Source organism: Gardnerella sp. DNF01157 (assembly GCF_049244225.1).
Taxonomy (GTDB): Bacteria; Actinomycetota; Actinomycetes; order Actinomycetales; family Bifidobacteriaceae; genus Bifidobacterium; species Bifidobacterium leopoldii.
The window spans coordinates 1,153,429-1,268,771 of sequence record NZ_CP058388.1; the positions used below are offsets into that span (position 1 = coordinate 1,153,429).

The 115,343-nt window shown below is 44.5% G+C and carries 104 protein-coding genes, 4 tRNA genes, 4 pseudogenes and 1 riboswitch (2 of these 113 only partly in view); of the genes and pseudogenes, 24 read left to right on the plus strand and 88 right to left on the minus strand.

The genetic code is table 11. The annotated features are described in order from the left end of the window. The 13 genes and pseudogenes from aroC to HXT38_RS04365 all read right to left on the minus strand — a co-directional run. A protein-coding gene (aroC, locus tag HXT38_RS04305; RefSeq protein ID WP_421791729.1) for a chorismate synthase crosses the window boundary here: on the minus strand, positions 1-602 show its 5' portion. Its footprint begins 586 nt before the window's first position; 602 of the gene's 1,188 nt are visible here — the first part of the coding sequence; it begins with the start codon at positions 600-602; its stop codon lies off the left edge, out of view. 49 nt (positions 603-651) lie between these two features. Next, positions 652-1,068 (minus strand): hypothetical protein, encoded by a 417-nt coding sequence (locus HXT38_RS04310; protein WP_004105258.1) that lies wholly within the window; start codon positions 1,066-1,068, stop codon positions 652-654. A 172-nt stretch (positions 1,069-1,240) separates the two neighbouring features. Continuing rightward, a complete protein-coding gene (gene mltG / locus HXT38_RS04315) occupies positions 1,241-2,422 on the minus strand; it encodes an endolytic transglycosylase MltG (protein ID WP_064340386.1) in 1,182 nt (393 codons plus the stop codon). Between the two features lie 45 nt (positions 2,423-2,467). Beyond that, entirely contained in the window at positions 2,468-2,932 is a 465-nt protein-coding gene (gene ruvX / locus HXT38_RS04320; RefSeq protein WP_004119274.1) for a Holliday junction resolvase RuvX, read from the minus strand. Between the two features lie 53 nt (positions 2,933-2,985). Further along, positions 2,986-5,670 (minus strand): alanine--tRNA ligase, encoded by a 2,685-nt coding sequence (alaS, locus tag HXT38_RS04325; protein WP_004119277.1) that lies wholly within the window; start codon positions 5,668-5,670, stop codon positions 2,986-2,988. Positions 5,671-5,876: 206 nt separating this feature from the next. Then, positions 5,877-6,122 carry a hypothetical protein gene (locus tag HXT38_RS04330; protein ID WP_004105270.1) on the minus strand — a complete coding sequence of 82 codons (246 nt, stop codon included), beginning with the start codon at positions 6,120-6,122 and terminating at the stop codon, positions 5,877-5,879. Then, positions 6,122-6,568, minus strand: a complete 447-nt coding sequence (locus HXT38_RS04335) for a DUF948 domain-containing protein (RefSeq protein ID WP_004105272.1) — start codon at positions 6,566-6,568, stop codon at positions 6,122-6,124. The genes HXT38_RS04330 and HXT38_RS04335 overlap by 1 nt, the downstream gene beginning before the upstream one ends. A gap of 147 nt (positions 6,569-6,715) precedes the next feature. After that, positions 6,716-7,390, minus strand: a complete 675-nt coding sequence (locus HXT38_RS04340) for a histidine phosphatase family protein (protein WP_004105274.1) — start codon at positions 7,388-7,390, stop codon at positions 6,716-6,718. A 141-nt stretch (positions 7,391-7,531) separates the two neighbouring features. Next, positions 7,532-8,158 (minus strand): 30S ribosomal protein S4, encoded by a 627-nt coding sequence (gene rpsD, locus HXT38_RS04345; RefSeq protein ID WP_004105277.1) that lies wholly within the window; start codon positions 8,156-8,158, stop codon positions 7,532-7,534. 718 nt (positions 8,159-8,876) lie between these two features. Next, positions 8,877-9,479, minus strand: a pseudogene (locus tag HXT38_RS04350) (ABC transporter ATP-binding protein); the annotation flags it as partial. Positions 9,480-9,622: 143 nt separating this feature from the next. Continuing rightward, a complete protein-coding gene (locus tag HXT38_RS04355) occupies positions 9,623-10,834 on the minus strand; it encodes an FtsX-like permease family protein (RefSeq protein ID WP_101885909.1) in 1,212 nt (403 codons plus the stop codon). 38 nt (positions 10,835-10,872) lie between these two features. After that, entirely contained in the window at positions 10,873-11,286 is a 414-nt protein-coding gene (locus tag HXT38_RS04360) for a DUF4418 family protein (RefSeq protein WP_421791731.1), read from the minus strand. Positions 11,287-11,428: 142 nt separating this feature from the next. Continuing rightward, on the minus strand, positions 11,429-14,419 hold the full coding sequence (locus tag HXT38_RS04365; protein WP_421791733.1) for an ATP-dependent helicase: 2,991 nt from the start codon (positions 14,417-14,419) through the stop codon (positions 11,429-11,431). 188 nt (positions 14,420-14,607) lie between these two features. Between HXT38_RS04365 and HXT38_RS04370 the strand changes: the two genes are divergently transcribed. The 4 genes from HXT38_RS04370 to HXT38_RS04385 all read left to right on the plus strand — a co-directional run bounded on the left by HXT38_RS04370 (position 14,608) and on the right by HXT38_RS04385 (position 20,282). Continuing rightward, positions 14,608-15,189 carry a xanthine phosphoribosyltransferase gene (locus HXT38_RS04370; RefSeq protein ID WP_004110321.1) on the plus strand — a complete coding sequence of 194 codons (582 nt, stop codon included), beginning with the start codon at positions 14,608-14,610 and terminating at the stop codon, positions 15,187-15,189. 1,038 nt (positions 15,190-16,227) lie between these two features. Then, positions 16,228-17,505 carry an acetyl-CoA C-acyltransferase gene (locus HXT38_RS04375; RefSeq protein WP_064340379.1) on the plus strand — a complete coding sequence of 426 codons (1,278 nt, stop codon included), beginning with the start codon at positions 16,228-16,230 and terminating at the stop codon, positions 17,503-17,505. 87 nt (positions 17,506-17,592) lie between these two features. After that, positions 17,593-18,975: a hydroxymethylglutaryl-CoA reductase, degradative gene (locus tag HXT38_RS04380; protein ID WP_410295664.1), complete on the plus strand. Its 1,383-nt coding sequence runs from the start codon at positions 17,593-17,595 to the stop codon at positions 18,973-18,975. A gap of 35 nt (positions 18,976-19,010) precedes the next feature. Continuing rightward, positions 19,011-20,282: a hydroxymethylglutaryl-CoA synthase gene (locus tag HXT38_RS04385; protein WP_410299475.1), complete on the plus strand. Its 1,272-nt coding sequence runs from the start codon at positions 19,011-19,013 to the stop codon at positions 20,280-20,282. A gap of 412 nt (positions 20,283-20,694) precedes the next feature. Here HXT38_RS04385 and HXT38_RS04390 read toward each other — a convergent pair. Both HXT38_RS04390 and serS read right to left on the minus strand, forming a co-directional pair. Beyond that, positions 20,695-20,779: transfer RNA gene (locus tag HXT38_RS04390), tRNA-Ser, on the minus strand. A gap of 196 nt (positions 20,780-20,975) precedes the next feature. Continuing rightward, entirely contained in the window at positions 20,976-22,262 is a 1,287-nt protein-coding gene (gene serS, locus HXT38_RS04395) for a serine--tRNA ligase (RefSeq protein WP_004574030.1), read from the minus strand. Between the two features lie 107 nt (positions 22,263-22,369). Here serS and trxA point away from each other — a divergent pair, with 107 nt between their 5' ends. The 3 genes from trxA to HXT38_RS04410 all read left to right on the plus strand — a co-directional run bounded on the left by trxA (position 22,370) and on the right by HXT38_RS04410 (position 25,590). Beyond that, positions 22,370-22,711: a thioredoxin gene (gene trxA / locus HXT38_RS04400; protein ID WP_004110313.1), complete on the plus strand. Its 342-nt coding sequence runs from the start codon at positions 22,370-22,372 to the stop codon at positions 22,709-22,711. Between the two features lie 133 nt (positions 22,712-22,844). Further along, entirely contained in the window at positions 22,845-23,831 is a 987-nt protein-coding gene (locus tag HXT38_RS04405; RefSeq protein WP_410295666.1) for a G5 domain-containing protein, read from the plus strand. Positions 23,832-23,994: 163 nt separating this feature from the next. Further along, entirely contained in the window at positions 23,995-25,590 is a 1,596-nt protein-coding gene (locus HXT38_RS04410) for an MDR family MFS transporter (protein ID WP_410295667.1), read from the plus strand. Positions 25,591-25,646: 56 nt separating this feature from the next. Here the strand turns inward: HXT38_RS04410 and HXT38_RS04415 are convergent, their stop codons facing one another. The 10 genes from HXT38_RS04415 to pgi form a co-directional block, all read right to left on the minus strand. After that, entirely contained in the window at positions 25,647-26,357 is a 711-nt protein-coding gene (locus HXT38_RS04415) for an HNH endonuclease family protein (protein WP_004105308.1), read from the minus strand. Positions 26,358-26,408: 51 nt separating this feature from the next. Beyond that, positions 26,409-28,973 (minus strand): ABC transporter, encoded by a 2,565-nt coding sequence (locus HXT38_RS04420; RefSeq protein ID WP_410295668.1) that lies wholly within the window; start codon positions 28,971-28,973, stop codon positions 26,409-26,411. 269 nt (positions 28,974-29,242) lie between these two features. After that, a complete protein-coding gene (locus tag HXT38_RS04425; protein WP_004105321.1) occupies positions 29,243-30,346 on the minus strand; it encodes a LacI family DNA-binding transcriptional regulator in 1,104 nt (367 codons plus the stop codon). A 12-nt stretch (positions 30,347-30,358) separates the two neighbouring features. Next, the gene (locus HXT38_RS04430; protein WP_410295669.1) at positions 30,359-31,102 is read right to left on the minus strand and encodes a ribonuclease HII; all 744 of its coding nucleotides are present in this window, start codon (positions 31,100-31,102) and stop codon (positions 30,359-30,361) included. Between the two features lie 65 nt (positions 31,103-31,167). Beyond that, on the minus strand, positions 31,168-31,956 hold the full coding sequence (gene lepB / locus HXT38_RS04435) for a signal peptidase I (protein WP_004105326.1): 789 nt from the start codon (positions 31,954-31,956) through the stop codon (positions 31,168-31,170). Between the two features lie 28 nt (positions 31,957-31,984). Further along, positions 31,985-32,350: a 50S ribosomal protein L19 gene (gene rplS, locus HXT38_RS04440; RefSeq protein ID WP_004105329.1), complete on the minus strand. Its 366-nt coding sequence runs from the start codon at positions 32,348-32,350 to the stop codon at positions 31,985-31,987. A gap of 246 nt (positions 32,351-32,596) precedes the next feature. Beyond that, complete coding sequence (locus HXT38_RS04445; protein WP_032842404.1) at positions 32,597-34,111, minus strand: nitrate/sulfonate/bicarbonate ABC transporter ATP-binding protein; 1,515 nt, start codon at positions 34,109-34,111, stop codon at positions 32,597-32,599. A gap of 69 nt (positions 34,112-34,180) precedes the next feature. Continuing rightward, positions 34,181-35,929: an ABC transporter permease gene (locus HXT38_RS04450; RefSeq protein WP_004574036.1), complete on the minus strand. Its 1,749-nt coding sequence runs from the start codon at positions 35,927-35,929 to the stop codon at positions 34,181-34,183. A 236-nt stretch (positions 35,930-36,165) separates the two neighbouring features. Then, positions 36,166-36,312: a hypothetical protein gene (locus HXT38_RS04455; protein ID WP_004574037.1), complete on the minus strand. Its 147-nt coding sequence runs from the start codon at positions 36,310-36,312 to the stop codon at positions 36,166-36,168. Between the two features lie 104 nt (positions 36,313-36,416). Then, a riboswitch (M-box (ykoK) riboswitch) is annotated at positions 36,417-36,577 on the minus strand. Between the two features lie 172 nt (positions 36,578-36,749). Then, positions 36,750-38,444 carry a glucose-6-phosphate isomerase gene (gene pgi, locus HXT38_RS04460; protein WP_004105339.1) on the minus strand — a complete coding sequence of 565 codons (1,695 nt, stop codon included), beginning with the start codon at positions 38,442-38,444 and terminating at the stop codon, positions 36,750-36,752. 330 nt (positions 38,445-38,774) lie between these two features. On the opposite strand from pgi, the gene HXT38_RS04465 reads away from it, so the two are divergent. Beyond that, positions 38,775-38,847, plus strand: a tRNA-Thr gene (locus HXT38_RS04465). A gap of 70 nt (positions 38,848-38,917) precedes the next feature. Continuing rightward, positions 38,918-38,998: transfer RNA gene (locus HXT38_RS04470), tRNA-Leu, on the plus strand. Positions 38,999-39,029: 31 nt separating this feature from the next. On the opposite strand, the gene HXT38_RS04475 is transcribed toward HXT38_RS04470, so the two are convergent. The 4 genes and pseudogenes from HXT38_RS04475 to HXT38_RS04490 form a co-directional block, all read right to left on the minus strand. Then, positions 39,030-39,716, minus strand: coding sequence for a non-canonical purine NTP pyrophosphatase (locus HXT38_RS04475; RefSeq protein WP_004574039.1), 687 nt, complete (start codon positions 39,714-39,716; stop codon positions 39,030-39,032). 22 nt (positions 39,717-39,738) lie between these two features. Beyond that, positions 39,739-40,500 carry a ribonuclease PH gene (gene rph / locus HXT38_RS04480; protein WP_101885901.1) on the minus strand — a complete coding sequence of 254 codons (762 nt, stop codon included), beginning with the start codon at positions 40,498-40,500 and terminating at the stop codon, positions 39,739-39,741. A 66-nt stretch (positions 40,501-40,566) separates the two neighbouring features. Next, positions 40,567-40,857 (minus strand): ABC transporter C-terminal domain-containing protein, encoded by a 291-nt coding sequence (locus HXT38_RS04485; RefSeq protein WP_421792041.1) that lies wholly within the window; start codon positions 40,855-40,857, stop codon positions 40,567-40,569. Between the two features lie 45 nt (positions 40,858-40,902). Further along, positions 40,903-42,663, minus strand: a pseudogene (locus HXT38_RS04490) (ABC-F family ATP-binding cassette domain-containing protein); the annotation flags it as partial. Between the two features lie 127 nt (positions 42,664-42,790). Here HXT38_RS04490 and rnc point away from each other — a divergent pair. Continuing rightward, positions 42,791-43,612 carry a ribonuclease III gene (gene rnc, locus HXT38_RS04495; RefSeq protein WP_004105351.1) on the plus strand — a complete coding sequence of 274 codons (822 nt, stop codon included), beginning with the start codon at positions 42,791-42,793 and terminating at the stop codon, positions 43,610-43,612. A gap of 81 nt (positions 43,613-43,693) precedes the next feature. Here rnc and rpmF read toward each other — a convergent pair whose 3' ends face one another. From rpmF to HXT38_RS04525, 6 genes are all read right to left on the minus strand, one after another. Beyond that, entirely contained in the window at positions 43,694-43,888 is a 195-nt protein-coding gene (gene rpmF / locus HXT38_RS04500; protein ID WP_004574042.1) for a 50S ribosomal protein L32, read from the minus strand. A gap of 172 nt (positions 43,889-44,060) precedes the next feature. Then, positions 44,061-44,690 (minus strand): YceD family protein, encoded by a 630-nt coding sequence (locus tag HXT38_RS04505; protein ID WP_004574043.1) that lies wholly within the window; start codon positions 44,688-44,690, stop codon positions 44,061-44,063. 2 nt (positions 44,691-44,692) lie between these two features. Continuing rightward, positions 44,693-45,730 carry a hypothetical protein gene (locus HXT38_RS04510; RefSeq protein WP_410297133.1) on the minus strand — a complete coding sequence of 346 codons (1,038 nt, stop codon included), beginning with the start codon at positions 45,728-45,730 and terminating at the stop codon, positions 44,693-44,695. A 15-nt stretch (positions 45,731-45,745) separates the two neighbouring features. Continuing rightward, on the minus strand, positions 45,746-46,294 hold the full coding sequence (gene coaD, locus HXT38_RS04515) for a pantetheine-phosphate adenylyltransferase (protein ID WP_032835291.1): 549 nt from the start codon (positions 46,292-46,294) through the stop codon (positions 45,746-45,748). A gap of 127 nt (positions 46,295-46,421) precedes the next feature. Beyond that, positions 46,422-46,751 carry a DUF3039 domain-containing protein gene (locus HXT38_RS04520; RefSeq protein ID WP_004105359.1) on the minus strand — a complete coding sequence of 110 codons (330 nt, stop codon included), beginning with the start codon at positions 46,749-46,751 and terminating at the stop codon, positions 46,422-46,424. 233 nt (positions 46,752-46,984) lie between these two features. Continuing rightward, complete coding sequence (locus tag HXT38_RS04525; RefSeq protein WP_004105363.1) at positions 46,985-48,322, minus strand: nicotinate phosphoribosyltransferase; 1,338 nt, start codon at positions 48,320-48,322, stop codon at positions 46,985-46,987. Positions 48,323-48,515: 193 nt separating this feature from the next. On the opposite strand from HXT38_RS04525, the gene cysS reads away from it, so the two are divergent. The 7 genes from cysS (at position 48,516) to trmD (ending at position 55,384) form a co-directional block, all read left to right on the plus strand. Further along, a complete protein-coding gene (gene cysS / locus HXT38_RS04530) occupies positions 48,516-50,153 on the plus strand; it encodes a cysteine--tRNA ligase (RefSeq protein ID WP_004105366.1) in 1,638 nt (545 codons plus the stop codon). A 75-nt stretch (positions 50,154-50,228) separates the two neighbouring features. Then, complete coding sequence (gene ffh, locus HXT38_RS04535) at positions 50,229-51,899, plus strand: signal recognition particle protein (RefSeq protein ID WP_004105368.1); 1,671 nt, start codon at positions 50,229-50,231, stop codon at positions 51,897-51,899. Beyond that, positions 51,896-53,044 (plus strand): endonuclease/exonuclease/phosphatase family protein, encoded by a 1,149-nt coding sequence (locus HXT38_RS04540; RefSeq protein WP_004105370.1) that lies wholly within the window; start codon positions 51,896-51,898, stop codon positions 53,042-53,044. Before ffh ends, HXT38_RS04540 begins: the two co-directional genes overlap by 4 nt. Before the next feature lie 116 nt (positions 53,045-53,160). After that, entirely contained in the window at positions 53,161-53,622 is a 462-nt protein-coding gene (gene rpsP / locus HXT38_RS04545) for a 30S ribosomal protein S16 (RefSeq protein WP_004574047.1), read from the plus strand. 2 nt (positions 53,623-53,624) lie between these two features. Next, the gene (locus HXT38_RS04550) at positions 53,625-53,858 is read left to right on the plus strand and encodes an RNA-binding protein (protein WP_004105376.1); all 234 of its coding nucleotides are present in this window, start codon (positions 53,625-53,627) and stop codon (positions 53,856-53,858) included. Between the two features lies 1 nt (position 53,859). After that, entirely contained in the window at positions 53,860-54,459 is a 600-nt protein-coding gene (rimM, locus tag HXT38_RS04555) for a ribosome maturation factor RimM (protein ID WP_421792043.1), read from the plus strand. Positions 54,460-54,499: 40 nt separating this feature from the next. Next, positions 54,500-55,384 carry a tRNA (guanosine(37)-N1)-methyltransferase TrmD gene (trmD, locus tag HXT38_RS04560; RefSeq protein ID WP_180946754.1) on the plus strand — a complete coding sequence of 295 codons (885 nt, stop codon included), beginning with the start codon at positions 54,500-54,502 and terminating at the stop codon, positions 55,382-55,384. A gap of 154 nt (positions 55,385-55,538) precedes the next feature. Here the strand turns inward: trmD and rsmD are convergent, their stop codons facing one another. The 18 genes from rsmD to HXT38_RS04650 all read right to left on the minus strand — a co-directional run bounded on the left by rsmD (position 55,539) and on the right by HXT38_RS04650 (position 75,643). After that, entirely contained in the window at positions 55,539-56,123 is a 585-nt protein-coding gene (rsmD, locus tag HXT38_RS04565; RefSeq protein ID WP_421789172.1) for a 16S rRNA (guanine(966)-N(2))-methyltransferase RsmD, read from the minus strand. Between the two features lie 161 nt (positions 56,124-56,284). Beyond that, positions 56,285-57,718, minus strand: coding sequence for an MFS transporter (locus tag HXT38_RS04570; RefSeq protein WP_421791738.1), 1,434 nt, complete (start codon positions 57,716-57,718; stop codon positions 56,285-56,287). A 60-nt stretch (positions 57,719-57,778) separates the two neighbouring features. Next, complete coding sequence (locus HXT38_RS04575; RefSeq protein ID WP_032842335.1) at positions 57,779-58,717, minus strand: nucleoside hydrolase; 939 nt, start codon at positions 58,715-58,717, stop codon at positions 57,779-57,781. A gap of 72 nt (positions 58,718-58,789) precedes the next feature. Continuing rightward, entirely contained in the window at positions 58,790-59,938 is a 1,149-nt protein-coding gene (locus HXT38_RS04580; RefSeq protein WP_064340538.1) for a PfkB family carbohydrate kinase, read from the minus strand. A gap of 289 nt (positions 59,939-60,227) precedes the next feature. Beyond that, positions 60,228-62,666, minus strand: a complete 2,439-nt coding sequence (locus HXT38_RS04585) for a DEAD/DEAH box helicase (RefSeq protein WP_174143441.1) — start codon at positions 62,664-62,666, stop codon at positions 60,228-60,230. A 91-nt stretch (positions 62,667-62,757) separates the two neighbouring features. Further along, positions 62,758-62,952: a 50S ribosomal protein L28 gene (rpmB, locus tag HXT38_RS04590; RefSeq protein ID WP_004105392.1), complete on the minus strand. Its 195-nt coding sequence runs from the start codon at positions 62,950-62,952 to the stop codon at positions 62,758-62,760. Between the two features lie 127 nt (positions 62,953-63,079). Next, positions 63,080-65,443, minus strand: coding sequence for a type 2 isopentenyl-diphosphate Delta-isomerase (fni, locus tag HXT38_RS04595; protein WP_174143440.1), 2,364 nt, complete (start codon positions 65,441-65,443; stop codon positions 63,080-63,082). A gap of 9 nt (positions 65,444-65,452) precedes the next feature. Then, a complete protein-coding gene (gene mvaD / locus HXT38_RS04600) occupies positions 65,453-66,550 on the minus strand; it encodes a diphosphomevalonate decarboxylase (protein WP_004574055.1) in 1,098 nt (365 codons plus the stop codon). A gap of 135 nt (positions 66,551-66,685) precedes the next feature. Next, entirely contained in the window at positions 66,686-67,810 is a 1,125-nt protein-coding gene (gene mvk, locus HXT38_RS04605; RefSeq protein WP_064340625.1) for a mevalonate kinase, read from the minus strand. A 540-nt stretch (positions 67,811-68,350) separates the two neighbouring features. Further along, a complete protein-coding gene (rplI, locus tag HXT38_RS04610) occupies positions 68,351-68,797 on the minus strand; it encodes a 50S ribosomal protein L9 (protein WP_004105397.1) in 447 nt (148 codons plus the stop codon). Positions 68,798-68,813: 16 nt separating this feature from the next. Continuing rightward, a complete protein-coding gene (gene rpsR, locus HXT38_RS04615; RefSeq protein WP_004105399.1) occupies positions 68,814-69,062 on the minus strand; it encodes a 30S ribosomal protein S18 in 249 nt (82 codons plus the stop codon). Between the two features lie 139 nt (positions 69,063-69,201). Next, positions 69,202-69,783, minus strand: a complete 582-nt coding sequence (locus HXT38_RS04620; RefSeq protein ID WP_116442602.1) for a single-stranded DNA-binding protein — start codon at positions 69,781-69,783, stop codon at positions 69,202-69,204. 154 nt (positions 69,784-69,937) lie between these two features. Next, positions 69,938-70,234, minus strand: coding sequence for a 30S ribosomal protein S6 (rpsF, locus tag HXT38_RS04625; RefSeq protein WP_004574062.1), 297 nt, complete (start codon positions 70,232-70,234; stop codon positions 69,938-69,940). Between the two features lie 396 nt (positions 70,235-70,630). Then, positions 70,631-71,029 (minus strand): hypothetical protein, encoded by a 399-nt coding sequence (locus HXT38_RS04630; protein WP_421791740.1) that lies wholly within the window; start codon positions 71,027-71,029, stop codon positions 70,631-70,633. Positions 71,030-71,320: 291 nt separating this feature from the next. Further along, on the minus strand, positions 71,321-71,887 hold the full coding sequence (locus HXT38_RS04635; protein ID WP_421791742.1) for a hypothetical protein: 567 nt from the start codon (positions 71,885-71,887) through the stop codon (positions 71,321-71,323). 560 nt (positions 71,888-72,447) lie between these two features. Then, positions 72,448-72,804 carry a hypothetical protein gene (locus tag HXT38_RS04640; protein ID WP_004105411.1) on the minus strand — a complete coding sequence of 119 codons (357 nt, stop codon included), beginning with the start codon at positions 72,802-72,804 and terminating at the stop codon, positions 72,448-72,450. A gap of 254 nt (positions 72,805-73,058) precedes the next feature. Next, the gene (locus HXT38_RS04645; protein WP_116442599.1) at positions 73,059-74,252 is read right to left on the minus strand and encodes a hypothetical protein; all 1,194 of its coding nucleotides are present in this window, start codon (positions 74,250-74,252) and stop codon (positions 73,059-73,061) included. Between the two features lie 533 nt (positions 74,253-74,785). After that, a complete protein-coding gene (locus tag HXT38_RS04650) occupies positions 74,786-75,643 on the minus strand; it encodes a DeoR/GlpR family DNA-binding transcription regulator (RefSeq protein WP_004105415.1) in 858 nt (285 codons plus the stop codon). Between the two features lie 228 nt (positions 75,644-75,871). On the opposite strand from HXT38_RS04650, the gene HXT38_RS04655 reads away from it, so the two are divergent. Next, a complete protein-coding gene (locus HXT38_RS04655; RefSeq protein WP_004105417.1) occupies positions 75,872-77,026 on the plus strand; it encodes a quinone-dependent dihydroorotate dehydrogenase in 1,155 nt (384 codons plus the stop codon). Between the two features lie 141 nt (positions 77,027-77,167). Here the strand turns inward: HXT38_RS04655 and HXT38_RS04660 are convergent, their stop codons facing one another. The 5 genes from HXT38_RS04660 to HXT38_RS04680 form a co-directional block, all read right to left on the minus strand. Beyond that, entirely contained in the window at positions 77,168-79,489 is a 2,322-nt protein-coding gene (locus HXT38_RS04660; protein ID WP_004574072.1) for a transglycosylase domain-containing protein, read from the minus strand. 58 nt (positions 79,490-79,547) lie between these two features. Further along, entirely contained in the window at positions 79,548-80,258 is a 711-nt protein-coding gene (locus HXT38_RS04665; RefSeq protein WP_004105425.1) for a Crp/Fnr family transcriptional regulator, read from the minus strand. A gap of 286 nt (positions 80,259-80,544) precedes the next feature. Next, on the minus strand, positions 80,545-83,049 hold the full coding sequence (locus tag HXT38_RS04670; RefSeq protein ID WP_421791744.1) for a S9 family peptidase: 2,505 nt from the start codon (positions 83,047-83,049) through the stop codon (positions 80,545-80,547). A gap of 89 nt (positions 83,050-83,138) precedes the next feature. Next, positions 83,139-84,623, minus strand: coding sequence for an App1 family protein (locus HXT38_RS04675; RefSeq protein WP_415688573.1), 1,485 nt, complete (start codon positions 84,621-84,623; stop codon positions 83,139-83,141). Beyond that, positions 84,620-86,437, minus strand: a complete 1,818-nt coding sequence (locus HXT38_RS04680; RefSeq protein ID WP_004574075.1) for a L,D-transpeptidase — start codon at positions 86,435-86,437, stop codon at positions 84,620-84,622. Before HXT38_RS04680 ends, HXT38_RS04675 begins: the two co-directional genes overlap by 4 nt. A 382-nt stretch (positions 86,438-86,819) precedes the next feature. Here HXT38_RS04680 and HXT38_RS04685 point away from each other — a divergent pair, with 382 nt between their 5' ends. The 4 genes from HXT38_RS04685 (at position 86,820) to rpiA (ending at position 91,852) form a co-directional block, all read left to right on the plus strand. After that, positions 86,820-87,920, plus strand: a complete 1,101-nt coding sequence (locus HXT38_RS04685; protein WP_004105433.1) for a diacylglycerol/lipid kinase family protein — start codon at positions 86,820-86,822, stop codon at positions 87,918-87,920. Positions 87,921-87,950: 30 nt separating this feature from the next. Then, positions 87,951-89,624 (plus strand): phosphoglucomutase (alpha-D-glucose-1,6-bisphosphate-dependent), encoded by a 1,674-nt coding sequence (gene pgm / locus HXT38_RS04690; RefSeq protein WP_101885886.1) that lies wholly within the window; start codon positions 87,951-87,953, stop codon positions 89,622-89,624. Between the two features lie 34 nt (positions 89,625-89,658). Next, a complete protein-coding gene (locus HXT38_RS04695; protein WP_421791747.1) occupies positions 89,659-90,765 on the plus strand; it encodes a ribonuclease H family protein in 1,107 nt (368 codons plus the stop codon). Between the two features lie 388 nt (positions 90,766-91,153). Beyond that, the gene (gene rpiA / locus HXT38_RS04700) at positions 91,154-91,852 is read left to right on the plus strand and encodes a ribose-5-phosphate isomerase RpiA (protein WP_004105437.1); all 699 of its coding nucleotides are present in this window, start codon (positions 91,154-91,156) and stop codon (positions 91,850-91,852) included. A 153-nt stretch (positions 91,853-92,005) separates the two neighbouring features. Here rpiA and HXT38_RS04705 read toward each other — a convergent pair whose 3' ends face one another. Together HXT38_RS04705 and HXT38_RS04710 are read right to left on the minus strand one after the other, a co-directional pair. Continuing rightward, a complete protein-coding gene (locus HXT38_RS04705; RefSeq protein ID WP_004268639.1) occupies positions 92,006-92,095 on the minus strand; it encodes a 30S ribosomal protein bS22 in 90 nt (29 codons plus the stop codon). Positions 92,096-92,198: 103 nt separating this feature from the next. Beyond that, the gene (locus HXT38_RS04710; protein ID WP_004109607.1) at positions 92,199-92,855 is read right to left on the minus strand and encodes a hypothetical protein; all 657 of its coding nucleotides are present in this window, start codon (positions 92,853-92,855) and stop codon (positions 92,199-92,201) included. A 107-nt stretch (positions 92,856-92,962) separates the two neighbouring features. On the opposite strand from HXT38_RS04710, the gene radA reads away from it, so the two are divergent. Next, a complete protein-coding gene (gene radA, locus HXT38_RS04715) occupies positions 92,963-94,450 on the plus strand; it encodes a DNA repair protein RadA (protein ID WP_116442593.1) in 1,488 nt (495 codons plus the stop codon). Positions 94,451-94,509: 59 nt separating this feature from the next. On the opposite strand, the gene ribF is transcribed toward radA, so the two are convergent. The 6 genes and pseudogenes from ribF to nusA form a co-directional block, all read right to left on the minus strand. Beyond that, positions 94,510-95,754 (minus strand): riboflavin kinase, encoded by a 1,245-nt coding sequence (ribF, locus tag HXT38_RS04720; RefSeq protein WP_174191490.1) that lies wholly within the window; start codon positions 95,752-95,754, stop codon positions 94,510-94,512. Between the two features lie 61 nt (positions 95,755-95,815). Beyond that, entirely contained in the window at positions 95,816-96,919 is a 1,104-nt protein-coding gene (truB, locus tag HXT38_RS04725) for a tRNA pseudouridine(55) synthase TruB (protein ID WP_004105445.1), read from the minus strand. 48 nt (positions 96,920-96,967) lie between these two features. After that, entirely contained in the window at positions 96,968-97,510 is a 543-nt protein-coding gene (gene rbfA / locus HXT38_RS04730; RefSeq protein WP_004105446.1) for a 30S ribosome-binding factor RbfA, read from the minus strand. Between the two features lie 2 nt (positions 97,511-97,512). After that, positions 97,513-100,044, minus strand: a pseudogene (gene infB / locus HXT38_RS04735) (translation initiation factor IF-2); the annotation flags it as partial. Positions 100,045-100,220: 176 nt separating this feature from the next. Beyond that, positions 100,221-100,368: pseudogene (locus tag HXT38_RS04740) on the minus strand (translation initiation factor IF-2 N-terminal domain-containing protein); the annotation flags it as partial. 319 nt (positions 100,369-100,687) lie between these two features. Then, entirely contained in the window at positions 100,688-101,770 is a 1,083-nt protein-coding gene (gene nusA / locus HXT38_RS04745) for a transcription termination factor NusA (RefSeq protein WP_004105450.1), read from the minus strand. A 170-nt stretch (positions 101,771-101,940) separates the two neighbouring features. Between nusA and HXT38_RS04750 the strand changes: the two genes are divergently transcribed. Then, positions 101,941-102,942 carry a hypothetical protein gene (locus tag HXT38_RS04750; RefSeq protein WP_004105452.1) on the plus strand — a complete coding sequence of 334 codons (1,002 nt, stop codon included), beginning with the start codon at positions 101,941-101,943 and terminating at the stop codon, positions 102,940-102,942. A 270-nt stretch (positions 102,943-103,212) separates the two neighbouring features. On the opposite strand, the gene HXT38_RS04755 is transcribed toward HXT38_RS04750, so the two are convergent. The 22 genes from HXT38_RS04755 to rpsQ form a co-directional block, all read right to left on the minus strand. Then, positions 103,213-103,298: transfer RNA gene (locus tag HXT38_RS04755), tRNA-Ser, on the minus strand. Between the two features lie 92 nt (positions 103,299-103,390). Next, positions 103,391-104,296 carry a tRNA pseudouridine(38-40) synthase TruA gene (gene truA / locus HXT38_RS04760; RefSeq protein ID WP_004574082.1) on the minus strand — a complete coding sequence of 302 codons (906 nt, stop codon included), beginning with the start codon at positions 104,294-104,296 and terminating at the stop codon, positions 103,391-103,393. Positions 104,297-104,324: 28 nt separating this feature from the next. Continuing rightward, complete coding sequence (locus HXT38_RS04765) at positions 104,325-105,563, minus strand: Mbeg1-like protein (RefSeq protein WP_117008583.1); 1,239 nt, start codon at positions 105,561-105,563, stop codon at positions 104,325-104,327. 129 nt (positions 105,564-105,692) lie between these two features. Beyond that, positions 105,693-106,127, minus strand: coding sequence for a 50S ribosomal protein L17 (gene rplQ, locus HXT38_RS04770; protein ID WP_004129014.1), 435 nt, complete (start codon positions 106,125-106,127; stop codon positions 105,693-105,695). 77 nt (positions 106,128-106,204) lie between these two features. Further along, positions 106,205-107,200 (minus strand): DNA-directed RNA polymerase subunit alpha, encoded by a 996-nt coding sequence (locus tag HXT38_RS04775; RefSeq protein ID WP_004105465.1) that lies wholly within the window; start codon positions 107,198-107,200, stop codon positions 106,205-106,207. A 79-nt stretch (positions 107,201-107,279) separates the two neighbouring features. Further along, complete coding sequence (gene rpsK, locus HXT38_RS04780) at positions 107,280-107,678, minus strand: 30S ribosomal protein S11 (protein WP_004105468.1); 399 nt, start codon at positions 107,676-107,678, stop codon at positions 107,280-107,282. 83 nt (positions 107,679-107,761) lie between these two features. After that, complete coding sequence (gene rpsM / locus HXT38_RS04785; RefSeq protein WP_004105472.1) at positions 107,762-108,139, minus strand: 30S ribosomal protein S13; 378 nt, start codon at positions 108,137-108,139, stop codon at positions 107,762-107,764. A 144-nt stretch (positions 108,140-108,283) separates the two neighbouring features. Next, positions 108,284-108,397: a 50S ribosomal protein L36 gene (gene rpmJ / locus HXT38_RS04790; protein WP_003842636.1), complete on the minus strand. Its 114-nt coding sequence runs from the start codon at positions 108,395-108,397 to the stop codon at positions 108,284-108,286. 20 nt (positions 108,398-108,417) lie between these two features. Beyond that, positions 108,418-108,636 carry a translation initiation factor IF-1 gene (gene infA / locus HXT38_RS04795; RefSeq protein WP_004105485.1) on the minus strand — a complete coding sequence of 73 codons (219 nt, stop codon included), beginning with the start codon at positions 108,634-108,636 and terminating at the stop codon, positions 108,418-108,420. Positions 108,637-108,778: 142 nt separating this feature from the next. Next, positions 108,779-109,339 carry an adenylate kinase gene (locus HXT38_RS04800; RefSeq protein WP_004574085.1) on the minus strand — a complete coding sequence of 187 codons (561 nt, stop codon included), beginning with the start codon at positions 109,337-109,339 and terminating at the stop codon, positions 108,779-108,781. Between the two features lie 28 nt (positions 109,340-109,367). Beyond that, a complete protein-coding gene (gene secY, locus HXT38_RS04805) occupies positions 109,368-110,711 on the minus strand; it encodes a preprotein translocase subunit SecY (protein ID WP_004574086.1) in 1,344 nt (447 codons plus the stop codon). A gap of 195 nt (positions 110,712-110,906) precedes the next feature. After that, on the minus strand, positions 110,907-111,362 hold the full coding sequence (gene rplO / locus HXT38_RS04810; protein WP_004105490.1) for a 50S ribosomal protein L15: 456 nt from the start codon (positions 111,360-111,362) through the stop codon (positions 110,907-110,909). A 2-nt stretch (positions 111,363-111,364) separates the two neighbouring features. Next, positions 111,365-111,547, minus strand: a complete 183-nt coding sequence (gene rpmD / locus HXT38_RS04815; RefSeq protein WP_421791750.1) for a 50S ribosomal protein L30 — start codon at positions 111,545-111,547, stop codon at positions 111,365-111,367. Then, on the minus strand, positions 111,547-112,275 hold the full coding sequence (gene rpsE / locus HXT38_RS04820; protein WP_004574087.1) for a 30S ribosomal protein S5: 729 nt from the start codon (positions 112,273-112,275) through the stop codon (positions 111,547-111,549). The genes rpmD and rpsE overlap by 1 nt, the downstream gene beginning before the upstream one ends. Then, on the minus strand, positions 112,272-112,643 hold the full coding sequence (gene rplR / locus HXT38_RS04825) for a 50S ribosomal protein L18 (protein ID WP_004109670.1): 372 nt from the start codon (positions 112,641-112,643) through the stop codon (positions 112,272-112,274). Before rplR ends, rpsE begins: the two co-directional genes overlap by 4 nt. 1 nt (position 112,644) lies before the next feature. Next, positions 112,645-113,184 (minus strand): 50S ribosomal protein L6, encoded by a 540-nt coding sequence (gene rplF, locus HXT38_RS04830; protein WP_004105494.1) that lies wholly within the window; start codon positions 113,182-113,184, stop codon positions 112,645-112,647. 16 nt (positions 113,185-113,200) lie between these two features. After that, positions 113,201-113,599 carry a 30S ribosomal protein S8 gene (gene rpsH, locus HXT38_RS04835; RefSeq protein ID WP_004105495.1) on the minus strand — a complete coding sequence of 133 codons (399 nt, stop codon included), beginning with the start codon at positions 113,597-113,599 and terminating at the stop codon, positions 113,201-113,203. Between the two features lie 86 nt (positions 113,600-113,685). Continuing rightward, entirely contained in the window at positions 113,686-113,871 is a 186-nt protein-coding gene (locus tag HXT38_RS04840; RefSeq protein ID WP_003808046.1) for a type Z 30S ribosomal protein S14, read from the minus strand. Position 113,872: 1 nt separating this feature from the next. Next, positions 113,873-114,445 carry a 50S ribosomal protein L5 gene (gene rplE, locus HXT38_RS04845; RefSeq protein WP_004109679.1) on the minus strand — a complete coding sequence of 191 codons (573 nt, stop codon included), beginning with the start codon at positions 114,443-114,445 and terminating at the stop codon, positions 113,873-113,875. Continuing rightward, positions 114,442-114,777 carry a 50S ribosomal protein L24 gene (rplX, locus tag HXT38_RS04850; protein ID WP_004105501.1) on the minus strand — a complete coding sequence of 112 codons (336 nt, stop codon included), beginning with the start codon at positions 114,775-114,777 and terminating at the stop codon, positions 114,442-114,444. Before rplX ends, rplE begins: the two co-directional genes overlap by 4 nt. 1 nt (position 114,778) lies before the next feature. Further along, positions 114,779-115,147, minus strand: coding sequence for a 50S ribosomal protein L14 (gene rplN, locus HXT38_RS04855; protein ID WP_004574089.1), 369 nt, complete (start codon positions 115,145-115,147; stop codon positions 114,779-114,781). 91 nt (positions 115,148-115,238) lie between these two features. Then, positions 115,239-115,343 carry the 3' end of a 30S ribosomal protein S17 gene (gene rpsQ, locus HXT38_RS04860; RefSeq protein ID WP_004114365.1) on the minus strand. Its footprint extends 162 nt past the window's final position, so 105 of the gene's 267 nt are visible here — the last part of the coding sequence; its start codon lies beyond the right edge, outside the window — the gene reads right to left on this strand; its stop codon occupies positions 115,239-115,241.

Sequence of the window (115,343 nt, forward strand, 5' to 3'; positions counted from 1 at the left end):
GCATCTTTGTCGAGAGTGCGAACTGGAGAAGCATCCAGAGCGGCAACATCGTCTGGTGTTGGTAAAGCTAAACTTTTGTTAGTGTATTCGCCGCCGATGCCGATAACATGCGCAACTGTGCGCACACCCAAAGCCTGCTGTAAAAACGCATCAGCAATAGCACCCAAAGCTACACGAGAAGCTGTTTCCCTAGCACTCGAACGCTCCAAAACTTCGCGAGCATCATTAAAACCGTACTTGCGCATGCCTGTTAAATCCGCATGACCTGGACGAGGGCGGCTCAAAGGAGCATTTCTGCCAACTTGCTCAACCTCGTGATCCAAAGGATCTGCACTCATTACTTCCGTCCACTTTGGCCACTCTGTATTCGCGATTTCTACAGCAATCGGAGAACCAAGCGTTGCTCCGTGGCGAACTCCAGTTAAAAGACGCACTTTGTCTTGCTCAAACTTCATACGCGCTCCACGACCATAACCAAGGCGACGGCGAGCAAGTGCCGAAACTACATCGTTGCTAGTAATGTGCACGCCAGCCGGCAAACCTTCAATCATGGCTACTAACGCTTCACCGTGCGACTCCCCTGCCGTTTGCCATCTAAGCATGCCATTTCTCCATTCTCAAGTAATTTACGCGTCTAAATACTCTACTCTACTAACTACCAAGTATTGAGCTGGTTGTTATTGACAGCAATGCTGCGAGTATTGCAGATATTGCTTCTACTGGTACGAATGGTATTGATGCGTTGGTTGGAGAGCAGATTTTGCAGTAAATTTTCCATAGCAAAAGCCAAAGTAAGCCAACTGCTCCAACTAAAGCGAACCAGTAAATTAAGCAGTCAAAGCCGAATAATACCAAGGCTTGCGCAATCATTGACGCGCTCGTAACATCTCCGAAGCCAATAGCATTTTTTGCGGAAATTTTTCGCATACTCCAGTAAATTACAAAAATAATTACGCAAGAAATCCAGCCGAAAATAAGCACGCTAATATTTCTAAATAAAATAATCGAATATATGAGATTCGCAAAAGATTGAAAAATTCCTGCAATAACAACCCAAAGTCTTGGCACTACGCGACTTTTTATGTCTGTTGCGCAAACTGAAATTAAACATGTGAGCGTTGGTAGCACCGATAGTATCGTAATAATTAATTGCTTCATTAAAGCAGATTACGAAAACTTGCGAAACTGTTACAACCTCAACACATCTATGTGGTTAAAAGCTATATTTTTATTTAACAGTTTAGTTGCCTTCGGGATTATTGCGCTTGTACTCGTCGCGGAATTTCAAAAAGTCGTCTTTGTTATCCGCAAACTTCGTTTCACCAGTCTTCAAATTCGTAGTGACGAAGTAAAGCCATGGACCATCTTGAGGCTTAATGGTTGCAAGCAACGCGCTGTCGCCAGCAATGCCAATAGGCGTAGGGGTCAAACCCTTATGAATACGTGTATTATACGGATTATTTGCATCGTCAAGCATTGCTTGCGTGAGTTTAATAGGTTTTACTCCTGCGCCGTAACCAACAGTAGAATCCATTCCTAACGGCATATCTTTTGCCAAACGGTTCAGTATTACGCGAATAACTTTGCCATAATATTCGCGATTATTCACTTCAGCTTCAGCAATAGACGCCATAATTAAGGCTTTTTCTCTATCTTTACCTTTAGGAATTCCAAGAGAATCAAGTTTTTCAATACGCTTTTTTATCATTGCGGAAAGAATAGCATCCGCACTTTTCATAGCTTTTACGTTATAAACTCCAGGCTCTAGCCAGCCTTCAACGCTACCGTTTGCTTCAGCAGGCAGAATTCCTGCGGCGCCATCAGCTAACGCAGCCTTGAATTTATCTAAACTTATTCCAGATAATGTTGAAGCTTTTTGCAAAACGTCTGCTGCGTGATCCCCTGCACGAACATCAAGGAATCCGCCTGCTTTTGTTTGATCTGAAAGAATATCAACTACATCAATAGCAGCCATATGTTTTTTCAGTGAGTAAACGCCAGGATACAAAATTTTATTATTTGCAGAAACAGCTGAAGTGAATGCAGCTTGCGATTTAACAACATTCGCTTTCACTAGTTTTTCAGCAACTGTAATAGCGCCTTCGCCAGTATCGACTGTAAACTCAACAGATCCATAACCAGGACCCGACCAATCTGCAACAGCTTCACTGTTCTGAGACAAACGCCACGCACGCACAGCACTGTATCCAACGTAACCAACAACACATAGCACGAACACAATCAATATAGCTAAAACTGCTTTTGCTCGACGTTTACGCTTCTTTGCAGCAAGACGCGCTTTTGCTCGTTTGCGAGATTTTCCTGACGAATCTGAACCGTTAGAAGTAGACGATGAAGGAGAATCATCATGCTCAGTCCATTGTGCATGATTGTCAAAGAACTCATCAAAACTATCAGACATTTGACACTCCTCTTCTACTTTCTAACTTTTGTTCATTTACTTTTACTAGTTTTGTTGCGCATATTTTGAATCGAGAGCAGACTGCAAAATCAACACTGCCGACTGCTGATCCACCATTGGGCGATGCTTTTTAGTAGAAAGATCTGCTTGCAAAAGCTGACGATGAGCACTTACTGTTGTCAAACGCTCATCTTTCCAAACTACTTCTGGCATATAATCCAATGCCCAATCTTTTTCATCATGCAATATTTGCATGCGTTTTATTAGATTCTTCCCCCAGCGCAGAGCTTTTTTAGCAGATTTTCCTTCAGTGCCATCGAGTTGCAAAGGCAAGCCTATAACAACTTTTTCTACATTGTTATCTTCAATAACTTCAAGCACTTCATCTATAGCACGGAAGGAATCTCCAAACACTTGCACATTACCAATAGGATGTGCAAAGGTGAGACCAGGGTCGGAAAGTGCAAGTCCGACCCTTGCGTCACCTAAATCAATACCTAACCACACCATATTTCGTGTTGCTTTTGGTATGATTCGTAAATTTTTAAGCTGTAAGACACGCACTAGGCGAGCTTAGCTACTTCTGATTTCGCAGCTTCGAGAGCTTCATCAATCTTAGAAGCGTCTGTACCACCGCCCTGAGCGAAGTCTGGCTTGCCGCCACCGCCGCCACCAAGCACCTTGGAAGCAGTACGCACCAAGTCGCCAGCCTTAGCACCAAGACCGCGAGCAGCTTCGTTTGTAGCGACTGCGATCATTGGACGATCGTCCTCATTAACACCAGCAAGTGCAACAACCACTGGAGCATCTTCACCTAAACGAGCGCGAATATCTAGAACTGTCTTACGCAAAGCATCGAATGAGCCAAAGTTGCCAACATTCTTAAGAGCCAACTTAACTTTTTCGTTACTATTCTTTGCTTCATCAACTAATGTTGGTACAGCTTCATTTAATTGAGCTTCGTAAACAGATGCAAGCTTACGATCAGAATCCTTCATCTTGTTAAGCAAAGATTCCAAACGTTCAGCTAACTCGTCTGGACGAGCGTTAACCATGTCTGCTAATTGCGCAACCAAAGTGTGTTCACGAGCGCCATACTCGTACGCAGCTTCACCGCAAAGAGCGTCGATTCTGCGCACACCAGAGCCAATAGAAGACTCGGAAAGAATAGTTACCATACCAATCTTTCCAGTGCTCTTAGCGTGAGTACCGCCACAAAGCTCACGGCTCCAACCGTCGCCGATTTCAACAACGCGCACAACATCGCCGTACTTTTCACCGAACAAGTGCATTGCTCCAAGCTTAAAAGCGTCGTCGATTGGCATTTCCTTAGGAACTACCTGCAAATCGTCACGAATACGCTCATTTACGCGAGCTTCAACGCGAGAAAGCGCATCTTTATCGACAGCCTTTGGCCACTGGAAGTCGAAGCGCAAACGATCTGGATCAACTACAGAACCACGCTGAGTAGCCTGTGGACCAAGCTCTTCGCGCAAAGCCTTGTGAAGAGTGTGAGTAGCGGTGTGAGAACGCGCCAACGCAGCCCTGCGAACCTGATCAATATTCGTGTTTACAGGAGAACCAACGCTCAAAGTACCTTCAGTAAGTCGGCAGCTGTGAACAATCAAATCCTTGATTGGACGCTGAACATCGTCGACTTCCAAAATTGCGCCGTCGTCGGAAATAATCTCACCTTGATCTGCAATCTGACCGCCGCGCTCAGCATAGAATGGCGTGCGATCGAGAATAATCTCAACGTTTGCAGGAGCTGTGACGCTTTTAACAGAACCCTTGCCTGCTTCAACAATTGCCAAAACGTTTGAACGACTTGAGAAGTCAGTGTAACCGAGGAAGTCGATTGGCTTTTCGAGTGACTTCTTAATATCGTCGTAAACGCTAACGTCCACATTGTGACGCTTCTTCAAAGCGTCAGCGCGAGCGCGACCTTTCTGCTCGCTCATAAGCTCGCGGAACTTAGCTTCGTCGACCTTAACACCCTGCTCGGCTGCCATCTCAAGAGTAAGCTCAATTGGGAAGCCGTAAGTATCGTGCAAAGTAAACGCGTCGGAGCCGCCAACCATAGGGTCATCCTTGTGCTCTTTCTTAGCTTTTTCAACAGCCAAGTCGAGAATAGTTGTGCCCTTTTCAAGAGTGCGACGGAACGCGTCTTCCTCACCGTAAGCAGCTTCGCTAACCTCGTGGAAAGTATCGTTAAGCTCTGGATAGCTTGGTTCCATAGCAGACTTAGAAACTGGGAACAGCGTTGGCAAAACTGGATCTTGAACGCCGAGCATACGCATTGCGCGAACAGTTCTGCGAAGAAGACGACGAAGCACATAGCCACGGCCAACATTACTTGGGCGCACGCCATCGCTCATAATCATAAGTGCGGAACGCACGTGATCTGCTACAACGCGGAAACGCACGTCAGCATCATTATTATCGCCGTACTTTACGCCGCTAAGCTTTTCTGCAGCTTCAATAACTGGGTAAACTTCGTCAGTTTCGTAAATATTTTCCTTACCTTGCATAAGGTAAGCCAAACGCTCCAAACCAGCGCCAGTATCAATATTCTTTTGATCGAGTTCGCCAGCAATATGCAAATCAGTCTTAGATTTGACGTTATCTACCTGGTAATTTTCGAAAACCAAATCCCAAATCTCAATAAAGCGAGATTCGTCAGCAGCTGGGCCTCCGTCGCGACCATACTTAGGACCGCGATCCACGTAGATTTCGGAGCATGGACCGCCAGGACCAGGGCCGCCGGTAGTCCAGAAGTTATCTTCCATACCGAAAACTTGCATATGCTCTGGGTCGAAGCCTTCGTTCTTCCAAATTGCGCGTGCTTCATCGTCGTCAGTATAAGTAGTAACCCAAAGCTTTTCAGGGTCAAAACCGTAGCCGCCCTTATCTTGAGGACTAGTTAAAAGCTCCCAAGCGTAGTGAATAGCTTCTTCCTTAAAATAATCGCCAAACGAGAAGTTACCAACCATCTGGAAGAAAGTGCCGTGACGAGTAGTCTTACCAACTTCGTCAATATCTAGAGTGCGAACGCACTTCTGATTCGAAGCCATACGACGCGAAGGAGGCGTCTGCTCACCAAGCAAGTAAGGAATAAACGGCACCATGCCGGCAATAGTAAACAATGTTGTTGGGTTCGGCGAAATAAGAGAAGCCGAAGGAACAACCATATGACCATTCTTAGCAAAATAGTCAAGATAACGCTTTGCAATTTCTGCTGTGCGCATACGTACGAACTCCTTGTGTAATTTTTAGCAAGACCCACGCAAACCGTCACAAATAACCGTCACAAACAAAAGCCACATGCAACGCTCACACGAAATCGTGCCGCATGACGCACGACGCAATCATGCAAACATTCAATATAGTACTTCAATACTTAACTTAACTAAACTTAGCAAAGTAACGAAATTATGAAAAACTCGTTTTTTATTTAAAATTCCCTATTTCTACGATTAGCATAACGAGAATTAAGCTCAGCTTCATGCTCTTTACGGCTAGTATTGAAATCTTTAAACAATCCCATTACTGTGCGCAATGTGATATTTTTCGGTTCCTCATCAAATATAAAACGACTAGCAGAAGACGGCATTTTTGCTTTAACATATGCACGAGCCTTCGTAACTGTAAGAACACCAATTACAATGCCAACAAACATCCAAAATAAACGCTTGAACATTACTCCCCCCTGCTTGCATTATTAGTTGCATTCTTGTCAGAGGATTCTTTTGAAGCGTTACGATTGGCACTATTCTTGTCTGTTGGCACAGTCGGCTTATTAAAGAAAGAAGAAACAGTATCTTTTAGAGCGTAACCGGCAGCTGCAATTTTTACGAGCGGTTTTCCAAGGAAAGCACCATACAAATCTGTTAGAGCACTAATATTTGTAACGGTTGTGCGAGTAGCTCCTGAAACAGCGTTTACGTCGTCAAGAGTCTTATTAACTTGCTTAATAGTTGTAACAGACTCATCGATTGCCGGCATCGCATGCTCACCCGACTCTTTAATTGTTTTCGCAATCTGATCAAACAATCTGCCTAATCTGATTAACGGATAAATCAAAAAGCCAGAAAGCACGGCAAACGCAATCGCAGCAATAAGAGCAGCTATGTCTCCAACGCTCATCGTAACCTCTTTCTATACCATTTTGCCTAAGATTTCGCAGTATCAAAAGCCATACAACAGCAAATCAAACTACGTATTAAAACCCTTCGCAATGACTTAAGATTAACGAACGGTAAAGACGCATATAACAAAGTTAAACAGTAGAATCTACTCGTTATAGCCTCGAATAGTAATGGCATTATCAATAGGTTTGGTAGTGTCAAAATCAAGTCTGGTTACGCTTCCGTTTTGAGGGCGTTCGCTTAAATCGTAACCTGCAGGCGCAAAACGGTGCATAAGACTTAGCAAAGTGTTGCCATGCGAAATTTGCAAAACATTATCTCCATCGTTAAGCAAAGAATTTGAAGCAATTAACGCAAAACCTTCTTCTACGCGAGTCCAATATTCGATATCTGATTCGGCATCGTGGAAAGGATCCGCTTCTTTAAGCATGTCACGCGTTGCCGCAAGCCCAAATTTTTCAACGATTTCGTTATAAGTGTGCGCTCCGTGAGGCGCTCCTGCAGCCCACCAAGCCATTTGCATATCTTGACCTTCAAAATAGCCGTAGCATTGCTCGCGAAAATGCATATCGCTTACAAGCGTCGGGCGCGCGTTACCGGCAGCTTCATTCGCATCGAGAATACGTTGTGCTGTGATTTGCGCGCGAGTAGTATCCGAACAGTAAGCTGCAGCAAAAGCAATATTTTCTAGCTTTTTTGCAGCCGTGTCCGCATCTTTCAAACCCTTTTCAGTAAGCGGAGAATTTGACCAGCCTTGCAGTCGATTATAGCGATTAAATAGCGTCTGTCCGTGACGCACTAAATAAAGATGCAGCAACATAACTCCATTATTGCACTAAGCGGTACATAACTGTCGAAAACACCAAACCAACCGATGAAATCGACAAAAACGCATTGACCCCTGCCACGCGAACGCGCAACAGGGGTCAAGCGGTATGTCCTTAAGAATTAAATCGGCGAATTAACGAGCGTAGTATTCGACGACGTACTGAATGTTGACTTCAACTGGAATCTGATCGACTTCCGGCTTACGAGTCAAAGTAGCCTTCAAAGAGGCAAGATTCACATCGAGGTAACCAGGAACTGCTGGCAAAACGTCGCGATGAACGCCTTCTGCAGCCATCTGGAATGGAACCATGGTCTGGCTCTTGGCACGAACCTGAATGGTCTGACCTGGCTTCACACGGTAAGATGGGCGATCAACAAGATTGCCATCAACCAAAATATGACGATGTACAACAAACTGACGAGCCTGGGCGGTGGTGCGAGCAAAGCCTGCGCGCAAAACCAAAGCATCAAGACGAGTTTCCAAATCGGTGAGCATTGCGTCACCGGTCTGGCCTGCAGTGTGCGTACCCTTCTCGTAAGCAGCACGAAGCTGCTTCTCGGAGATACCGTACTGAGCGCGAAGACGCTGCTTCTCGCGAAGACGTACTGCGTAATCGGACTCGGTGCGACGACGAGTGCGACCGTGCTCACCTGGAGCATATGGACGCTTCTCGAAGATACGCTGAGCCTTTGGGGTCAAAGCGATGCCGAGGGCGCGAGAAAGACGCACCTGACGGCGAGAACGCTGAATATTAGTCATAACTAATCCTTTAATTCTGTCGTTATCTGAACGGAACGTGAACCAAGTTTTTAGTCGATTGCAAAATCGCCTAAAAATTACTCACGCTGAGCCGGCCTCTCCAGTGCTTCTTCGTGCTAACACACGAACGTGCAAGTATTAAAACGTTGAAATAACGCCATAACTACCGCGCGCCGACCCACTGATGGGCTAAGGCTCCAGATGATGCTTACACAAAATAGGCATCGTTTCTGATTCTACACACCCGTAAGAATAAATATTGACAGTTTAATTGCGTATGTTTGCTTTTTAGTTTTATTCTTGCTTTATATATTCTTGGCTTTCGTCTATGAGTTTTGTAACTGATTTAGTTTTTTGGTTTTGACGAGGCTGGAAAATTTGTGTTTGCGCAAGTTCCCGTCCTTCGTCGCTTTGGCTGTTAAAGGCTTTACTGTCTGCTTTGTTCTTAAGAGAACGTTGCTTCCTCAGTCCTCTTTTATTGCTGAACACAATTTTTCCAGCCTCTCAACACACTAAACGACAACACAAAACTCATAGACTCGCTAAGTTTGTTACGCAAAGTGCGTGGTTTACTAAGTGCAACTAGAGTCACGCAATTAAGCTGCGGGTGGGTGCGAGGAAAGAATTTGGTTTGATGTGATATGCGCAGCAGCATAACTGCTAGTGATCACAAGCAACAGTACTCACATGCGCGAGGAGAGAAACGCAACAAAACTAATTAGCGAAGGGAGCCAGCATCCATTGTGTATGTGCGATCCGCACAGCGAGCAGCCTCAACATCGTGAGTTACCATGAGCACTGCCACACCATTTTTTGCAGCCTCACGCAACATTTTCACCACTATGCGAGTATGCTCTAAATCCAAATCGCCAGTAGGCTCGTCAAGAATAAGAAGCTTCGGATTGTTTATCAGCGCGCGCACAATCATTACGCGACGCATTTCACCACCCGAAAGCTCACTTGGGTAGCACCACAGTAAATCTTCAATATGCAATTGCTTGCAAAGTTCTAACGCGCGAGTCTCGTTTGAATCTTCGCTTACTTCAGACTTACTTACTTCACAAGCATTAGCTGCAATTTGCACAGGTAAAAGTATGTTGTCATGCACAGTAAGATTTTGCAAAAGCGTCTGCGATTGCGTCACAAAACCTATATCACATGCGCGCAAACGAGACATCTTGACATCACTAAAAGTGCGTTCAGAAATCTCTTCGCCGCAAACTTTTACACTTCCATGCGTTGGCTTCAATAACCCAGCAATCAAATTTAGTAAAGTAGATTTTCCGTTACCTGACTTTCCAACGATTGCCACAAAATCGCCGCTATTTAGCGCAAAACTCACGTTATTTACTGCAAAAAATTTGTGCTTTCTGCGCATAAATTCGCGAGTTACACGAGTAAGTTCAACAACAGGTAAACTATCAAACTCATTACTTGGCAGTTTTTGACTCTTATCTTCCATACTTACTCACCTGACCTAAGTGTCAAATACGTTTCGCGCATAGCAATACGCAATGTAGTAAGCGCTGAAGCTACAACAACTGCAACAAGCGCAAGTAGCACAGACGCTAACATAAGCACTGCTACTGGTAGAGCAGTCACTTCCAAATACGGAAGCTGCAATTGTTCAGAAATAAGAGAACTGTAAGGGAACAATATAAGACTTGCAGACGCAACACCCAATACTCCGCCAACTAAGCCAAGTATCGTAGATTCTCTAACTACAACACCTAAAAGCATATTTCTTGTTGTGCCAAGTATGCGAAGAGAAGCAAACTCTTTTTTACGCTCGTTTACAGATGTTGAAAACACTGCAACTAAAACTAGCAATCCAACTAGCCAGCACGCAGCAATTATAAAAGTCAACGTGCGAGTAAAAACACCAAGATTAGCTTGCGTAGTTGCTGTAATTCCGCCCGGAAAAACTATGCCAATGCTTGAAAGACCAGTTGTTTTACGGATATTTTTTGCAACTTCTTGCGCGCTGTAACCTTTTTGTACTTTTACAAGAACTGCAGAAACTGCTTTTTTAGCATATTCCTTTGGAATAGCGGTATGCCCTACTTTCGTTGAATACTCAACTACTTGCGGCACACTTTCGCGTCGCACAAACACTGAATTATCAATGCTTGTGCCGGTTTTTGCAAGCTGCGCAGCTACAGGCCATTGGTGTCCAAAAAGACGAACAGTATTCATATAAGACACGATTACATTTGCGCCAGCAATCATCTCGCCTTTTTGTAACTTCTGCTTATGTTGAGAATAAATCCAAGGACCTATAACAAAATCAGAATCGGGATCAAAACCAATAATTTGTAATTTTTCAGCGCAACATCCTGCAGAAAGCGAAGAAATATACGTTTGTGCACTCGCCTTTTGCACACCCGGAGAGCGTCTTACTAAATTCTCAATATCGTTAGTGAAATAAAAAGTGCTTGAACCACTGTTTGTAAGCAGCGCTTCTGCTTTAGTATGCGTACCTTGAGGGATAACCATAATATCGGCTCCCATGCGTTCTCGCATACTGTTCAAGCCGCGTTCAAGATTCATAGAAATCAGCGAGCCGCCGAAAAATATTGCAGACAAGCACGCAGATACAACAATAAGTGCAGCCGTGCGCAATGGCTTGCGTTTAAGATTTTCCAGCGGCAATCGCTTTAGCGTAATAGTGCGCATAATTTTGCTTTGTTAAGCTTTTCGAACTATTTGAACTATTAATCTTCTTTGTTATCCAAATACACGGAAACAGCTGCGAACACTAATGCGAGCACAGACAGAACAATCAGTGTTGGACGCATAACCGATGCACAGTGCATCATTGGGCTCTTGCACACGCCAATAAGGAATGTTGTAACAGCGAGCATAAGCAAAGCGTTCACAACTACAGCAATATTTAAACCAATGCGAACATTTTCTTTAACAAATAGCGCAATAATTCCAAGTACTGCAATAACTAAACCAATTCCAACGGCTGCACGACCTGTGTAGTAGCATGCCATAGGTTGCATCATCATATGCATTTTGTGCATGCCTCCGGTTGAGCATGGCTTTGCAAACGTCAATGGTGCAACGGCAATAAGCAGGCCGAAAATAATTGCAGGAATTGATGCGAATAATTTGTTTTTCATAATTTATACCTCATGAAATGTATGTTTTTATTTTTTAGTGTCACATTTTCGTTAATGCAACACGCTTCTCAGCGCTCACACCAGCAAACGCCACGTCCTTGTTAAAAATTTATCTTACATTAAAGTGCATAAATAAAAGATTTTACAATTTTTCGATTGGTGCAACTCTAAGCATTAGTCGCTTTACTCCATCGGAGCCGAAATCGACTGTAATAATTGAGTTTCTGCCCTTATCTTGCGTTGCTAACACGGTTCCTAAGCCGTAAGTATCGTGAGTAATTTTGTCGCCAACTTGGAAGTCTTGAATATTTAGATGATTGTCTTTATTCATAACTGCAGAAGTTGAACCAACTTTTGTTGCACTTGTTGAAGTCGCAGTTTTTGCAGTAACTTTGCGCGTTTTTACTGCACTTGACTTAGACCAATTCGATTTAGAATAAGACGAGCCGTAAGAAGAACCGTAAGACGAGCCGTAAGACTTGCTATAAGACTTTCCGTAAGAAGAGCCATAAGACTTGCTATAAGACTTATTTCTTCCGTAAGACTTAGAGCCATGCGACTTTTCAGAACCGTAACTGCTTCCACCATAAGTTGTTTTTTCACTAAACGCATCGCTATAATCGTCATCCCAGCCACCGAAATCGCCACCGAAATCACTATTAAAATCGCTATCGAAATCGCTATCGAAATCGCTATCGAAATCGCTATCGAAATCATCGCCGCGTCTAGACGAAGCACCCCAACGCTCAACATCAGACTCTCTGCGCTTCCAATCAATCAAATTATCTGGAATCTCATCCAAAAACTGGCTTGGAAGCATATCTTGAGCCTGCCCCCATTGCGCACGAACAGCAGCACGAGTAACATACAAACGCTGCTTAGCTCGAGTAATACCAACATAAGCAAGACGACGCTCCTCGCAAAGCTCGCCATCGTCTTCCAAAGCGCGAGAATGCGGAAAAGTTCCCTGCTCCATGCCAGTTAGGAACACAACCGGATACTCCAAGCCCTTAGCTGTGTGAAGCGTCATCAACGTAACTTTACCAGTGTCCTCATTTTCATCCGGCAATTGATCCGAATCAGCCACAAGCGCCGTCGTTTCAAGGAATCCAGCAACACTAGCATCCGGCGTATTCTGCTCATACTCAGCTGCAACCGACTGCAATTGCGACAAATTATCCACTCGAGCGGCATCTTGAGGATCTTCAGAACGTTGCAAATCCTCCAGCAAACCACTGTCGTTCAGTATGCTGTCAATAACTTTAGAAGGTTTCGAGTCATTGTTTTGCATACAAGTAATTAAGTTGTGCATAAGCTCGCGGAACTCTTTAAGCTTGGTTGCGGTGCGAGTTGGCATGCCTTCGATTGACTCCAAATGTTCCAAAGCTTGCCAGAAGCTAACTCCTTGTGTTTGAGCGTAAAGCGTTAGCAAAGCCTCCGCACGCGCTCCAAGCCCACGCTTAGGCACATTCAAAATTCGGCGCATATTCACATCGTCATCTGGGTTTGCCATAGATTGCAAGTATGCGAGCGCATCTTTTACTTCGCGACGCTCGTAAAACTTCGTGCCGCCAACAAGTTGATACGGAAGACCTGCTTTAACGAACGCATCTTCCAGCGAACGAGACTGTGCATTAGCGCGATACATAATCGCCATATCCGAATAAGCAACACCCTCCTCACCTGCTAATCGCGCTATTTCTTGCGCAACCCAAGCTGCTTCCTGTTGAGCGCTGTCTGCTGCATAACCGGTAATTGGAGCGCCCTTACCTAATGCAGTCCACAATTTTTTAGGCTTTCGTCCTTGATTATGCGAAATAACTGCGTTTGCAGCATCCAAAATAGTTTGCGTAGAGCGATAATTTTGCTCAAGCATAATAGTTGTAGCGTTTGGAAAATCTTTTTCAAAGTCTTGAATATTGCGAATATCTGCTCCGCGAAAAGCGTAAATCGACTGGTCGGAGTCACCTACAACTGTGATTGATGCAGGAGTGCTATTTTGCTGAGATGCATTTGCGTTATTTTGCTTTACATACGCACTATTTTGTTTTACATCCACTCCTGCAAGCTCGCGAATAAGCTCGTATTGAGCGTGATTCGTATCCTGGTACTCGTCTACGAGAATATAGCGGAACTTATGGCGGTAATATTGCGCAGCTTCTGGTACTTCGCGCATGAGTTGCACAGTTCGCATAATTAAATCGTCAAAATCAACCGCATTTGCTTGAGATAAACGATGCTGATATTCCGCATAAATAGTTGCGTAAACAGCTTCAGAATTGCCAGCGTGCGCAATTTGTTGACCTGCAACACCCGGCTTGTAATCGTTAGCATACATGTCTAGTTGCTCACGCCAAGTGATTAAACTATTTTTGCAATCCGAAATCTTGCCCAAAATGCTGCGTGGCGTAAAACGCTTAATATCAACGTTAAGCTCTGTTGCAATAATTTTTACTAATCGCTCGCAATCGGAAGTATCGTAAATAGAAAAGCCTGATTTTAAGCCAATATACTGTCCTGATCTGCGAAGTATTTTCACACATGCAGAATGGAACGTCGAAACCCACATAGTATTTGCTTCGCTGCCAATAAGATTGCTTAAACGTTCACGCATTTCGGCAGCAGCTTTGTTTGTAAACGTGATAGCAAGGATTTGGCTTGGCCAGGCACCTTTTTGGCTTAATATCCAAGCTATTCTTCGCGTAAGAACTCGCGTTTTGCCGCTTCCAGCTCCTGCTCCAATAAGCAGTGCCGGTCCGTCGTATTGGACTGCTTGAGATTGTTGCGGATTTAAGCCGTCGAGTAGTTTTTGCGCGTCAACTGCAACTCTAGAATGTGCAGAATTTTGGGAATATTCTTGAGATTCTTGAGGAGACACTTCTTCTTGAGGAGGCACTGATTCTTGATCAGACGCATATTCTTGCTGCGTAAAATCAGGCTCTTTAGCGTAAGCGTCAGCATACTCGTCGTAACTGTAGTTGGCATAATCATTCGCATCCGCAACATTCTCGTAAAAATGATCGTCAGAATCGAACGAATCAACTGGATTCCCCAACAAATCACTTACATATCCATAATCGCTATCTTTTGCACTCATATTTGCATTCATACTTGCGCCCATACTTACGCTCATACTTGTACTCCATTGATGCTGCCAATTACCTACGTTTTAGCTTCAGCAATAAAACGCCCCCACGTTTTAATTGCGCACGTATCTAATCAGGTTTACCACATGCTGCAGTCGTTTTTACTCGTATTGTGTCACGAACGTGGGTATGCTTGAGCGTACTGCAAGTAATTGTTCGTAAGAAGGGGCGCATCGTGCAAGAATTGGAAGAACGCATTCTCCAAGATGGTATCGTAAAACCAGGCAATGTATTAAAAGTAGACGCTTTTTTGAACCACCAGTGCGATGTGAATTTATTTGATCATATGGGAGCCGCTTGGGCTGAGCATTTCCGCGACGCAAATATTACTAAGATTCTTACGATTGAGGCTTCTGGTATTGGAATCGCATGTGTTGCAGCACGCCATTTTGGTGGAGTTCCTGTGGTTTTTGCAAAGAAAGCTCAGTCAATTAATCTCGATGGCGACCAATACGTATCTACGGTATTTTCTTTTACAAAGCAGCGCGAGTTTCCGGTGATTGTGTCACGTAAGTATTTAAGTGCGGAAGATCGCGTGCTTATTTTGGATGATTTTTTGGCGAACGGCAAAGCTTTACAAGGATTAATCGACATTTGCAATCATGCTGGAGCTAGCGTTGCAGGCATTGGAATCGCTATCGAAAAGGGCTTCCAAGGTGGCGGAGATGCGCTTCGTGAAGCCGGATATGACTTGGATTCGCTGGCGATTGTTGACGCGATGGATCCTGTTGATGGGTCGATTTCGTTCCGTAAGTAGCGCTCCGACCTGCTTTCGCGCTTAGAACGTAGCACGCGAAAGCAATTCGGAGCGTGAGCTTGCACGGAAAGTCCAGTGGACTTTCCGTGCAAGCTCAGCCGAACGGCGATTAGCCGTGAGGACAGCGCTCCGCTCTTGCTTGCCGTGGCGCGAGTTTGGGGGATTTCTCTCCTCGCGCGTCCCGTCCTTCAGTCGCCTTGACTGTTAAAGGCGTTTATTGTGTTCGCCTTTCTTTAAAGAATGTTGCTCCATCAGTCCTCTTTTAGCGCTCGTAGAGAAATCCCCCAAACTCTGCGTGCTAACCATTAATAACCTCGTTTTATCGCAGAGATTTTTCGATTTTTCTTCTTCCCTTGGCGAATCAGCAGCCTGCGGCTCTGACGTTCGCCGCGCTCAGTGCGAAAAATCTCAAATCTCACCGCACGAATATTTGTTCCGACCAAGCAACACCCACCCTCACTACTAGTAAAACCGCTAGTGTTTTGTGGTACGGTAGGAGTGCCTGGTGTAGTGTGTGCAGCAGCGCAAAGCTAGTGTTCTTTAAGCAATAAATACTCAACGTCTGCAGAGCAATACTGTTAAAGTTCACTAAGCAATAAGTAATCGACGTTAGCAAAGCAATACTGCAAAGCTACAGAATCGACGTTTGCAAAGCACTGGCGCAAAGCTTCAGGAGGTTTGGGAAAATACGACCCTTAATTTACACGAGCGCAAAGTTTATGCCAGATTCAGGCGCGTAGCCGACCATTACTTTACACGACTGTAAAGTTTCTGCCGCTATTTGGCGAGCAAACGACCGTTACTTTACAACGCTGTAAAATTTATGCCGCTTTCAGGCGCGTAGCCGACCGAAACTTCACACCGCTGTAAAGTTTATGCCGGATTCGGGTGAGCGAACTCACTGAAGCACGTTTAATTGTGAAGGAAACGAGAAAAATTTTTCGCAAATGGTAATTTTGTCGAAAAATACGATAAAGTAGTCCGGTTGGTATACTTCAACACGTATTGCAACAAACAATTGATTAGGTGGCTAAACATATGACTGATGTGGTGATTGCAAGCGCTGTACGTACGCCTATTGGCAAATTCGGCGGCAGCTTATCTTCGCTTTCCTCAGTTGATTTAGGAACAATCGCAGCAAAAGCAGCAATAGAACGCGCTGGAATTAGCTCACACGACGTGGATCAAGCTATTTTTGGAAACGTATTACAAGCAGGCAGCGGACAAAACGTTGCTCGCCAAATTGCGTTAAAAGCAGGCTTAGATACTTCTAGCTGCGCAATGACAATTAACGAAGTATGCGGATCCGGTTTAAAAGCAGTGCGTTTAGCACAATCCGCAATCGTTATGGGAGATGCGCAAGTTGTTGTTGCAGGCGGCACTGAGAGCATGAGCAACGTACCGTTTTACGCAACTAATTCGCGATTTAGCGGACACAAATACGGGAATTTTGCGCTTATTGACGGTTTGCAACGAGACGGCTTAAACGACGCTTTTACTGGCGACGCAATGGGCGTTACTGCAGAAAATGTTGCAGCAAAATTTGGTATCACTCGCGAAGCACAAGATATTTTTGCACTTAAATCTCACCAAAAAGCTGTTGCCGCTATTAAACGAGGCGATTTTGCTTCTGAAATTGTGCCAGTAACGCTTGCAAACGGAACTGTTATAACTCAAGACGAGCATCCTCGCGAAGATACGTCTTTAGAGCAGTTGTCGAAATTGCGCACGCTTTTTAAAGCATCGGAAGAAACTTCGGGCGCGACTTGCGAAGTTGGCAAGAACGAAATTAGCGAGAACGAAGTTTGCAAGCACGAAGTTTGCAAGCACGAATCGACTGTAACTGCCGGAAACGCAAGCGGAATTAACGACGGAGCTGCAGCTCTAGTGCTTATGAGCAAAGATTACGCGCAAGCGCACGGAATTGAATATCTTGCGCAAATTGTGGGATTCGCAGAAGGCGGAATCGACCCAGATTTAATGGGATATGCTCCAAAACATGTGATGGAACGCATGCTAAATGCGACCGGTAGCAGCGTTGACAACATTGACTTATTCGAAATAAACGAAGCGTTTGCAGCGCAAAGCATTGCCGTTTCGGAGCAACTTCATATTGACGAGTCAAAACTAAACGTACGCGGTGGAGCAATTGCACTCGGTCATCCGCTGGGCGCTAGCGGAGCTAGGATTTTGACGACGCTTATATACGCTTTGCGAGATAGCAATAAGTTAAATGGAGTTGCTGCGCTGTGCGTCGGCGGCGGAATCGGCGTTTCTATGCAAATTAGAATGCGAAACAATCAAGCCAAAATGTAAAACAATAAAGTCAGACTGCAAAACAACTAAGTCAGAATGCGAAGCGATCAGAAGCATTCGTAGTCTACAAATCATGAGGTGATTTCGATGACTGCTTTTCGCGAATTAAGCGTGGAAAATCGCATAAAAACCTTGCAAAATGAGGGCGCAATTAACGATGCTGATGCAACATTTTTGCTTAAACAGTTTGCGGAAAGTTCTGATACTACAATTCCTGCAGACGTTGCAAATCATATGATTGAGCATCAAATTGGAAAGTATACGCTGCCGGTTGGCGTTGTGCGTGGGCTGATTGTGAACGGCGAAGTGCGGGACGTGCTGGTTGCAACCGAAGAGCCGTCCGTGATTGCAGCTGCGTGCAATGGGGCGCGGATTGCGGCGGAGACTGGCGCTGGATTTGACGCGGCGACTGACGTTGGATTTGACGCGGCGACTGACGTTGGATACGGAATTATTGCGCGTTCCCCACAATACGTGACTACAGCGCAAATAGCTTTTGAGGACGCAGACGGGAGCGTGGCGGCGCAATTGCGCAGAATCGTTGAAGATAAAGAAAAGGTTGCAGAGCTGTTGCTCATTGCAAACGAGTCACACCCATCAATGAGTAAAAGGGGTGGCGGCGCGCGAAAATGCCGCGCTTCAGCTTTGCACGGCTTCGCAAAGCTCGAGATTGACGTAGACACATGCGACGCAATGGGCGCCAACACAGTAAACACTATGGGCGAAGCCGTCAAAGCCCAGCTGGAGAGCTGGCTCGGCGTGCAGGCGCTAGTGGCAATACTCACAAACACCAGCCGCGTTGCCACCACAGCAGAAGTGCATATACCGGTTGAAGCACTGGCATCCAGGCGGCTGGAAGACTCTGAGCGAGAGAGCGAAGGAAAACGCCTTGCGCGCCGAATCGCGGCATTGAGCGCGCTTGCCGCCAGCGACCCTGCGCGCGCCGCCACGCACAACAAAGGAATCCTAAACGGAATCGCAGGAGCCGCGCTCGCGTCAGGAAATGATACGCGAGCGCTAGAATCGGCAGCACACGCGTGGGCGGCGCGCTCCGGTCGCTACCTACCACTGTCAAAGTGGAACACCGAAACTTTAAACGGAAAAACCATACTCCATGGCAGTATTGAAATTCCGCTACAGATCGGCATTGTTGGCGGCTCAATCTCATCGCTTCCAATGGCAAAACTCGCGATCAAAATCGGTAATTACAAAAACGCAAACGACTTTAGAAACACGCTTGCCGCGCTCGGTTTGGTGCAAAATCTTGCAGCTCTTCGCGCACTAGCAGGCCCTGGAATTCAAGCAGGTCATATGGCATTACAGTCTTCAAACCTAGCAATTGCAGCAGGTGCCAAAGGTGCGGAAATCACGGAAATCGCGCATGATATTTTGCAACTTAGCCCTGCAGAAAGAACTACAGAAAAAGTTACGCAATTACTTCAAAAGTTACGAGAATCAAGTAAAAATTAAGAAAAATTAAGAAAAATTTAGGAATTTTAGGACAAATGAACACACAAAATACCGAAACATCAGCAACCACAACCTCCGCAACCACTCCCCTTGCCGTCGGCATCGACCGCATCTCCTTCGCAACGCCGCACTATTACCTAAACCTCGAAGAACTGGCGGAACACCGCGGAATCGACCCTAACAAATTCACAATCGGAATCGGTCAAAGCGAACAATCTGTGCCACCAAATCACCAAGACATCGTCACTCTCGCCGCGCAAGCTGCGCTCCCACTGCTACCCCACATCGATAGCAATCGCCTCAAAATGCTAATCGTCGGCACAGAAAGCGGCGTCGACGCAAGTAAATCGAGTGCTCTGTACGTTCAAAATCTGCTAAAACTCACGCCGTGGGTGCGCTCTATTGAAGTAAAAGAAGCTTGCTACGGCGGCACCGCGGCTTTGATGATGGCATGTGACTACGTGCGCGCGCACGCCGAAAAAAATCCGCAAGTGCTTGTTATTGCAGCCGATATTGCGCGCTACGGTCTTGCTACACCTGGCGAAGTAACGCAGGGAGCAGGGGCTGTAGCAATGCTTGTGAGCGCGAATCCGCACGTGCTTAAAATTAACGACGATAGCGTTGTGAAATCCGCTGATATTCAGGACTTTTGGCGACCTGTTTACCAAGACACTGCGCTTGCTCGCGGAAAGTTTTCGACTGAGCAGTACATACAATTTTTCTACGATGTGTGGCAAAAGTATTGTGCGCAAAACGGTTGTAATTTCAACGATTTTGCCGGATTGTGCTTCCACTTGCCGTATACGAAAATGGGTTTGAAGGCGCTTAAGGCTGCGATGGATTCTTGCGATAATAGCAACCTAAGCGAGTCGTCGCGCAATCGCTTACTTTCGCGCTATGAAACCAGCACGAAGTACAGCCGTCGCGTAGGCAACATCTATACGGGTTCCCTGTATTTGGGATTGCTGTCTTTACTTGAGTTAGACGAATTTACTTGCGAAAATAGTAATCTTACTGCACTTAAAAGCGGCGATAAGATTGGGCTATTTTCTTACGGCTCCGGCGCTGTTGGTGAATTTTTCAGCGGCACGATTGCGCCAGGATTTAGAAATGCGCTGTTTGCGCGCGAGCATGCGGATATGCTTGATTCGCGCGTGCGTTTAAGCGTTGCTGATTACGAGGAGATGTTTGAAAGCGTTGCGCCTTACGCTCCGGAAGATTTCGAAAGCAGCACGTCTTGCCGCGAAGGTGCGAACTTCTTCCTTGACGCAATCACTTCTCAAGAGCGTCATTATTCCGCGCGCTAAAATCGAGCGAGCGCACGTTTTGATCGGATTCTCGCGCGCAACCGACCTTTTCTTTACACCCACGTAAAGTTTCTGCCGTTTTTTGGTGCGTAGGCGGCATAAACTGTGCGCTGCTGTAAAGTTTCTGCCGTTATTCCGCGCACAACCGACCGTTTCTTTACACCGCTGTAAAGTTTCTGCCGCAATTTGCTAATTTCCCGAGCTCGGCGAATTAAAAAAGCTTCAAGCGCGAAATGCAGCAACACAAACCTGACACACTACGTTAAACACACTAGCCCACACTTTCTGCGTCTTTATTGACGCAGAAAGACCTCGCTTGCGTTGGAAGCACACTGTGCTTCCAACCCTGAGCAAGCTCGGCGAATTAAAAAAGCCTAAAGCAATTTCACATGCTTTAGGCTTAGTTAATTCGCGGATGAGGCGAGATTCGAACTCGCGGTAGGTTTCCCTACAACGGTTTTCAAGACCGTCTCCTTAGACCGCTCGGACACCCATCCATTTGCGCGCGAAAGCAATCAAATTGCCGCTTTTAACGCACAAGTGGTAAGCATATCATCACGTATAGAACGCAACACACAACACCCAGATTCAAAAAACTTATCAACTAAAAAACAAAGCCCAGGTAATTTCCCGGGCTTTGTAGTTAATTAAACGATTTTTTGAAACAAACGCCGTGTTTGTGCACGAGCAAACTCACGCTTCCCACTTAGTTGGCTCAATGACTTCCTTGCCACCCATATAAGCCTGCATAGCCTTCGGAATATCAATCGAACCATCCTCATGCTGATGATTTTCCAAAATAGCCACAAGCCAGCGAGTAGTAGCCAAAGTGCCGTTAAGCGTACTAACTGGACGAGTTCCACCATCTTCCATACGTTCACGCACATTCAAGCGGCGAGCCTGATACTCAGTGCAGTTAGAAGTAGAAGTAAGCTCACGGTAACGTCCTTGCGTTGGAACCCAAGCTTCGCAATCAAACTTACGAGCGGCAGAAGAACCAAGGTCACCTGCAGCAGTATCAATAATGCGGTAAGGCACTTCTACCTTAGCAAGCATTTCTTGCTCCATGCCTAGCAACTTCTGATGCTCAGCGCGAGAATCTTCCTGCTTGCAATAAACGAACATCTCAACTTTATCAAACTGATGCACGCGAATAATACCAGAAGTATCCTTTCCGGCAGCACCAGCCTCACGACGGTAGCAGCTCGACCAACCGCAATAACGCAAAGCACCATTGCTTAAGTCAAGAATCTCATCCTCATGCATACCAGCCAAAGCAACTTCGGAAGTACCGACCAAATACTGATCATCTGGCTCGCGCAAACGGTAAATCTCGTCCGCATGAGAATTCAAGAAGCCAGTTCCGCGCATTACTTCCGGGCGCACAAGCGTTGGCGTAATCGCAAGCGTAAAACCGTGCTCTTCGGCTTGATCAACAGCCATAGTAAGCATTGCGATTTGCAGGCGAGCCACAGCACCGCGCAAGAAGTAGAAGCGAGATCCTGCAACCTTCACGCCGCGACGCATATCAATTCCAGCAACTCCAGTTCCAAGAGTCAAATGATCCTTTGGCTCGAAACCTTCTGCCGCAAAATCGCGAGGTGTGCCAACCTTCTTAACTACAACATAATCGTCTTCTCCGCCTTCTGGAGCTTCATCTTCAACGATGTTAGAAAGCTTCCACATTGCTGTAGTGTAGTCTGCAGTAGCTTTTTCGGATTCAGCTTTGTATTCTGCAACCTTCGACGCTAATTCTTTAGTTTCAGCAATAAGCGCAACCTTTTCCTCCGCGCTAGCTGTTGCAACCTTCTTACCAATAGCTTTTTGCTCAGCGCGAGCCTCTTCAAAAGCCTTAAGAGCAGTACGACGCAAGTCATCGTTGTGCAATACTTCATCGACGAGCTCAACGGATTCACCGCGCTTGCGCTGCGATTCCTTAACTACGTCGGCATGTTCACGAATAAATTGGATATCAAGCATGACTCCTAGCCTAGTGCCGCAAGACGACAGATAAGCGCACTATCGACAACATTTATGCAAGGCGGCACGTACAATAAAGCAAATACGCAAAATATTGAGGGAGTAATATGGCAGCAATACATGCTACTACAGAAAATTTTGAGAAGATTGCTTCGACAAATGAAATAGTTGTTGTCGATTTTTGGGCAACGTGGTGCGGTCCATGCAGGTCTTTTGGTCCTATTTTTGAGAAGGTCAGTGAAAAATATCCCGAAATTCCTTTCGTAAAAGTTGATATTGACAAAAGCAACGAGATTGCTGCAGCTGCTCAAATCCAAGCTGTTCCAACAGTAATGGTTATTAAGCGCGGCGAAGTTATTTATAGACAAGCTGGAGCATTACTAGCTTCTGATTTGGAAGATTTGGTTGAACAAGCTAAATCTTACGAATCTAATGATTCTGAATCCTGATTTATAGACTATGCCACGAGATATAATACGTGAGGTTTTGCATATACGTTTTGCACATACATTTTAGTTTTATTAGTCTACGTTGCGAGCGTTTGCAAGTATCAATAGAGTAATTGCAGAAATAAGGAGGGTTATGGCCAGTCACCGTAAGCATACTGTTACGCTTGGTTCACTCAGTTTACGACAGTGGGCTAGAGTTAGCGCGGTTATTTTAGGCTTCATTGCTTTGGTGATACTTGGTTTTGCCTCGCGAGATTTTTACACTTCGTCTAAAGGTCACGCTGTTCAGGTTACTTCTTATTCGGCAACCGATTCTTCGCAAGTTTCTCGTAGTGCTAGCCGTCGCATGTTGCATGATAGCGCAACTTCATATGTTAACGTTGTTATAAATGGTCATCATCGTACTATTTTGGGCAATAATTTCACTGATGTAAAATCCGTTCTTGATGCCGGAGATATCACTCTTGAGCCACACGATGTTGTTACTCCATCTCTTACAACTAAAGTTAGCGAATCAACTGTTATTACTATTAATCGTGCAGGCGCAAAATTAGAAAATTCCGACGACCCAATCGCGTTTAACGTCGTTAAGAAGGAAACTGCTGCACTTCCAAAAGGTACTGAGAAGGTGCAAAGTGAAGGCGTTAACGGCGTAATGGAAACAGCAAAAATAGTTACTCGAACTAAGGGAAAAATAGTTTCCTCTAATATTTTTGCTTCTTATGTTAAAAAAGCTCCAAAAGATAAGGTTATTCTTGTTGGAACTGGCGGTTCTTCTGCCGGACTTGGCTTAGCTGCTTCTATCGGCACGACTGTTCCTGCTGGCGAGATGCAACAATGGGCTCACGATTGGCTTATTTCTAACGGTTATAGTGAAGCTGATTTTACTGCAACAGTATTTATTATTTCTCATGAATCTGGCTGGCGCGTAAACGCAATGAATCCTTCTGGAGCTTACGGTTTACCTCAAGCTTTGCCAGGCGGAAAAATGGCTTCTGCCGGAGCTGATTGGGCTACTAACTATCAAACTCAGCTCCGCTGGTTCTGGAATTATTGCAATGGTCGTTATGGCTCCATTCAAGGCGCTTACAATCATTGGCTTTCCTACCACAGCTACTGATTAGAATCAGTCTAGATATTATTGTTTTGCGCAAATTAAGTCTTACAATTTTTCGTTGTAATAGATAAGAGAATAGACTTAAGTCGATTGACTTTTGCCACCTATGCTTAAAAATATGCTTAAGAAAAACTACGTTTAAGAATAAAAAGGATGTTTTATTTTGATGCACTCAACATGGCTGTCTAATAAAAGCCAAAATCTCAGCCATGCGCTAACAGGCGAAGAAGCATACAATAACAATCGTCTTACACGTCCTGCTTTAATTTCTCTTGCTATTCTTACGTTTATTACATTTATTGGCAATTTCGCACAATTACAACTTACTGCAGCATTGCCAACAATAGTTCAAGAATTTGGCATAAGCGTCACAACTGGTCAGTGGCTTACTTCTATTTTCCAGCTGATTATGGCAATTATGGTTCCACTTACAGCATTTTTAACAAGACGCTTTTCTACTCGCCAAATTGTTATTACTTCCATGTCGCTTTTTACTTTTGGATCCGTACTTGCATGGCTTAGTAGCGACTTTATGATGGCACTTGTTGGCAGAACTCTTGAAGCTATTGGCACTGGCGTAATGTGGCCTGTTTTACAAATTACCGTATTCTCCGTCTACCCTGTTACTCGCAGAGGTGTGGCAATGGGAAGCGTTGGCATGGCTATGAGTATTGCTCCAGCAATCGGTCCTACTATTGGCGGTTTGCAAACTGATATTAATGGATGGCGTTCTATTTTCTGCTCTCTTACTATTATCGGAGCGCTATCCGTCGTTTTAGCAGTATTTTTCTTGCATAATTTTGGAGAACATGATCTTAACGCGCATGCTGATTTCTTCTCGGTTGGTCTTTCGGTTATCGGCTTCGGCGGACTCATGTTTGGATTCACTAATATTGAAGGATGCGGAGTTTCCCACCCATTATCTTGGGCTCCTATGATTATTGGTGCTTTTGGAATTGCTTGGTTTGTTATAAGGCAGTTGCGAGCGCAAAAACGCGGTCACACTCCTCTTCTTGGTCTTAATGTGCTTAAAAACCGCTACTTTATGGTAGGTACTATTTGCGCTTGCCTTACATTTTTTGCTTTCAGCTCAATTATGGTGCTTATTCCGCTTTATATTCAGTCTGATCGTGGTTTTTCAGCAACTATGAGCGGCTTAATTCTGCTTCCTGGAGCGTTCGGCATGGCTATTTCGCAGTATTTTGGTGGTCGTATGCTAGATCGCTTTGGAGTGCGCCCAGTTGCTATGGCAGGCTCTATTATTCTGTTTTTTGGCACTGTAATGATGAGTCTTATTGACATGGATACGTGGATTTGGTGGATTTCCATTTGGCAGTTTACTCGCCAAATTGGCATGGGATTCTTGCTTATGCCAATAACTACGTGGTCACTTAATTGTTTGCGTAAGGAAGAGCTTGGCGACGGTTCGGCTGTAACTAATACTATGCGTCAGCTTTGGGGCGCTATTGGAGCACCTGTTTTAGTAGTTACAATGACAGTATTGACAACTCTTCACCATTCTGGCACAGGTCACGCTGCCGATGTTGCTGCTAGTATTTTTGGAGTTCAATGGACTTTGCGCATTAGTGCTATTATTACGGGAATTATGGCTCTTATCGTTATTTTTGGAGTCAAGGGCGAAGGCACAGGTTCTGCTCACAATCTTGCGCGTAGAGCTATTGACCGTATGCGCGTTTTGCATATTCCTCATTCAGCAGAGCATCACGACGTAATGCACGATCACACCCATAATCATTACTAAATGCTTATTAAACGCTTACTAAGTCGCTTTTAAGGATACTAGACTGAGCAAAATCCTTACTTTGGCAATTTCTGTGCAGAACAGTTATGCAATACGCTTTCCATACTCTGCTTTTCTTCGCGAGTTACAGTTAAACCATATTTATATTTAACAGCTATTTGCCTAGCAACATATTCGCACCTAAAGGTTTTGTTTGAAGGAAGCCAGTAAGCTGCGGACGCGGAACCTTTTTCTTGATTAGCAGCTCCTTCAACCGCGAGTAGATTCATCATATCGTTGCCAAATTTTAATCGTTTTGCACGATTCCATTTCCATGCTCCAGATTCCCACGCATTTTGTAATGCAACAACATGATCTATTTGAATTAAGGCACTAGTTTTTCGCCCACGCACGAAGTTGATATCTTTGCCAGTATACGGATCATGCAACAAGCCGAAACGCACTTGGCAAGATCCTGCGTACTTGTATTTCACATTTTGTAAATCACGCGCTAAAACATCTTCCCTAACGTCACATCCGTTACCGTCATCGTCAGTAGTACGATATCCAAATACTTGACGCTCGTACCCGTAACGATAAGGCTTAGATATACGCAATTTTTTCAATGCTTGCGCAGCTTCTCCGCTTGCTTCATATTCTCCTGTAATCTTCCCAACGTTACTGTTTATTTTAGGAAGCAACAAGCCAATAACAATCCCACATAAAACAGCAAACAACAGCATCCAAAACAGCGCAAGAAGCTGCCTCTTGTTACAACGATTACGCATGTTCAGTCCCCCAACCCAACTTATGCATATTCTATATTTTTTAAATTAAAGTTAGTTACTGCTCTTAACTCTCATAACAGACGGTATTCTTTGTAAAACAACATCTACAACTTGCTGAATCATAATTACAAGCAAAACCATTGCCATAACAGCATAAACAGTGCTCCATGCTGGAATATTAGCTGGAACTGGATGGATAGTGTGAGAAACCACTAGTGCTGCTACAGAAATGCTAATTAACGATATAGCAAGAACAAGTGCCGACATGCCTCCACTTTTACGAGCCAAACGCATTCTTTGTTGAGAAACTTTATGCATTGAAGTAACCATTCGATTAACGCAATGCTCACCTTGCCTAAATGCAAGTACTTCATCGATACCAAGTTCAATATCACTTACTTCATTCTCAACTTCATGTTGTTCAATGCGCACTTTATTTGCAATATGCTTGGAGCGTATAAGTAAGTATCGAGGAACAATAAACATAATAAACACGCACGAAGCAATAGCTACATAAGACAAATTCGCATCGAAATAGTACAAAACAACCATAAGCGGCACAACTGCAAATATCATTCCAACATTCATGCTGATATGAGCTTTATGCCAACGTTCGTGATGCATATCTACACCTGCAAATGTTGTAACAAGAGTTAATGCACGGACTGCCATACAAGCAACAGCAACAAGCACACACTGTTGCATTACAAAACCAAATATTGGACGTCCTGCAACAGCAAACATTGCTGAAACAATAGCAACAGGAATACATACTGCAGAAACAAGATTGAGAGCAGTACTAAACATTGATATAAAAGCAAAAATAGCACGTTTGAACTTTGAGATTGTTCTCACTTCATAAGTGTAAGCAATACTTGCAATAGAAGAAATATGCTTGTTTTTATTAGGATCTTGCTGAGCTTGCTCAACGTTTTGCGAGTTTCGTGAGTTTTGCGAGTTCTGAGATTCGTTTAATTGATTTAGTTGCGTAATATTTTTAGAACTATCATTAGCAACATGACGATACGATTCTACAGTTGCTATTTCATCAGTTGCGCTAATTCCAGCATCATTTGGCATTAACACTATTACATTCGCATAACGCGCTATGCGACGCAATATTTTAACAATTTCTTCAGCTTCATGATTGCTAATATCACATTGGGAATAATCAAAAACGTACACTTTAGTGTGTCTTAAAATTGCTCTAGCAAGAATAACACGACGCTTTAAATCTTCAGAATTATAGGATGCTTCAGGATTATTAAAAAGTCTATCTATTGGCATATCTAGACCGTCGTAATCGGCATAAACAACGCCATCTATTCGCACAGCTCGCAATGCATCCCACATCGCAGTAGTCGTAGCTGTTGGAGCAGCCAAAAGTAAGTTTTCTCGCAATGTTGTGGAAAATAGATGACTTCGCTCGCTAACTATAGTAACAATATCTGCTAAAGCTGCAGAACTTGCATCATTCAACGACAAGTAAGATGCACTATCGTTTGCGTCAAATACTTCAGAAACTACAAATGGAGAAACGTCGTCTTCATGAATATCATAACGGTCGCTATAAGAAAGCAATATGTCAGCAGATTTGTTAAAACCTGTACCAGAAAGTATTTTCTCACGCATAACATGATGATATTTACTTGGAATAACTTGCAATTCACCAGATTTTGCAATTATCGATAAACGCTGAGCTTCATTAGTATTCGCATTATTTTCCAAAATATTGCATCGCATACGCAAAGCAATATTGGTTGAGCCATCAGGCAAAGATAATGTTGAACCATCGTCACTAAATGCTATTGGAGCAGGAGAATCAGTAACCATTTTTAACAATGTTTCAACATGATCCAAACCATGAACAGCATGCTTAACTACATGCATATTCTTACCAACAATTCTCAGTGGCTGGACGCTTAACATTAACAAGGGCATTGTTAACAGAGCTGCAGCAAGACCTACACCTTTAACGGAAGATAACCAAACAGTTGCAACAATTGCGAGTCCAGCAATAACATAGGCAAATAACGCACTTACACAACGCCACGATACTGGGCTTAATGCCAACGAGAATATAAGAGAAGCGACATTAAACAATGCAGCTAATGCGCAAATCCCGGCTATAGCAGGGTTAACTGTAAATAGTGCTGCAGAAACAACCACAGGAATAGGAATAGCTGCAATAATTTGTGGAACTAAAGAAGCAACAAAACTTTGTATTGCAAAAATATCTTCATTTACACGCAAAGAAGTAATGTCATGAGAATCTTCAATATCTACAGAACGTAGAGATAACATTGCGTGCAACATTTTAGGGCGCAAACGCATAGCTATTCGCGACTCAATTTCTGCACAAACAGTACACGACCAGTAAAAAACTGCATATTTCAGCAAAATAATAGCAGCTAAAGCAATAATGTAAGACGTAAATTCAACAGAACTCATTAAAGAAGTTCCAGTAGAACGAACAGGTCTTAATACTGGAGACAACATCCCAACGCAAACGTAGACAAAAGCTATGTTTACAAGATAAGAAATCGCAAGACACGCCGACCTTAAAATAACTAGATGCTTAATTCCTGGCACGAACGCAAAGCAGCGATTTATCATCTCCTGATCCTTTTCTTTATTCCATATTTATTCAAAAAACCACACACTCCCAACTGATGTTAAGATTACGCTTCACACACACCATCAACACGCCGGCATCCGCGTAATTATGCTGATTTTAAGCCATTTTGCCAGATATTAGCATTAAGAAAATAAAGTTGTTTCACAACTGTTTCACGCAATATTTAAATAATCAAAAAAATAATTAAAAATACCATTCTTAATTCTATTCTCGATAATTTTTAATGCAATTTTTCACAATCGCAAAATTATCTCAATACGGCACCAATAGAAGAACGCAATTTTAAGCCAGCAGGTATTTGCCCAACTCCATGAGACATATCTGGGAATGCTGGCTCAGGCCCATGATTCATTAATCTCAAAGCTTCACGCACTGCCAACGACCCTAATTGCTGCATATCGAGACTCACAGTTGTAAGAGGTGGGAAAAAATCACTTATTGCCGGAATATCGCCGAAACCAACAACACTAATATCACTCGGAATTTTCAAACCGTGCTCATACAAGGAACGCACAACTCCTACTGCCTGCTCATCGCTTGAAGCAACAATAACAGTCGGCAATGCAATGCCATCTATGCCAAATTTCTCAATCATATGATTCATTCGCGCGTAACTTTCAGAAGACTTCCACGAAGTACATTGCACAATATGCGAATGAATACCTTGAGCAGTTGAAAGTGAACGCCATGCAATGAGTCGCGTTGCAGCACCTCTCCATTGCGAAGGACCTGCTATATAAATGGCATTTCGATGTCCATAATGCGCAATAAGTGACACAATATCGTTCATTGCGCGAGATTGATTAATACCAATCATTGAATACTCAACGTTGCTATGAGAACGCAACATATTCATGCCTTCATGCGCGCTTATTGCACCATGAGTAGCAGTAACGCATACGCACGGCTTAAGAATACGCGTACGACACAGTGACGTAAATATTGCATCTGTTGGAGCGTCAATTATTAATCCGTCGACATTTTGCTCTTCAAAACTCTCGCATAAATCTTGAATATCACTTTGTTCACATAATGTTTCGTTGACCATGCTAATAGAAAGAAAAAGACCACGAGATTTTGCTTGCGCTTCTATAGGAGCAATAATGTTTCGAGATGTTCTATTTTCTGCACCAACGATAAGCCCTAAAGTACGCGATTTCTTAGTTGCTAATGCGCGTGCTGAATTACTCGGATAATACCCAAGCTGCTCAATAACTCGCAGAACTTTAATTCGCGTGCTAGCAGAAACATCAGGAGAATTATTAATAACGCGAGAAACAGTTTGATGACTTACACCAGCAGCGTGCGCAACATCGATCATTGACACGCGTTTTGCTTCATTTTTTGCCATATGCACCCTCGCTTATAAATGCCAAGACAATCTATGCAAATCGCTAGGTCCTACTTTTTTAATGGCATTGCGATGAGCTAAAGAACCGTAACCCTTATTACTTGCCCAATCGTAGGCTGCATATTGCGGATTTTTAGCAAGAGATACCATAAGATTATCCCTAGTAACTTTTGCCAAAACTGCAGCCGCAGCTACGCTCGCGCACTGCCTGTCTGCTTTTACTAAAGTATGAACTTTTACAGGCTCAGGAACATAAGGAGCGTCAAAAGTATTTGCGACTTTGTCAATATAATCGCAAGGTCCATCCAATATTGCGGCAATACGAAAGTTTGAATTCGCACGCGTATTCGCACGCGTATTCGCATTTACGCTAAAACTTAGCTTTTTAATATCTTCTTCAACTTTAGAAATTGCTTTTAATGCAGCGACACCAAGCGCATAGCTAATGCCCCACTCATCAATTTCTGTGTTAGTGCAAGATCCGACTGCCCAAGTTGTACACCATTTTTGCAACGGTTCATAAAGCTCTTCTCGACGCTTTTCGCTCAGCAATTTAGAATCAGCTAAGCCTTCAGGCATATAGTTTTCTTTTACTTGTTTAATTCCAATAACTACAGCTCCTACCATCACAGGACCTGCAAGAGAGCCTCTTCCTACTTCATCAAGACCAATAACCCAATCATAGCCTTCGCAAAGCAGATCTTGCTCATATTTAAATGATGGAACAAGCGGTATATTGGATGATTTATTTGGCATAATTGAAATCAGTTGATATAAGTCGCGCTAATACAATTTCGTTAATACTAATTGCGCTAATACTCTTATTTTGCAGGACGATCAGGCACATTGTTAAAATCATCATGATGTTCGTCTAAAAGACCAATTCGATCAAGCGGCCACGATCTAAACACAGCAACGCCCTCGATTTTGGAAATAGGAACTAAACCGTCATCGCCATCATTGCGATGATATCGTGAATCCGCAGAATTAGAACGATTATCACCCAAAACAAACACGTGACCGGCTTTGACTTTTACTTTAAACGGAAAAGCACTCGGGTCAACACCAGGACGAATATAGGAAGATTCTCGTATTGGAACACCGTTCACAACAATAGGCTGCCCAGCGCCTTTACATTCAACAGTATCTCCAGGCAAACCAATAAGACGCTTAATTAAATCCTTGCCAACAGCACCGGAAGAATTTTCACCACTCAACCAATGTGCAGGATCCTCAAAAACAACAATATCTCCACGTTTTAATGGGAATAAGCGCGGAGTTAGCTTAGTCGTAATAACATAATCGCCAATATGAATAGTATCTAGCATAGAGCCAGAAGGAATTGTGTAAGCTCCAAATAGGAACACACGAATAAGTATCACTACTAATACTGGAATACCGAACCATGTTATAGCATCGCGCAAAGTTAGGCGGTCATTTTTAGCACGCTTAGAATGTGCAAAATGCTTACCTTTTCTATTTTTGCGCTTAAACATGCGAGAGCCGGAAGGTAAATCTCCTTCCGGCTCTGGTGGAACCGGTGAAGGATCTATACCATGACCCGCTACTGAAACGATATGAGTATCGCTAATTTGCGTGTCATCAGTCATAACAAATACCCTTCACATAAGTTCCATTTTACTTAGCAGAGTTATCGCGACGCTCGGCAATACGAGCAGCCTTACCACGCAAAGCGCGCAAGTAGTAAAGCTTAGCGCGACGAACGCGACCGCTACGAACCAGCTTAATCGAATCGATAGCTGGAGAATGAAGTGGGAAACGACGCTCAACACCAGTGCCGAAGCTCACCTTACGAACAACGAAAGTTTCACGCACGCCAGCACCCTTACGAGCAATCACAACGCCGGTGAAAGTCTGAATACGAGTGTTGTTGCCTTCCTGAATCTTAACGTTGACATCAACGGTATCGCCAGGACGGAAAGCTGGAATTTCTTCAGCAGCCTTAAGATGTTTAGCATCAAATGCTTCTACAGCATTTACCATAATATTCCTCCATCGCCGCCGCATATCGACGCATAGTAAGCGTTAGCAACAAATGTGCTACGCAATTCTTTCCCCAAAAAGTTCGCTTTTTAGGGGGCTTCCGATCCGCGCAATCTTAAATAAGAAGCGACTAGACCTAAAAGATAAAAGAACTATGCGGCATCCCTTTATCGAAAGCATACAAATACCAAATTATGCTCAATAATGGACATTATTGAGCATAATTCCGCACTATTCTGCACTATTTCAGCGCACAACTCCATCGAGAGGAGCAGTTTCAACTGTACGAGTCAACTCGTCATCATCAGCGTCATAATCAAACAACTCGCCGTAACGACCCCAGCTAATTGCAATATCAAACTGCTGACGTGCCAAAGCATCCGTGTGCTTACTGCGCAACAAATCCAAAATCAGCTCGCCACGAAGCTTTCCGTTACGATTCCTACTCAAAGCTTGATCAATTGCGTGCACAAGAGGTGCATGTTCAATCGCAAGACGAGCAAAAACTTGCTTACTGTGCAAAATATCGGCATTATGCCACTCTTCACCCTCAGAAGTAATAGTAATATGACCGTTTTCTGCAGTAAGTAAATTAAGCATCGTACCCGCATCGACAAGTGGGAACAAATCATCAATCTCAAACGACAAATCAGCTGCCAAATCAGCCAAATCAATGCCATCTGGGTTTTCAGAAATCACGTCAAGCAAACCAGCCATACCACCTGGTGTAGCGTTTGGAAGCAAATGAACAGCCACAGGCTCTGCCTTTGCCTCACCTGCTTCAGCTTCATCCTCACTTTGCTTATCTTCATCTTCATCGTCATGGTGGCGTTGAATAAGCATATCTGCAATTGCTGCAGCTTCGTTATCTTCAGCATCTTCATTAGTTGCATTATTTGCTTGATCTTGAGAATCAGCATCTTCGGAAGCGTCTTGCTCTGCAGCGCTTTCTGGAGCAGAACCAGTCAAAATAGCATACAGATTATCAACCATCGCTTCAAATTCAGCACTGTGCTTATCTCGAGGACGAGGCAAATCAACATTCACATCAGCAATTAAGTGACCTGGATGAGATCCAAGAACCACAACGCGATCAGCCATTTGCACAGCTTCTTCAATATTGTGCGTCACAATAAGCACAGACTTAATATCTCGCTCCTCGCTAGACCACAGCTTAAGAACTTCCTGACGCAAGTTTTCTGCAGTAAGCACATCGAGAGCAGAGAATGGCTCGTCCATAAACAATGCATCCGGTCGTAGCACCAACGCGCGCGCAATACCAACTCGCTGACGCATACCGCCGGAAAGTTCCTTAGGATATGCTGTTTCAAAGCCGTCCAAACCGATTGCGTCAATTGCAGCTAAAGCAAGCTCAGTACGCTTTTCTTTACTAACGCCTCTAGCACGCAAACCAAGTTCCACATTGTCTTGTACTGTAAGCCACGGCATAAGAGCGAAGGTTTGAAATACGATTGCAACACCTGGGTTTGGACCTGTCAGCTCGCGTCCGCGATACGTTACTGTGCCTTCTGTTGGCTGCACAAGACCAGCCATTGTGCGTAGGAAAGTTGATTTTCCAGCACCAGAACGTCCTAATATTGCTACGATTTCACCTTCGCGAAGGGTGAAAGAAATATCGTGCAAAACGTGCTGAGTAGTGCCACTGTCAGAAGTGAAGCTTTGACTGATGTGCTTTGCGTCGATAATATCGCTTGTAATTGAGGATTGCACTTTTTTTGCATTGCTCTTTAAAGTATTCATAATTTTGCCAATCTTTTTCATAAAATTTTGTTATTTTAAGCGATTTATTAGTAAATTTTATTAGTCGATTTAATTCAATACGTAACGTTTTTCGGAAATACGTTGCATTGGCGACCAGAATAATCGGTTGCTTAAAACAACAATCAAGCTCATAACAGTTACGCCAACTAAAGTGCGCGCAGAATCTCCTAAAGTGGTTGCATTAGTAATATATGCGCCCAAACCCTGAGTTTCCATGTGATTCTTTCCATATTCCACAATCTCAGACACAATCGAAGCATTCCATGCACCGCCTGCAGCTGTAATACCGCCAGTGCACCATGAACCGAAAATAGACGGCAAAATAAGCGTCTTCCATCGCAAAGTACGATCCAAGCGGAAGCTGCGCGTCATTTCACGCAAATCATCAGGGATAGCACTAGCACCTGCAATAACATTGAACAGAATGTACCATTGCGTGCCAAGAGCCATCAAAATAATACTTCCCCAACCAAGATCAATATGCCAAGCCATAAACCAAGCCATAGCAAACGGGAAGATGAAGTTTGCTGGGAAGCTAGCAAGAATTTGCACTATAGGCTGCATAATACGCGAAATCTTAGGATTCATGCCGATTACAACACCAACAGGAACCCAAATAAGCGAGCTTATTAAAATCAACACAGCAACGCGTATAAAAGTGATGCCACCAAGCATGCCTGCAGTAATAAACTCATGCAAACCTGCAGTTGTATACACAAAGTAAAGCATATGGGCAGCGCCAGCAGCCACAATAATTAGCATAATAACGTTAAATACCCAATCACCAAGCTTATGCTGAGCAGCCTTGTGAGGCCACTTGGAGCCTGTGCGACCGAATGGGCGCGTTACTTTTTCAAGCCACTCGCGAATTGGCAAAAACAGTTTACTAATAACTTCATCTGCATGAGAGTGACGAATAAGAGTCAAAATAGCACTGTGACGCTCATTATCAGATGCGCTTTGCGTAATGCGGAAACGCTCAGCCCAAGCTGTAAGCGGTTTCCACAAGAAGAAGTCAAGTGCCAAAACAACAATCACCATCGACACAATAGCCCACCAAATAAGACCAAGCTTATTTTCAGCAGCAGCTTGTGCCACAAAACTACCGATGCCAGGAAGAGCGTAAGTGTGATTATTTACGGAAATCATTTCCGAAGCTGTAAGGAAGAACCATCCGCCTCCAACAGACATCATGCAATTCCAAAGCAGTGGAATCATTGCGTTAGGCATGTCTAGCACCCAGAAACGTTGCCAATGCGTGAGTTGCAAACTACGAACTGCCTCATCCAGTTCCTTTGGCTCGCTGAGCAGCGAACGGTGGAACGAAAAAGTCATATTCCATGCTTGACTCGTAAAAATAGCAAAAATCGAAGCGGCTTCAACACCAAGCATCGATCCAGGGAAAATTACCAACCAAATCGTGACAGTTGCCGAAAGGAAGCCAAGAATTGGAACTGATTGCAAAATATCTAGAAGAGGAATAAGCACCTTGCCAAGCCTACGACTGCGAGCTGCAAGAGAGCCATAAACAATAGTAAAGATAAGAGATGCAACTAATGCGATCAGCATGCGAAATACTGAGCGCAAAGTGTAGTAAGGCAGATTGATTAAGTCCGTGGATACCTTAGATGGTATGCCACTTGGACCAATCGGTTGATTTATGCGCTGAATAAGGAAGGCAGTTACGCCAAAAACGGCAATAATGCCAACGCACACAATAATGTCCGACCAGAAACGAGTGTTCTCGTCGACTTGCGCGCCTGCGCTTTCTTTGCGCGAAGTTGTAAATACGGTCATAATAAAGTCCTCGAATAGGCAATAAGTGGATTCACTTTCGTGTATTTTTTATTTCTATTCATTTATTACGCAGATATCTATTGAGATTTCTATGCGAATTTCTATTTAGATTTTCGTAAATTCTTGCGTAGCCGTATCACCATTGATTACGTTACAGGCGCAAATAACTAGAACTCACGTTTTAACTCCACAAATTATATTTCGTAAATTATACTTCGTAAGTTGTATTTCGTAAGTTATATATTTCGCAAGTTTTGCAACCTAAATTCGGTGATTGCCGGCTTCATATATTCAGGAGGAACATCCGAACTACTACTGCCAATAGTGTCGGAGCCTTCATCAGTACGAGTACTAGAATTATGGCTTTTACTGTCATGTTTCACGGCAAATCACCTCCTTAAGTTAGTGCGCTGCCGGCGCAAATCTTCATCATTGAATCGGAGGTTTACAAGAGAACAGAGGCGCACCAAAACACACAAACGCATATTAAGCGTGCCACGTCGTTCAAGCTTCAGCTTCGCAGGGCGGTGGCGTTGCATTAGTCGAAGCCTTGAATTCGACAACGACTGTTAACCAGCGTGCAGTGTCTCCACTGTGTTGCGGCAGCAACCCGTATCCCCGTGGTAGCCTTACCTACCGACCGTGCTCATTATAAATTATTGTTGCAGTTGTGTCAACATGCAGCAAAACACATTGCGATGCATTTGAAACTTACAAAACTCAGCGACAGATGCTAAACAAAAAAGCCTCTTGACGAATTAACGCCAAGAGGCTTATAAATCAACAATCGCTAAAAACGATTGCCTATATGACTACTATCTTACTTGCGATGAGCGCGATAGAAGCGAATCAAGCTCTGTGTAGAAGCATCCTGAGCTGCCAAAGCTTCATCATCCTTAGAAATTGCAGGAGTAATCTGCTTTGCAAGCTGCTTGCCAAGCTCCACACCCCACTGATCGTAGGAATCCAAGCCCCACACAGTGCCTTCAACGAAGGTAATGTGCTCGTAGAGAGCAATAAGCTCGCCCAAGCTAAATGGAGTCAAAGCATCGCCGAAAATGGACGTGGTTGGACGGTTGCCCTTGAACACGCGAGCTGGCACAATCTCCTCTGGAGTGCCTTCAGCGCGAACTTCATCAGCAGTCTTGCCGAAAGCAAGAGCCTTAGTCTGTGCAAGATAGTTGCCCAAGAAGAGCTCGTGCACATCCTGATCGCCATCCTTAGTAGGATTTGGCGTGTTCACGAAAGCAATGAAATCAGCTGGAATAAGCTGAGTGCCCTGGTGAATCAACTGGTAGAAAGCGTGCTGGCCGTTAGTACCTGGCTCACCCCAGAAGATTTCGCCGGTTTCGCTTGTTACAGGAGTGCCGTCCCAGCGCACAGACTTACCGTTGGATTCCATGGTGAGCTGCTGCAAATAAGCTGGGAAGCGGTGCAAGTACTGATCGTATGGAAGCACAGCGTGAGAAGCAACCTTGTAGAAGTTGCGATACCAAACGTTGAGCATACCGAGAAGCACAACAACGTTCTTCTCGAATGGAGTCTCAGCGAAGTAAGTATCGATTGCGTGGAAGCCCTTCAAGAACTCTTCGAAGCGCTCTGGACCGAGAACAACAGCCAAAGAAGTGCCGACAGCGGAATCCACAGAGTAACGACCGCCAACCCAGCTCCAGAAGCCAAAAGCGTTGGTTGGGTTGATGCCGAACTCTTCAACCTTTTCGAGGTTGGTGGAAACAGCCACGAAGTGCTTAGCAACAGCTTCAGCCTTCTTTGCGTCGCTTCCGTCAATAGCACCGCACTCCTGAAGCTTATTCAGCAACCAAGTGCGAGCGGTACGAGCGTTGGTCAAAGTCTCCAAAGTAGTGAAGGTCTTGGAAACAATGATGAACAAAGTGGTTTCTGGATCCAAATCCTTGGTCTTTTCTGCCATATCGTTTGGATCAATGTTAGAAACGTAGCGAGCGCTAATACCAGCGTCAGCATATGGCTTCAAAGCTTCGTAAACCATGACCGGACCCAAATCAGAGCCGCCGATACCAATGTTTACAACGGTCTTAATGTTCTTGCCGGTAACGCCCTTCCAAGCGCCGGAACGAACTTCGTTAGCGAAATCGTAAATGCGACCCAACACTTCACGCACGTCTGCAACGGTATCTTGACCGTCAACAATGAACTTGCCAGCATCCTCTGCAGGACGACGCAAAGCAGTGTGCAAAACTGCACGATCTTCTGTATTATTAATGTGCACGCCAGTGTACATTGCCTTAGTGCGCTCGTCAAGCTTAACTGCCTTTGCAAGGTCTGCGAAAAGCTTAAGAGTTTCAGGCTTAATTAAATTCTTAGAAAGATCGAAGTGGAGATCTCCAGCTTCGAAGCTCAACTTATCCACGCGATTTGCATCCTCAGCAAACCACTTCTTCAGGCAAACACCTTCTGATTGCAACTCGTCGTAATGCTTCTGCAATGCAGCCCACTCTGGGGTTTTTACGGCGTCAACTGGCGGATTGATGGCCATTTCTAGGTCCTTTCATTTCTTCAACTTACGTGACAGCAATCGTCACTATAGTCCAATTCACAAGATACTCACAAAAGCAGACAGAAACACGCGAAGCTTAACACAAAAATGAACACAATCACACTGGTGCTGCGCGAAAGCAGGTCGTCGCGCCTGCGAGGAAAGAAATCCCACAAAACTCGCGCCACACTAAACGAATTGCAATACAAACTATGCAATACTTGCTTAATGACTATTATATTTTGTACGGCGCGCCCATTGGACAAATTTAAAAATATGATATATAGTAATTGATTTGTGCGCGAGTCGCGAATGCGTCTCGGGCAACATGCCGCTTTAGCTCAGTCGGTAGAGCGTCTCCCTCGTAATGAGAAGGTCGACAGTTCGATTCTGTCAAGCGGCTCTCTGACTCGCTCGAGTGTATTAATACTTTTGATTTGTTTTTATTCGCTCGATTATTTATATGAGTCTATGCGCGAGTGGCGGAATGGTAGACGCGCAGGATTTAGGTTCCTGTGTCTTACGACGTGTGGGTTCAAGTCCCATCTCGCGCACGAAATTTTTCGCTTATTCAGTAATAAATGCTTATTCGGTAATAAATAATGCCTGCAACTCCGGCAAAAGCGCGCGCAAAGCATTACCTCTGTGCGAAATAGCATTCTTTTCTTCTTGAGTCAGCTCCGCGCTAGTCAAATCTTTCATTTGCACACCATCGCGAATAGGCTGAAGATCTGGCACAAATAGCGGATCATAGCCGAAACCGTTAGTTCCGTGCACCTCGCGCAACAAGTGACCAACCATTTCTCCGACTCGAACAGTCTCAAAGCCGTGAGAATGCGACATAACACTGCCTTCAGGAACCTCACTGCACCCATCCGGAATAGCAAGAGCTGCAGCACAACGAAAACGAGCAGTACGACATTGATCTGGAATATCAGAAAGTTGGCGCAAAAGAAGCTCATTATTAGCTTTATCGTCCCCATGCACACCACTCCACCTGGCAGAAAGAATACCAGGGGCAGCACCAAGCACGTCGACAATAAGACCCGAATCGTCTGCAATAGCAGGGTAACCTGTTCTTGCAGCAACATCACGCGCTTTGAGCAAAGCATTCTGTTCAAAAGTCACGCCAGTTTCCACAGGATCAGGCAAACCAAGAGAACCTGCAGTTACTAACTCGAAACTGTCTGCCAGCTTCGACAATTGCTCCTCTAAAATTTGCTTGATTTCAACGAGTTTTCCCTCATTATGTGTTGCCACAATAAGCTTCACGCCCGTTCTCCTTCAATCTCTTCTATTTTGCTAAAGCGGCTTTTTGAGCAGCTTGCAATTCGCGATTACCTTTAGTTGCCAAATCAAGTAACGTATTTAATTCGTCGCGATTAAACGGACGATGTTCTGCAGTGCCTTGAATTTCAATGAAAGTGCCGGAACCTGTCATAGCTACGTTCATATCTGTCATAGCTTGACTGTCTTCAACATAAGGCAAATCAAGCATAGGCGTGCCGTTAATAACGCCTACAGAAACAGCGGAAATAGAATCCTTAATAACATTTGCAGCAGAGCGAATATGACCATTCTTTTCTGCCCAATTAAGCGCATCTACCAAAGCTACATAAGCTCCAGTTACAGAAGCAGTACGAGTTCCACCATCCGCTTGCAACACGTCGCAATCAATTTGAATCTGGCACTCACCCATCGCTTTCATATCGACTACACCGCGCAAGCAGCGACCAATAAGACGACTAATTTCGTGAGTGCGACCACCAATTTTTCCACGCACAGATTCGCGATCAGTTCGCTCAGCTGTTGCTCTAGGAAGCATAGAATATTCGGCAGTTACCCAACCCAAACCGGAATCTCTACGCCAACGAGGCACACCAACCGTAAAAGTTGCAGTGCACATTACGCGCGTATTGCCACACTCAATAAGCACAGAACCTTCAGGAACATCAGTAAATTTACGTGTTATGCACACAGGTCGGAGCTCGTCAACATTACGACCGTCAACGCGAATTGGTTTTACAGATTCCAACATATCCTTGATTTGAGTCATACCTCACAAATTTAGCACGTGGCTGTTATCTTCTATTTCTTCTTCATAGCGCGCAGCAATTTTGTACTAAAGCTGCTCAGAAAGCTCCATCCACTCATCCTCAAGAGCACTGGTTTCTTGCTCGTTTTTTTGAAGCTCTTCGTTAAGAGATTGAAGCCCAACAAAGTCACTTGGGTTGTGCGCAGCCATTTGCGCTTCAATTTGCGACTTTTCTTCTTCAAGCTTTGAAAGTTTTCGCTCGATTGCAGAAACTCGCCTTGCAGCATCGTGATAGGCTTTGCCTGTAAGTTTTGGCTCAGCTACTGTACTTTCTGAACTTTCTTTAGTTGTAGAATTTGCAGTACTTGAAGCATTCACAGTACTCGCAGTACTAATGCTATTTTCGTGATCGCGCTGCAACTTTTCTACAATTTGCAAATACTCATCTACACCGCCTGGAAGGTGACGAATTTTGCCGTCAATAAGCGCAAATTGCTGGTCTGTTACGCGCTCAAGCAAGTAGCGATCGTGCGAAACAACAATCAAAGTTCCGGGCCAAGTATCGAGCAAATCCTCCATAACTGCAAGCATGTCAGTGTCGAGATCGTTTCCAGGCTCATCCATAATCAGCACGTTTGGCTCGTTTAGCAAAATCAGCAGCAACTGCATACGGCGCTTTTGACCGCCCGAAAGATCAGCAATTGGTGTCATAAGCTGCTCGGGCTTAAAACCAAGCCTTTCCATAAGCTGACCTGGAGTCACTTCTTTGCCATCGATAATATAGCTAGGCTTATAGCGACTTAAAACTTCTTTTACTTTATATTTTCCAAGCTTTTCAAGCTCTTCTAGCCGCTGCGAAAGCACAGCAAATTTTACAGTCTTGCCGATATTTACGTGTCCAAGCGTAGGCTTCAGAGATCCGTCAATAATGCTTAATAATGTTGATTTTCCTGCTCCATTCGCGCCCACAATTCCAAAACGATCTCCTGGTCCTATAAGCCAAGTTGCATCGTCTAAAATCATGCGTCCAGTAATAGTTTTGCGCGATGCAGCTGAAGTTTCTGCAATGTTTTGCGCGCTCGTAGCAGTATTTTCAGAAGTATTTTCCGCAGTATTTTCAAAAGAATTTTCTTGACTCTCGTCAACAGCAATAGTAACGCTTCCTACGTGAGTTGGTTGCGCAAAAGCAGATTCTACGATATCGACTTTATTTGATTTTTCTGCATTATCTTCACCTAAAGATGCGTTTTCTACAATATCCGGATCGATATTTTTTAGCTGCTGAGCGTTGTCGAAAATTTGCGTAACGTCAATTAAATCAACAACTTGCTTACCAAGACGCGAAGTTGCCATTTTCTTCAATTCAAGAGTGTCTCTTAGCGGCGGCACATCTGCAATAAGCTCACGCGCTTGCTTTACGTGGAATTTTTGCTTAGTAGAACGCGCACGAGCACCCCTAGAAAGCCAAGCTAACTCTTTTCTTGCCAAATTTCTGCGACGCTCTTCGCGCACATCCGCTTGGCGTTCACGCTCCACGCGTTGCATCATATAAGCGCTGTAACCACCCTCGAAAGGATCAATTACGCCGTCGTGCACTTCCCACATCGAAGTGCAAACCTCATCCAAGAACCAGCGGTCGTGCGTCACAATCAAAAGCGCACCTTGACCGTCCTGCCAACGGTGAAGAAGATGCTCCGCAAGCCAATGAATCGTCACAACGTCCAAATGATTCGTAGGCTCATCCAAAGCCAAAATATCCCAGTCGTGCAACAATAATCTTGCTAAATCTGCGCGCCTGCGCTGGCCTCCAGAAAGCGTGCCTACTTTTGCTTCCAAATTTATGCCACCAAGAAGCGCTTCTACAATTTCGCGTGAACGCTGATCTGCAGCCCACTCGTAATCTTCGCGATTTTCAAGAGCAGCCTCGCGCACAGTTGCGTTATCATCCAATGGATCTCGCTGATCCAACATGCCAAAAGTAAGCCCTCCGCGTTTTGTAACGCGACCAGAATCAGGCTGCATTGTACCGGCAAGTAGTCGAAGTAGCGTTGACTTTCCGTCACCATTTTTTCCAACAATACCTATTCTGTCGCCTTCAAAAACACCTTGAGTTACGTCTGTAAAAATCGTTTTTGTAGCAAATTCTAGCGAAACTCGTTCTAATCCCAAATCATACGTAGGCATAATCCACAAATATAGCTGAACACTTATACGAAAGGATATAGAAGGAATATGGAAAAATGCGAGCGCAAATGCGAGCGCGAAGCTTAAAAGCGCTTGTGTTGGTAGTAGGACTATAATAATACGTGCTATGAAAACTCAGAACAATCAACAAAATATGCAGAGCAAACACAATCAAAATAATCAAAACAACTCACATGCGCAACACAACGAAGATGGAGTTTTGAGATTAGATGGCGATGAAACACGTCCCGGAGACCCAACGCAGGAACTTTTAAACGCTTTAGGCACAACTATTTCGCCGGATCTTTTGGTAGAAGCACTCACCCACCGCTCGTTCTCGCACGAGCATCCTGGCACACGAAATTATGAGCGACTTGAGTTTTTGGGCGATGCTGTGCTTGAGTTAGTTTCTACGGAAACGCTGTTTTCTGCACATCCAGACATGACTGAAGGTCAGCTTGCAAAGATGCGAGCGAAAGCTGTGTCTGAATGGGCGCTTTCTGCTGTTGCGCGCGAAAAGCTGCATGTTGGCGCGTATATTCTTCTCGGTCGCGGAGAAATGGAGCAGGGCGGAAATAATAAAGATTCAATTTTGTGCGATATTGTTGAAGCGCTTATTGGCGCAACTTTTGTTGAGCATGGAATCGATGAAGCTCGCAGAGTTGTGCATCGTTTGATTGACGACACTTTGGCGGAAGTGCTAACTGAAGGACCAGCTCTCGATTGGAAGACTTCGCTTACAGTCAAAGCTCACGATATGGGTTTGGAAGATCCAGAGTATCGAATGGCTGTTTCTGGGCCAGAATACGCACCAGTATTTGAGGCTCGCGCGGTTTTGGCGCATAAGGATGGCGACGAAGTGCTGGGAGTCGGAAGTGGCTCTAGCAAACGAAAAGCGCAACTCGCAGCCGCCGAAATCGCTTGGCACGCACTCGACGCGCGTAAGTAACACCCACCCCTCACAGCCACAATACGCAAGAAAAAGAAAAACCCTGCCACCCGTCGATGGCAGGGTTTCTGTTAATAAAACCTACTTGGTGTGCTCGGAGCGAATAGCTTCACGGTAAACACGACCACGGAAGGTTCCGCAAGATGGGCAAGCCATGTGTGGGAATGCCTGAGAACCGCAGTTCGGGCAAGTCACAGTCTGCACGGCAGACGCCTTCCAATTAGCGCGACGCGAATGCGTATTAGCACGCGAGGTCTTGTACTTAGGCAGTGCCATAATTCTTTCCTCTATTTCGTTCAATCGATTGAGCTTAAGCGTTCTGTATATTACAGCAAGCGCCGTACAAATTGCGCAACCTAATTTCTCTTTAGTGCAACAGAAACTTTACAAGCGCGCGCAGTTTATGCCGCTTTTCAGCCCAAAAACGACCGAAACTTTACACCTCGTATTAATGCCGCTCTTCATTCTGCTCAAGCTGAGCTTTCAAATCCTCTAAAGCAGCAAAACGAATATCCGTAACGTCGTGATGATGATCTGGATGCTCGTTTAAGTTTTCGCCACACTGAGAGCAAAGTCCGCGGCAATCCGGCTCGCACAACGGCTGCAACGGCAACTCACTTACCATCGTGTCGCGAATAAGAGCCTCAATATCCGCAAAATCGCCACCCGCAACTAGCGGATACACATTGCCTGACTCGTCATTTTCATCCCAAATTTGCGATTCAGCTTCATCCGCATCGCCACGAGTATTGCGATTATCAGAACGATTAGAACGCGAGTCAGCATATGGGAAGAATACACACACATCCACTTTCCAATCGCGACGAAGCGGCATCAAGCATCGAGTACATTCTGCATGCACCGGAGCAGTAATACTGCCCTGAAACATTAAGCCGTCAACCACAGCATCAAAATCGCCATCAACCATAACATCACTGCCTGGCTTTACGCCAATAACGTAATCTCCAATGCCTTCCGGCGCCGGAAATACGCGATGCAACGACATGCTACTACCAGCGCGCGCAGCCATTTGCGCTACTGGAACAGCCCATGGTGATTGGGATGGATGCGAAGCCATTACTAATTCCTTTCCTCTTCATCATCGTCATACAATGATGAGCTAATGTCGTTTTGTACGTGCGCTGCAGCTCGGCGACGATCTTCTAACACTCGCTGACCCGCTTGCACGTCTTGCTCTAATTTATCTAGCTGCTGCTTTAAGCCTTCCATAACAGTTGCGCAATACTGATCCGCACCTTGCGTAAGCTTGTCTGATTTTGCTTGCGCAGTAGCGAGAATATCGCGAGCTTTCTGTTTTGCTAAAGCCGTTACGTTTTCTTGACCTGCTAAGAATTGAGCACGCTCTTGCGCTTCTTCAATTATTTCTGCAGATTGAGATTGCGCTGAGGAAACAATAGAGCTTGCTTGTGCTTGCGCTGTACGCAAACGTCGCTCTGCTTCTCGCATTAATGCAGAAGCTCGCTCCAATTGCACAGGAAGCATATCTTTCAAACGCGCTAACTGGTCAACGAACTCATCGCGATCAATTTTTACCATTCCTGCAGCAAACAGAACATTCTTTGCTTCCGAAAGGGTTGCTTCCATTGCATCAATAATGTCGTAAACTGTTGTAAATTCAGCGCGACTCTTTGAGCGCACTTCATCGCTTATTGCTTCTGCAGCTACTTTTGAAGTTTCAGATTCATTTTCTTCAAAATCAATAACACCACCGTCTTCTCTTTCTCGTAAATCTGGAAGAGGGAAAGGAGAAAATGATGCTGGCGAAGAAGCTGCTTTGCTATCTTTATTGTTATGCTTTGCACTATCAGCGCCATTACCACGCACATCTTCCGCAGCAGAAACACTTCCAACTGCCGCAACAGATGACGTTTCTGTATTGTCAGCATCTGAGTCAACTAATAGGTCGCCTTTACGCGCACTTCGCACGTCGGATTGCGTTGTATTTACAACGCCGTCTTGAGCATCTTCTTCATCTGCAAGAACCGGATGCAATGGAAGCTTTTGATTGCGATCAACTTGCACTTCGCGCTCCATTGTGTCGTCTCCTTCACTAGATAATCCAGAAGTTGCGTCAGTAAGTTCATTTTTATTTGTCATCTTCTACTCTCCTGTTCAATTGTTCAGCATAGATGAATTATTATCTACGCCTAATGATTGTTCATTAAAAAGCTTTTTTAATAAGGGTATTACGTTATCTGGAACCATGCCAGTAACATTTCCCCCATGACGAGCAACATCTTTAACCACAGAGCTTGAAACATGCTCAAGCACAGGATCAGCAGGCAGAAAAAGCGTTTCGATACCTGCTAATTTGCGGTTCACTAGCGCCATTCCAAGTTCTGCCTCATAATCACCGTTTTGACGTAAGCCTTTTACGATTACTGTAGCACCAACTTTTGTACAGTAATCAGTAATCAAACCAGCTGTTGAAGTTACTACTATTTTGCAATTGCGATTGAAACTATTCTGAGCTTGCGGCAAATTATTTATTGCTTCTTGAATAATTTTTACGCGCTCAGATTCAGGAAATAACGGAGTCTTTGCAGCATTTACCGCAACTAGCACATGTACTTCATCAAATAGATGCGTACAACGTTGTATTACGTCTAAATGGCCGGCAGTGACTGGATCATACGAGCCGGGGCACACAGCTATAGTCATGCTCTTAGATTATCACCCATTGCGCTCAGAACAAAAATATATTAATAAAATAGCGTTACTTTTATCGTTAAAGATAGAAGTAACGCTGATATTTAATATAAATTGCTTAAATACGCAACATAATTACTTAAAAATTAAACTTTCCTAATTCCTCGTATATGCGCTTGCATTCAGGGCAAACTGGGTAGTCATTTGCTTCGTGTCGAGGAATCCACACTTTACCGCACAAAGCTACTACTGGTCGACCAGTTAAGCGCGACTCTTCAATTTTGTCTTTTGACACATAGTGCGCAAAACGATCTGCATTACCACCATCATCTAGACGAGCATCTTCGTCAACTTCTGGACGTTCTAGAACAGAAGTGCTTGTGCCGGAACCAGAGTCTGGATCTGTGGATTGCGAACCAGATTCCATAACAGCATCTAACGCATTATCTGCTTCTAAAGATGAAAACATCTCGCATCCTTTCGTAACGCATTGTGTAACGAATTTCGTAGCGCACTAAAATTTAATTGAATTTTATTCGCAAAACCAAGCATAAAGCATTATCGCAACAAACACTCAAAAAGCTGTCGGAAACGCTAATCTTTACGCATGAATTATTTGCGAAAATTATTTGCGATCCTTTTGCGAATCTTATTTAGTTATTTAGTAAAGTTTAGTTTTAAAAAAATCAATTTACAGTACTTCTACAGTACTTGAATTTCTGTTGGTATTGCAGGGTCTCCGCGCATCAAACTTTGCGCAGCCAAAGGCAGTCGACGCAAAGCAGAAGCGCAATAATCCTGGGCACGCATAATCGCATCGTGACCCATAAACTGTTCGTCAGCTTCACCGTCGACCATGTAATCAACTAGCAGATTCTCCCACGAATCCTTAGGCTTAAACTGAGCGAGCGCAACTTCCGAACCGGAAATCACGCGTTCGCAATCAGCTACACCGCAAGAATCGTTGCTGTAATCGTATGAACGATACGCCAATTTACGTCCAGGCACAGTCGCTTTATTCTTAGAACGCTTAGCAACAGGCTGCATTACACCATCTGCACCCTCACGCTCAGTAAGCTTATAAACCATTGCGCAAGTTGGAGCGCCGGAGCCGGTTACAAGCATTGTGCCGATGCCGTAAGAATCCACAGGCGCATTTTGTAAGGAAGCAAGAGCATACTCGTCCAAATCGTTCGTAACTGTAATCTTTGTGTTTTTAGCACCCAACTCGTCGAGCTGATTCCTAACGCGACGAGCCAGAGCGCACAAATCTCCAGAATCAATACGAATTCCGCCAAGATCTGGACCTGCAACTTCCACGGCTGTCTTTACAGCTTCCTCAATATTATAAGTGTCAACAAGAAGCGTAGTGCCTTTGCCAAGAGCTGCAATTTGAGAAGTGAAAGCGTCACGCTCAGTGTCGTGAACAAGAGTGAAGCAGTGAGCTGCAGTTCCGATTGCCTTTAAACCGTAAAGTTTTGCAGCTAACAGATTTGCAGTACCTTTAAAACCGCCAATTACTGCTGCACGAGATGCGGCAACTGCAGAATATTCGTTCGTGCGGCGGCCGCCCATATCCATGCAAGGACGTCCTGCGGAAGCAGAAACCATGCGAGCTGCAGCAGACGCCACAGCACAATCGTAATTGAGAACGGAAAGCAGAAGAGTTTCGAGCAAAGTGCACTCGCCGAAAGTGCCTTCTACTTGCAAAATTGGCGAGTTAGGGAAGAACATCTCACCCTCGCGATAACCGGAAATTTTACCGCGGAATCGGAAATTTTTCAGCCATTCAATGGTTTCTGTACTAACAATTTTGCGATCACTTAAGAAACGTAAATCATCTTCCGAAAGATGGAATTTTTGCAACTCTTCCAAAATGCGGCCCATGCCAGCAACAACTCCGTAACGACGGCCTTGAGGCAAGTGGCGCGTAAAAATTTCAAAAACGCACTTGCGATTTGCGGTGCCGTCTTTAAGAGCAGCGTCGAGCATAGTGTATTCATACATGTCCGTCATAAGAGCAGATGAAATCTCAGCCATGATATTCCTTTCGTAACGAACAAAATAAAAACAGCTAGGTAATAGATAAGTAATAGATATGAATCTAATTGGATTACTAAAGCTAAATCTAAAACCAAATCGCAATAATTGTATCGCTAACTAAAGAGCCGACGCACGAAATGCAACTTCTCAAAGTCACTCTGAGTATAAAGAAGCATTTATAATAGCAATTATGCTTAATAAGAGTTTGAACGAAGAGACTGCAAAAGTTACTAAAGCCGCAGAAAACCTGCACTTATACAACACGGCTTCACATTCAACGAACACTTTCGTACCTAAAAAGCCTGGTCAAGTAGGCATGTACGTGTGCGGCGCCACAGTGCAAAGTTCTCCGCATATTGGTCATATTCGCGCAGCGATCGCATTCGATATAATCCGTCGCTGGATGCTACGTTTAGGCTACAAAGTCACGTTTGTTAGAAACGTCACAGATATTGACGACAAAATTATGAAAAAAGCCAATGAATCAGGGCAAAATTGGTGGGAACGAGCATATATTTACGAGCGCGAATTTACAAAATCCTACAATACTTTAGGGGTACTTGCGCCAACAGTTGAGCCGCGCGCAACAGGTCATATTACAGACATGGTTGAGCTGATTGAGCGTTTGATTGAGCGCGGTCACGCATATGTTATTAATGACAGCGACGGAAATCCTACTGGAAATGTTTATTTTGACGTGCCAAGTTGGGAGCATTACGGCGAATTAACACACCAAAATCAGAACCAAAATGAAACTTGCGCAGACGAAGCCGCAGCTATTGCAGACGCAAAGGGTCCAAGCGTAGACGCTGCTGAAAACGATATTTACAATCCAACAGATCCTGCAGATGCTTCACCAGACAAACATGATCCTAGGGATTTCGCACTTTGGAAAGCACCTTGCGATTTCGATCAGCCGGATGCGCGCTGGAAAACTCCTTTTGGTGAAGGACGCCCTGGTTGGCATATTGAATGCTCTGCTATGAGCCATCGATATCTTGGAGACGATTTCGATATTCACGGAGGCGGCCTGGATTTGCGTTTCCCTCACCACGAAAACGAAATGGCACAAACGCGTGCTGCTGGCTGGGAAAGCGCTGATGTGTGGATGCATTCAGCATGGGTTACCGCAAAAGGTGAAAAAATGTCCAAATCCTTAGGAAATGGACTTTCCGTACCAGTAGTTTTGGCAAATAATTCGGCTTGGGTTGTGCGTTATGCTTTGGGAGCAGTGCAATATCGTGCAATGCTGGAGTGGTCCGACCAAGCTTTGGTGGAGTCAAAATCGGCTTACGATCGCATTATGAACTTCCTTGAGAGAGCTGGCAGATTGCTTGACAAGAAGCCAACTTGCGAAGAAGTGCACTCTGTTAACGCAGACGAGCTTCCAGAAGATTTTACTCGCGCTATGAACGATGACATTAACGTTTCTGGCGCAATCGCAGAAATATTTACTACAATTCGTCAAGGAAATGCTCTTATTGACGACTGCAGCAAAGATTCTTCACAAGCACAAAGCGAAAGCGTACAAAAGCTCATATATCTCGCTGTTTTGCAAGTGCGAGCTATGTTAGATACTTTGGGCTTGGATCCTTACGCAAAAACGTGGGCTTCGAACGATAATCAATCGTCTGCAGAAGGCTCAAATGGCAAGGAAAGCAAAGAATACTCAGCTTTGGACTCTTTAATTACTTTGCAACTTAAAGCTAGAGCAGATGCTAGAAAAGCAAAGGATTTTGCTACTGCAGATGCTATTCGCGACGCGTTAAATAACGCAGGAATTGTAATTGTCGATACTTCGCAAGGATCATCTTGGCATTTGCAATAAACGAAAGTAACGCAAAAGTATTAGTTAGCAATTGCACTAAAGTTACGTTAGCAACAACAGGTAGAATGGAAAACTATGGCAGCATTTAGTTCGTTAACAGACCGCCTTTCCAATGCTTTTAAGCATTTGCGCAGCAAAGGCAAGCTATCAGAATCCGATATTGACGGCACAATTCGCGAGATTCGTCGCGCACTTCTCGATGCAGACGTTGCGTTGGAAGTAGTACGCTCATTCACTGCTCGAATTCGCGAGCGCGCTCTTGGTGAGGAAGTTTCGCACGCTTTAAATCCAGCTCAGCAAGTTGTGAAAATTGTAAACGACGAGCTTACGCAAGTATTGGGCGCAGGTGTAGATAGGCAGCTTAATTTTGCGAAGTACCCTCCAACTGTAATTATGCTTGCAGGTTTGCAAGGTGCAGGTAAAACTACGCTTGCTGGAAAGCTAGGCTACTGGCTAAAGGATGCAGGTCATACTCCTTTGCTTGTAGCAGCAGATTTGCAACGACCTAATGCAGTCACACAGCTGCAAGTTGTTGGCGAGCGCGCAGGAGTTCCTGTATTTGCTCCAGAAAAGGGTGTGCAAACAGGTGGAAGCGCGATTTCTTTGCCATGGTTCACTAAAGGCGACCCTGTTAAAGTTGCGCGCGATTCTATTAATTATGCGCGCGAAAAAATGTATGACACTGTGATTATTGATACCGCAGGTCGTTTGGGTGTTGACGAAGAGCTTATGAAGCAGGCACGCAATATTCGCGATGCCGTGCAACCGCAAGAAGTGCTGTTTGTTATTGATGCAATGATTGGTCAGGATGCTGTTCGCACTGCTCAAGCTTTTAACGATGGCGTGAACTTTACTGGCGTTGTGCTTTCTAAGCTTGATGGCGACGCTCGAGGCGGTGCTGCACTTTCGGTTGCAAGCGTTACTGGAAAGCCGATTTTGTTTGCTTCTACAGGTGAAGGTTTGAAGGATTTTGAAATCTTCCATCCTGATCGAATGGCTTCACGCATACTCGATATGGGCGATATTTTGACGCTTATTGAGCACGCACAGAAGCAGTTCGACGAAGAAGAATCGCGCAAGGCTGCTGCAAAAATAGCTGAAGGCAGCTTTGGTTTGGATGATTTTTTGGAGCAGCTTCAGCAAGTTCGTAAGCTTGGCTCAATGAAGAAGCTTTTGGGCATGATGCCTGGAATGGCAGCTCACCGTCAGGAGCTTGAGCAGTTTGACGATAAGGAAATTGACCGAACTGAGGCAATTATTCGCTCTATGACTCCTCAAGAGCGTAGAAATACAAAGATTATTGACGGATCTCGCCGCGCGAGAATTGCTGCTGGTTCAGGTGTGAGCGTTTCGCAAGTTAATGCACTTTTGCAACGTTTCGAGCAGGCTGCAAAAATGATGAAGCGAATGAGCGGAGGCGCTGGAATGCCTGGCATGGGCGGAATTCCTGGCTTCGGTGGAGCCGGCAGTAAGTCGAAGCGCAAAGACAAGAAAGGCAAGAAGAAGGGCGGAAAGTCCGGAAATCCAATGCGCAGGGAAGCTGAAGAGCGCGCGTTGCGTGAGCGTCTTTCTGGCGAATCTACTAGCGACGATGTTGCAGGTTCTGCTTTTGCAAAGCCGCAGCAACCAAATCTTCAGAATCTTCCTGAAGGACTTAAGGAACTTATGAATTCCGAAGATGCAAATCAAGATAATCAACTGCCACCTAACTTTGGCGGCGGATTAGCTGGCTTATTCGGTCGATGATTTTAGTATTGGCGTTTTTGTGGGTTATATTTGTGCCGCTTCTTTTGTGGCAGTTGATGCGTTGGCTGCCAACAGGTGCGGATAAATATAACCCACTTCCGTATATTATTGCGCTGCTTCCACTTGCAACTTACGTTATGGGAGCACTGTTTTTGTGTAATTTTGGCGGTTTTTTGCTGTATACATGCTGCGCAGAAAAAGTGACGAAATCGCTTAATTTAGCGCAATCTTACGCGAAATCTTACGGATATTTATGTATTGCGTACGCTGTGCTATTTTTGATTTCGCTTAAGTCGCATACGCCGTACTGGTTTGCAAAATTACGTAGGTTGCACGAAAGCAGGTCGTCGCGCAAAAGCTGCAAGAAACGGCATCAAGAAATACGCGTGATGACTCTTAATTGCAGATACGGAAAAGCGAGCGCATCCGAAATAATAGAAATAACGAAAAAATATCACGTAAATACGTTACTTTTACAAGAATTAAGCGAGTCTTTAGTAAAAAATCTTGAGAAACTTGGAATATACGAAATTTTCCCAACTTCGTGCGTAGGTGCGCAAAGTGAGCATAATAACGGCGGATTCAACGCTATTTTTACGCAATATTCCGCGATTTCTACTTGCAATAATTCCGTAAAAATTGAAGCTGCAAGCGTGCCACGCGTTACAACTTGCTTGGATTTTGGTGCAACTGAAAAAGTTGTAGTGAAATTTGCTTCTGCACATCCAAAGTCACCGATGCGTGGGTGTGCTGCTTGGAGTAATGGAATTCGCGCACTTGCGACTATTGATTCTACTTATTGCGTTGACGAATCCACTTCGAAAACTTGCGATTTAGCAACTCTTACTATTGTTACTGGCGATCTTAATTCCACAGTCGACCACCCAAGCTTTCGCTCGCTTTTGAAATACGGATTTACAGACGTTGCACTTTCGCTTGGAAAGCGTCTACGCACATGGCCTACATGGCTTAAGTGGCCAAATCTTACACTTGACCATGTGCTATTTTGCGCAAAAAACTGTAAATCTAACGCACTATGGCAAAAGAATGTAGTTGTTGACGGCACTGATCACCTAGCCTACATCGCAGCAATCGACCTACAATCACTAGATAAAAACGTCCAAGCGCGCAGGCATAATGGATGAGTTATTCGCGTGAATCGGCGCCCTCTTCCCGATCACGTGAGGAACATGTGGAAGCTCGCAAGGAGTGCCCCACACCCGAACGAAATTCCACGACTCTAGTTATAAGGAGAGCCATTTTGGCAACCAAGATTCGTCTTAAGCGATTGGGCAAGAAGTTCTATGCCTTCTACCGTGTAGTCATTTCTGATTCACGCAACAAGCGCAACGGTCAGTCCATCGAAGAGATCGGCGTTTACGATCCAAACAAGCAGCCATCTATGATTCAGATTGATTCTGAGCGCGCACAGTACTGGCTTGGCGTTGGCGCGCAGCCAACCGAACCAGTGTTGAAGCTCTTGAAGATTACTGGCGACTGGCAGAAGTTCAAGGGTCTCGACGGCGCTGAAGGCACGTTGAAGACTTCTGAAGCTGGCCCAGACGCACAGGCTCGCGTTGAAGCTGTTGAAGCTGAAGCTCAGAAGCTGAAGGCCGCTAAGTCTGAAGCCGCTGCTAAGGCTAAGGCTGCAGCTGAAGCCGCTGCAAACGAAGCCGAAGAAGCCCCAGCTGAAGCTGCCGAAGCCGAGGAAAAGGCTGAGTAATCATGCTGGCTCAAGCTGTTGAACATCTCATTAAGAACATCGTAGATTTTCCAGATGACGTGTCGGTACGTTCTCACGAAAATGCTCGCGGCGAATTGCTTCGAGTACGCGTGAATCCTGAAGATATCGGTCGCGTTATTGGACGCAATGGTCGTACCGCTAATGCAATTCGCATTGTTGTGCAAGCTTTGAGCAACCACAATGTGCGCGTTGACATTATGGACGTACGTAAGTGAGATGAACGTGGCATTAGACCAACAATCTTTTGACAACCCTCAGCAAAGTCGTAATGACCTGCTGAGGGTTTGTCGTATCGGTAAAGCCCAAGGTTTAAAAGGTGAAGTCACTGTACAAATTTTTACAGATGAGCCTTATGAACGTTTTGAGCCTGGAAATATATTGTGCACTGCAAACGGCGAGCACGAGTTCGTTATTGAGAACGCAAGAACGTTCAAAAATCGTTGGATTTTACTATTCGAAGAATCACAAAATCGCAACGATGCGGAAGCACTTAATGGCACTGAATTGTATGTGCATGCAGAAGATGCGCAAGAGCTTGCTGCTGAAAATGCTTGGTATATTAAGGATTTGGTCGGTTTGCAAGCGCGTTTGTGCGAAGAAAATCAGCTTGGGCTTACTCCTAAAGTTATTGGAAAAGTCGTGGATGTGCTCGACGGCGCGCAATCGTTACTGAAAATCCGTTTAGATCATCCGATTGACGAAGAGAATAAAACAGCGCTCGTGCCATTTGTTGAAGCTATTGTGCCGGAAGTTGATGTTGCAAACGGGTATTTGACTATTGATCCTCCTGGCGGTTTAATTCCGGGGCTTTTGTAGTTTTCGTAGTTTTGTAGTTTTCGTAGTAGAGTGCCTTATGATGGACATCGATATTATTTCCGTATTCCCAGAATATTTTCGCATGCTAGACCTAAGTTTGTTAGGCAAAGCGCAAAATAATGGTTTATTGCAAATTCGCGCATACAATTTACGCAAATGGACTCACGATGTGCATCAATCGGTTGATGACACGCCGGTTGGCGGTGGCGCTGGCATGGTTATGAAGCCTGAAGTTTGGGCGGAATGCTTAGACGAGCTGCTTAACTTGCCAAAATCTGAAGTAAAAAATACGTGTGATACGTGCGATAGTTGCGATACGTGTGATAGTTGCGAAGAAGCAAAAATCGCGCCTAATAAAATAGACTCAACTAAACCAATCCTTATATTCCCGAACCCTTCTGCCCCACTATTTACGCAAAAAGACGCAACGGAATTAAGCAACGCAAATCATTTGGTGTTTGGATGCGGCAGATACGAAGGCTACGACGCTAGGATTCCAGAATATTACCGCGCGCAAGGAATTGACGTACGCGAGTATTCAATTGGCGATTACGTGCTAAATGGCGGAGAAGTTGCAGTAAGCGTTATGCTTGAGGCAATTACACGCTTAATCCCTGGGTTTATGGGAAACCCTGAGTCGATTGTTGAAGAGTCGTACACAGGATCGGACGCACTTTTGGAACACCATCAATACACGCGTCCAACTACTTGGCGAGGTATAAGCGTTCCGGAAATACTCACTTCCGGAAATCACGCTAAAGTTGATCGTTTTCGTCGAGATGAAGCTATATCTCGCACAAGCGAAATTCGACCTGATTTGATTGAAAAATTGGACTGCCACAAGATAGATAAGGCGGATCGAAAAACACTTATGTCGCTCGGATGGGAAGTTTCTGGCGATCATCCGCGCAAAAACTTACTCTAGCAACAAAAGCCAGAAATACTCCGGCAACAGTATTGCTGCCGCACGCACAATGCTGCGCGAAAGCAGGTCGTCGCGCCTGCGAGGAGAGAAATCCCCCAAAACTCGCGCCACAGCCTGAGTGCGAAAACAGATTGTAACGAAGCCGAAAAATAAATTAGTCGCGAGAAGGCTGAATAAACAACACGGAAGTTTCTCCGTAATTACGCGTATCAAACAGCTCCCAGCCCTCAGGCATAGTCGGCAAAACACTTCGCGCGCTACGCTCCAACACAATCAACGTATCTGCAGAAACGCTCACAACTCCGCTCGCAATCATCGAAGCCAATAAACTTTCGCAATCCGCAGTTTCGTAAGCATAAGGCGGATCAATAAAAACCAAGTCAAACGCTTCCCCACTATAATCCGCAACGAACTGCTCCGCGCGCTTTCGAAGAACCCTCATAGAAAGCGCAGAATCCCAAGCCTTTGAACTCTGCAACGCTTTCGACGTACGAAGTATAAGCGCAGCTGCTTGCGAATTTGCTTCAACAGAAACAAGCTCACGCGCGCCACGAGATAGCGCTTCAACTCCGAGTGCTCCCGTGCCAGCAAATAGATCAAGTACGCGCGCATTGTACATAACATCCCACGAATCGAGCCTAGAAAATATCGCTTCTTTTGTGCGATCTGTAGTAGGTCTTGTACACGACTGCGCTGAAGTAAGCGGCAAAGATTTAAAACGTCCAGCAATAATGTGCATACTTATAGCTTAGCTGGAACCTGCAGACACGCACGTGGCGGCAGAAACTTTACGCGCGTGTAAAGTTTCGGTCGGCTACGCGCCAAAAAACGGCAGAAACTGTGCAGCTGTGTAAAGGAAAAGCCGTTTGCGCGCCAAAAAACGGCAGAAACTTTACAATATTACTTATCCGCAGCCTTAGGATCTGGAATTAAGAACGAGCAAGCAAGCGCAAAAGCGAGCAAAACGACGCCGGCAACCATCGCAGCAGCGTATCCGCATGTTACGCCACTTAAAGACGCAACATTCGTCATCACAGCATACAAAATTGCAAAACTTAAGCCGGCTCCCAAATTAAAAGCTCCAGCATTCATACCCGGCAAGTATCCCGGATTATCTTTTGGAGAAAGCACAATACCTAAGCCATTAAGCATAATATTTGCCATGCCAGAATAGCTCACACCTACCCACACTGAAAACAGCACCAAAGCCCAAGCAGACGGCATATAAGCAACATACACACCAAAAGCAACACAAATCATGCTAAACGCAATTCCAATACGCAACACAAGCCTGTACCCGTAATTTGCAGCAAGCACGCCCGAAATAGTGCCAAACAATAGCCCAATAATTGCGTAAGGAGTAAGAGTTACGAAACTTACCATATTTGTGCCAATATTTGCACCAAACTTACTATCGTTAGCAAGCTTTATCACAACGCCATTTATCAAAGCAAACACGCCAGTCATTGTCAATAAAGTGCACAAAAGCAAACCCCATGTACGACGCTGCTTCATATATGTTGTAGAAACCAGCGGAGCCGCGCTTAAAACTTCGATTTTCCAGAATATTGCGAAAAACAGCACAGCAACAAGCACAAGAATAAGCACCATAAGCCAGTTAGATTTAGCTAGTTTATTACTAAGTTCATTAATAGAAAGATATATTGCAAGAAACGCAATTCCGAGCGTTACAACTCCTAGCCAATCCATTCTGCTAGTAGCATCCGAGCGAGATTCATCAGCTAAAACAATAATCATAATAACAGCAATAGCTGCGATTGAAGCCATAATCCAGAAAACAGAACGGAATCCGTATTTACTGGCAAGCCAACCACCTAATAAAGCATCAAATCCAGCAATACCGCCATTTACGGAACTTAATATTGCCATCAACTTTGCGTAACTTTTTTCTTGCTGTACGCGCACGCGCAACATAATTAAGCACATTGGCAATACAGGACCGGAAGCACCTTGCAAAATATGCCCAAGCATAAGCATATTAACGTCTTGAGCTAGCGCAGAAATAATGCTTCCAAAAAGAGTTGAGATAAGAATTCCGGAAAGTACTTTTTTACGCCCAATTAGATCAGACAATCGCGGCAAAAATAGCGAAAATAATGCTGCAGCAGTAAAGAATATTGTTTGCGTTAAAGCGATTTGAGTATCTGTAGTATGAAGTTCTTTTGACATCGTCGTCAATACTGGCGAAAGCATAGAAACGTTTAGCTGGAACGCAAAGATAGCAGCAAGAAACGCCACCATTAACGCCAAAACGGAACGTCCACCCTTATCTAGCATACGCGTAGAAAATGTTGGAGATTCAACCTCAGCCATAATCTAACCTCCGCTTAATTACGTAAAGTCATTCAAACGTCATTCAAAAGTCACCAACAATCATCCAATGCGCTTAATCGCATCTATAATCAAATTCCAGAATTTATCGAAATCAAGTTTTGTAGCAACTTGCGTATGGCATTCTTCTTCAGAAGGTTCAGTACCACGCAAATCTGCAACGGTCATGCCAAGAGTTAAGTCACTGTTTATTTCAACATCAAGTGGGCAACGCCTTGTGCTAATAACACTTTTATCGATCAAATAAGCGACTGTGCAAGGATCATGCACTGGAGGATCAACAAAATCTTGATTATTCTTATAAGCTTTACGGAAGTAATCCATAAGATCGCAAGCAAATTTAGAAACAGGCGTTCCAATAGAATTAATTTTCTTCTGTATCTCTAAAGTGCACAAAGCTTGGTGAGTTAAGTCTAAGCCAACCATCGTAACTCGCCAATTTTCATTAATCACAACATGCGCAGCTTCAGGATCTGTCTTAATATTAAACTCAGCAACAGCACTACAATTGCCGCTATGATAGCCACCACCCATAAGAACTACTTCTTTAACGCGGCTGACAATTCTAGGTTCCAATCGCACAGCCATAGCGATATTCGTAAGAGGTCCGGTTGGTACAAGCGTAATCGTGCCAGGCTCATGGCTCATAATTGTGTCAATAATCCAGTTAACAGCATGCCCTTTATCCAAAGGTTTAGTTGGCACTGGAATATTTGCTCCGTCTAATCCTGTTTCTCCATGAACAGCAGCAGCAACTTTTAGAGGACGAACCATAGGACGGTCGCATCCGGCATGAACTGGAATATTAGTTGCATGAGCTATTTCTAGAGTTGCTCGAGCATTGTATGTTACTTTTTCTAGGCTTTGATTTCCACCAACCGTAGTTACGCCGAGCAAATCGATACTAGGATTGCCAACAGCTAATAAAATTGCCATCGCATCGTCATGACCAGGGTCACAATCTAGGATGATGGAAGTCATACTAACTCCTTCATAAACACATGTATTTTGGAAGCAAATCGTGACGAATGCACTTCGCATAAGAACGCAAAATTAAGCATGCTCATGAATATTCGTCATGCGTTGAGAAATAAGTTCTGGATTAAACGACTCATGTACAGGCTGCATAGATTCAGTATTCAAAGCTGCAGCAGCAACCGCAAATCTGCCAGTTTTTGAAGAATCAAATTCGTTATATCGCGCGTAAATAAGCGCCGCAGTAGCAGCATCGCTAGAACCGTTGTCGTTGCCGACTGCTTTAACACCAGCATTGCTATTTCCGCGAGTTAGCATCATTCTCTGGACGCGCTTGACTGGGACAGGATAGAACGACACTCCCTCATCTGCAACACCATAAGCAACTCCTGCGCGACCGGCATTTACAAATACACGTTTTACTCCACGCTTTAAAAGCACATTCGCACAGCGAATTGCAGAACGCTCGTCAACAGCATTAATGCCAGTTAAAGCCTGCGATTCAGCAGTATCTAAAATAAGAGTGTCAATACGAGACAATCTAGAAAGCACTCGAGGAGCTTTTGCATCCGTAACTGCACGAACAACAATAGGACGGCGATAACGGTCACATAGCCACTCAATTGACTTTTGCGGAATATTAGTATCCAACACCAAAATATCAGCATTTTCAATAATAGACATACGCTCACGCAAAAAATCAGGAGTCATGTGATCGTAAATACTCATATCGTCTAAAGCAAGCAAACGCTGACCAGAAGCGTCACCAACATACATGTACGAAGCAGTCATCGACTCAGGAAGTTGCTTCGCATAACCGATATCTAAGCCGTTTGCAGCAGCATCAATGCGGAAAAGTTCTCCGTTGTGATCGCCACCGTAGACAGAAACCATGCTTGTGCGAATATTAAGACGCTCCAACGCAACTGCAATATTCCTTCCAACACCGCCTAGCATGTAGCGCACGTGGGAGGCATTAGACGTGTAATCCATCAAATCTCCGCAAGCAATGCCAAGAACATCCATGCTAATTCCGCCAACAACAGTCACATAACTTGGAGGAGTAACAATATATCCCTTACCTCGTAAATAGCCTTTGCGAATTAAATTGGAAATATGAGCGGCCACACCTGAACGAGTAATTCCTGCGAGATTTGCAAGTTCCTGCTGGCTAATCATCGGGTTTTGTTGAATCCAAGTCAAGATTTGTTGTTCGCGTTCAGTCATTGTCGCCTCATCTCTATTGTGATTACAAATGATGCCTACTATCTAGGATATTCACAATTCTCATAATATGCACGTAAATTTATGTAATTTTGTTGTTTTTTTATATTATATCTAACAAAAGTTGATATTAATTATCAATTAAAAATAGTTTCTTACAGTATTTTTTACTAAATTAAGTGCATAAATATGCAATAATTTTTTCTTTATACTTTTCTTTATAGGATATTTTATTCATACAATATTTTAATTTTATAAGATATTTTGCGAGCAAATTCAGAACTTTAGAATTTTAATTGCTTACGATTTGCGTACTTCCGCCTCTCGTAAAATCAAGCACTGCACCTGCAAGATACGGCAACGAAACAAGATGAGCGTCTTTTTGCAAAGTCTCCAACGCATCTTCACGAGCCATAGCGATAATCTTTGCATCCTTAACAACTCGCAAAATCTTCAAACTCGAGCGACCACCCGACTGCTTATCGCCAAGAACATCGCCAACATTGCGCAATTCCAAATCTTTTTTAGCAATTACGGCACCATCTAGCGAATTTTCAACAACTTGCAAACGTTCTTGAGCAAGACTTCCATCCTCAGTTTGCGCAACCAAAAATGCCCAAGAATTCGTGCCACCACGCCCAACACGTCCACGCAACTGATGCAATTGTGCAAGGCCAAAACGATCCGCGTCAAAAATCACAATGCAACTCGCTTGAGGCACATCAACACCGACCTCAATAACCGTTGTAGCAACAAGAACTTGCACATCTCCGCGTGCAAAATGTTCCATCGTTTCGCGTTTTGTAGCATCATCGTCGCGACCAGTAAGCTTAGCAAAAGTAACGCCTTTAAATTGCGGCAAAGCTGAAAGCCGCTTCAAAATGCCGTTAACTGTGTGAAGTTTACGCAAAGAATCTGCGCTATTTTCTTCAGATTGATTAGATTGCACAGATTGCGAAACATCTTCAAAACCTTCAGATTCATCGCTATCAAAATCCCTAGCAGAAGCACTACCAGAATCCCTACCAGAATCCCTACCAGAATCCTCATTAAAATCATCATCAATATGCGCGCAAACAACATACGCACGCTCACCTGCATCAATGCGAGCACGAATATGCGCAAACATTCTCGCCATAGTATTCGCATCCGATTCTTGTACAACAAAAGTGCGAATAGGTTTTCTGCCTCCAGGCAATTCAGTTAAATATGAAGCATCCAAATCACCGAACCACGTCATAGCAGCAGAGCGCGGAATAGGCGTTGCAGTCATTACTAAAAGATGCGGTGTAAAAGACTTTTCAGCACTATCATGCGGATCTACACTCATTTTGCGTAACAAAACATCGCGCTGCTCAACACCAAAACGATGTTGCTCATCAATAATTACCAAAGCTAAATTAGTCGGCTTAAAAGTCGACGAGAACGCTGCATGAGTTGCAACAATAAGCGAAGGCTCCCCACTTGCAACACTCGCTAGCGCACGTCTGCGATCCGCAAGTCTCATGCCGCCAGTTACTACGATTACAGGCACTTTTAGATTCGCGCGCGCAATCATTTGGCGCAAATTTTCGGCATGTTGAGACGCCAGAACTTGAGTAGGAGCCACAAGCACAGCCTGATATCCTGATCCAACTGCCTCAAGCATTGCAGCGAGCGCAACAACTGTTTTTCCGGAACCAACTTCACCTTGAAGCAAGCGACGCATCGGATGGCGCTCACGCATGTCACGTACAATCTCATCAATTACATCTTTTTGACCTGCAGTAAGCTCAAACGGCAAACTTTCCACAAATTCATTTCTTATAAGAGAATTATTACAGGATTTTGCTTGATTATCTTTAGAATCTTCACGAGATCGCAATACAGCTACTTGGGAAATAAAAGCTTCTTCATAGCGCAACGAGTCAACAGCTTTGTAAAATTCGTCAACTGATTGCGGATTATGAATTGAGTATATTGCTGACGCTCTAGTCATGAGGTTACGTTTTTTTAGCACTGATTCAGGCGTAATGTTTGGGATTTGCAGGGATTCAGTAGTGCAAGTTGCGGAATCTTTAGAATCTGCGGAAGCTGCGGAAGCTGCGAAATCTTCAGAATCTTTAGAAAGTGCAGAAAGTATAGAAAGTATAGTTTCGTGAATATGCTCACTAGAGATTCGCGAATTTGCATGATACACGGGCATAGGAGCACTCATACGCGCCAAACCATCTTCCACACTTCTTACAGTATCGCGAGATTGATGTAAGCTATCGCTTTCTTCTACAGCAGATACGGTTAAAATTTGAGGATGCGTAAATTGCAATTTACCATTAAAAGCACTAGACGTGCCGCCAACAACAACCATTTCGTCAACATGCATCTTTGCAGAAAGCCACTGAGCGTATTGACGATTTTTAGAAAAATAAATAAGTTGAGCTACTGCTTGCATATCTTGCAAAACGTTAATTTCGATTCTAAAACCGCGACGAGCGTTCATAGGCACAACGTTAATTGACTGAACTTGCGCATAGAAAGCCACTTCTTCGCCAATTTTTACATCTTTTAAGTTCGCAATTCTCAGTGGACTTGTAACTCTAAACGGGTAGTAAGTTAACGCGTCTTCAACTGTGACTATGCCCAAAGATTTTAATGCAGAAACGCGTCGCTTATTGCTGATTATCGCAGAAAGCGAAGTATGCATTTTGGCTGAGTTCGTGGGCGTATTTAGCATATTTCGATTATAAATCATCCGCAATCAGGAATATAACGTGCGCGCGAAAAAATATGCAAATACAAAAAAGCCCCGAGCACTGCTCAGGGCCTTACATTTAACACGCGATTCACGCCTCAACGCGCTGAACCTTGCCTGCCTTAATGCATTTTACGCACACACGAAGGCGAACGTTTTCGCCATCAATGGTGGTGCGAACCGGCTGAAGGTTCGGGCGGAAGGTGCGCTTATTGCGAATGTGCGAATGTGAAACGCTGAAACCGGTCTGCGGTCCCTTGCCACATACTGCGCAACGAGCTGCCATAATGGACTCCTATTTTCTTTGACTTGCAAGTCTTGCGTCATTCAAACACACGAACTACTTACGCAAATTACTTACGCACATTGCATAAACAAATAAGCACGCTTGAACGCACAACTACACAAGTATATCACTTACCAAGACAATCCGCACGCACAAACTCAGTCTTTTCTTGTAAATCCTTAACTGTCTTGCATCCAAGAAGCGCCATAATCACCCTAATTTGCTTCTTCCAGTTATCAATTTGCAAAGAAAGCGCGTCCTCACCTTCATGCATAAGCGTATGCAAAAACTCGCCAGCGACACCAACTGCAGAAGCACCCAAAGCCAACGCGCGCACAACATCCAAAGGCGTGCGAACTCCTCCACTTGCGAAAACTTCCATATTTTTTAACGAATCACACTTGCGTATGTCAACCAGCGACTCAACAGTAGTAAGACCCCAATCAGCCAAATAATCACAGTCGCCTAAGTTCCTGCGAGCATTCTCTATTGTTACAAAATTAGTTCCACCACGACCAGAAACATCTACAGTGCGCACTCCAACATCTTTAAGACGCTGAACATCTTTAGCAGAAATTCCGCATCCAGTTTCCTTCACAATCACAGGCACTTTTAGAGCTTCACACGCACTGACAATAGACTCAATATTGCGCAACCAATTTCGAAAATCGCGATCGCCTTCTTGCATAACCAACTCTTGTGCAGCATTTAAATGCACTTGTAACGCATTCGCATGAATCATGTTTACAGCACGCAATGCATCAGACGCGCTAGTTCCAGCGCTAACATTTGCCATCACAAATCCGTGTGGATTTTCGCTTCTTATGACACTGAAAGTGCTGAGTAAAGTTTCGTCTCGAAGAGCAGCACTCAAAGATCCACTCGCCATAGCAACAGAATTTTTTGCAGCAACTCTAGCAAGACTTGCATTCACTTTTTTAGCAGCATCACTTCCGCCTGTCATTGCGTTAATATATATCGGCGAGCACCAATGCACAGAATCGCATACTTCGCTTCCTAGCACGCTCACGCTAGCGTCAATTTCTTCAAGCGCGACTTGCGGCAAAGCATTCGGCACAAAACGCACTTTGTCAAAATCTGAATCTGCACGAGTTTTATACTGCTTGTCCGCAAGCGCAATATGCGCGTCTTTTCGGTTTTGTATTATGCAAGATTGAGCAGATTGCATATTAAGCTCGTTACGCTTAGCAAACGCGTCTAATACAATATTTTCAGAAGGCTTACCAGTTCCAAAAATTTCCGTAACATCAATATTCAATGGCTTTATTCCATTGGCTTCCCAAGTAGATTTCATAGTTTCAATTACATTATTGTCATAAATTGTCGACAGCGCAATTGCGCAATCTCCTCCGCCTGCACCGCTAGTTTTTGCAGGAATACCGGCACAAGTCGCAATTTCAATAAATTTTGTAAGTTCACGCGTTTCGATAACAGTTCCAGTAAGAGCACTTAATTTTTGCAACAACGCACGATTTTGAGCAAAACCGCTATAGATTTCGCTTATTTCAAACTTTTCAATTGCGCGCGCAAGTTTTTGCACGCAAATCTCACTTTCTTTGCAAAAATCTTCGTAAGTGAAAGATTTAATTTTTTTGTCAAAAGCACTAGTTTCGACGCTACTTTCAACGTTATTTTCAGCGTTACTTTCAACGCTACTTTCCGTACTAGTTTTAACGCTACTTTCTACGCTACTTACTAGCTTTGCGCTAGACGCAGGAGAACCAGTCCAGCCGACTAAAAGTTTTAGCGACTTATCTACATTTAAACGCTTAACTTCCAGTCGCGACCACTTTTTGTGCAACAACTCACCGAAATCAGAGCATCCGGATTTTACTAGCGTAAGCTCAGCTTCAAGCCACTCGCGGTTATACGCGCGATACATAATCCAACCGCCATAAGAGCTGGCAGCAACGTCTCCACCGCTTCCGGATTTTTTAACACTCGACGACGCAATTAACGCTAACTTGCAAATTTCTGGAGTCGAAAGATTCAAATCATACCATTTGCACAACGCGCGAATAACCGCAACAGTTACCGCAGCAGAAGATCCAAGACCGTATTTTCTACCGGTTTTTGCGTCATCAAGTTCGCTAGAAATATGCACATTGTAACTTTTTCGGTTAATATTTGGCGCACATTCCTCACTAGCATAAGCGTCGACTACGCACATTGCAGCGAGCACATAAGCATATTTTCCGTCGTTTTGTATTTCAATACTTCCGTCGGATGCACGCGACCAAAGAAGCGGTTTATATTTTTCGCCATCTGAGGTAATCACACCACAATAATTTCTGCTACTAGGCGCATTTTTCTGCAAATTTTCGCGTAACTCTTCGTTTAAAGTTTCATCACTTACACTAACCGTCACATAACGATTAACAGCAGCAACAATTGCAGCACAGCCGTCAACAACAGCATACTCGCCCGCAATATAAAGCTTTCCTGGGGCACTAGAGCGCACTTGAGTCATATTATCCGCCTATTTTAAACTCGTACTCACCGTCACAGCGTCACCTGGCAGCGCAATCGCAAATTTCGGCTCGCAATATTCTGTATTACAAAAAACGCTAGAATTACGCAAACCATCTTCAACTCGCGAGCGCAACTGACACATCGCACGATAAGCATCATCTCCAGAAGTAAGCACCTTCACATTCGGACCAGCATCCATCGTAGACCACACCAGCCAACCATCTTTTCGCATATTTTTAACCGCTTCAAGCACAATATGCGTGCTACTAGTCAAATAATTCACCGATGGAACAGCATTATGCATAGTTTCGTGCATTCCAAAAGCATTGCGTTCAACAACCTCACCCAATTGCTCAATATCTGCTCGCTGAATTGCGTTTTTAGCAATTTCAAGGTCGTCCTTCGACTGCTCAACCCATTGCATATACGTTGGCGAAGTTTCAACCGTTCTGCGCATCGCTTCTCGGCTAGAAATCGGCTTTTTGCTATCGTCCAAAGTGACGACAATCATAGCAAGGTTTAAATTTTTAAGCGCAACTTGTGCGTTTTCAATAGGCTCTGCATAAGACGTTTCGTCGTCGCAACCTGCATGCCAAATTGAAAGTCCTCCAAAAATCGAACGACAAGCTGAACCAGAACCACGTCTTGCAAGTCTAGAAAGTTCTCGTGGAGTTAGGTTTAATCCAGCAGCGTACGAGGCAGCAGACGCAAGAGCTGCAAAACCAGACGCACTCGACGCAAGACCAGCAGCAGTTGGCACAATATTATGCGAAATAACGCTTGCTTTCATTGAAATTCCTGCAATTTCACGCACCAAATCGAGCATAGCGACTACGCGACGAAAAGTTTTGGCAGACGGCGAAATCTTTTCATTATCTAAAGTAAAAGTATCTTGTTCAAGATTATTCGCAAAACTTACGCTTGTAGTTGTAGACAAATCCGAAAGGGTGAGCGAAAGCGAGGAAGTATAAGGCAAAATCAGCTTTTCATCGCGCTTACCCCAATACTTAATCAGCGCAATATTCGCGTTTGCTTTAGCAAAAGCTGAGTTGGGTGAAAGACTAGCGTCAAACGTTATTTTTGGCTGAATTTCAACATTTTGCATGCTGTTCCTCTTGCGGCAGATAAGTAATTCTCGTTTGTTAATGTGCTAAGCAATATTTTAGCAAAACAGTGCGCACAAGCTTCTTTTCTTTAAACAACTGTAAAGTTTATGCTACATTTCAAGTAAAAATAAGATTCAATTTATTGCAGAATCACCTATATTTACAACCCACGTATCGCAAGCACCGGCATTTTTAAAAGCTTCACTCACTCGCTTAGCAGCATCCTCACTATCAGCCAGCGCAATGACACATCCTCCACCACCTCCACCGGTAAGTTTTGCACCCAACGCGCCATGCTGACAAGCAGCATCTACCAAGGCGTCAAGTTTTGCAGTACTTACGCCCAAATCCGCCAAAATACGGTGTGCGAAAGTCATTTGCTTACCCATATTTTCAATACGGCCAAACGCCAAATCATCTTCTGCAACAGCCGCAATCTCCCCCAATTTATTGAGCTGCGCTCCAACTTCAACAGGATTCGATTCTAAACGAGAACGTAAAGCTTCAACTGTTTCGCGAGTCATTCCTTTGCATCCAGAATCCGCCAAAACAAGCCACGCACGCATGTTAATTTCCATGCGATCAAAACAGCCACGACTAAAACGCACAGGCCAGGAAGCAGCAGTTGCAGTGGCATCCAAGCCTGAAGAACATCCGTGAGCCACACACTCAGCAGTCTGCGTCAACTTAAAAATCTCATCATTGCTAGCTGCAACGCCATAATAGTCAAGAATCGCACGAATTACAGCACCGGCAGCTGCCGCAGACGAACCAAGACCTCGTTCTGCTGGAAAATCAGACTCGGTAAAAATGTGCAAATTCTCACCGCTCCACCCTGCAAACTCTAGCGACGCGCGAATTGCTGTTCGTATGCTATTAAAGCGCGTAGGAATTTCGGAAAGTTTGCCAGTAAAGTCAAGGCATGAAAGAGTTATATGTGAATCGAGATTCGTCGTAGATGCTAAAGATTCGCTTGATGTAGAAGATAAAGATTCACACGAAACAGGTGCTAAAGATTCATTGCAACTAGTTACAACAGCGCGCATACGCAAGTTTTTAAGCGGCAAAGCTATTGCAGAATGGCCATAAACCACGGAATGTTCGCCAAAAAGAATAACCTTCGCGCAAGTTTCGCCATAACCTTTGTGATTGCTGTATTTTATTGCGTTTTCAAGATTTGCGCTTACGGAATTTTTACAAGCATACTCTTCGTCATTGCGAATAGCAGATATGTTGGCATCTTGCGCTTTTGCGTTCATACTAAGCTCGTCAGCCAGTTCATATTTGCTTTCCAGCACAGTTTGCATCTCCTTTATAATTTCGCAATTTTCCAACTGTTCTAATTTAGTCGAGTAAAACTTAAAAAACTACGTTACGCACGTGACACTTACAACACATTCACATTTGGAAAACGGCAGAAACTTTACACGAGTGTAAAGTTTCGGTCGGATTAAAGCAATAAAACAGCAGAAACTTTACACGCTTGTAAAGAAAAAGTCGCAAAATGGCAGAAAAACGGCAGAAACCTTACACGAGTGTAAAATTTCGGTCGGATTAAGGCAATAAAACGGCAGAAACTTTACACGCTTGTAAAGAAAAGGTCGCGCGGGGAATAGAAATGTAAAACCGACCAGCGCGCAGCAATAAAAAAACTCTGCGCAGCATCGCAATGAGAAAACTCAATACAACGCAAACGCAGAGTTAATGCTTAAGTTCAATCCACATGTATTACAAGCAGAAAACCACTAAAAGCAAGAATCTGCTTGCTGCAACATGTTTTGTAAAATTCACAAAGCTACTTACTCAGCCACAACCTTAACAGTGAAGGAAGCGGTGATTTCCGGATGCAACGTTACGGTTGCTGGGAACTCACCAGTGGTCTTAATAGTAGCAACCTTAATTGCGCGAGCCTCAACTTGAGCCTTGGAAGCCAAAGCAGCAGCAATCTTATCGGCAGAAACGCCACCGAAAAGCTTGCCGGATTCAGAAACCTTAGCAGAAAGCTCCACAACGGTGCCTTCAATCTGAGCCTTAGCTGCAACTGCCTCTTCACGAGTGGCAACAGCCTTGGCAAGACGAGCGCGACGCATTGCTTCAATCTGGGAAGCAGCACCCTTGTTCCATGCAAAAGCAAGACCCTGAGGAATCAGGTAGTTGCGTGCATAGCCAGCCTTAACTTCAACAACGTCACCAGAGTGACCGAGGTTGGCAACAGTCTTGGTAAGAATAACCTTGGTTTCAGCCATATTCCTATCCTCTCAATCAGCGACCGGTAGTGGCGTAAGGAAGCAAAGCCATCTCGCGAGCATTCTTCACTGCCTTCGCGATCTTGCGCTGTTCCTGCACGGTTACGCCGGTGATACGACGGGAACGAATCTTGCCGCGGTCAGAAACGAACTTGCGCAGCAAAGCAACGTCTTTATAATCAATTTCAGTAATCTTGGCAGCCTTCAAAGGATTTGGCTTCTTTTTGAAAGGCTTGACCGGTGGTTGCGGCCTTTTGCGTGACATAAGATGTCCTCTCTCAAATCCGTTATGCTTTTTGTTCGCATAACATTTAACTGATGATGTATTTATAAGGATTAAGTAAGCGCGTAAATAAGTGCATAAATAAACAAATAAATACGCTATCTATAGCTCAACTAAAACGCTAGAACTCAGGTTCTTCAGAATCGCCACCAAAATCAGAATTGGCACCGAAAGTTGAAAAACTATCGTTTGTTGGCGCAGCAGCACTCCACGGATCAGCCGCTGAAGAACTTGCGGCATGCTGAGAAGCGGCCTGGCCAGCAGCATAATTTGCTCCGCCAGCATAACCTGCACCAGCAGCATTTGCTGCACGCGAGCCACCAGCAAAACCTGTTGAAGAGCTTTGGCGGTTAACTTGCGCAGTTGCATAACGCAAAGATGGACCAATTTCGTCAACTGTAAGTTCAACAACTGTGCGATTCGAGCCGTCTTGCGCTTGATACGAACGCTGCGACAACCTGCCTTGAGCAATCACGCGCATGCCTTTAGAAAGGCTGTTTGCACAATGTTCTGCCAAGTCTCTCCACGCTGAGCAACGCATAAATAATGCAGGCCCATCCTCGAACTGATTCGTATTACGATTAAACGTTCTAGGTGTGGATGCAATGGTAAAGCTCGCAACAGAAGCACCGTTGGAAAGTGCCCTTAATTCAGGATCCGAAGTGAGATTTCCCACGACGGTAATAATTGTTTCACCTGCCATATCGTGCCTTTTCTTTCTCGCTTTACTCGTAATCGCATGTTAGTTAGCAATTACTGGCAATTTTGTGCGCAACTTATGCGCGGTTGTTTACGTATTTATTTAGCTTAACTAGTTTTTATTTAATTCACTAGAGCTTACTTAGTTTTGCTAGTTTTTACTTAGCGTCCTTGCGAAGAATCTTCGTGCGGATTACAGATTCGTTAAGGTTCAAAACACGGTCAAGTTCGTCACTTACAGATGGCTCGGCAGTGTAGTTCACCACAACGTAGTTACCTTCGGTTTTGCCTTCAATTTCGTAGGCAAACTTGCGGCGACCCCAGTAATCGGTACCGTCAACGGAACCGCCCTCGTTGGTGACAAGCTCAAGATACTGCTCGGTCAACTTCTTAAGACCGTGCTCATCCAGCTCAGGATTTGCAATGAACATCAGTTCATACTTATGTGCAGACATCACCCACCTCCTTCGGACTATCGGCTGTGGACCTTCCACAGCAGGAGTGTGTTTGCAAAATATGCGCGATATGTTTGATGACAAGCACCAAAACCGCACACAACTTTGCTATTTTACAGCACGCTCGTGACGACGAGAGTTACGCGCTTAAACGATGGTGTCAGGCGGCAGAAACTTTACAGCGGCGTAAAGTTTCGGTCGACTACGCGCCAAAAAACGGCAAAAACTTTACGCACGTGTAAAGGAAAGGTCGTTTTCGTGCTAAAAAGCGGCAGAAACTTTACAGCGTTGTCAAGAAAAGGTCGTTTTCGTGCTAAAAAACGGCAAAAACTTTACACAGGAGTAAAGTTTTGGTCGGAATCAAGCGCAAAGTTCCGCAGCACACGCACGCATCGGCTATTCCCCAATAATTCTAGGCACTCCAACAGCTGCAAGTTTCTTCTCAAGCTTCCTAGGATCAAGGATATCCGAGTAATTAAAGCGCACGATTTTATTTACGCCGCATTCCTTCATAAGCAATACCTCACGTTCCGCTTGTTTGTCGATATTCTTATGAATAACACTCTGGTTTCGCGATTCGAATAAATTTTTATTGTCTCCTGAAGAATTAAGATTCACATTCTTATATTGCGCATCATCTGTATCAATGTAGTATTTCGAATACCCGTCAAACTCCCCAACAATCAACTCCCCATTATTCAGACTCCACAAAAAGTCGCAACGATACTTCAAATTTATATGTGGAATCTCAAACTCACGTTGTAATTCTGGTATCATAAATCCCAAATTAATCATTGTTCCCCGAGCTAAGGATTCACCAGCGTTCTCGCTAAGACCATTTGCAAAGAAGCAAAGCTTACATAATTTAGCCAACTTTTTTTGTTCACACTCAAAAATTTGCTTAAAAGACAATGAAAAATTAGTCCCACCATTCGTTTTTGCATAGTTTCGCAAGTCATCCAAATAAGCGTAATCCCTTGTATAATGACGTTGGTTTTTGTGTAAACTGCTATTCGCACACGTTTTATTATTTGCAATCTCACTATTACAATCGACGCCACTCAAGTTATTCTTGCAATCGCAGTATCAGCTTTTGCAAATTTCGATCACTCTGTTTAAATTCACATTATCTCGCGCTGCTGAATCGAAAATAGGCAAAGCAAATCTAAATGAGTAATTATTAGCAACGTCAAACAACATAGTGCTTTTATCTACCAAGTGACTTTTTATTTCTTCAGTCACGCAATCGCTTGCATGCGGAAGCTTTATTAATTGTCCAGTACTGTTATTCTCACGCGTTAAAATGCGGACATCATCGCTCATACCATTCTGTTCGTAACCTACGGAAGGAATAACTTTTAGTTGATTGTTATACTTGTTTGATTTTCGCTTGTTGCTTCGAATATAAATTTTAGTATCTCTTGCGTCCACACAATTTTTCTTTTTGCTAAGAAAAGCATTATCATAGCAATTTTTTTCGCTGTCATAATCTTTCGAAACTTGATACCCAAGAAGTGCCGAGGCAGTCGAAGCTGTTAATTTACAATCGGGGTGCGATTCAATAATAGATAACGCAATATGACGTATTTTTTCAGCTTCGTAAAGACTATTCCAATATTCTTTACGCATGTAAAGATTTTTGTACACGCGCACAGCTTCTCCACGTTGCGCTGACCTTTGAACTGCTTTTCTTTCAGCATTAGTTTTCGGGGCGAAGCAACACTTATTTTGTTCGCTATTCGAAAATAAATCGTTTATATAAAAATTATTCATAATGCAAGGTTATTAAAGCCTTATTCGTGCGTAAATAAATTTCTTGCATTGTGGATAAAAGGTACGGAAAGAAGGTGCGGAATTGGCAGGTAGCGGCAGAAACTTTACGCGAGTGTAAAGGAAAGGTCGGATGCGCGCGATAAAACGGCAGAAAGTTTACATGGGAGTAAAGGAAAGGTCGGATGCGCGCGATAAAACGGCAGAAACTTTACACAGGTGTAAAGGAAAAGTCGCGAAAGAGCGGAAAAACGGCAAAAACTGTGCAGCTGTGTAAAGGAAAAGTTGCGAAAGGGCAGAATAGCGGCAGAAACTTTACACGGGTGTAAAGAAAAAGTCGCGAAACCACGGAAAACACATCTAAGAAATCGAATTTCGGGTTATAAGCCCAAAATGCTAAAGTACTTTTACCGACATTTTCCAATTAATGCGGAATAAACATTCTATATTCTATCTAATCCACATAATACACAGACAAAGGTAAATACTAGTAAGCAACCTTCAATTGCAGATTTAATCAGTTTATACGCTGTTTCTTCATCATCATACTTGCAATCTGTTCCACAACTTGCTTCAATGGCTTTTCTATCACATAACCATCTAGCAATAGCAAATAGTGCACCGACAAAACAAGTTACTATCGAAATCCAAGAATTAGTTTTATGCATAACAAAAGTAGCAAACAGCGCTAATCCAACAGATAATATCGCGCCAAGTAACCCAATTGAACAATCTATTAGTTTATATAGAATACCTTTAGATTCATCATATTTTTTATTATTCTTTTGAATTGACATCATAACCTTTATTAGTATACGATAAACCAATTTTATAGTTTGAATTATATTCAGAAAGGTAAGAATAGCAACTTAATGCAACTAATGGATGAGGACGAAGGCGTGAACACGCGCGTGCAGAGCACAAAATTGTTATAAAAAAACTTAGTCTAGTGCACCTTTTAGCACACTAGACTAAGTAATTCACAGTAAAATCGACTCAACGATCAACCAGTAAGCTAAAGCCCAAATGATTCATCGCTGAATCAGCTTTTAGCTTAGTGACGGATCTTGCGAAGAGCAGCACCCATGCCAGCAAGCACAGAAGCAGCAACAGCAGCCATAGCTACAGCAGCACCGGTCTTAGCTAAACCAGCAGCAGCGGCACCGTTTGCACCAGCGGCAGCACCGTTAGCATTGTTGTTCTGCTGAGCAGAAGCCTTGGTATCCTTACCCTGCTTAGCAGCAGCCTCAGCAGCCTTAGCTTCCTTACCAAACTTACCGCTCATAGCAGAAGCATAAGCATGCTTCAAACCAGGAACAGCTGGAACCTTTGGATCCAAAGGATCAGAAGTCACAACTGGTGGCAACAAAGCTGGGTTCACACCAGCAGCAACAGCCTCATTGTAAACATCCTTGTAAGTCTGCAAAGCCTTATTATAAGCAGCTACAGCAGCCAAATCCTTTGCCAAAGCATCATCATAAGCAGCCTTAGCCTTAGCAAGAGCAACAGTTGCACGCTTAAGATGAGCCTCAGCACGATCTGCTGCATCACGCAAACGAGTCTCAGTAGCAGAATCATTCACGCCAGAAGCCAAGAATGCATTGAGCTTTCCATTAGCAGCACTGAATGCATCCATGCGAGCATTGTACTCAGCAATAGCAGCAACCAAAGCCTTATAAGCATCATTGAAATTCTTCTTAGCAACAGCAAGCAAATCATCCTTGTTGTCCAAGTTCATCTTAGCAAGACGAACCTTGTTAATAAGAGCCCTCTTAATCTGATCCTCAGTTGGATCTGGAACTGCGCAGTTCTCCAATACGTTCTTAGCATCGAGATACTTAGCAAGAAGATCATTTACCTTAGTCTGCTGAGCTTCCTTAGCCCTAGTCTCTGTAACGTTAGCATTGAAAGCATCAACATATGCCTTAGCTTTTACATACACATCGTACGGAGCAGCAGAAGCAGCAGTAGGCTTAAGAGCAATCAAACCAGTAGTAGCATCAGGAGTTAAATTAATCCAAGTAGTAATAACAACTAGAGGCTGTTCTGGCTTAGGAGTTACAGTCATACCATCAAGAACAGCCTTAGCATCAGTATAAGCTTTGTAAGCAGCATCAGCAGACGTCTTAGCAGCGCTCTTGAATGGAGCAGGATCTGGGCATGCAGCCATTGCTGGAGCAGCAAAAGCGAAACCAGAGAGGAGGGTGGCGCCAGCAGCGAATGCGGCGATAGCCTTCTTATTCAACATAATATTTTCCTTTCTTCTTCTCCTTCGCACTAGGGTATGCGAAGAAAAATTTGCCATTTGCGGTTTCCCGCTCGTACCAGTGAACTAGGGATTCAACCGGTAACTGAGTTAAAACTTACCGCAAGCTCTCAGAAAACTCAACACTAAAATTCAGGTTTCTCAGCATCAAAAATACAAAAATCTTGATAAATATTCGTTATATTCATTGAAAAGCAGAAATATTTACGACATTTTTCTGTATTTTTTAATAAAAATTACGCGACACGCCATATACTGGATTTTTTTAACGTTTTTTCAGCTTTCTTTAAGGTTTGAGTTTTGCGATTTCTTTAAATGCCTTATAAAAACAACAAAAAAACGCAATATTTAAGCATCGGCACGCTTTATTTAAACATAGCAAAATTTGTTTAAACATCGACACACTTGAAGCAAAACCAAACAGAAAAACCAAAAATGCCCGAGTAAACAACTCACTCGGGCATTAAAATCATCAGCGCGCAAAATTAAACTTTGCAAAAATATTCGCAAAAATACTAATCAAGCAAATCGTCAGAATCTCCAGAACTCACTAAATCGTCAGCATTAGACGCATCAAGAACATCTCGCTCATCAATAACAGGTGCCAAAACCAAATCCTTCACAAGCTCACGCGTACGAAGCTGAGAGTCAGCATCCAAACCATCGTCGGTAATAACAGTATCAACCTGATCAAAACGAGCAAATAGCGAAAGCGACGTACAACTCCATTTAGTATGATCCGTCAAAATAATCGTGCGATCCGCAATATCCATTAACGCCATATCCGTAGCAGCTTCCAAAGAATTTGGCATAAGGAATCCGCGAGGAAGAGACACAGAATGCGTGCCAAGAAAAACGGTATTCACACGAAGAGAAGCAACAACTTTATCTGCAATAGGCCCAACCAGCGAATTGGAACGCGTAATCACGCCACCGGTAACAATAACCTCGACATCCTTCGACTCTAAAGCTTGCACAAGCTCCGCAACAGGAATCGAATTAGTCAAAATCGTAATGCCAGAAGCCCTGCGCGACTCGAGCAAATGTTGCGCAAACACATAAGCAGTGGTACCGCCGCCAATAGCAATCACATCCCCCGGAGAAACATAATCCACAGCCAAACGCGCAATTGCATCCTTCAAACCAATATCCATTTGCGACTTTACAGAAAACAGCGGCTCCGAAAGCAAAGTATTAGTCGTTACAGCGCCGCCGTGAACGCGCTTTAAAAGCCCACGATCCGAAAGCTCTGCGATATCCCTGCGAACCGTCATAGCAGAAACGTTCAGTTCCTTAGAAAGCGCAGTAATGCGAACAGCACCACGCGTACGGAGACGGCTTAAAATCAAATGTTGACGCTGTGAAGAAATCATACGAACATTATCGCACACGTAAACGCAAAAAACAAACGTAATTGAGCGTTTCAGGGCATTAAAACGAAAAGAACGCACATTTTGTTGTCAAGCAAAGCAAGTTTTATGAAAAATCGCACAAAAACGAACGCGTACTAAGGAAGAAAACGCACAAACTACGGCAAGAAAAAAACGCACAAAATACACTAAGTAATAGCGCATATAACAATAATGCCCTACTATATAAATATGTATTACGTTTCTGAACACTCATTGCACAATGTCGTCAATAAAGCAACGACCGACCTTTTTACATTCTCATACAAACACATTATTAAACCGCATTTTGTTTTTAACATTCCTCCAGACGAAGCGCATGATCGCATGATTAATTTTTGCAAATTTAGCGAACGCACTCCTGGATTAATGTGGCTTCTTCGCGAAATGCTTAACTACACAGACCCAGTGCTAGAAACTAACGTTATGGGTGTGGATTTTGCAAATCCGTTTGGCTTAAGTGCAGGACTGGATAAAAACTGCCAAATGGCGACCGTACTAGACAACGCCGGCTTTGGTTTTGAAACAGTTGGCTCTACCACAAGCCGACCATGCGAAGGAAATCAAAAACCTTGGTATCATCGCCTTCCAGAATATGACTCTATTCTTGTACACGCAGGACTAGCAAACGATGGCAGCGAAGCCGTTGTTGCACGAGCCGAGAAAGCCTGGACGCACGCAAAATCTATGAATATGTCTATTTCTATTGCGCGCACAAACGACGACTTAGTTGGCGATTTGGAAGAAGGAATTGAAGACTACCATATTTCTATGGAACGTGCAGCTGGAAAAAGCTCAATAATTGAAGTAAATATTTCATGCCCGAACACGCGTGTGGGTGAACCATTTAGTCAGCCGGAAGCACTTGACAAATTATTCACCGATCTTGACACTATTAAGCGACCTCAGCCAACGTTAGTTAAGATGCCGCTTAATTTGCACGGTGGTTGGGAACAGTTCAAATCTTTGCTTGACGTACTTGCCGAACATAAAGTTGACGGAGTAAGTATTGCGAACTTGCAAAAGAATCGCGCAGGACTTGATGTTCCGGAAGATTGGCAAGGAGCACTTTCTGGAGGTCCTACCTACAGCGCAAGCAACGAGCTTATTCGACGCACGCGCAAAGCTTTTGGTAAACGTTTTGCTATTGCAGGCATTGGCGGAGTATTTACGCCAAAGCAAGCATATGAGAAGATTCGCTCAGGCGCTGATTTGGTTATGTTTATTACGTCACTTATGTACAGAGGACCGCAGCAAATCACAACGCTGAAACGCGGACTTGCGGATCTTTTGAAACGCGACGGCTTTGAGCATGTTACAGACGCAGTTGGTGCGGATTTGAACTAGTACAGTGCGTATTTGCGCTAAAAATGACCCTTACTTTGCTCACAATCAAGTAGCATAAGTAAGGGTCTATTTGTAAGGAACAGCACAAAACAACTTAGTATTTAGTAAGTTAACTAGCAATTACGAGTTAACAAATACCATTTAGTAATTATCAGTTTCTGAATTACTATAGTCGTCGCGACGAGCAGTGCCGTACTGATCTTGCGTGTTCTTTTGTTTCTTAGCTTCTTCCTGCTGTTCTTGTGCTGCCTGCTTTCTAGCGTCTTCATCTCGCTTCTGCTGATCAGTTTTAACAGTATTTTTAGGCATGCCAGGCAGAGTTCCACCGGCAGTGTACTTTGGATCAGGCTTGCCATAATCGTTGTCAACAGGAATGTTAGCAGCTTTCAAATAGTCATTCATAAACTGTTTCCACGCTGGCGTTGCAATATACATACCATACCAAGCTGCCATTGTACGACCGTTAATAGTCATGCCATTAAAGCTTTTTTGTGATTCGGCGTTACCAACTGCCACAAACGAAGCAACTTGATACGGCACAAAACCAGCTGTAGTCATGTAGTACTGTTCGTTAGTACCAGTTTTTGCGAAAGTCTTGCGACCACCATCAAGTTGGGTAGTTGAAGCCTCGCCGCCAGGTTGCACAACACCCTGATTCAGCGCATAAGCAGCAGTTTGAGCAATTCCCTTTGGAATTGCTTGATGGCAATGCGCACTAGGAACTTTCAAACGCTTACCGTTTTTGTCAACAACTCGCTTAATAGCAATAGGATCGCATGCCACGCCATCAGCGCCAATAGTTGCATACACATTCGCCACAGTTAAAGGCGAAGCTTGCACAGAACCAATCGTCATAGGCGGATTAAGCGAGTTAGAAGAATACACACTTTCCTGACCAAGAGGCGAATTATGGTAGCCAAGTATGCGAGCAGCATCCGCGATTGAGCACAGCTTAATTTGCTGAGCCATAGAAGCCTGAGTGGTGTTATGCGAGCGCACAAGACCTTGCAAAGGAGTTTCCGGATTAGTTGTGCCACCACCAGAGTTTTGAACTGACCAACTACCAACTCCGCGGAATTTGCTGCAATTAAAATCAGCATTGTTGTAAAGCATAGAAGTGCGAAGAGGCTGATTAATTGACTTTCCAGCAAGCATCCATGCAACCATATTAATTGGCTTCCACGTAGAACCAATCTGCCAACCAAGACCGCCACCATCGCGCTCATCTACAGCATAGTTCAAAGCCGTATGCGTAGGATCTGATTTTGCAGCATCCGTAGCATCATAAATACGATTGCTGCCAAATGCCAAAACTTCACCAGTTCCAGGCTTAATTGCCGCAATTGAAACTTCAAAACCGCTCTTATCGTTTACAGGAATCGTATCTCTAGCAGCTTTCATAGCAGCCTTGCTGGCGCGCAAATCCATAGTTGTGTAGATATCAAGACCACCCTCAGTAAGCAACTTTTCGCGCATGGCAGCAGTTTTACCAAACTCGCGAGAATGCAAAATTTTCTTCGTTACATAATCGCAGAAGAATGCTGCATCACCTGCAGCTTGGCATCCAATCTTAGAAACTTCCCTCTGTATGTTAAGAGTGCTTTTAAGAGGAATAGCAACAGCGGAATCATGCTCGCTCTTAGTAATAAAACCTTGACGAAGCATTAAATCAAGTACAATATTGCGCTGCTTTTGCGCTTCAGGCTGATTTGCTTCAATAGAAGGATCGTAACGCGAAGGATTCTTTGTAATTGCAGCAATAGTTGCCGATTGCACAAGATTAAGTTTTGCAGCGCTCGTATTGAAGTAGCGATGAGCTGCAGTTTCTACGCCGTAAATATTATTGCTACCGAACTGCGCAATATTTAAATATCCCTGCAAAATCTCAAGTTTAGAGTATTTTTTCTCCATTTGAATTGCAATAAGCATTTCGCGCAATTTACGAGCAATAGTGCCTTCAGAAGCGTGATACTCAGCTAAAGGATCGTTATTTTCGCGAGCTTTAATCATAAGCACATTTTTTACATATTGCTGAGTTAAGGAAGAGCCACCTTGCATATCTCCCTTTTTAACGAATGTTTGCACGAATGCGCGAATAACACCTTGCATATCTACGCCGGAATGCTCAAAGAATCGACGGTCTTCACGAGCAACCATTGCTCGCTGCATATATTGCGATATGCGTCGGAGCGGCACTACAGTGCGGTTTTGAGCATAAAAAGTTGCAATAATAGTTTTGCCATCAGAAGCGTAAAGTCGCGATTTTTGCGGCAAAGCAGTTACATCAAAATCGATGCCGTCAACGCGAAGTGAAGGTACTACTGTTTTCACTATGCTATTCACGCTCATTACGCCAGGAACAAACATAATACTTGCTGCAACACCTCCTGCAACACACAAAGTGATGTAGGTAAGGAACAGTGCTAGCACACGGCGAACAGTCAGTGAATTCTTTTTCGGCATGCGTACTATTCTAAAGGTTTGCCTCTACTTGAAAACTGGCATCATAAACATTCGCACTTTAACGCTCAGCTCGACGAATAAGCATGCCAGGCTTATAAATAATAATTGACCTGCCTTGGCGCATAATCCAGCCTCTGTTTGCAAAATCCATAAGTGCTTTGTTAACTGTTTCGCGTGAAGAGCCAACAAGTTGCGCAAGCTCTTCTTGCGTTAAATCATGCGGCACAAGCAAGCCATCGCTCATAGGCTCGCCAAATCTTGAAGCTAAATTCAGCAAAGTCTTCGCTAAACGAGCAGGAACATCCATAAAAACTAAGTCGGAAATTCGCTCATTATTTGCTCTCATGCGCGCTGCAAGCACTTGAAGCATATCTACTGCAACGCTAGGGTGATTGTTTAGCCAATGGAATAACACGTCATTTTCTAGCCATAAAACTCTAGTATTGTTGGTAATAGATATTGCTGAAGCTGTACGAGGACCGCCGCTAGGATCAAAAACGGGAATTTCGCCTAGAATTTCGCCAGGAGTGTGAATACTTAACAATTGCACACGATTGTCGTTTGAATGACGAACTAATTTTACTCTTCCACGCTCAAGCAAGTACATTCGATGGTCAGTATCGCCTTCATTAAAAATTGCCGAACCTTTTTTAAATGTCGATTCTTGCAAATACTGCATCAATTCTTTTACTTGATCAGCTGGAACTTGCTTAAACAATGCGGTATGTTGCAGTGAAAATTCATCGCTGTCAACGCTGAGTGTTGCCATTGCTGCTCTACCCCTTCATTAAGCAATAAGTAGATATCTCCATTGAACTACCTGTATGCGGATGAGCGCAAACGCAAACGAAAAACGTAAGCGAAAAACGCACATCACCTGACCTATGATATCACGAAAGACGAGGAAACGACATTTACTTTACGCCGTTGTAAAGTTTCTGCCGCTTTTTAGCATGCAAACGACCGTTTTTTTACAACGCAGTAAAGTTTCTGCCGCCTTTTAGCACACAAACGACATTTACTTTACAACGCAGTAAAGTTTCTGCCGCTTCCGACTAACTGTTTACGCCCATAACATGCAAGCACCATGCGTTTTCATAAGCTAACTCCTGCCATTGCCTGTACCTGCCAGAAGTGCCACCGTGACCACCGTCAGTTTCAATACGAGCAATTGCATCAACCCCAGAAGCTTGCAATTTAGCGAGCCATTTCAAAGGTTCCGTAACAAGCACGCGCGTGTCGTGAATAGACGATGTGATTAAGATTTTCGGAAAATCAGCTAACTTCTTGCGACCATCTTCCGTTTTTGCGCAAGGCACATTTTCGTAAGGAGTATACGATTTCATATAAGCATAAGCTTCAGAATCATCGAGCGGATTGCCCCACTCATCCCACTCTGTTACAGTAAGCGGCAAAGAAGAGTCGAGCATAGACGTAAGAGCATCTACAAAAGGCACGTCTGCTTCAATCCCTGCATAACATTCCGGAGCCATATTTGCTATAGCACCCATAAGCAAGCCTCCTGCTGAACCACCGTTTGCAACAGTATGGCAAGCAGAAGCAAAACCAGCATTTTGCAAAGCACGCGTGGCATCAACAAAATCTTCAAAAGTATGCTTTTTATTAACACGCCTACCCTGTTCATACCACGCGCGACCCATTTCACCGCCGCCTCGCACATGCACTTGCGCATATAACACGCCGCGATCCAGCAAACTCAAGCGACCGACAGAAAAAGTAGGGTCTGAACTAACTTCATACGCTCCATAACCAGTAATAAACATTGAGTCAGTTTGAGAAATTTTATCCGGACGCCACACAAGCGATACTGGCACACGCTCACCATCTCGAGCAGTAATCCAAACGCGCTTTTCAGCATAATTGTGCTCATTAAATTCGCCTAAAATTTTACCTTGCTTGAGCAGCACATCTTCGCCTGTTAAAGGATCCAACTCGCGAAGTTGACCTAAAGTTGCGTAACTGCCAAAAGCGTAACGCATATGCGGAGCTTCGTACGAAGGATTTCCAGTCATAGAAATACTAAATAAGCGATTATTGTTGATTTCTTCTTGTGAAATATTTGCGAGCGCAGCACGTGATTCGGCTTGCGCTTGATCCGCAAGTTGATCCGTAAGTTGAGAAGAAAATTGATCCGTAGGTTGATCCGTAAATTGATTCGCAAGCTGGGAAGAAAGTGGGTGCACTTCGCAAAAACGCCACGGTTTTGCTTGCAAAAAATCTTCAACAGCGCGCTTCTTGCTCATTACAGCCAAATGCGGCAAACCTTGAGAACGGTAAGCTAGTGCCACATAATTTTTGTACATTGACAATCCGCTTATGCTCAATCCAACTGCATTTTGCAATATTTCAGGATTTTGAGGCGAATTATAAGGCTTTGTAATAGGCTCACTTCCGGCACCTTTTTGCCAAACATCTCCTTGCTCGCAACCATAAGGAGAACCCGAAGCAACACATACTCCATCCGAAAGCTTATACGTTACATGCTCATCAAACTTGCCGGAATTTCCTCTCATATCAATAATGTCAATTTCAAAATTAGGATTTTTAGCGTTATGGCACACAATCGCAATTGGAATATCTTCACCATTTTCGCCAGCATTCTCAAAGCAAGCGAAAGAAATATCGTATTCCACTCCCTCAACCGGCTCAATAACCATGCTGAATTCGCCTTCAGGATTGCTCAAAGGAAGCATAAGCACGCGCGATGTAGTCTTTGAACTACTACTGATCATCATGTATCGTTCGTCAAAACTTTCATACACGTCAACAAAAAATCGCTCGTCAGTTTCTTCAAAAACTTTTACATCATTAGAAACGTTAGTGCCAACCTTATGCCTCCAAACCTGATAAGGACGCCAAGCATCATCAAGCTTTACATAAAACACCCATTTTCCATCTGGAGAAAGTGAAGCAGAAGCAAGATTTTCCCACGATTCTTCTAACTGCGACCAAGAACATGTTTTTGTAGAAAAGTCACGAATAAAATAGTTAAAGCGTTCATCGCCTTGAGTGTCGACACCGTACAGCATTCGCAAACCGTCGGTGCTCAAATCCATTCCACCGACTCTAAAGAACTTGCCACCAGAGTGCTCAGATTCAAAGTTTGCATCAAATAAAATCTCTTCACCATCAGTTGTGCCAGGCTTTGCAGAATTGTCGATAGTTGGCGGATTCCAATCGTCACTATTTTCGACTTTCATACGGCATTGCACAGCGTATTGTTTGCCTTTTTCAGTACGCACGTAATACCAGTAATTATTCATGCGCACAGGAACAGACATGTCTGTTTCTTGAACTCTTGAGCGCAACTCGTCAAATAATGTAGAACGCAAGTTTGCTAAGTGCTTTACACGCTGTTCAGTATAAGCATTTTGACTATTGACGTATTCCATAAGCTTAGGATTATTGCGATCTTTCATCCAAGCATATTCGTCTATATAAGTGTCGCCATGGAATTCACGTGCCGACGGTATGCGTTCTGCCGCTTTTGGCTTTGCAAAATCTTGATTATTCATAGCTACACCTCTTTTAATTTTCATTAAGTATTTTCTTCAGCTCTTATATATTAGTAACGAAATATTTTCTGCAATTCTTTAATATTACAAAATTATTTTGCAATTATTTTATACTATTTCGCAATCGCTTCCTCTATAAACGGAAGCATTACTTTAGCTAAATCTTTGCCTTGAGGAGCTGCAAAAAATGGCACGCCTTGCAAAGTACCAGCAGCACCTTCTGCCTCAATTATGCGCATTTGAGCATCATCAAAATCATCAATATCACCAGAAAACTCGTTAGCATTATGTAATTTTTCGATCGCCATAGTAGGAATTTCTTGCGCATCTTCACACGTAGTATCAAGAGCATCCGAAAAAACATACGCACGCTTAGATGCACTTAAAGCAACAGCAAAATCACGAGATAATTTACGACGAAAATCCTCAACAGTAGCGCGCTTACGCAATTGCCTAATACCTACTGCAAGCACACGACCTGGATGCTTACGAATAATATTCGCATACGTTAAAGGATCCTTTTGACCATCATCGCCAATAAGCACAAAACGCATGCCAGGAAAATCATCCATAAGTTGAGTTGCAAATTCTAATTTATGCTGCGGTCCGTTTGGAATAAAAGTTTTAGGACGCGGATCCAAATCACGAAGAAGAAGAGGACCCTCAGGAAACTTTTCGCGATCAATAAAGTGACGAATTGAAGCCTCAACATTCCACGGAGAAGTAGAAAGATAGAAAAATGGAATATCGTCACGCAAACGCTCTAAAGACTGGAAAAACTCAGACATTCCAGCAACTGGCGAACGATGAGCAGGATTCATAATAAGCAAATTATAAGCAGCGCGAATTGGCGAAGGCGCTTGAGTAACCATAATAGTGTCGTCAACGTCCGAAATAACACCAACAGGAACATTTGCATCAATAGCAAATAAACTCGCTTTTACAGGCTCACGGTCACTAACAGAATACGAAACAACGTGACGACCAGGCTCTAAAGCGCGTTCGGTAATTAAATCTAAATACCCTGCACGGTCAGAAATACAGTACTCTGCACTACCATCGCGTGAACCTTCAGGCTTATCGTATATTTCAGAATCGCCAATTTGAGCTGTTTCTACAGGAATACCGTCAATAGACAAAGCCACGCGCACACGCACAGCAGGAACAACAAGCATCGCATAAATTCCGCGTTTTAGAGCAGAATGATGACCAAGCTTTGGAGCATACACAGTTCTGCAAATCAAGCGAGCATATCTATGCGTTCCATACCCAATATATGGCTCAACACTTGGAAACCAGCCAAAACGACGAGCAACACGACCAGCAAGACGCATCCACATGCCGACAATAGACGTAACGAGCCTGCGACCAAAACGCACAAGCAATGGCTTATTGTCAATACGCTCAGCTTTAGAAGGAGCGTCAAACAATGTTGCCGTAACATGCACAGGAATTGGCGCACTGCTAATCCGTCTAGACGCCACTAATTGCGGAGTAGATTGTGGGCTTTGCACATACTCAAGATTAGAACGCGCAGAAAGCGAAAGTCCTTCGGCGCGTTCATCTTTGTTAAGTGAGTTACCCACAGATTCGCTCATTCGCGTACCGGACCATCCGGAGTCGTGCCAACAATTTGCACAATAGTGCCACGTGGACAATTTTCAAAAATCCAGCGAGCATCCTGCTCATACATGTTTATGCAACCATGAGAGCCGTGATTTGCAGCATCGCCAGTTGCAATACCCTTATAATTCCAAGAAGCAGTGTGGAAACCTTCTCCACCATGGTAATAGCTAACCCAACGCACTCCAGGAGAGAAGTAAGGAGAGCCATCGCCATTCCTACCGCGCATATCTTGTGAAGCATAACGCAAGTAAATAAAGAATGTACCAGAAGCTGAATCATCGGCACCGCGCTTACCTGTGCAAACAGGGAATGTTTTTACAAGTTCATCATTCCTATAAACAGAAGCCGTTTGGGTTGTTTTGTCAACAACAATGCGCATTTCAACAAGCTTCTTTTCAACGGTAAACTTAGTGATTTTTGAAGGAACAGACATCTTGAAATCATTGCCATTGCGCAAAGATTCTACAGCCTTTTTCGCAATACTATCGGAATAGCTAATTTCAACACCATTAGAACCTTTAAGTGTTGTGAAAATAAACTTGCCTTCTTTATTGACTGCATCTTCCTGATTAATCTTTTGCTGATTAAGCTCTTTTGGAAGAACTTGAGACAAATAATAATCTGCTTTATCTGTATCAATTGTGTAAGAAAGCTTACGGCGAGTCGTATCTGCTTTTATACTGATCCAAGACGCAATCGCTTCTTTTGGAACCGTAAAATCTTTACCGTCACCGTTATTAAACGTGATTTTTTTCTCAAGAAGTTTATTTAAATCATCTACAAGTTTCTGCGCTGCATCAAGCTTAATAGGAGCGTCAGTGCGTCGAGATGTAACAGAAACTTTTACTGTTTTACCAGGGTGAGCAATTAACTTTTTTACTGCTTCACGAACAGACATAGTTTCTATAGTGCGACCAGGTATACCATCCTCTACCTTGTAAGATTCAGAATCCTTGTCGAAAACTGCACTATAAGGTACAGCGCGATCCTTCTCACGAATAAACTTATGCAATAAGTACGAATCCAAAGCAGAATCATCACGTACAGCTTTCAAGCTCACGGTTTGATGAACCCAAGGCATAATACGAGTAAATAAATTATCTCGCTTAGCATTCATAATAGCTTTTACAGTTGCGTTCTTATCAATCTTGACACCAAGTTGACTCAAATCTGCATCAACACTATTGCCTTGATCGTCACTAATTACTAATTCGCTATGATCCACAGCATTCTGAACAGTCTTGCTTACAGAATCTTCCTGATAGCCAGTGAGATTGCGCGTAATAGAAGCATCACCAAAATCAACACCTGGAGCAACTCGATTGTTGAAATACAAATGAAGTGCAAAAAATGCTGCAGCTAACAAAATAACAAAAATAAGAAGCGAATACATCAACGCCAATGCGGAACGGTTCGCACGATGTTTCTTTGCTTTCGGCTCTACTACTCTAAATGAATCGGTTGCAGTTGAATCGGCAGGAGTTGCATTTGCATACATGCCATAAGATGTAGCATTATTGCCAAACACATTCTTCTTATTACCGGCAATATCTTCAACGATATCGTCAACAATGTCTCCAGAAGTATCTTCTTCATCGGCGACTTCGCCTAAATTATCAGCAAGAGTTCCCTCATAATTAACAGAATTATCAGCCATTTGATCTTCTACATGACTTTGAGGAACCTGCATAAAAGCAACAGTATCGTCACTAGCATCATCAGGCATATTACTAGATGTAATATTGAAGGATTCATCTCCCTCAAAATTTTGCTGTAATTCAGCCATATTCAAAACCTCTGCTCAATAATTGTATGCGACAGACACGCTTGCACAGTTTACCACTAGCGACGCACGAAATTAGTATTAGCGAAACATGAGAGCATAACTGGTTACATAACTAGCTAAATAACTAGCTAAATATTTAGTACAGAATTAATGCGAATAATACACGTTAAAAAACGAGCAAAGAACAAGCAAAAGCAGCAAAATGCACAATTAACTAGCAACTAGCCGACAGCTAATGAGTAACTAATAAACATCTAATACAAGCAATAAACGATATTTATAAAAACAATAAATACTATACAAATGTGTAAAAAACGTAAATATTCGCAATATGCAGCAAAATTTAGTATTGTAGAAAAAATAATGTGCAAGAATAGGAGGTATGCCAACTATGCCTATTCAAGCGACTATTGCTCTTATGATGATTGTATTCGCGCTTGTACTCGCACCATTCGTCATCATGATTGTTTCGCGCGCTTTAAAACGTCATCATTTGGCAGAAAAACTTGCTCAACGACACGGCGACTCAGTGCATTACGCATTCATACTTAATCCTTCAAAACCACAAGCGGAATCGTATCGCGAAAGTATTAAAAATTATTGCAAAGAACGCAATTTAACCTACGAAATTATTGATACACAGTTAGATAAAGATGGACGCGAATGCGCTTTAGAAGCACTTTCAAATGGAGCTAATGTAGTAGTAGCAGTCGGCGGAGATGGCACGGTTCGTACTGTTGCGAGCGCAGTAAGCGGTAAAGGTCATGCGATGGGAATTATTCCTATTGGAACTGGCAATCTTTTTGCTAGAAATATGGGAATTCCAGTAAACGACGTGGATGCTGCGCTGCGTGTTGCAACTTCTCACGGCTCTAGGCAGGTTGACGTTGGGCGCGTAACGATTCTCGACAATCCAGAAGAAGATCATGGACACGCATTCTTAATTATTGCAGGCATTGGTTTTGACGCGTTAATGATTGACGACACTGATCCAAACTTAAAAAAGAATATTAGTTGGCTTGCTTATTTTGTCTCTGGTGTAAAGCATTTGTTTATGCCAAAATATCGCGCAACCGTTACCTTACAGCGTTCAAATGGCGACGAAAGTGTGCTAAAAGGATTGACTTTCCGCACACTTATGGCTGGAAATTGCGGTCAAATTCCTATGTTTTCGCTTATGCCAGAAGCAGCGTACGACGATGGTGTGCTTGATTTTGAGATTATTGACACTTCTGGCGGTTTAATTGGTTGGGCTAATTTGTTCCGAGGAGTAATACACCAAACGCTAACAGGGCGCGCACTCCAGCAGGATTCGCTTTCTGCAGGCTCGAGAATTGACCAAACGCAAGGTTTTAGCGCAGAAGTGCAATTAGAAAAATCTGCTCCAGTGCAAGTAGACGGCGACATTTTGGGATATACGAAACATTTGCGCTTCACTGTTGACAAGCAAGCATTGTGCGTAAGAGTGCCAGAAAATAAATAAAATACAAGCGCTGTGGCAAAATAAAAAATTATGGTAGCAAAAAATGCGGGAATGCCCGCCACCCCAGAAGATCTAGTCGACGTCGACGCTTTGGTTGGCGCTTACTATGATGAAGTTCCAAATTCCAACATTCCAGAACAGCGCGTGATTTTCGGCACGTCCGGTCACCGTGGTTCTGCTTTGAAAACTTCGTTTAACGAAGCTCATATTGTGGCAATTACGCAAGCTATTGCTGAATATCGCAAGAAAGCTGGCGTAACTGGTCCTCTTTATATTGGTCGCGATACGCACGCTCTTTCTGAGCCTGCTCAAAAAACCGCTATTGAGGTTTTAGTTGCTAACGGAGTTCACGTTCGCGTGGATTCTCGCGGCGACTTCGTGCCAACTCCTGTTGTTTCTCAAGCTATTTTGACGCATAATCGCGCAGCCGACGGCACTCAGCGTTTTAGCGGCGACGGCTTGGCTGACGGCATTGTCGTCACTCCTTCACACAACCCACCAACCGACGGTGGTTTTAAGTACGATCCTGTAACAGGCGGCCCTGCACCTGCGGAAGTAACTAACGCAATTGCAGCTCGCGCAAACGAATTGCTCGACAATTACAAGTCCGTAAAGCGCGTACCTTTCGAGGAAGCAATCAAGTCTGATTTGGTTGAAGGCTTCGATTACCGCGAACACTACGTTAGCGATTTGGCTAATGTAATCGATTTCGATGTGATTCGCTCTAGCGGCGTGCGTTTGGGAATTGACCCACTCGGCGGCGCAAGCGTAAACTACTGGCCACTTATGAACGAAAAGTACGGTTTGAACATCGGCGTTGTGCGTCCAGAAGTTGATCCAACTTGGCGATTCATGACTATTGACCACGATGGCAAGATTCGTATGGATCCAAGCTCCCCTTACGCAATGAAGGGCTTAGTTGATCAGCTTAACGCTGGCGCTTGGGATAAGTACGATTTGGTTGGCGGCACCGATCCAGATGCTGACCGCCACGGTATTGTGTGCCCTAACTGGGGCGTTATGAACCCGAACCATTACATTGCGGTATGCGTGGAGTATTTGTTCGGCGGTGCTCGTCCGGATTGGCCAAAGAATACTGCTATCGGCAAGACGCTTGTGTCTTCTTCCTTGATCGACCGCGTGGCTGCTTCTATTAACGCAAAGCTTGTGGAAGTTCCAGTTGGATTCAAGTGGTTCGTTGACCCACTCTTTAGCGGCGAAGTTGCTTTCGGCGGAGAGGAAAGCTCCGGCATGAGCTTCTTGCGCAAAGATGGTCGCGTGTGGACCACCGATAAGGATGGTTTGATTCCTGATTTACTCGCTGCGGAAATTACTGCAAAGACTGGCAAGAACCCAGCTCAGCTTCACCAGGATCAGGTTGCTCGCTTTGGCGAAAGCTGGTATAAGCGCGTCGATACGCCGACAACTCTTGAGCAAAAGCAGAAGTTCGCAGCTTTGAGCGGCAGCGACGTTGAAGCAACTAAGCTTGCTGGCGAAGATATTACCGCAAAGCTTACGGAAGCTCCTGGAAACGGCGCAAAGATTGGCGGCTTGAAGGTGACGACTAAGAACAACTGGTTCGCTGCTCGCCCATCTGGTACCGAGAATATTTACAAGGTTTACGCAGAATCCTTCGTTTCTCCAGAAGCACTTGACAAGGTGCTTGAGGAAGCTACTGCTGTAGTCGACAAGGCTTTAGCGTAACGTAATAATCTTGCGTAAATAAAGAATCTACTAATTGCGCTGGTTGCAATCTGCAGCCGGCGCATTTTTGAAAGGTTTTGTCATGATTGTTGTTTCAACAGACGGTTCCGCGCTCGGAAACCCAAACGGTTCAATGGGTTGGGCGTGGGCAGATCACATTGACGAGTCTGGTAGCTCTAACGAACACCATCACACAGGCAATGCAGATGCTGGAGGCGCAACTAATGGCACAAATCAAATTGGCGAATTATGCGCAGTTTTGGAAGCTTTACGAGCACATCCTGGAAGTGAGCCGCTCACAATCGAAAGTGATTCACAATACGCTATAAACTGCGCAACTACGTGGATTCACGGATGGAAAAAGAACGGTTGGAAAAACTCTAAAAATGAACCTGTTAAAAATGCCGAGCTGATTCGAGCAATCGACGCGGAAATTACTAAGCGCGAAGGCGCCGTAAAATTCGTGTGGGTTAAGGGTCACGCAGGAAACGAAGGAAACGAAAAAGTTGATACACTAGCGCGCGAATATGCGGAAGATTGCCGAAATGGTTTGAAGGACGGATACTTGCCTTTAGAAGGCTGGAAGTCGCTTCTTGCTTCTGAATATGCAAAAGGTACGAATGTGCCAAGTGATGCGAAAATGCTTTTAGATGGCAAAATTTCCAATGCAGAATATCATCTTGAACGCACAGTTGGCGAAGATATTAATCCTGATTTTTCTGCACAAAATAGTAAAAATGCTAGTGATCTAACTGAATCTGTAAATGAATCAGCACGCAAACAAGCGCAAGAAGCAGCATGTGAAACGAAGCCTGAACAAATGCGTGAAACAAAGCGTGAAACGTTAGAAGATAGCGAAAAAGATGCACTATCAATAGAAAATAAACAAGATATGCACCAGCAAGACGCTATAACTATTGTTCAAGAAGTTCCAAAAACAGAGCAAAATGTTACGCAAACTACATCTAAACCAGTTCAAGGATTAAGTGTTTCTGGCGTGCTGCAGTTTACTCCCCCGCCAAACACAAGCCCAAGCTTTAACGGCGAGGCGCGTTTTATTTCCGGCACAATCAACGTAAGCGGCTACGTAGAGCCCGACGGCACCTTGCATTTATCTCCAACTGCCTTCTACCTTTCATAGCTATTTTTGCAATTCGTTTAGTGTTGCGCTCCAAACGAGGGCGCGACGAGTTGCTTTCGCGCAGCATTGCGCGCGCGAAAGCAACTCGGAGCGTGAGCTTGCTCAAGTTGAAAGCACAGTGTGCTTTCAGCGCAAGCTCAGTAGCGAGCGCGTTAACCGCGCGAGCGTCCTTCGTTCAGTGCGAAAAATCTCAAATCTCTACCACACGAATATCCCGTGAATGAATGACGACGCAACTAAGATGCACATAGCCCTAAAAATCTTGGCAAAGGTTAATATGGAAATGTACGAAAATGAGGCACGCATAAAAACACAAAGCCTCTCCCGCAAATAGCGATGGAAGTTCATCGGCGAACTCGGGAATAACAAAAACAAGAAAGCAGGGATAATGGATAAAGCACAACAAGATGCGCTTAAAAAAGCAGCAGGCATTGAAGCCGCAAAGATTGTAAAGAATGGAATGATGGTTGGTCTTGGCACCGGCTCTACAGTGCGTTTCTTAGTTGACGAGCTTGGCCGCAGAGTTAAGGAAGAAGGCTTGAGCTTCACAGGAGTCACCACTTCTCGTCGCACACAAGAGCAGGCAGAGGGCTACGGCATTAAGATTCTCGACATTAACGAAGTGGATCACATTGACGTTACAATCGATGGTTCTGATGAGGTTGACAAGAATTTCAACGGAATTAAAGGCGGCGGCGCAGCTCTTCTTTGGGAAAAGATTGTGGCTATTAATTCCGACCGCATTGTGTGGATTGTTGACGCAAGCAAAGTAGTCGACACGATTGGCAAGTTCCCACTTCCTGTTGAGGTGATTCCGTTTGGATCTGCTCAGGTGATTCGTAAGTTCGAAAAGCGCGGATATAAGCCAGTTTTGCGTCTTGATGCTGACGGCAAGGAAGTGCGCACCGACGAGAACAACTTCGTGGTTGATTTGCATATGGAGCGCATTGAGCATCCACAGGAGTTGGCGAAAGATTTGATTGAAACTGTTGGCGTTGTGGAACACGGCTTGTTCTTGAATATGGTTGACACGGTGATTGTTGGCGATCCAAACGGTCCTCGCACGCTTACAAACCCAAATAAGTAACGAAACTAAGCGCAACTAAACAAAACGAAAGTAGAGTCCGTAAACGCGGGCTCTATTTTTTTGTATATAAAAAAGCGCCGGAGAAAAACCGACGCTTCAAAAAAGTCTTACGTGCCTAAACGTTCAGACACGCATCAACGCATAGTAAGAAAATTACTTGCGCTGGTGACGAGTCTTACGCAGCAGTTTGCGGTGCTTCTTCTTGCTCATCCGCTTGCGGCGCTTCTTGATGACAGAACCCATCTGAAGCCTCCATTCCTATGTAAAGTGTGCAACTTGCCTAATGTTACACCGTTTTAACGACTTTGTGGAGTGATATTACAAAGAACATCATTTTTTACAACATTTACATTGGGAATCTGTGATAAAAACGCTCTACTGCTTGCTTTGCGCCGTTCACTTCAAAAACAGCGGTATCGTTCTGCCACAATGCACTAGCCTGTGATTTATCATTTTCATCATTTCGCAACACATAGCTACCGGAAGTCTTACCAGAAACTTGAATTTTTCCACTTGCGATATCAGAACCCTTAAGTCCATCAACTAACGCTTCATACTGCTTGTTCGCAGAATCGCGATTCGACCATTGAGCAACAGTTACAGACACTTCCCCATCTGGCTGACCAGTTGAGTACTTAACAGAATATTCCTCCAAAGGCGACGATTCAGTCCAAGTTGCACTAGGTATAGCGTCAACACGAGCGAAATCAAGTACGCTATCAGGCATAGCCTTAAGCAATGCCGTAGAAGATGCTGGCAAAGGTTTCGATGGTATAGAAGGCGTTTTAGGCATTACCATATGATTTTTGCTCGCAACATTTTCGTGATTCAATGCCCAACCTGGCCACATAAATGCTGAAATTAGAGCCAAAACCACAATTACTGCAGCTGAAGTCAACACAACTAATAATTTGCTGTGTGATGAATTATTGACACTTGAGGAATTCATATTCAACGCACCCATCTTTGAAGCATTCATACTTGAAGCATTCGATTTCGACATACTTGCATTATGTCACATCGCGATGACGCTTTTAGTACGCAAAAGCGCTTTACAATCAAAAACAAATACAAAATATGATTGTCTAATAAAGCGTATAGCGTCGAGATATGGCTAGTAAATCTACTCTTCACTATTTATGCTCCGAATGCGGTTGGAGCGGCTCAAAATGGTACGGTCGCTGCCCTGAATGTGGCGAATGGGGCACAGTGAACGAGTTTAGAGAGGCGCGAGTTAGCGGATTATCTCGTACAACACGTGCATCACGCGCAACAACAGCATCGCGCACCTATTCACCGGATGGCATAACTACTTCTAATCGCAATATCGCACATTCAACTCTCGATTCAGCAACATCTGCGCAACCAATTAATGAAATTCAAGCAGACGACGCAATGCGCATTCACACTGGTTTTAGCGAATTCGATCGCGTATTAGGCGGAGGACTTGTGCCAGGCTCCGTAACTCTTATAGCAGGAGAGCCAGGTATCGGAAAATCAACACTACTTCTAAAAACTGCAGCTTACGTATCTAAACAATCAAAAGAAAGCAACACTCCCCCTGTATTGTATATTTCCGGCGAGGAATCAGCAGCACAAGTTAAATTGCGCGCGTCTAGAATTAACGCTGTAAACGATTATTTATTACTTGCAACAACAGGCGATCTTGACACTGTACTAGATCTTATTGAAACACATCACCCTACGCTTGCTATTGTCGATTCTGCACAAACGATTTCCGCACAAGAAGTAGATGGTATTACAGGCGGTTCTACACAAGTTAGAGAAGTTGCGAGCGCACTTATCGACGTTGCTAAAGCTAACAATATTCCGATACTTTTAGTTGGGCACGTTACAAAAGATGGTTCAATAGCAGGGCCGCGTACGCTTGAACATTTAGTAGACACAGTATGTCAATTTGAGGGCGATACACAAACAGCGCTACGCATGCTAAGAGCTGTAAAGAATCGCTTTGGACCTACAGACGAAGTTGGCTGCTTCGATATGAGCGGTGAAGGAATTGAGGAAGTGCCGGATCCTTCCGGACTGTTTTTGTCTTCTACAGAAAACAATAATCAAGGTAAAAATGCGCAAGATGGCACAAACGACGGAACTTGCGTCACTTTTACACTTGAAGGACACAGAAGCCTGCCGATTGAAATACAAGCACTTGTAACACAATCGGCTCTGCCCACTCCTCGCCGTGCAGTTTCTGGTGTTGATTCTAACCGTCTTGCAATGCTTACAGCAGTTTTGTATCGTCACGGACGCGTTAATTTGCTTGCAAAAGATTTGTACGTATCTACTATTGCAGGAGCGTTGGCAAAGGAGCCGTCTTGCGACTTGGCAATCGTAGCAGCTTTAGCTAGTGCTGCTGCCGGGAAAGCAGTAACTCCTAAAACTTGCGCAATTGGCGAGATGAGCTTAACTGGTCAAGTTCGCCCAGTGCCAAGAATAGAGCCGCGATTGCGTGAGGCTGCGCGAATAGGATATAAGCGCGCAATAGTTTGCCATATGCGGAAAAGCGTTAGTATTCCAGGATTAGAAGTTATTGAAGTTAATACAGTGCGAGAAGCGTTAAAAGCACTTGGACTATAAGCTAAACGCAGCTAGCAAAAATAATCGCAACTAAAAACCACTAAGCGCAAATATCAAAATCAGACTTCAGCTTCAGCATCTGTAATCTCGCGCACTTGCTCAACATTAGCTTTGAGCATATCTTTTAGCGCGTCAACTGAATCAAAAGCCTGTTGCGGACGCAAGAAACTAGCAAACTCAATGCAAACGCGATGCCCGTACAAGTCTTTCCAATCGTCGAACAATCCGTAAGCTTCAACAGTGCGCTCTGCATCTTCTTCGCCATCTTTATTAAATGTTGGCTTAGTTCCAATAGAAATCGCAGCAGGCCAACGCCACGGAGAATGAACGCCTAAATGAAGCTCATCACGACGCAAAACACTCACATCTGGAACAGCATTTTTCGATGGTCTGACATCGTTCTTATTGTCAGCATCTAAATCAACAACCCAACCTGCATACACGCCATCAACTGGCACATAGCCTTCAATTTTTTCGCCAAGATTTACTGTTGGGAATCCAATCTCGCGCCCACGCTCGTCTCCATGAACTACTGTTCCTTCAACGCGATGCGGCTGATCCAAAATTTCACGCGCTTCTTTGACTCGACCAGTAGCCAACATCCAGCGCACATTTGTAGAACTCCAAGCACGCACTTTCTTATTTGGCATGCTCTTACTCCAAGCACGATATTCAGCTTTATTCATGCCCTCAGAAGGATCTTTAGGATCTCCAGGCTCCTGTGGAATTTCACGAACAATAGGATCAGGCACGCGAACGTCATCTGGACCCAAATCCTCTACTTCAATAAGCTCAAAAACTCCAGTTGCTTGAGACAACTCACGAATTGCTTTGATATCACCAGCACGACGAGCACCAAGCGCAGCATCAGAGCCAAGAACTAATGCTCGCATACCAAGCTTTCCAACGAGCTGACCTAAGAAGAAACGGTACGATTTTGCAGCAAAAGCAAGGCTGTAGCGCACAATCACAACATGATCAACATCCAACTGTGACATCACGCGCAAACGTTGACGCACGCTTGTAAGAGCATCCGGATCGTCCGGAAGTTTAGAATTAACGTCGCCAAAATCATCGTATAAATCAGGATTAGCATGCACTACGCTTGGACGCGGATCAAACATAATCACTACTGAAAACGCTCCATGACGATGCGCAAGATCCACAGTACGACGAATAACCTCGCGATGACCTTTGTGCATACCGTCGAATACGCCAATGGTAACAACCGCTTTACGCTCTGCACTTAACGTTGGCCAATTAATCATGCCGTTGGCATCTGGTCGAATGTCGATGACCTTCATGATATCCTTACTATCCGCGTTCAAGCATTACTCAAGCAAACTACGCAAAATACGCAATTCGTTATTTTAAATACTTATCTAGTTTACCAGTCTTCTCGCTTGCCGGAAATACCACAATTGGTTTGATTTGATTACTTTTTATATTTTTTGTCAATTCAACTACTGCAACAACGTCACATTCCTCAGTATTTGCGTTTGAAACGTACGCTATTGCAGGATAATTTTCGTAATTTATGCCAGATTTAAGCTCAATCCAGCGCCCAAAACGTAAGTCTTTAGCTTGATTCTCATCAATGCTTAAAGTTGGAAGCGAATGCGAAGCTGCATCCATCATATTTAAGCAAATTTTAGGAAGCATATTATTTGCGTCAAAATCGTCACTAGGAACTGCTTTTGAGCGATGCTGCAATACTCCATTGCGATCAGTAAATTCTCGCATTTGCGAGCGAAGTTTAAGAACTCGCGAATCAGTAACCGAAAAATCACCAACGCTAGTGCGACGAAGCTGAGTAAGATGTCCACCAACTCCTAGTAAGCGACCTAAATCACGAGCTAAAGCGCGAATATATGTTCCACTACTGCAAGAAACTTTTGCAGATATATCGCATACGAGTTTCCCACTCACTCCCCTAGTAATTCGAGGATTGCTCACTGAAAAATCACTAACAAATATCTCTCTAGGAGCAATCTCTACTGATTTTCCTTCGCGCGCTAAATCATAAGCGCGTTGACCATTAATTTTAATAGCAGAAAAAGCAGTAGGAGCTTGCATAATTTTGCCTACTAAATTTTCGCTAACAACTTGCTTAATTCGCTCAAAAGACAGTGACTTTTCAAAAGACATGTCTTTATTAGCAACGTGAACCCCCGGACCTATATTTAATGCGTCATTCGGAAGAATTTCACCTTCTGCATCATCAGTAGTAGTTGCTTCTCCTAAGCGGATTACTGCTTCATAGGTTTTATTGTGCCCCAACATGTAATTTAAAAGTCGCGTTGCATTGCCAAAACCTATGATTAGCAATCCTGTTGCCATAGGATCAAGCGTTCCTGCGTGCCCAACTCGCTTTGTATGCAACAAATGACGAGCGCATGCAACAATATCGTGACTTGTAACACCTTGCGGCTTATCTACAAGCAGTAATCCTGAATCTGGTATGCACATAAGTTAAATCTAGCTACTATACGATTCACATTGAGTTTGCTTTGAGATTTAATTGTTGTCAGACGATTCAGACATGTCTTCAAAGTCGCCCTCTTCAAAGTCATCGTCGTCGTCAAAATCGTCGTCGTCATCGAAATCATCGTCAGATTCTTCAACTTCGCGCGGCTTCTTATACGGATCGACATCGCCAGCATACTTAGCATTTTCACGCAACTTAGCTAATTCTTCATCACGATGACGAGCTGCAACAAGAATATCCTCAATTTCGTGCGCTTCAGACGGCACTTCGTCATAAATGAATTGCAATTGAGGAGTCAAACGCAATCCAGCTTTTGCACCGACCAAAGAGCGCAGTCGACCGTGAGCCTGCTGCAAAGCTTGTGCTGCACGCTGACGCTCGCCCTGCTCTTTGCCTTCGTGACCAAGTTGAGTCCAGTAAACCTTTGCAATTTGCAAATCGTTCGTAACACGCACTTCCGTAATAGTCACACTCGCCAAACGCTTATCATGCAAATGCGATTCCATATTGGAAGCGATTACGCGCTGAATTAATGCTGCAATACGTGCAGCTCTAGGATTCGTTCCTGCCATAATTACTTGCGCTCAATCTGCTTCATTTCAAAGGTTTCGATTATATCGCCAAGCTCAATGTCATTAAAGCTGCCGAGATTAATACCAGCTTCGTAACCTTCGCTAACGGATTGCACGTCATCCTTAAACCTACGCAAGCTGGAAATCTCCAAGTCGTTGACTGTAGCAACGCCGTCGCGCAAAATACGGCACTTCGTACCGCGCTTGACTTCGCCATCTTGAACCATAACACCAGCAATATTGCCGAACTTGGAAGAACGGAAGATTTCGCGAATCTCAGAGTGAGAAGTGACAACCTCTTCAAATTCTGGCTTAAGCATACCCTTCAAAGCAGCTTCGATATCTTCGATTGCCTTGTAAATAACCGAGTAGTACTTAACCTCCACGCCTTCGCGCTCAGCCAAATCAGCAACCTGACGGTTTGGACGCACGTTGAAGCCAATAATCACAGCCTTATCGACAGTTGCCAAGTTCACATCATTCTGAGTAATTGCACCAACACCGCGGTGAATAACCTGGATGCCAACTTCCTCAGAGACCTCAATCTTCATCAAGGAATCTTCCAAAGCTTCAACAGAACCAGAAGAATCGCCCTTAATAACGATGTTCAGCATGTCAACTTCAGACTTAGCGAACTGTTCCTTAAGGCTTTCAAGAGACACAACCTTGCGGCGCTTAGCAAGCTGAGCTGCACGCTCTGTAGCTGCGCGCTTTTCAGCAATTTGACGAGCAGAACGGTCGTCCGAAGTAACCAAGAACAAGTCGCCAGCGGTTGGAACAGAAGTCAAACCAAGCACCTGAACAGGAGTGGAAGGAGCCGCATCCTGCAAATGCTTGCCGTTCTCGTCGAGCATAGCGCGCACACGACCATAAGAAGTGCCAGCAACAATAGAATCACCGACGTGAAGAGTACCTTGCTGCACAAGAACAGTAGCAACAGCACCACGACCCTTATCGAGTCGAGCTTCGATAGTTGCACCGCGAGCATCCATATTTGGATTTGCTTTAGGATCAAGCTCAGCGTCAGCAGTCAACAACACAGCTTCAAGAAGCTTATCGACGTTCGTGCCCTGCTTTGCAGAAATATCCACAAACATGGTGTCTCCACCGTAATCTTCAGCAACTAAACCGTATTCTGTAAGCTGACCGCGAACCTTATCTGGGTTAGCACCTTCAACATCAATCTTGTTCACAGCCACAACAATTGGCACATGAGCAGCTTGAGCGTGGTTAATAGCTTCAACAGTCTGAGGCATCACGCCGTCGTCTGCTGCAACAACAAGAATTGCAACGTCTGTAAGCTCAGCACCGCGAGCACGCATAGCAGTAAACGCTTCGTGGCCTGGAGTATCGAGGAACGTAATCTTACGAGGCTTTCCTTCAAGATTTACAGTTACTTGATAAGCACCGATGCGCTGAGTAATGCCACCTGCTTCGCGATCGATAACATTCGACTTACGAATGGTATCAAGCAAGCGAGTTTTACCGTGATCGACGTGACCCATAACTGTTACTACAGGCGGACGAGACTGCAAATCGTCATCTTCTTGCAGCTCTTCTTCGTCCAAATCGATGTCAAACTGCTGCAAAAGCTCTTTATCTTCTTCTTCAGCAGAAACAATGCTGATATTCCAGCCAATTTCTTCACCCAAAATTTGGAATGTCGACTCATCCAAAGATTGTGTAGCTGTTGCCATCTCACCCAAGTGGAAGAGAACAGTTACCAAAGCTGCTGGATTTACATCGATCTTTTCTGCCAAATCAGAAAGAGTTGCGCCTTGACGCAAGCGAATCGTAGCGCCGTTACCAGAAGGAATACGCACACCGCCAATCACTGGTGCTTTAAGCTCTTCGTATTCACGACGTTTCGCTAAGCGATTCTTACGAGCCTTAGAAGATTTACCACCTTGACGACCGAATGCGCCTGCAGCTCCTGCACGACCGCGACCGCCACTACGCGATGGACCACCATTAGGTGCGCCCGCTGCAGCAGCCTGGAAACTAGCTCCTTGAGACGCAAAACGAGATTCTGCAGATGGGCGAGAAGATGAACCGGAGCCTGCACCTGCGCCACCTTGACCGCGACGCTGACCCGACCACTGCGATGAGCGTGCGCCACCTTGACCAGAGCGACCGCCACGTGAGCGACCACCGCGTTCTGCACGTTCACCACGCGAACCTTGAGCTCCAGAGCCACCTTGACCCGGACGACCACCGCGGCCATTTTCAGCGCCAGGACGAGACATCGGATGAGGACGTGGAATATCTCCAGGTGTAGGAGCACGCATACCTTGCTTACGGCTAAACGGATTATTACCAGGACGTGGAGCAGATGCACCTGCACCTTGTGCATTCTGGTGCGGACGAGGGCGAGGAGGCATCTGTGAACGATCTGAGTGAGATTGACCTTGAGCTTGCTGTCGCGATTCGCCACGATTATCATTGCGGCGATCATTTTTTCTATTTTCGCCGGCAGACGCATTAGAACGCGAAGTATTGTTTGAACGAGTATGATTTGCACCCGGCTTTGGAGCAAAATGAGAAGCTGTGTTATGCACAGGCTGGTTAGCAGAAGAGCCAGCTACAGAATCACTGTGTGACGAATCTTTAGCTTGAGGTTTAGCCTGCGGCTTAGCTTGAGGCTTAGCTTTTGGCGCAGCAGGCTTACTTGCACTAGATGCCTTTTCGGACTTATTTCCGTCAGATGCTAACGCTGTTTGCAAACGACGGACTACTGGAGCCTCAACTGTTGAAGAAGCAGACTTAACAAATTCGCCCATGCTCTTCAAACGCTCCAACACGGTTTTACTGTCTACACCAAATTCTTTGGCCAGTTCATACACGCGCTTTTTAACCACTCAGTGTTCTCCTCTGTCTGTGGCAGCGCTAGTACACGCGACCACTTTACATTATTGCGAGCTTATTATTTATTATCGTGCGATATATCATCGTGCGACCATGATCTTATACCTCGTCTCCCGCCGGACGATGGCGATTGCCTTTCGCCCAGATTCCAGCTTTTAGCATACTCGAAACGTTGGATTGGCTCGAGTGTCGCTAAATGCCACACGAGAGACTACTTTATTTGCACACCACTAGCAAAATAAACAATCAAGAAGTGCTAAACATTGCGGAAATATCAATCTAAAAAATATTTAGCACTTCTCAATTAACAATCTATTCAGCAGCAGATGCGTTATTATTCAAATCAACTGAAGCAGGCTGAGCATTTTGTGCTTGAGCTGCAGCAACCTTCTTAGCATGCTCTTCCGCAGACTCAATACCAATCTTCCAACCAGTCAACTTTGCAGCCAAACGAGCGTTCTGACCTTCTTTACCAATAGCAAGAGAAAGCTGAGCATCATGAATAAAAGCAACTGCAGTTTGATTCTTTTCACTCACTACTTGCACTTGTGTAGCAGTAGCAGGCGAAAGAGCAGCAGCAACAAACTTTGCTGGATCAGATGACCAATCGACAATATCAATCTTCTCTTGACCCAAGTTTTCCATTACAGCACGCACGCGTGAACCGCCAGGACCAATTAAAGCACCCTTTGGATTCACACCTTCAGTATTAGCTCTAACAGCAATCTTTGTGCGAGCACCGGCTTCGCGCGCAATCGACATAATAGAAACTGCTCCAGAAACAAGTTCCGGCACTTCTCGCTCAAAAAGACGACGAACTAATTCAGGATGTGAACGTGAAACAACAATTTCTGGACCACGCAGACCACGCGCAACATTTACGACATATACGCGAATACGCTCACCATGGCGGTAACGTTCACCTGGAACCTGCTCGCGACGCGGCAAAATAGCTTCAACATCTCCAACAGCAACGTGGATGTTAGTGTTATCTTTTGCGTCTTGTTGAATGATGCCGTTGATAAGTTTGCCTTTTTGACCAGAAAACGCACCAAATACGCGATCATCTTCAGCTTTACGGAAAATTTGACTAATAACTTGACGAGCCGTCGCAGCAGCTAAACGACCAAAATCACGCGGAGTATCGTCATACTCCTCTCCCAGCGTTGGAGCTGGATACGGGTTATCTTCAGTAGGTTTACCAGGAATTTCATCCCTAGCCCACACAGTGAACGAACCTGCACGTTCGTCCAATTCAACTCGCACATGCTTTGCAGGATGAGCGGTTTTCATATACGCAAGACGCAAGGCCTCGGCGAGCGCCTCGTCCAGCTCCTCGGCATTAATCCCCTGCTGTGCCGCAAGCTGATGCATTCCCGCCAAATCCAATTCCATCGCGCACGTCCTCTCGTTATAACGCATTAATTTATGATTATTAATTGTAACTATTAGAGCACACTTATTTTTTCTTCTAACAACAGTTAGCTTTAATTGTTACAGACTTAGAACAAATACCAAATTAATAAATCGATATTGGTCACAGTCAGTGGCTATTTTAGTAGATTATGCAGACACTTTATGTTTTGTTAAATGATATGCACAAACAAGTAAAACGCAGTATTGCCAGAGCACTCGTGCTTCTTATATGCGTTTTAATATCTCCACTCTTAACCGCTTGCGGAACATTGCAAAACATTCATGTCGAGCATACAGTTCACACAGCAGCTCCAGAAAATGCATGTGCTAAAGCATACAGGCTTGCGCAAAAAAGGCAGCGCGAAATCAAAAAGAACCAGAATAACACATCCCTTAAAGATTTTGAAACCGCAGCGAAATATTGGAAAACTGTCGCTCAGCAATGCCCAGGAAGATTAAGCGAAAGCATTGTATACAGCACGCAAGCTCAATGGGAAATGCTTTCAAAGAAAAATAGTGACGAAAATTCAAATAATGTAAGCAATAAAAGCGGAAACGAAAGCTCAGAAAATACAAAAACTACAACAGCGCAACAAATGGAGCACGATTCATACGCGAATCTTATCGAAGTAATAAATCATTACAAAAACTTCAAATGGACACATCAGCCCTTGGCTCAAGCTGCAGAAGCTGAAGACAAACTTGCTTTTATTTTACAGACACTAGCAGCGCGAAAAGAGCAAAATATTGCATTGGAATACAGCGATATGGCGTCGACAAATGCTCAAACTCTTATGCGAGCTGCAGGAGAAGGAACAGACTTGCGCAAAAAAGTTTACGATATTCCTCAAGAGACGTTAGAAAGCGGAAAAACACATGATTCAGTAAACGGAAAAGATCTGCCGATTACCGCTATAGCTTACATGGATTGCGCTAGAGAAGAACTAGCTGCTTTTAATCAAATAATAACGATTACGTCAAAAAATAATAATGCATCCGAGAATAACGTTACTGCAAAAAGCGATGATAACGATTCTGTAATGCGCGCCCAACAAACTCTTAAAAATGCAATTGTGCAATTAATCACATCTAGACTGTTAAGAGCTTATGAGCTTGGGTATCCTACTGATGCAAAACTTATTTTGAAGTAAAACTTAAACTTAGTGCTTTTAGCCTATACGGCATTCCCCTTTACACACAAAACAGGACTTGACTTCAAACGCGAGATAAGTTGCGCACGTTTGGAGCAATTTCCAAAACAAAACGCTCCAAACACGAGAGAAAGTTCGCGCGGATTACGCGCTTGCTGCTGAGCTTGCGCGGAAATACACTAGTCTGCCCTGCCTGCGTCTTTATTGACGCAAGCTCGGCGAATTAAAAAAGCCTAAAGCAATTTACATGCTTTAGGCTTGGTTAATTCGCGGATGAAGCGAGATTCGAACTCGCGGAGGAGTTTACCCTCACACGCTTTCGAGGCGTGCTCCTTAGACCGCTCGGACATTCATCCACTTGCAATTTGTCGCACTGCAAGCGCGCACAAACGCAACTTTTCAATTGTAAACCATGCCGCGAATATAAAATCCATGGTGCGTTGAAACGTTATAACTCAGACGAATCACGGCGAGCGCGAATTTTTTCAGCGCGAGAAGCAAGCTCCTCATCAGGAGGATAAGCTACATATTCCAATGTCAATCCATGAGGATCAATTGGACCCGTCGAGCCTTCACGAAGAGGAACATTAATCTTTTCCTCAAACCAATCAACAGAACGTTTTCCGCAACCAATTTGCACACAAGCTTGCACAAGAGAACGCACCATATTGTGCGCAAAAGCATCAGCGACAATAGTAAATTCAAGCAAACTTTGTTCAATAGGAAGAACAAATCCAGTACTATTCTGCGCATCCTTTGACCCAACTCTGTGCCATCGAGCCTGCTTAACTTCGCGAATAGTAGTTCCGCCAGGATTCGGCTTAGCAAATGAGCCAAAATCATGCAAACCAACCATAAGACGCGCAGCCTGATTCATAGCATCAATATCAAGCTCTGAATCAAAACGCAAAACAAAGCCGCGCATACGAGGATCATATTTAGCTTTGCAATACCCATCAGCAATACGATACACATATGTGCGCTCTAGCGCAGAAAATCTAGCATCAAAGCCATAAGGCGCAACACTAACCTTGTGTATAACAATATCCTGCGGAAGCACATGCCTCAGCCTATACTCCAACGCACTAACACCATCTAAACCAGTATGCCCTATGCAACGCTGCAATGTTTCATCTGAAATATCTAAATGACACACTTGATGAGATGCATGAACGCCAGTATCCGTACGACCAGCAACAGTAAGACGCAACGATTCAGTAGGATCATTTTCCGGGACGCGCAAAACCATATGCAATGCTGCTTCAATATCACCTTGAACAGTGCGCAAAGTAGGCTGCTTAGCCCAACCATAAAATCCGCCGCCGTCATAAGCCAAATCCAAGCGAAGTCGCATTTAAAAACCTTTCCAAACAGACTTTACACTAGCTTTTCTTATCCGAACCGCCCACAAGCGCAAAAGCGCTCATAACACTACGAATCAGCTCATGAGTCTTTGAATCCATATGCATCGCAACCTTCAATAATTTAGGAACAACTTCCGACCAATGCAAAGACATTTCATCAAAAGTTGGGTAACCCAAATTACTAAAAATCTTATAAACAGCGTCAATCCTGCGCTTGCGCTCTTCAAACGGCAAATTCATCATCCACTCGTTCGCTGCCTTAGAAACTGCCAGCGCGCGCGGCGTTACGCAATCGCAGTAATCAAAATCGCCATTCTTAACTTGCCAATACATGCCAAAATGTTGCATTAAGCCAATAGAATCGGCAGTCGTGACTTTATACGGCACCCCAGTATCCATAATCAGTCCAATAAAAGCAGACTGCGGAACTACTTTTTCAATACGACTTGAAACATTCGCAAAAACGCTTGTATCCACTACATCAGACGCAAAACCAGGACCGTCCATAGAATAAATTTTTGATACAAGGTCACCTAGTTTTTGACTTGTAGCATCTAAGCGCATAGCCGCATAAGCAGCCATGTTCCCACCTTTTGAATGACCGACAACAATAATATTTGAATTATTATTTTGCAAGTCTACGGAAGATTTTGAAAAGCGGGCAAAAAGTTTGTTCGCAAAAAGTTTATTAAAGAAGTTTTTATTAGAATAACATTTGCTATATCTTTGCGCTACAGAAGTCAAATATTCAGCAGCAGATTCTTGCGCTGGCACTGGGCAACGGAAAGCCATGTTGAAATCTTCTTTCCACCCAACAAGCGTATTGTCAGTGCCACGATACGCAATAACAAGAGTATGAGGATTATCAATCCCCTCGCAATTGCTAAGATCAAAAGTAACTCCAGCAAACTGCTGTTCTAATGATTCGTCAATATTTGATTCATCAAACCTCTCAAGATACTCCCCTACGCGAATTCCCCTATACCTAGGGCTGGAAGCGACAGCAAGAAGCAGCTTCCTACGGAATTTATCTACTTTAGGAGCCCCAGAAGCAAACATTGACGAATAGTCTTCTATTCTAAACAATTCGTTAATAGATACAGTCGAAATATTCTTTGGATTATCGCAATATTTTGGCACGGAAGTTGGCATATTTATATAAGATAGCTCGCACAAAATCAGCGCATCCACGGCATTAAACTTGCGCTGAGCGAAGGTAGAGAAATCGTTGCGCAACAAATCAATAATATTCGGCATAACTTAATAATAATACAAATAAAAAACGAGCCGAGGAACTAACCTCGACTCGTCTTAGCAATTCTTTAAGAAGCGATTAAACGCTTGCTTTAAGATTCACTTTACCGATGCGTAAAGCTGGAATATAAACTACTCGGCAGCTTCTTCTTTAGCTGCAACCTTAGTAGCTGCTTCAGCTTCCTTCACAACAGCCTTCTTTGGGCTTACTGGCTCAGTCACGAGCTCAATAATTGCCTGAGGAGCGGTATCACCACGACGTGGAGCAATCTTCACGATGCGGGTGTAACCACCTTCACGCTGCTTCATCTGCTCAGCAATCTGAGTGAAAAGCACGTGAACCACGGACTTGTTGCGAATTACACGCAACACACGACGACGCGAATGTAAATCGCCACGCTTAGCGAATGAAATCAAACGCTCAGCAAGCGGACGAAGACGCTTTGCCTTTGGCAACGTCGTTACGATACGACCGTGCTGGAAGAGGCTGGTCGCCATATTGGCCAGCATCAGGCGCTCATGAGCCGGGCTAGAAGCCAGACGAGGGCCTTGTTTCGGTGTAGGCATTATTACTCCTTATTGTCGCATCGCTCAGGTGGGCATCAACCCGAACATCCGAACGTTACGACGATTGCAGGCGGAACTTACTCGTCTTCAGGCGAGAAGAAAGTGCCACCTTCGAGATTATTGGCGTCGAAGCCAATCGGTGAAGCCTTCAAAGACAGACCCATTGTCTGCAACTTCTCTTTAACTTCATCGATGGATTTCATGCCGAAATTACGAATATCGAGCAAATCCTGCTCAGTGTGAACTACCAGTTCGCCGACTGTATGAATACCCTCACGTTTCAAGCAATTATAGCTACGCTGAGTAAAATTCATATCTTCAATCGGTATAGCCAACTGAGAATCAGCTTCATCATGAGTTGGCGCTGGACCAACTTCAACACCTTCAGCATCAACGTTAAGCTCACGGCAAAGACCGAAAAGCTCAACTAAAGTCGAGCCTGCAGATGCAACTGCATCACGCGGTGTAATAGCTGGCTTGGTTTCCACATCCAGGATGAGCTTATCGAAGTCCGTGCGCTGTTCCACGCGGGTAGCTTCGACCTTATAGCTCACCTTCAAAACTGGTGAGTAGATCGAATCCACAGGAATGCGGCCGATTTCGCTGTTCTCCTGCTTGTTCATCTGAGCTGGCACGTAGCCGCGACCGCGTTCAACAGTAAACTCAATTTCAAGTTCACCATCTTCTGCGAGTGTAGCAATATGCAAGTCAGGGTTAGCAATAGTAACACCGGCTGGAGGAGTAATATCTCCAGCAGTGGCTTCACCTTTACCATTCTTGCGCAAATACATCACTACAGGCTCGTCGTACTCACTCGTGAGCACGATGCCCTTGATGTTCAGCAGAATTTCAGTGACATCTTCTTCAACACCTGGCAGAGTCGTAAACTCATGCAGAGCTCCAGAGATGCGAACCGAAGTAACGGCAGCACCTGGAATAGAGCTTAACAAGGTACGACGCAGCGAATTGCCGAGAGTGTAGCCAAAACCTGGTTCCAGCGGCTCAATAGTAAAGCGAGAACGCTGGGGATTCAGTGATTCCTCGGTAAGTGTCGGACGCTGTGCGATAAGCACTTTGGTATCCTTTCAGCTTCTGGTCGGTGGTGCACTCGCCGCCCATAAGCGGGTTGGATGGATGGATTCGTAAGAGTGCTCAGACGCGGCGACGCTTTGGTGGGCGTACGCCGTTATGCGCTTGCGGGGTAACGTCGGTAATAGAACCAACTTCGAGACCCGCGGACTGGAGGGAACGGATAGCGGTTTCACGACCGGAACCTGGACCCTTAACAAACACGTCGACCTTCTTGAGGCCATGCTCCATTGCCTTGCGTGCGGCAGACTCAGCAGCCATACCTGCAGCGTAAGGAGTCGACTTACGGGAACCCTTAAAGCCGACATCACCGCCGGAAGCCCAAGAAAGGACTGCACCGGATGGATCGGTAATGGAGATAATCGTGTTATTGAATGTTGATTTAATATGCGCCTGCCCAACCGGCACCGACTTGCGGTCCCGGCGACGCGGCTTGCGCGAGGCTTGCTTTGCAGCTGCCATTGACCCTCGTTTCCTAATGACGAATGAGTTGGTATGTCTAGACGATGGAAATATATCCGTGGCCTAGAGCCGACCACCGACTACTATCGGGTGGCCTTCTTCTTCCCGGCGACAGTACGCTTCGGACCCTTGCGAGTACGAGCATTAGTCTTGGTACGCTGACCACGCACAGGAAGACCCTTGCGATGACGCTGGCCTTGATAGCAGTTGATCTGAATCTTACGACGGATGTCAGCGTCGATCTCACGACGCAAATCGCCTTCAATCTTGTAATTGGCCTCAAGATAATCACGCAAGGTGATCAGCTGTTCATCCGTAAGATCCTTGACGCGAGTGTCCGGATTAACACCGGTCGCGGCAAGCGTTTCCTTAGCGCGAGTACGACCAACACCAAAAATGTAGGTGAGGGCAATCTCAATGCGCTTCTCATTGGGAATATCTACTCCGGCAAGACGTGCCATTGTAATTCCTTTACTGTTACGCAGGTCGTGCACCAAGTCTTCCGCATTAATATAAATTAAATGCGGCCTGGGCCTGCGCACCCAGGGTTCAGCTTCTGCTGTGACTTAGCGCCTTATTCTTTGTATTCCGCGATGGAAATCTGCTCAGCCCTGACGCTGCTTATGACGTGGGTTAATGCAGATCACCATGACGCGGCCGTGACGGCGGATCACGCGGCAGTTTTCGCAGATCCTCTTCACGCTAGGGCTGACCTTCATGGTTTTCCTTTGCTTGTACCTTACTTATAACGGTACGTAATACGCCCACGATTCAGATCGTAAGGGCTCATCTCTAGCACTACACGATCTTGAGGAAGAATGCGAATATAATTTTTACGCATCTTACCAGAGATCGTAGCTAAAACAATGTGCTCATTCTCAAGCTGAACGCGAAACATCGCATTTGGTAGTGCTTCTACTACCGTGCCTTCGACTTCAATCACACCGTCTTTTGCCATGAGCCTCGTTCCGTTCCTTGGGCATACTACTTTGCGCATCCGAAGACACGCCAATCTTCTATAATACAGTAAATGCGTCCCATTCAACACTCGGCGTGTCGAACAGAACGCATCTTACTTTTTAAATTTAAAAACGCACTACTTAATTAAGTGATTCAACAATGCGATTATTGATTTCCTTAATATCTCCAACGCCATCTACTTCAACCAACTGACCGCGGCTATCATAAATATCAAGCAATGGAGCTGTTTCTTTCTCATACGTTTCCAAACGCTTAGCAATTACTTCTGGAGTATCGTCAGAACGGCCTTGCTCCACTGCACGCTTTTGCATGCGTTCGAGCAAAACATCGCGCTCAGCCTCGAGAGCCACAACGTGATCAAGAGGAGTGCCAAGCTCTTCCAACATACGATCTAAAGCTTGAACCTGAGACGCGTTGCGAGGATAACCGTCGAGAATCCAACCACTCTTTGCATCATCTTGAGCAAGACGATCCTTAACAATGTTGTTAGTCAGCTCATCTGGAACCAACTCGCCCTTGTCAAGATATCCCTGAACCTGTTTTCCAAGCTCAGTATGATTCTTAAGGTTATAGCGGAAAATATCACCAGTAGAAATCGCTGGAATGCCATAATGCTCACTTAACAAAGCGGCCTGAGTGCCTTTTCCAACGCCCTGTGGACCCATAATTAGTAATCGCATATTCATCTCCTTGGCTCGCTAACTGTAGTTACTTAGATACTTGCTTTTGCTCATCATGCTTGAACAAGAAACCAGCATACTGGAATTGTTCAGTCTGAGCCTTTGCTTGACGCAACGTATCCAAACCAACGCCAGCAATAATCAAAATTGTTGTACCACCGAATGGCAATTTTGTATTCAAATGCAAAGCCATAATCAAAACGGTAGGAATCAATGCAACAAAGAGCAAATAAATAGCACCGACAGTATTCAACCTGTTCATAACATAGCTAAGATAATGACTTGTAGCACTACCAGCGCGAATGCCTGGTATGAAGCCACCATACTCTTTCATGTTATCTGCAGTCTCATCAGGATTAAAAGTAATCTCTGTGTAGAAGAAGCAGAAGAACACAATCATTACTGTGTAAAACGCAATATACCAAGCAGAAGTGGAATTAGCCAAATTAGCTTCAATCCAATTCACCCAAGCCTTGCTCTTATCTCCAAACTGGGCAATAAGAGTAGGAACAGCAAGAATTGACGAAGCAAAGATTGGTGGGATAACACCACTCATATTCACCTTTAATGGCAAATAAGTCGAAGAGCCACCATACATTTTTCGGCCAATCATGCGGCGCGTATACTGCACAGGAATACGACGTTGAGCAAGCTCAACAAAGTCAACAAATATGAGGATAACAATCAAAACGCCACCAACAATAGCGAACTTATTCCAATCGCCATTAGAACCGTTGGTGCCCCAACCAATTTCCCAAAGCTTTGGCAAGAAGCCAGAGCAAATAGACATAAAGATTAAGACAGACATGCCTTGACCGATACCCTTATCGGTGATGAGTTCTGCCATCCACATAATAAGACCAGTACCGCCAGTCATGATCAAAACCATGACAATAAGGCTCCACATGCTTCCGTCTGGAATAATATTATTTCCGCACTGATAATTAAACAAAGCACCCGTACGTGCTGTTACCAAAATCGTAGTAGATTGCAAAATTGCCAATCCAATAGTTAGATAACGCGTGTACTGCGTAAGCTTTGTTTCTCCAGACTGACCTTCCTTATGAAGAGCTTCAAAGCGAGGAATAACCACGCGCAAAAGCTGAATCACAATGGAAGCAGTGATGTAAGGCATAACACCCAAAGCAAAAATAGAAAGCTGCAACAGCGAGCCACCTGAGAACAAGTTAACTAACCCAATAAAGTTCTCGCTCGATGAAGCTAATTTAACAGTGCAAGCATGCACAACTTTATAGTCCACACCCGGAATCGGAATAAATGAACCAATACGATAAATAATTATCATAGCGAAGACGAAGAGGATCTTGTTCCTCAACTCCTTCGTCCTGAAGGCCTGGATTAACGTTTTCACCTGGGTCTTCCTCCCTTTTTTCGCGCACTCCTAGGCGCAACAGTGCAAAAAACAAACTCTGAGGCAATAGTTTAACCCACGGTACCTACTGAAATAGGTTATTGGTGAGTTTTGGTGATAAAAATAGTCCCTCTAGACAATGCTAGAGGGACTATCACAGATTTATAACTGCATCAAGCTTTAAGTAGCCTTTAACTACTCTTCGCTGATGGAGCCGCCGGCAGCCTCAACCTTTGCCTTAGCAGAAGCAGAAGCTTTCATACCCTTAAGAGTCAAGGCAACAGTCAATTCACCATCACCAAGAACCTTTACAGGATAGCCATCACGTACAGCGCCCTTAGTAATAAGGTCAGCTACAGTAACCTCGCCACCCTTTGGGAAAAGTTCAGCAAGATCTGCAACGTTGACGACTTGGAATTCCTTCTTGAAAGGACTCTTGAAGCCACGCAACTTAGGCAAGCGCATGTACAGTGGGAGCTGGCCACCTTCGAAGCCAGGACGAACCTGATAACGCTTCTTTGTGCCCTTATCACCACGACCTGAGGTCTTACCCTTAGAGCCTTCACCACGACCTACACGGATGCGATCCTTCTTAGCTCCTGGAGCTGGACGCAACGTGTGCATATGCAGCATTGGTTCTTCGTTAGCCATAATCAGTCGACCTCCTCGACGCTCACCAAGTGGCGAACGACCATAACCAAGCCACGATTGACGGGGGTGTCCTCGCGAACTACGCTGTGACCAATCTTATGAAGGCCGAGCGTATGAACATTCGCGCGCTGGCGCTCAGTTGTATGAACTAAACCATGCACCAGAGTGATCTTCAAATTTGACATCACTCACCATCCTTTGCTTCAGATGCCTTGGCGGCCTGAGCTTCTTCGCGAGCCTTGCGAGCTTCGGCAATGCCGGCAGCACGCTCACGGAGCAAAGCATCAGGAGCGACTTCCTCAAGAGAAAGACCACGACGAGCAGAAATCTCTTCTGGCTCTTCGAGCTTCTTCAAAGCGTCCACAGTAGCACGCACTACGTTTACAGCAGTTGCAGAGCCCATGGACTTGGTGAGGATGTCCGTAATGCCGGCGCATTCCATAACAGCGCGCACAGCACCACCAGCAATTACACCAGTACCTGGAGCAGCTGGACGGAGCAACACAGTACCAGCAGCATCGTGACCGAGCACTGGATGAGTGACGGTACCACGAATGCGTGGAACAGTGAACATATGCTTCTTAGCGTCAAGCTGACCCTTAGCAATAGCAGCTGGAACTTCGCGAGACTTGCCGTAACCAACACCAACAGTGCCCTTACCGTCGCCAACAACAACAAGTGCTGCAAAGCTAAAGGTACGACCACCCTTGTGGGTCTTGGAAACACGGTTAATAGTAACTACGCGATCCAGAAGCTCTTCGCCACGGTTTTCTTCACGACGATTACGACGTTCGCCGCGCTTACCCTCGCCCTTGTTACGGCGAGAACGACGATCATCGTTACGCTCCTCAGCGGATGCCTGAGTGTTCTGAGTTTCTTCAGCCACTTGGGTTTCCTTTTCGTTGTCGCTCACAGTGCCAGACCTCCCTGACGGGCGCCTTCAGCCACTGCTGCGACGCGACCATGATATTTGTTACCGCCACGGTCGAAGACTACAGCGGTGATACCCGCTTCCTTCGCCTTAGCCGCTACTAATTCGCCAACCTTGGTTGCAGCTTCAGTCTTCGTGCCAGTGAAACCAGCGAAGTCAGCAGTCAAAGTGGAAGCGCTTACCAAAGTAATTCCCTTGGTATCATCCACAATCTGAGCAACCATATGACGGTTAGAACGGGAAACAACTAAACGAGGACGTTCAGATGTGCCGGCAATGTGCTTACGAAGACGGGCGTGACGACGCAAACGTGCGACTTTGGTACCCTTACCGAAAATCTTAACGCTCATATCACTTACCAGCCTTTCCAGCCTTGCGCAGGATACGTTCATCGGTGTACTTAATACCCTTACCCTTGTAAGGTTCTGGAGCACGAAGCTTACGAATGTTAGCAGCAACCTGGCCAACAGTCTGCTTATCGGTGCCCTTTACGATTACCTGGTTAGGATTTGGCAACTCGAACTCAATACCTGCCGGTGGTTGAACGGTAATAGTGTGAGAATAACCGAGCGAGAACTCAATGCCCTTGCCCTTCATCACTGCACGATAACCGGTACCGACAATATCCAAAGTCTTGGTGTAGCCGTCATGCACACCCTTCACCATAGAAGCAACAATTGCGCGAGCCAAACCATGCTTTGCACGAGTTGGGCGCAAATCGTCAACTGGAGTCAGAACAATCTGATTGTCAGCGACTGCTGCGGTGATTCCCTCTGGAATTTCATAAGAATCAGAACCCTTAGCGCCTTTGACGCTGAAGGACTGACCTTCAATCTTTACTTCCACGCCTGCAGGAATGTCGACGGGGAGCTTACCAATATGCGATGCCATCTTCAGCTCTCCTTTCTCACCATACGTAGGCGACGATTTCGCCGCCAATGCCTCGATCGAGGCATTCCTTCTGAGTCAACAATCCCGAGCTGGTCGAGATAATAGCAATACCGAGGCCACCAAGAGGCATTGGCAAAGCATCAGACTTTGCGTAACGACGCAAGCCTGGCTTAGAAATGCGCTTGATGCCTTGGATAGAACGCTGGCCATTGGAGCCATACTTCAACGTAATTTCCAACGTCTGTCCAACCTTAGCTTCCTTAGCAGCGAAGTCCTTAATATAGCCTTCGTGCTTCAGAATCTCGGCGATATTCGCCTTGAATTTGGAGTACGGCATTTCCACGGTATCGTGCTTTGCCGCGCTCGCATTACGCAGACGTGTCAACATGTCTGCGATTGGATCTGTCATTGTCATGTGGGCTAACGCCCTTTCTCGCCGTGGTTTCCACCGCCTCTATATGAGAACTTTGTCTTCAAGCAGTGGACCTTCAGCGTCGATATTTACCAACTGGACTTCGTAACACCCGGCAACTCACCGCGATGAGCCTTCTCACGAAGGCAGATGCGGCACAGACCGAACTTGCGATACACGGAGTGAGGACGACCACAAACCTGGCAACGCGTATAAGCGCGTACCTTGAACTTCGGCTTGGCGGCCGCCTTGTTTTTCAGAGCGGTTTTTGCCATTTCAGTTCTCCTTGAATGGGAAACCGAGGTGCTTAAGCAAAGACTTGGCCTCCACATCGTCCTTGGTGGTAGTCACCACGGTGATGTCCATACCACGCTGATGATCAATCGAGTCAGGATCGATCTCATGGAACATAGACTGTTCCGTAAGACCAAAGTTGTAATTACCCTGACCGTCAAACTGGTTGCCATTGATACCACGGAAATCGCGGATACGAGGCAAAGCCAGAGTGAGCAAACGATCCAAGAATTCCCACATACGATCGCCACGAAGAGTTACGTAAGCACCGATAGCCTGACCTTCGCGCAAATGGAACTGAGCGACAGACTTCTTTGCCTTAGTTACCTTTGGCTTCTGGCCGGCAATCAAAGTGAGATCCTTAATCGCACCTTCGATGAGCTTAGAATCACGAGCTGCAGCGCCGACGCCCATAGAGACGACAACCTTCTGCACGCGAGCCACCTGCATAGGATTAGTGTGGCCGAATTCTTTCTCCAAGGCTGGTACGATTTCATCCTTGTATTGTTGCTTTAAGCGCGGAGTTGCCGGCAACTCAACTGTAGTATCGGTCATGCCAGCTCCTTTCCGGACTTCTTGGCGACACGCACGCGCACGGTCTTAACCTTGCCGTCACGAGCCTCTTGCTTAACAATCACGCCAACGCGTGTAGGCTGCTTGGTCTCTGGATCAATAACCATCACATTAGAGCGATGGATTGGAGCCTCAACCGAAACAATGCCCGCCTGCTGACCCTGCTGGGTGGCGCGAACGTGCTTCTTAACGACCTGAACGCCTTCTACGATCAAACGGTCATCGGCTAGTACACGAACTACCTTGCCTTCCTTACCGCGATCCTTGCCGCGAATGACCTTCACCTGGTCGCCGGACTTAATCTTGGCTACCATATCAGATCACCTCCGGAGCAAGGGACACAATCTTCATGAAGCGCTGATCGCGCAATTCACGACCGACTGGTCCGAAGATACGAGTGCCTTTTGGTTCACGACCGGAGCCGAGAATTACGGCGGCGTTCTCATCGAACTTAATATAGGAACCATCGACACGGCGATGTTCCTTGACAGTACGGACGACGACAGCCTTAACTACGTCGCCTTTCTTGACCGACCCGCCAGGGATCGCGTCCTTGACGGAGGCGACGATGATGTCGCCGATGCCGGCATAGCGTCGCTTCGATCCACCGAGCACGCGGATGGCAAGTAACTCCTTAGCACCCGTGTTGTCGGCGACATGAAGCCGCGTTTCCTGCTGAATCATTGATTCTCCTTAGCCGAGCTGGTTCTCCCCACTCACCTGTGTCTACCACAGTAGCAGACACAGGTGAAGCGCGGAGCCTTGCCGAACTTGTTTACTTGGCGCGCTCGATAATCGAGTCGAGACGCCAACGCTTGGTCTTGCTCAGTGGCCGAGTTTCCATAATACTCACGAGGTCGCCAATATGTGCCTCATTGTG

Coding starts and splice junctions, on each gene's coding strand:
- rpsK (WP_004105468.1), bottom strand. CDS start 107,678: ATGGCAGCTGCAAAGCAAGCCTCGCGCAAGCCGCGTCGCCGGGACCGC.
- rbfA (WP_004105446.1), bottom strand. CDS start 97,510: ATGGCAGGAACGAATCCTAGAGCTGCACGTATTGCAGCATTAATTCAG.
- HXT38_RS04420 (WP_410295668.1), bottom strand. CDS start 28,973: ATGATAAATCGCTGCTTTGCGTTCGTGCCAGGAATTAAGCATCTAGTT.
- rpsF (WP_004574062.1), bottom strand. CDS start 70,234: ATGTCTGCACATAAGTATGAACTGATGTTCATTGCAAATCCTGAGCTG.
- rplN (WP_004574089.1), bottom strand. CDS start 115,147: ATGATTCAGCAGGAAACGCGGCTTCATGTCGCCGACAACACGGGTGCT.
- coaD (WP_032835291.1), bottom strand. CDS start 46,294: ATGACTATAGCTGTGTGCCCCGGCTCGTATGATCCAGTCACTGCCGGC.
- rpmF (WP_004574042.1), bottom strand. CDS start 43,888: ATGGCACTGCCTAAGTACAAGACCTCGCGTGCTAATACGCATTCGCGT.
- HXT38_RS04680 (WP_004574075.1), bottom strand. CDS start 86,437: ATGGCTGAATTACAGCAAAATTTTGAGGGAGATGAATCCTTCAATATT.
- HXT38_RS04450 (WP_004574036.1), bottom strand. CDS start 35,929: ATGACCGTATTTACAACTTCGCGCAAAGAAAGCGCAGGCGCGCAAGTC.
- HXT38_RS04365 (WP_421791733.1), bottom strand. CDS start 14,419: ATGAGCGTAAGTATGGGCGCAAGTATGAATGCAAATATGAGTGCAAAA.
- nusA (WP_004105450.1), bottom strand. CDS start 101,770: ATGGAATTGGATTTGGCGGGAATGCATCAGCTTGCGGCACAGCAGGGG.
- HXT38_RS04330 (WP_004105270.1), bottom strand. CDS start 6,122: ATGTTCAAGCGTTTATTTTGGATGTTTGTTGGCATTGTAATTGGTGTT.
- rplE (WP_004109679.1), bottom strand. CDS start 114,445: ATGACCGATACTACAGTTGAGTTGCCGGCAACTCCGCGCTTAAAGCAA.
- HXT38_RS04340 (WP_004105274.1), bottom strand. CDS start 7,390: ATGTTGCTGCATCTTTATTTAGTGCGTCACGGACAGACGCTATTTAAT.
- HXT38_RS04645 (WP_116442599.1), bottom strand. CDS start 74,252: ATGTTGAATAAGAAGGCTATCGCCGCATTCGCTGCTGGCGCCACCCTC.
- rplI (WP_004105397.1), bottom strand. CDS start 68,797: ATGGCTGAAACCAAGGTTATTCTTACCAAGACTGTTGCCAACCTCGGT.
- HXT38_RS04570 (WP_421791738.1), bottom strand. CDS start 57,718: ATGGCTGAGGTTGAATCTCCAACATTTTCTACGCGTATGCTAGATAAG.
- HXT38_RS04800 (WP_004574085.1), bottom strand. CDS start 109,339: ATGCGATTACTAATTATGGGTCCACAGGGCGTTGGAAAAGGCACTCAG.
- rnc (WP_004105351.1), top strand. CDS start 42,791: ATGAAAACTCAGAACAATCAACAAAATATGCAGAGCAAACACAATCAA.
- rplS (WP_004105329.1), bottom strand. CDS start 32,350: ATGGTAAATGCTGTAGAAGCATTTGATGCTAAACATCTTAAGGCTGCT.
- HXT38_RS04675 (WP_415688573.1), bottom strand. CDS start 84,623: ATGAGCGAATCTGTGGGTAACTCACTTAACAAAGATGAACGCGCCGAA.
- mvaD (WP_004574055.1), bottom strand. CDS start 66,550: ATGCAAAATGTTGAAATTCAGCCAAAAATAACGTTTGACGCTAGTCTT.
- rpsH (WP_004105495.1), bottom strand. CDS start 113,599: ATGACAATGACAGATCCAATCGCAGACATGTTGACACGTCTGCGTAAT.
- rpiA (WP_004105437.1), top strand. CDS start 91,154: ATGGATAAAGCACAACAAGATGCGCTTAAAAAAGCAGCAGGCATTGAA.
- rplR (WP_004109670.1), bottom strand. CDS start 112,643: ATGAGCGTTAAGATTTTCGGTAAGGGTACCAAAGTCGCACGTTTGCGT.
- ruvX (WP_004119274.1), bottom strand. CDS start 2,932: ATGGTGTGGTTAGGTATTGATTTAGGTGACGCAAGGGTCGGACTTGCA.
- ribF (WP_174191490.1), bottom strand. CDS start 95,754: ATGAAGGTCATCGACATTCGACCAGATGCCAACGGCATGATTAATTGG.
- HXT38_RS04540 (WP_004105370.1), top strand. CDS start 51,896: ATGATTTTAGTATTGGCGTTTTTGTGGGTTATATTTGTGCCGCTTCTT.
- rpsD (WP_004105277.1), bottom strand. CDS start 8,158: ATGACTAATATTCAGCGTTCTCGCCGTCAGGTGCGTCTTTCTCGCGCC.
- infA (WP_004105485.1), bottom strand. CDS start 108,636: ATGGCAAAAGACGGTGTGATTGAAGTCGAAGGCACGGTAGTAGAAGCA.
- HXT38_RS04525 (WP_004105363.1), bottom strand. CDS start 48,322: ATGGCTGAGATTTCATCTGCTCTTATGACGGACATGTATGAATACACT.
- serS (WP_004574030.1), bottom strand. CDS start 22,262: ATGCTTGATATCCAATTTATTCGTGAACATGCCGACGTAGTTAAGGAA.
- HXT38_RS04355 (WP_101885909.1), bottom strand. CDS start 10,834: ATGCGCACTATTACGCTAAAGCGATTGCCGCTGGAAAATCTTAAACGC.
- mltG (WP_064340386.1), bottom strand. CDS start 2,422: ATGTCTGATAGTTTTGATGAGTTCTTTGACAATCATGCACAATGGACT.
- trxA (WP_004110313.1), top strand. CDS start 22,370: ATGGCAGCAATACATGCTACTACAGAAAATTTTGAGAAGATTGCTTCG.
- HXT38_RS04375 (WP_064340379.1), top strand. CDS start 16,228: ATGACTGATGTGGTGATTGCAAGCGCTGTACGTACGCCTATTGGCAAA.
- rpsR (WP_004105399.1), bottom strand. CDS start 69,062: ATGTCACGCAAAAGGCCGCAACCACCGGTCAAGCCTTTCAAAAAGAAG.
- ffh (WP_004105368.1), top strand. CDS start 50,229: ATGGCAGCATTTAGTTCGTTAACAGACCGCCTTTCCAATGCTTTTAAG.
- HXT38_RS04650 (WP_004105415.1), bottom strand. CDS start 75,643: ATGATTTCTTCACAGCGTCAACATTTGATTTTAAGCCGTCTCCGTACG.
- HXT38_RS04520 (WP_004105359.1), bottom strand. CDS start 46,751: ATGTTTTCATCTTTAGAAGCAGATAATGCGTTAGATGCTGTTATGGAA.
- HXT38_RS04380 (WP_410295664.1), top strand. CDS start 17,593: ATGACTGCTTTTCGCGAATTAAGCGTGGAAAATCGCATAAAAACCTTG.
- HXT38_RS04710 (WP_004109607.1), bottom strand. CDS start 92,855: ATGTCGAAATCGAATGCTTCAAGTATGAATGCTTCAAAGATGGGTGCG.
- HXT38_RS04630 (WP_421791740.1), bottom strand. CDS start 71,029: ATGATTAATTTGGGATTTATGATACCAGAATTACAACGTGAGTTTGAG.
- HXT38_RS04385 (WP_410299475.1), top strand. CDS start 19,011: ATGAACACACAAAATACCGAAACATCAGCAACCACAACCTCCGCAACC.
- rpmJ (WP_003842636.1), bottom strand. CDS start 108,397: ATGAAGGTCAGCCCTAGCGTGAAGAGGATCTGCGAAAACTGCCGCGTG.
- HXT38_RS04550 (WP_004105376.1), top strand. CDS start 53,625: ATGCTGGCTCAAGCTGTTGAACATCTCATTAAGAACATCGTAGATTTT.
- cysS (WP_004105366.1), top strand. CDS start 48,516: ATGCTTAATAAGAGTTTGAACGAAGAGACTGCAAAAGTTACTAAAGCC.
- HXT38_RS04665 (WP_004105425.1), bottom strand. CDS start 80,258: ATGGCAACACTCAGCGTTGACAGCGATGAATTTTCACTGCAACATACC.
- lepB (WP_004105326.1), bottom strand. CDS start 31,956: ATGACTGATGACACGCAAATTAGCGATACTCATATCGTTTCAGTAGCG.
- HXT38_RS04445 (WP_032842404.1), bottom strand. CDS start 34,111: ATGAATACTTTAAAGAGCAATGCAAAAAAAGTGCAATCCTCAATTACA.
- HXT38_RS04410 (WP_410295667.1), top strand. CDS start 23,995: ATGCACTCAACATGGCTGTCTAATAAAAGCCAAAATCTCAGCCATGCG.
- HXT38_RS04430 (WP_410295669.1), bottom strand. CDS start 31,102: ATGCCAAATAAATCATCCAATATACCGCTTGTTCCATCATTTAAATAT.
- HXT38_RS04575 (WP_032842335.1), bottom strand. CDS start 58,717: ATGACTTCCATCATCCTAGATTGTGACCCTGGTCATGACGATGCGATG.
- rplO (WP_004105490.1), bottom strand. CDS start 111,362: ATGGCTAACGAAGAACCAATGCTGCATATGCACACGTTGCGTCCAGCT.
- mvk (WP_064340625.1), bottom strand. CDS start 67,810: ATGAACGCAAAAGCGCAAGATGCCAACATATCTGCTATTCGCAATGAC.
- rph (WP_101885901.1), bottom strand. CDS start 40,500: ATGACTCAAATCAAGGATATGTTGGAATCTGTAAAACCAATTCGCGTT.
- rpmD (WP_421791750.1), bottom strand. CDS start 111,547: ATGTCAAATTTGAAGATCACTCTGGTGCATGGTTTAGTTCATACAACT.
- HXT38_RS04425 (WP_004105321.1), bottom strand. CDS start 30,346: ATGGCAAAAAATGAAGCAAAACGCGTGTCAATGATCGATGTTGCGCAC.
- rpsM (WP_004105472.1), bottom strand. CDS start 108,139: ATGGCACGTCTTGCCGGAGTAGATATTCCCAATGAGAAGCGCATTGAG.
- fni (WP_174143440.1), bottom strand. CDS start 65,443: ATGACTCAAGTGCGCTCTAGTGCCCCAGGAAAGCTTTATATTGCGGGC.
- HXT38_RS04750 (WP_004105452.1), top strand. CDS start 101,941: ATGCAGACACTTTATGTTTTGTTAAATGATATGCACAAACAAGTAAAA.
- rplX (WP_004105501.1), bottom strand. CDS start 114,777: ATGGTAGCCAAGATTAAGTCCGGCGACCAGGTGAAGGTCATTCGCGGC.
- HXT38_RS04620 (WP_116442602.1), bottom strand. CDS start 69,783: ATGGCAGGTGAAACAATTATTACCGTCGTGGGAAATCTCACTTCGGAT.
- HXT38_RS04655 (WP_004105417.1), top strand. CDS start 75,872: ATGTATTACGTTTCTGAACACTCATTGCACAATGTCGTCAATAAAGCA.
- HXT38_RS04335 (WP_004105272.1), bottom strand. CDS start 6,568: ATGAGCGTTGGAGACATAGCTGCTCTTATTGCTGCGATTGCGTTTGCC.
- rpmB (WP_004105392.1), bottom strand. CDS start 62,952: ATGGCAGCTCGTTGCGCAGTATGTGGCAAGGGACCGCAGACCGGTTTC.
- HXT38_RS04840 (WP_003808046.1), bottom strand. CDS start 113,871: ATGGCAAAAACCGCTCTGAAAAACAAGGCGGCCGCCAAGCCGAAGTTC.
- HXT38_RS04360 (WP_421791731.1), bottom strand. CDS start 11,286: ATGAAAAACAAATTATTCGCATCAATTCCTGCAATTATTTTCGGCCTG.
- rsmD (WP_421789172.1), bottom strand. CDS start 56,123: ATGCACATTATTGCTGGACGTTTTAAATCTTTGCCGCTTACTTCAGCG.
- HXT38_RS04585 (WP_174143441.1), bottom strand. CDS start 62,666: ATGATTTATAATCGAAATATGCTAAATACGCCCACGAACTCAGCCAAA.
- HXT38_RS04640 (WP_004105411.1), bottom strand. CDS start 72,804: ATGATGTCAATTCAAAAGAATAATAAAAAATATGATGAATCTAAAGGT.
- HXT38_RS04510 (WP_410297133.1), bottom strand. CDS start 45,730: ATGACAAATAAAAATGAACTTACTGACGCAACTTCTGGATTATCTAGT.
- HXT38_RS04765 (WP_117008583.1), bottom strand. CDS start 105,563: ATGCCGAATATTATTGATTTGTTGCGCAACGATTTCTCTACCTTCGCT.
- radA (WP_116442593.1), top strand. CDS start 92,963: ATGGCTAGTAAATCTACTCTTCACTATTTATGCTCCGAATGCGGTTGG.
- truB (WP_004105445.1), bottom strand. CDS start 96,919: ATGTGCATACCAGATTCAGGATTACTGCTTGTAGATAAGCCGCAAGGT.
- rplQ (WP_004129014.1), bottom strand. CDS start 106,127: ATGCCTACACCGAAACAAGGCCCTCGTCTGGCTTCTAGCCCGGCTCAT.
- HXT38_RS04505 (WP_004574043.1), bottom strand. CDS start 44,690: ATGGCTTCGCATCCATCCCAATCACCATGGGCTGTTCCAGTAGCGCAA.
- alaS (WP_004119277.1), bottom strand. CDS start 5,670: ATGCGCACAGCAGAAATTGCAAAGCGTTATCTTGACTATTTTGCTAAG.
- HXT38_RS04415 (WP_004105308.1), bottom strand. CDS start 26,357: ATGCGTAATCGTTGTAACAAGAGGCAGCTTCTTGCGCTGTTTTGGATG.
- pgm (WP_101885886.1), top strand. CDS start 87,951: ATGGTAGCAAAAAATGCGGGAATGCCCGCCACCCCAGAAGATCTAGTC.
- HXT38_RS04405 (WP_410295666.1), top strand. CDS start 22,845: ATGGCCAGTCACCGTAAGCATACTGTTACGCTTGGTTCACTCAGTTTA.
- rimM (WP_421792043.1), top strand. CDS start 53,860: ATGAACGTGGCATTAGACCAACAATCTTTTGACAACCCTCAGCAAAGT.
- HXT38_RS04705 (WP_004268639.1), bottom strand. CDS start 92,095: ATGGGTTCTGTCATCAAGAAGCGCCGCAAGCGGATGAGCAAGAAGAAG.
- rplF (WP_004105494.1), bottom strand. CDS start 113,184: ATGGCATCGCATATTGGTAAGCTCCCCGTCGACATTCCTGCAGGCGTG.
- truA (WP_004574082.1), bottom strand. CDS start 104,296: ATGCGACTTCGCTTGGATTTGGCTTATGACGGCGGCGGATTTTATGGT.
- HXT38_RS04670 (WP_421791744.1), bottom strand. CDS start 83,049: ATGAAAATTAAAAGAGGTGTAGCTATGAATAATCAAGATTTTGCAAAG.
- HXT38_RS04580 (WP_064340538.1), bottom strand. CDS start 59,938: ATGACTGAACGCGAACAACAAATCTTGACTTGGATTCAACAAAACCCG.
- HXT38_RS04685 (WP_004105433.1), top strand. CDS start 86,820: ATGCCAACTATGCCTATTCAAGCGACTATTGCTCTTATGATGATTGTA.
- HXT38_RS04660 (WP_004574072.1), bottom strand. CDS start 79,489: ATGCCGAAAAAGAATTCACTGACTGTTCGCCGTGTGCTAGCACTGTTC.
- pgi (WP_004105339.1), bottom strand. CDS start 38,444: ATGGCCATCAATCCGCCAGTTGACGCCGTAAAAACCCCAGAGTGGGCT.
- trmD (WP_180946754.1), top strand. CDS start 54,500: ATGGACATCGATATTATTTCCGTATTCCCAGAATATTTTCGCATGCTA.